This window comes from Paraburkholderia metrosideri, assembly GCF_904848625.1.
Classification (GTDB): domain Bacteria; phylum Pseudomonadota; class Gammaproteobacteria; order Burkholderiales; family Burkholderiaceae; genus Paraburkholderia; species Paraburkholderia metrosideri.
Genome location: NZ_CAJHCP010000013.1, coordinates 1 through 115,343, shown reverse-complemented (window position 1 = coordinate 115,343; position 115,343 = coordinate 1). Strand labels below are relative to the sequence as shown.

Below are 115,343 nucleotides of genomic sequence, written 5' to 3'. Positions count from 1 at the left end.
TTTACGATGGACGCCTGTGCGGGAGCGACAAGTCGCTGCACCGCAAGGATTTTGTCGTCGCTGCCCAGGCTGACGGATTCGAGTTCGCGCGCCGCGTCGACACGCCGAACGAACTCGAGGACGCACTCAGGGCATTCGTGAAATTCGAAGGACCCGCGTTCCTCGAAGTCATGATCGACCAGAACGCCGATGTGTTTCCTATGGTGGGACCTGGGCAAACCTATTCGACGATGGTGACCGGGCCGTTCATTCCGTCCCGCTCCGAACGGAATTCCGACACGGACGACACGGTGCATCGGGCGCCTGCGGATATGTTCTAAGGCATTCGATTTGTGCGAGGGGGGCGGGCGCGGCGGACGACCGCTGCGGCTGCCCGTTTAAATGGCGGTCAGTGTCGCTTTCGTGGCTTTGATCGGCGCGGTCGTCTCGTTCTACCGGGTGAGTTTCGCCGATGAGTTTCGCGATCTCTTCATCGACCTGCGTGCCGCATTTGCTTTAATGCCTTCCGCGATTTGCCCAGGCTTGAAACTGTCACAAGGCAGCCTCCTGTTTTAAGAGCTACCTCCTGCCCCGCGACTCTGGGAGGCTACTCAATTCTTCATTCCCACGCTACTTTCCTTCTTCCTCTCGATCAGTCTGACAGAACCTTCGCCAATACATCGTCAGTTTCAGTCATTGCCATTCCTGAATTGTTTTTGTGCTTATGATGAACCGCAAATTTCGTCTATCTATCGCCACAGAGATAAAAGAGAAGAACATGGCGTATGCAAGTCTGGTATCACCGGCGTTGGAGATCTTTGCGTTCGATGCAGTCAATGAACTCGTAGCCATCGCCCACCGTCACCGAAAATAAGAACCATGGATCTGTCCTCTTCCGACGCAGCGTAACTTGGTCTTCATCGATTCGCATCTGCACTGACGGACTTCACTGGTGTCATTTCAGGTTTCGATGCGCTCTTCGTCGGGGGAGCAAAAAAACGAGTCACCGCGCAAGACGTCGACTCGTCGCGTGGGCTTGGTGTGCGTACAAAAATGCGGATTCTGTACGCGCATTCGTGAAGACAGCGACCTGCTCAAGCGGCTTGCATCAGCAGATATGACCAGCTACTAGAGTTGATCAATTTCCGTATTCGACGCGGGCCTACCCTGGCTTGCGAATAGTTTTCAATCGAAAAATGAAAGTTTCACCCGCGAAATACCGGATGCAAACCCGCTGTAAGACTGTGAGTCACGATTCGAAAAGGACAGTCGAATCTCTTTGCGTCGTATCCGGTTTCGTACCAGAAGATGCGAATCTGAGGCTACTCCCCGGAGCGCACGTGCTCATCGGTTCGGGCGATCGATGCAGTTACTACGGTTACGTAGCGTGTCACGGGCTAATCAAGGTTCTTGTCTGATTGGTCCGAAAAGGCTGATTCCAGGACATTTAACAAGAGGAGAATACGATGACTCAAAAGGTCGCCTTGATTACTGGCGTCACAGGCCAGGATGGTTCATATCTGGCAGAGCTATTGATTGACAAAGGTTACGAGGTGCATGGCCTCAAGCGTCGCTCTTCGTTGTTCAACACGGACCGGATTGATCATCTGTGCCGCGATGTACATGACCCGGACCGGCGTTTGCAATTGCATTACGGTGACCTGACAGATTCGTCGAGTCTGATGCGCATCATGCAGCAAGTCGAGCCGGATGAAGTCTACAACCTCGCTGCACAAAGTCACGTCGCAGTGTCGTTCGAAGAGCCGGAATACACAGCCAACACCGACGGCCTTGGCACGCTGCGTCTGCTCGAAGCGATCCGTATCTGCGGGCTGGAGAAAAAGACGCGTTTCTATCAGGCGTCGACCTCGGAACTCTACGGCCTCGTGCAGGAAGTGCCGCAGCGCGAGACGACGCCTTTTTATCCGCGCAGCCCGTACGCCGTCGCCAAACTGTTCGCTTACTGGACGACGGTCAACTACCGTGAAGCGTACGGGATCTACGCTTGCAACGGCATTCTGTTTAATCACGAGTCGCCTGTGCGCGGCGAAACGTTCGTCACGCGCAAGATCACGCGCGCCATTGCGCGCATTGCGGTGGATTTGCAGGATGAGCTTTATCTCGGCAATCTTTCTGCGCTGCGCGATTGGGGGCATGCGCGTGACTACGTCGAAATGCAATGGATGATGCTCCAGCAGGAGCACCCCGAAGACTTCGTGATCGCGACAGGCGAGCAATATAGCGTTCGGGAATTCGTCCAGCGCGCGGCGGCCGAACTGGGCATCATCGTGCGCTTTGAGGGCAGTGGCGTGCATGAAGTGGGCATCGTCGATGCTGTCGAACGCCGTCGCCCGAATGAAATACGTGTGCAACCCGGCGACGTGATCGTGCGCGTGGATTCGCGCTACTTCCGGCCGACGGAAGTGGAAACGCTGCTCGGCGATCCGTCGAAGGCGCATCATAAGCTCGGCTGGCAACCGACGACGTCGTTCGAAAGCCTCGTCAGGGAAATGGTGCTGTCCGACTATCAGATCGCGCGACGTGATGCGCTCGTCACGCTGGCCGGTTTCAAGGCGCTGGAACGTCACGAGTGACGGAGCACAACCATGGACGCACGCGTTTTCGGCGCGATGAACTCCACGCTGATTATTCCTGTGGGTGGGTTCGTTCGGCTGACAACGCGCGTATCTGCGCGGGTATCGCTCAGTAGCCGCGAAAAGAGTCGCACTTCGTCACGGCTACCTGAAGAAAGTCCTCGCCGCGCGCTTCGCTGATGCAGCACGGAGCTCATGAGGAAGCACGCTGAAAGCCGATATAACAGGCCGCCTCGCAAGGCGGATTATGTGTGCCTGCTGCGAGGCAGGTACTACCCCACCATTCCTGGAAAGGTTCTAATAATTAGCGCGATACGGCTCTCGTGGCAGTTCACGAGTCCGCTATTCATCGACTCGATGCGCAGTGCCGATTCCGTACGCAGGGTGCGTACTGTGCCTCACTGGGTTGGCGTCAAGACGGCCCCGACGCGTACCCAATAAGGTGCCGTGCCGCCTTTCAACTCAACGTTGCTGCGTGGGAGCAACGCACAAACCGAGATTCGTTGCGACGGTTTCGCGCCTTCCATTCAGCACACGCTCGCGCAAAAACGCTTCGAATCGCGCCATCACCGCATCACGTGCCGCGCACGAAAAGAGCGCGTGATCGACCGTGTCGACGACGGTAGTGGCAACGTGGGCCAGATTTTTCAATCGACTACCGTTGGGTCCGAAATGGATTTCCAGCTCTTCCAGCCCCTCGTCGATCGGACCGTACATGAGCGACGTATGGACCCCCCTGCGCTCGAGTTCAATCATGAGCTTGCGGACCGCCCCACCAGGTGTGTGATGACCAATTAGCTGTTCGAGTGCCGTACCGGCACGAGCCGCCATGCGTGCGACAAGGCGTCGCGTGAGCTCGGCTGTGATCGCTCTGCCTTTCACCCGCCCGGTCAGCAGGCGCAACCACTTGCGCGGATTGCGCATGGCCTGTCTATACACGACACTCGGCGCGACGTGCCGGGTTCGAGCCCGGTCCCAGATGAAAAACGGCAGATTGACGGCGGCGCATCCCACTACAGCAGAGTGAGTGAGTGCTGTGTGCAGGCTGACATAGGCGCCGCTGCACACACCGAACATCACGATCTTCGGGTAGCCCGCCGCTGCCAGCCAATCGACGCCGGCTCTCGCGTCCGCGACTGCGAATCGGGCGTACACCGCATTGAGCGACAACGTATCGTTGCGGCGCAGACTATCGCCGAGGCCGCTGAGGTCCATGCGCAACGAGGCAATCCCTTGCGCCGCCAGACGGCGGGCCATCAGCACCGTAAAGCGGCCGTCGCCGATCCTGTGCACGCCTCCTGTGTTGACAAATAGCACAGCCGGCGCGCCTTCGAGCGCGCGCAATGGCTGACAGAACACGCCGGCATAGCGATTTCCGTCGAACACCACGGGCGTTTCGCGCCCATCCGCGAATTCAATGACGGCGTTGCTTGCACTCGCAAGCATCTCAACCGCCGGCTCGTTTCTCGTGACACCGGCTACGCCGAACCATTCGAGCACGTTGTCGAACGCTTTGACCGGTGTCTGGCTGTAGCTAGGATCGAGCAAGAACTTGGCGTACTCGCCGAACCACTTCACATCCGTTTGAGCGTCCTGCGTCTGGTAATGCGCGGCCAGCCGCTTCACGCGCGTGCTTTCGTTGAGATCGTGTAGTAGTACGCGCCGCGCGAGACGTTGGGTACCGCGTTCGAGATCAACGCTATGGAGCATTTCAAGCGTGTCGGGATAGAGCCGGAAGCCGTGAGCGCCGACGGTGTGCAACGGCTCCGCATCGAGTTTGAGTTCGGGTACCTGTTGTGCGTGGAGCCAGCTCTGATGCTGAAGTACCAGCTCACGGATATAGTTTCTTCCGGAAATCACCGGCATCAGCATCACGAGGCTGTCCACCCCGCCGAGTTCTTCCGCGGCCAGCGCTGCGAGCGTCGCGCCGAGACGCAGCCCGCACAGGCCCAGTCGCGTCACGCCCGTTTCGGCGCGCAACCGCGCGGTGGCCATCTTGATACTGTCGAGCCACGCGCGTAAACGCTGCGAATCGCATTCCTTACCGCTTGAATCACCGGTCCCGGGGTAGTCGAAGCGCAGCACGGCGATGCCGCGCGCGGCGAGCGCCTCCGCTAGCTCACGCCAGCCGCGGTAGATACACAGCGCTTCGTAGCCGAACGGGTTGCACAGCACTATTCCCAACTCAGGCTGCCTATCCGCAGGACGGTGGAGCCATCCGAAACAACCGTCGAATATGACCGGCGTCATGGTGGGCGAAGTCGTCACGACGTGTTGCCGCGGCGCCATGTCAAGTACGCGTTGCAATCGAATCATCCGATATGATCTGCGTGATTACGTTCGTGAGTGCATCAATGCTTTGAAACAGATCGTGCGTAATCATCGCGTCGGGAATCTGGATTGAAAAAGCCTCCTCGATCGCCATCATCACGCGAATCGTGCCGAGCGACGACAAGCCCGCAGCGAAGAGATCGTCGTGATCGGTAAGCGTGTCTACCGGTACGTCGAGACAGGCGGTTTCCTGCAAAATACGGCGTACGTGTGCATTCATTTTTTACCCCCGCGATACTTCAATTCTCCCGCTCGGTTTCGGTCGTCATAGCGTGGCGGACACGCGCTTGCCAGGTCGGATTCAGATCAGCACATCACCGGTTACACACTGCGCAACGAGTGCCCTTCGATCAATCTTTCCGTTGACGTTAAGAGGGAGCGTCTCGAGTATGATGATCCGCTGTGGAACGGCATAAGCCGGCAGACGTTGGCGGCACGCTTGCAGAATGTTTATGGTGTCGTTCTGCGCGTGCGTGACGAATGCGATTAGACCGCCCGCGCGGCCCGCTTCATCGACAGGCCAGGCGATCACCGCGCAAAGCGCCGCCCCGCTGCATCCCCGAACGACATGCTCGACTTCTTCGAGTTCGATCCGGTTGCCATGAATCTTTATCTGCGTGTCCAACCTGCCTTGAAACACGATACCCTGACCGGCTACCTCGCGTCCCACGTCGGCGCTGCGATACCAGCGTGTTGCGTTCCGGCCAGGATAGTGGGCCGAAACGAAACGCCGGTTGCCGGGTTCGTCGGGTGCCAGATAACCGGCCGCGACTTGCGGACCACCTATCAGCAGTTCGCCGTTCACGCCAGCCGCTACCGGTTCAAGGTCGGCGTCGACGATCAGCATTTCCATGCCCGGCAACGGTTCGCCAAGCGGCATCGACGTGTGCTGCGGATCTGCGAGAAACTCAGGTGTTACTTCAAAAGTGCTGCACGCGACCGTAGCTTCGGTCGGTCCATACAAGTTCACGATGCGGCTATTCGGAGCGGCGAGCAGCCACGCCTGCACCAGCCAGCGCTGCAACGGCTCGCCGCCGAACTGAGTCACGCGCAGGCTCGGAAACTCATTCGCCGACAGCTTGCGCAACTGCTGCATGAACGCGGCAACCGAAGGCACACTGGTCCAATGCGTAATCGCGTGCCGCTTGATGAAGGCCGCGTTATAGATCGGCTCGACGGTCTTCGGCACATACAGGCAAGCGCCGTTCGCCCAGCACACGAACATGTCGTGCACAGAGGGATCGAAGGAAAGCTCGGAAAACTGCGCGTACCGCGCGTTTGGCAGCTTCCCCAACAACTGCACTTGGGCCGCTACATAGGAGCAAGCGTTTGCATGCGAGATCGGCACGCCTTTGGGCGCGCCAGTCGAGCCTGACGTGAACAGCACGTAGGCTTGATCATGCTGCGAGCGGGGTGCGGCGGTGTCCGCAATAAGCGAATGAGACGGTAGTTTCGTCATTGCGTTGACGAGCGCTTCCCCGCGGTCACGGTGCATTTCCGTGGAGTCTTGATCTACATCTGAATTGCCATCTTCTTCACCGTCGATCGGGAAGATAGCGGGGCATACATCGAGCAGCGGCAGTACTTGGTTGAGCAACACGGCGCAACGACGATCGACCAGCAGCAAAGGCGCGCCTGACTGTGCAATCACGGCTGCGATGCGTGCTGCTGGCGTGTTCGGATTGAGCGGGACATAGGCGAAACCGGCCTTGAGGATACCCAGCAAGCCGACGTACGCGGCCACGCTGCGGTGCGCGAACAGTAGGCAACGCCTCGCCTGACCCAGCGGCAAAGTGGCCGTTAATCCTGCTGCGACCCGGCGCGCCCGTAACGCAATGTCCTCGTAAGAATACAAGCGTTCATCGACCCACAGCGCGGGCCGGTTCGGCTCGTTTGCGGCAGTATCGAAGAAGAAGGAATCCAGCATTCATAGCCCCAATACGTCGCGCATTCTACCGGCGTGTCGCGCTGGCGGCTAAACCGCACGGAAGCGGCACTCAGCTATGCCGAAAAATGCTACACAGTGGTTAAATCGATCCCATGGCGCGCTGCGGGATCGTGGAAAAACTCACAGGACAGACATTCGCGGACGGCCCCGCGACGTGAACGCTTTACACGCAAAGAAGTACGAAGAGCGCGCCCTAATAGGGTTCGTTCGGATCATAGATCCCGAACCGAAACGGTATATGTGCGATACCGCTCTCAATACACAAATGAGATGGCTCTGTCGCGGTGGAGCGAGCGGTTCTCGTTGCTCAGCGGAAGCGGAAGATCTGATCGACGATGGCGCGCTTGAATGCGGATATGCGCAATGTGCTCGAACAGCCTCGCTATCCGCTAAGTCCGTGTCTCCTGGGACTGGTGATGGCGCATCGTTCAGGTCGATGGCTCGACTTGAACGTAGTGAATTCAAAACGTCTGCGGCCGCTGGAGATGCTGCTTCGGCGACACAATACGCGCGGACGGCAGCCGGCGGCGATGAAACGAAAGGCGCGATTTGTTGGACCGCTATATGAACAACATTGTCGAGCAGGACCGTCGATCTATCGAGCGATGAATTGTTCCAGGGCTGAAATCCGGAGATGTTCGTTGCACCCACATCTTTCTGGGTGATGTTGACGTCACGCTGGTGAAAAAAAATAGCGGGGAATGAGGAGGCGCCACCTCGCAGAGCGGGCGATGGTCCCGTCGCTCTATAGTTGAGAGCACAAGTATTTGTTACTCAGGCGCCTGGACTCGGTCTGAACTTCTTACTCGACAACGCCGTCAAGAAGAGCCAACTGTTATGCGCAATCGGCCAATGCGTGTCGACGGATATTTCTAGTTGAGATATTCTCCGACACAACTAGACAAAGATTCGAAAACGAGATCGAGAGGTCTTAGGTTTGGGGCGCTTCGCGTAAAACTATTCCAGCACGACGTCTGGCCTGCTCACTGCAGCGGACTCTGCTTGTGCTGGTCGGATTCATTCTGCCGTATCGAATCCGAAGTAAGACGAATACTCGCGGAGTAGAAAAATATAATTGGTATAACAATTTTGTGCCACTAGAAATGAGCATGTGGGTTGTATCGGGGCCGCCTTTCGCCGTTCCAATTGCGCCGTTCCCAGTTCGCCTATTTCTGCAGAGTAATCTGGTTGAAATATGGCAATGCTTTTGATGCAGTGTTGCGTTCAGTTGCAGGTGCATGCTTGTTCCAGTCATTGCGCTGGAACCGGCATTTGCCCACGCCTCAAGAGCTCGTATTGCATGAATGAGACACAAGCTACGCTTGGTAGAGAGGTGTTTTTCATGCCGATCAATGACGCGGTGTTGTATAGGAATACAGATCGACAAGAAGGTCCACCAAAGAGGCGCGACTGGCAGTACTTTAAGCCGTTCGAAAGCGGTTCATGGCTGGCAATAGAAAGGTGCGCTTAATTGAGCGCGAATGAATCTGTAAGTGAAACTGCGCATTACCGTCGTGACGATGTTGCATAGGTTGGTGAACGCGTAATGCGTATTACGGAGACGGTCCTGCGAGAGCGGAGTTAGCAGCGTGCTGGCTCGAAGTTAGATAACCCGAAGTCTTGATTGGCAACCTATGAGCACTATCCTCGATAACGAATCGACCGGTTCTCCACTTATCGGCAGGTTGACACTTGCGTCGTATCTATCTCACCTCGCAGCCAGTTGGCGGCTGATAGTAACGACGACGGTTCTTGCGCTCGTGCTCGGCGTAGGGTACGCATTGGTGGCAACACCGGTGTACCAGGCTGACGCGATGATTCAGGTCGAGGATAGTGAGGCGACAGCGAAAGCCAAGGAAACGCTGGGCGAATTGGCTTCCTTTTTCAACAAGAGCGGCACGACGGCGGCCGAGATGGAATTGATCCGCTCGGACCTCGTCATCGAACAGGCGGTGCAGCAGCTTCACCTCGACATTAGCGCGCGGCCGAAATACTTTCCGATTATCGGCGCGGCACTGGCACGGCATGCCCCCCGCGGAGAACTGGCGAAGCCCCGTTTTGGTTTGCAGAACTTCGCGTGGGGCGGAGAGCAGATCTCCGTTAGCAAGCTCGATCTTCCTCCACAGCTAGCATCGGAAGGTGTCGTGCTGACCGCAGGGGCCGATGGTGCTTATACGCTGTCGACCAAGTCCGGAACAGTCATTTTGCACGGGCGGGTGGGGCAGCTTGCGTCGGTGCCGTTCTACGACGGGCGGGTCGCAATTCTGGTCGACCAGCTGGTTGCTCATGCGTCGACCAAATTCGACGTGGCGAAGCTGTCGGAGCTGAAAACGGTGGAGGAGTTAAAACGATCGCTAACTATTGCAGAGAAAGCCAAACAGTCGGGCATGATTGGCGTAAGCCTCACGGGCGAACACAGTGTGCGTACGGCAGACATACTCAACGCGATTGCGCAGCAGTACGTCAGGCAGAATGTCGATAGAAAGTCTGCCGAGGCGGAGCACACGTTAGCATTTCTCGAGCAGCAGTTGCCGCAATTGCGCACCGAGCTCGATAAGGCCGAACAAAAATACAATCAGTTCCGCAATGAGAACGGCACAATCGACCAGAGCGAGGAAAGCCGACTGCTCCTCGAACAAATATCGCAAACGCAATCGAAGATACTGGATCTCCAGCAGCAACGCGCCGACCTTATACAGCGCTTTGCGCCGGGCCACACGGTAATCGAGTCGCTCGACGCACAGATTGCGACGTTGGAACAGAAGCAGGCCGAGCTTAATCTGCGGGTCCAGAAGTTACCGGATACGGAGCAGACGGCGCTCAGACTTCTGCGTGACGTACGGGTCGATACGCAGCTCTACACCGATCTGCTCAACAGCGCGCAGCAACTGCGCGTGTTGAAGGCAGGTCAGGTCGGCGATGTGCGCGTGGTGAACCATGCGGCGGTTCCGGAAACCCCCATCCGGCCGAATCTGGCCATCATCCTATTGGGAGCGGCCATTGCAGGGTCGATGGTGGGGGTCGTTGCGGCATCCAGCAAGAAGATACTGATGGGCGGTATCGAAGATTCAGTCGAAATCGAACGAGCGCTTGGCATCCCCGTTTTTGCGGTGGTGCCGCGGAGCACGGCGCGCAAGCGCCTGCAGCAGGCGAAAGGCGGGCAGAACGGGCAACACGTGCTACCGGATACTGCTTCTTACGATGTTGCAGTCGAAGGCATACGGACACTGCGCACCGCATTTCAGTTTGGGACGCTTGAGGCCAACAGCAACGTGATAGCGGTGACAGGAACCGGCACGAAGGTCGGTAAATCGTTTGTGTCGATCAACTTTGCCACGGTGCTGGCGCTGGGCGGCAAGCGCGTCATCCTGATCGACGGGGACATGCGGCGCGGCGATATCCATCAGTGTATGAACATACAAAGTGTGCCAGGCCTGTCGGACGTTATCGCCGGGTCGGATCTCGATCGCGCGATCGTCAGAAACGTGCTGCCCGGACTGGATGTTCTGCCGCAAGGCACGATTCCGTCGAATCCATCGGAACTGCTGATGAACGAACGCTTCAAGAGTTTGATGGAGCGTTTGTCCGCGAGTTATGACGCGGTGATCATCGACTCACCGCCGGCTCTTGCGGTGACGGACGCCGCGCTGATCGGCAAAAGCGCCGGCGCGATGCTGCTGGTTGTCCGGCATGGCAAAGATCAGTTGTATGGCATCAGCGAAGCCGTCAGGCGGCTACGCCATTCGGGAATAGACGTAAAAGGCGTGGTCTTCACCGACGTCCCCCGAGGCGTATTAGGTTATGGATCGTACTTCCCGGATTACAAATCGAGTGCCGCCGCTGCGAAATAACTCACACGATGCAAAGCCGTAAGGTTGTTCTGAGGTCGGTGCATCGGTGACAAGCAACGAGTGGGGAGACAGTAATGCAATCAATTGAAGATAATATTATTAGTAATCCGAATGTAAAATCGACGGTCGCAATAATTGTTGTGTCTGAGAAGAAGTTTCGTGCATCCGTTCGCGTGCGCGCGTTCAGCGAAGCAAGGCAGCAGGCCCTGCCTTGGACAAACAAAGCATGACAAAAATCATGCAGAGCATTCGCATTGTCCAGCCAGAAGTGAGGAAAAGCGGGTGTGGTGTAACCGACCACTCAAGCGTGCTGCTTCAATCGCTGCGCGAGAACGGTCTGTGTGTGGAGCGCTATTCAGTACCCGATATTCGCTCGACAAGAGACGTGCCGGTCGTGCCCGGCGATGTATGGATCCTCCAGGTGTCTATCTACGGTTTCGATCGTAAAGGCGTCCCGTTCTGGCTGCCGAACTTCGTGAGAAAGGCCAAGCGGCGCGGCCTCAGGTTGATCGTGTACTTCCATGAGTTGTGGGTTCTGGTGGCGCCGCGCATGTCATCCGCGTTCTGGCTCTCGCCACTGCAAAAGTCTATCTGCAAGCAACTTGTCGGGCTCGCGGACTACGCATTTTTCAATACGGATTTCAGCCACGCCTGGGGTGTCGAGATGATCGGTGATCGGGCGATCTATTCGCCGACTTTCTCGAATGTCGGTGAGCCTGGCAAGGTGCGCGGGTGGCACGAGCGCCAGAACATAGCGGTCGTGTTCGGATCGGAAAAGGCGCGCAGAGAGGTCTATGAATCCATGGCACCGATCCTCGCTGAGCAACTCGCCAGCAAGTGCATTGAGCGGGTTGTCGATATTGGGGCACAGGGAACGTGGCTGAAGGACGTGGCGGATGCGCTGATGCCTCACGCGTTTGAAATTGCAGGCCCTCTCCCGGCCGAGGAAGTCTCGGCGAAGTTGAGAGCCGCGAAGTGGGGGCTGTTCAACACCCCTTGGGGTCAGGCGTCGAAGTCGGGCGTTTTCGCGGCGTATGCGACGCATGGAGTGGCGCCGGTTTCTATTTTCGACAACGCCGGAGCCTATCCGGTGCCGACGCGCTATCCGTTGGCCGACGAACACTTTGTGACGCGCGAATCGTTCCGGCGTGAACCTCGCGGGTTGGATGCCTTATCGGAAGCAGTCGGCCAACGCGTATTTGCGGGGCATGTGCGCAGCAGTCAACTGGTTGGGAAGATTCTGGAGATTACGGCGTGATCGCAAACATCTGTCTCCAGTGGAATCCCTGTGAGCAGTCCGGAAACGGACAGCGAAATGATTGCGCTGGAGAGTGTCAATGACGTCCGTCGCGGTTTTTCATCCTGGCTTGCAACATGCTCACCAGTTAGCGTGGGCGCTGCACGAACACGGCTTGTTGCAGACATTCTGGTCGGGTGTGCCACTGAGCGGGACGGGTGCGAGTTCGATTATGCCCGCCCACATTCGCGACAAATTGCGCAGCACTACCATACCGCCAGCCTTGAGACGTCATCCGGTCTGGTGGCAAGTCTTGCTTCGGGCTCGTTCGCTGGCGCGATCGGCGCAGACCCAACACGACTACACGCATCGGGTATTCCATTGGTTTGACTGGTGGGTGTCCCGTCATGTACAGGCCTTAAAGCCGCGCGCAGTAGTCGGTTACGAAAATTCCTCGTATTACACCTTCATGGCGGCACGTTCTATTGGCGCCGTGTGCATTCTTGACGCGCCTTCGCTGCATCACGAACAGGCGAAGCACCTGATCGACGTGCCGTCGAATGGATATATCGACGAGATCAATCGGCGCAAAGATCGTGAAGTAGAAATGGCGGACCTCCTGATCACCTGTTCCGACATGGCGCGGGATTCCTATGTGAACGCAGGCGTAGCCGCCGGTAAAGTCAAATCTATTCTGCTGGGCGCCGAATTGCCAGTCGGCGTAGCAAGACCACGCGAGAGCGAGCGGCCGGTGCAATTCATTTTCGCCGGCACGCTCTCTTCACGCAAGTCGATCGACCTGATTCTGGATGCGTTCGCGCGACTCAATATTGAAGGCCATCGCGCCGATTTGACGCTAGTGGGTGGGACCGAAGAGGGGCAGTGGCTCACGAAAGCCAGGCAGATCCCGCACGTAAGACATTGTCCCAATGTACCGCAGGCGCAACTCTACCAACTCTTCGCCCAGGCTGACTGCCTGTTGCTGCCGTCGCGCTTCGACGCATTCGGGATGGTGGTGGTTGAAGCTATGGCAACGGGCACGCCCGCGATCGTCTCGACCATGACCGGCGCGCGCGAAATTATTTCGATGTTTCCGGACAGCGGGTGGGTTGTCGAGCCGACCGCGGAATCGATCTTTCGCTGCATGGAGGACAAGGTGATGAACCGCCAGGCGATCAGCACTGCATCGCCCTATGCATTAAAGGCCGCGGGGCATTTCACCTGGCGCGCGTATAGAGAACGAGTTGCGAACCTCATTGCCGAGACGGTGGAGTAACCCATGCAACCAGCTGCGTTATCTACCACCAGAGCTTCCGATCAAGCCTCGGGTCTGACGTTTACTCTGGTCGCCATCGTCATTCTTGTGGCGTTTTTCGAAGGCGCGGCGCGCAAATGGTTTTTTCCCTCATTGTCCGGTCCGCTGCTCGCATGCCGCGATCTTGCGGCGCTCGGGTTGATTCTGCGCGCGGCGCTGCTCCAGCGCTTTGGCGTCATGCCGGTGATGACGCGCTGTCTGGTGTTCTGGTCATTCTGTGTCGTGATCTGGGGCGCATTGCAACTCGTCATCCTGCAGGGACCGGTGGTGCTATATGTGCTTGGGCTCAGGTTCTGGCTGCTTTATTTATGGTTCGCGTTGGCGATGGCGTGCTCGCTCTCTTCGGCCGAGGTGATCAGACTCTTCCGGTTGATGATCGCACTCGCTGTACTGATGCTGCCGCTCGCGGTGATTCAGCATTTTCAGCCGCCTTCGTCGCCGTTGAACTTGCAACTGGACACTGACGAAGACGAGATATTCCGGGTATCGGCCGACATCGTGCGGGTGAGCGGGACCTTTACCTTCACCTTGGGCTATACGTGTTTTATCGCGGTAGTCACACCGTTTGCCATCAATAGTGTCTGGAATGGCACTCCTCTTTACCGCAACAAATGGGCTGCGGTTCTAGTCTTCTTTGCGGTGTCGATCGGTACTCTGATTAGCGGATCCCGCGCGTCGATGATGTCTTTCGGCGGCTTGATGGCAATTCAGTCGATTGCAAGTTTTGTGGGCGCCAAAACCGCAAGAGATCTGATGTGGTCGGCTGCCAAGGTGGTGATCGGCGCCGCGGCGATCGTGGCGACGTTGACCGTGTTCAGCGATGCCGTCGTGGCCACCCAGGAACGGTTCGTCAGTGCGGCAGCCGAGGAGGACATGGTCGGGCGCGTGGAAACTATCCTGCTTGGCGAGCCAGCCGCACGCAAAGATTTCAACTTCATCGGACATGGCCTGGGTGCCGGCACTAACGCGGGATCCGTGCTGTTGACCGGCCATGAGCAATTCGCACTTGCAGAATCGGAGCCGGCGCGTGTGCTGCTGGAAATGGGACTTGTCGGTGTTGCGTGGTTAATTATCAAATGCGCGATTTTCGCCTTTGGCGTTGCGAAGAGTGTCACTCGACTCACGCGGCTTGGCGAAACGCTGCCGTTGATGCTCTGGGTCACTGCGGCTTACGGCATTTCGTCATGGCCGGTTAGCGGGCAGGTGAGTGCGAATGTCTTCGGTTATCTCGTACTCGGCTTTGCGCTGTGTTCCATCCGGCCGGCGTTTCCTGTGCGGAACGTCGCCTATCGCTACACAACGGAGGTGTTGAAGTGAAACTTCTTTTGGTAGGGAATTACGTGGCCGATGACATTAAGAGCATGGAGGCTTACGCGCAGATGCTGTTGCAAGGGTGCCGTGCCGCCGGTATTGACGTCGAGTTGATCGCACCTAAATCCGTTCTGTTTCGGCGCTTGAAAGAGCCGGTCGGCGTCTCGAAATGGGTGGCGTATGTCGACAAGTTCATCATCTTTCCGCTGTTCCTTTCCCGCAAGGCCAAACGATTCGATCGTACGCACATATGTGATCACTCGAATGGCATGTATATGTTCTGGCTGCCGCCGAAGACCAGCAGCATTACGTGTCACGACATCATTGCAATCCGGGCAGCACGCGGCATGATTGGCGGTTGGCGTACCAGTCCGACCGGCAAGGTGTTTCAGGCGCTGATCTTACGCGGCATGGCGCGTGCGCAAAAAATTATCTGCGTGTCAGACTATACGCGGTCCGATTTGATTGGACTGCGTCCCGATCTGACAGCGAGAACCACGGTCATCCGCCAGGCGTTGCATAGCAAGTTTGCTCATGATCCAGGCTGGAGGACGGTTCTCGACGCCTACGCGCCGCGTTTTCTACGCGATAAGCTTTACTTTCTGCACGTCGGCTCCGACCATCCGAGAAAGAACCGTTCCGCCGTCGTGAAGATTTTTGCCGAACTGGCAAAGTTTCCCGAGTTCGCCGACGCGCACCTGATGTTCGTTGGACCGTCGCCGAATCTGGAAATGACCGCAATCATCGAGCGAGCCGGTCTGGAGTCGAAGGTTCACGCGTTTCAAAATGCACCAATGGAGTTGCTGAATGCACTCTATTCGGGCTCAAGGGGCTTCATCTTCACGTCACGTAACGAAGGATTTGGCTGGCCGATTATCGAGGCGCAGGCTTGCGGTTGTCCGGTGTTTGCGTCGCACGTAGGTCCCATGCAGGAAGTGGGCGGCTCCGCCGCACAGTACTTCAATCCTGATGATGTGGCCGGTGCGGCCGCGACGATTGCGTCGGCCGATTTCGAAGGCATGCGGAAAGCCGGACTCGATAATGTCAGACGCTATAACGTCGATCAGATGATCCGGGATCTGATCGAGACGGTGGCGCGTGATTGACCTGAACCTAGCTCAGGTTATCGGGTCGGTTCGGGAGCAGGGTGCGGCAGCGAACATTCGCAATAACCAGGTGCGCGGGATGATAGCGATTGTTTCGATCGAATGATCGGTGGCCGTGGATGCGAGTTTTATCTGGTCGGGAGAATTCGGATGTGTTTAATCGTACCTGGTACCCGGATCCCTTTGTATGAACCGACCCCCTGATGCCGGAAGGGAAGCAGGGGCCTGCAGCCTGAATGCAGTACTTCCGGCTGTCGTCCCGAAAACCGGGGGGATGACGGTATTTCTCGCCAAATTTTTTTCGCTCGAGGTATTGCTTCAGGGTATTAACTTCCTCTGCGGTATCTGGGTAGTCAAGACACTGGCGGTCCAGGAATACGCGTGGTACACGATCGCCGTGACCCTGCTTGGGGCGGGCAGCGTGTTGTGCGACATTGGTGTCGGTGCGGCTCTGATGAGTGTCGCCGGCAAGCTGTGGCCAGACCGTGCGAAGATCAATACCGTTTTCGCGATTGCATTCCGCACGCGCGTCAAATTCTTCCTCGTGTTTGGCGGAGTAGTGTTTGCAGTGGGTCTGCTGCTGCTGTCGAAGTCGCAATCGCCGCTACCGATGTCGGTGTGCATCATGGGGCTCGTGGTACTGATTACCTATTTTCAGTTGAATTTCGATTTGATGGCGGTGCTGCCCAAACTGGAGCAAAGCCTCAGTGTTCTGCAAAAGATGACTATTAGCGGTGCGTTGACACGGCTAGTCATCCTTTCGCTGATTCTAGTTTCTCCGCACGCGGTGACCGCTCTGATTGCTGCGCTGATTGCGATGGCCTTTCAGGCATATCAGATTCGCCGGCACTATGATCTATCGAACAAGGATGAAGGCCTGGCGGTCGAAGAGGTCAAACAGGAATTCGCGAGGGTCGCGAAAAGACAGGCTCCCGCATCGATCTATTTCTGCATTCAGGGGCAGTTGAACGTCTTCCTGCTGAGTTATTTTGGAAGCTCGACCCAGGTCGCCCAACTCGGCGCCTTGGGTCGCATTGCGGCGTTGCTGCTGGTCGTGCAGGCGGTGTTCTCTTACGTTTTGATGCCCCGTTTTTCCCTTCTGAAAGACAAGGCGGAGATACGGCGCAAGTATCTACTTCAGGTGGGATTGTTCTTGTGCATCATCGCCGTGTTCCTCGGTGCGGCGGCATTAGTTCCTGGGCTGATGCTAAAGATATTGGGCGGGAAATATAGTGGGTTGAACGGCGAACTGCTATTGATCCTCACTTCGGCTTCGCTGTATATGATCGAAGGGCTGTTGTATTCGTTGAACATGTCGCGGGCGTGGATTGTGCCGTCCTGGATTCAGGTCGTCACCACGCTCGGGTTCCAGGCTATCCTGCTTTGCTTTATGCCGATCGACACCATGTCGCGGGTCGTGGTCTTCTCATCGATAAGTCCGGTTATCTCGATCTGCGTGTACGTTATATCGGCAACGATGCACTTCGGGAAAATGGAATGAAATTAGTTTGGGAATTGACCATCTTCCTGAGTGGCTCCATCTTCGGAGAAGTCGCGTCGGTTGTTCGCGCCGTGCATGTGCGACAACACACGTCCCTTCGGCGGTGACAAGAGGGGATCGGCTGCACCACTTCAAATCACCGGTTACGCAAAAAGCGCCGCATCAATCTGATCAAAGCTGCGTTGACGGGCTGTCCGCGTTCACCGCGTGTCAGCGTCGTTGCCGGTTCAATCGGCGACCCTCGCCGATACCATCGAAGCCTTCCGAGCTTGCGGCAAGGATGTAGGGGCCAGTCGCGCCCTCAGACAGCGCGCTTCGGTGCGAGGTGATCACAATGGCACGTCCTCCGGAGGCGGATGCCCCCCTCGAGCATTCAGGCGGTGGTTCCGGGCATAATATTTCACCGCTCGACCATCGCCGGTCCGCGATCTTCATCCGACCATCCGGACTCACCATGCGCCCATTCAGCTCCCTTTTTGTGCTAATCGGCACCTTGCTCGCAGCGGGCGGGTACGGAGCGACGTTCTTCCTTTCAATGCATTTCAGGTCACTAGGCGGCAGCGACCTTGATACGGGCCTGGCACTTGCAGCAGCCACACTCGGCACGCTCGTCGGCGTTCTGCTGGTCGGCTGGTTTGCCCAGCGAATCGGAGCCGCGCGAACCATGGCGCTCGCGGCGTTGTGCATCGGCTTCGGTGTCGCTGGATTCGCGCTGATCGAGCGAATCAGTCCGTTCAGCCTTTTTCCTGGCTTTCTGGTGGGCTTAGGGTGGGGGGCGTTCTGTCTGGCCGCGCCGATGTCGCTCACGGAGCGCACGAGCAACGCAGATCGCGGTTCCTGGTTCATGCGCTTCGGCACGGTGCAGATGGCCGGCGTCGGTGGCTGCCCGGCGGTCGCGGCGTTTGCGATTCATTCGTTGCGCTGGCCGCTTACCAGCGTGCTTTATGTCATTGGCGGTTTGTGCGCGGTTGCGGCGTTGCTGCTGGAGACCTTCGGGCGGATCTCGCCACGTTCACGCGCGACCCCCGCATCGCCGGTGCAGAAAAGATGGTTGCGCGAGATCGGTGCTATTTTCCGCACGCGGGCGGCTTACCCCATCGCGATGATCTCTCTGTGCGCGTGTGTTTTTTCAGGCCTGATGACCTTCCAGATGTCTCTCGTCCAAGGCACCGGCTTGCAAGCGGGCACGTTTTTCAGTGTCTACGCGGTCACGGTCGTGGTGGCGCGCTGGTTGCTTGCACGAGTCGTAATCCGGCTTCATCGCGAGATCGCCACGAAGGTGCTGCTCGTCATGATGTTGCTCGGTGTCGCTGCCGTGTCGGCGGTGCCTTATAACGCGATGTTTCATCCGGCGAGCGCGATTCTGCTCGGAACCGGTTACGGGCTCGTCTATCCGACCATTCAGACCCAGGCGGTCAACGATTCCGCGGAAATGCACCAGCCGGCCGCATTGACGTGGTTTGTGGTCGCGTACTTCATCGGCACATTCGGCTTTCCCGCGATCGGTGGATGGGTGCTGGTTCACATGGGGCCACACGCATTGGTCGCGCTGATCGCCGCCTGCGGGCTCGCAGCGCTGACGCTGGCGATCCTGCAGGACAGGCACGGGGTCAAGTCGTTGTCGAAGGCGTGACTAGGGCGGCCGGCGATTGTCCAGCGACTGGCAACGCCGCGTAGTTTGTATCTCCATGTATCCCACGTTGCAACCGATACACGGCGTTGCACGCCTCACGCTTCCCGACATCACTGCGATACATGAGGGCGGTGGAATACAGCACATAGCTTGACGTGCCGTAGCCGCCCGGCGTTCGACGCCGGTCCGTCCACTGTCTACTGTTTCAACTTCGACCTCATGTTACTCATCGTCATCGCATTCATGGGCGGCCTGTTCACCGTGCTGAGCCCCTGTATCCTGCCGGTCGTCCCGTTCGTTTTCGCGCGCTCCGACCGGCCATTCGCGACGGACCGCCTGCCGCTGCTGCTCGGCCTCGCCGGGGCCTTCGCGCTGGTGACCGGGCTCGGCGCAGCCGGTCTGAGCGGCGCGGCGCAATTGAGTCAGTACGGCCGCTGGATCTCGCTCGCACTGTTCGCTTTGTTCGGCGCGGCACTGCTGTTTCCGTCGATCGCAACGAGGCTCGCGCGTCCGCTGTCGGCGCTTGCCGAGCGCTTCGTCACGCATTCGCAAGACCAGCGGACGACGCGCCGGATCGGCGCTGCGGTCCTGCTCGGCGCAGCGACGGGCTTGCTGTGGGCACCATGCGCGGGACCGGTTCTCGGTCTGATCCTGACCGGTGCGGCGTTGCATGGCGCGACCTGGCAGACCGGCGCGGCGCTCGCCGCGTATGCGCTCGGCGCGGCGTGCTCGCTGGCGGTCGTGTCGGTCCTCGGCAAGCGTTCGCTGGATTTGCTCAAGCGATCGTTCAGCATCGGCGAAGGGTTGCGTCGTGCGTTGGGCGCGCTTGTATTGCTCACGGTCGCGGCGATTGCGCTGGGCGTCGACACGCAGATACTTGCGCATGTGCCAGGCGCTCCAACGAACCGAATCGAGAGCCAGCTGGTCGGTCTGCTCGAATCGAACGACACGGTGCAGAAGGCACGGCCCGCATCGCACATCATGCGCGTGTCACTGACCGCATCCAATGCGGACGCGCTGCCGGTTCAGGGCCGCCTGCCGTCGCTCGACGGCGCGACGACCTGGCTGAACAGCGCGCCACTTTCCCGCGATGGGTTGCGCGGCAAAGTGGTGGTGGTCAACTTCTGGACCTACTCGTGCATCAACTGTCTGCGCACGTTGCCGTATCTGAAGACATGGGCGGATCGTTATCGCGATGACGGCCTTGTGGTGGTCGGTGTGCACACGCCGGAGTTCGGCTTCGAGCACGACACGGGGAACGTGCGCCGCGCGCTGGGCGATCTGAAAATCCACTACCCGGTGGCCGTCGATAACGACTACCGGATCTGGCAGGCTTTCGGCAATCAGTACTGGCCGGCGTTCTATATCGTCGATGCGCAAGGCCGCATCCGATACCAGCACTTCGGCGAAGGCAACTACGGCGAAGCGGAGCGGGCAATCCAGCAACTGCTGGCGGACAACGGCCGTGCGATGCCCGCTGACAATCCGAAGCCGGTGCTGGCGGGCGGGGCGCAGGCGCCGGCCGATCCGTCGGACATCGGCTCCGACGAGACGTACGTGGGTTACCGGCAGGCGCAGGGCTTTGCATCGCCACAGCCTGTGCAGTCCGGCATCGCAGCGGTGTATACGCTGCCCACGCAACTGGCAGTGAATAGCTGGGCGCTTGCGGGTCAGTGGAACGTTGGTGGCGAGTTCGCGGAACCGACCGCGCAGCATGGGCGCATTGCCTATCGCTTCCATGCACGCGATCTGCATCTGGTGCTCGCACCGGCAGCCGATGACAAGCCCGTGCGATTCAGGATCACGCTCGACGGAGCGCCGCCTGGAGCCGCACACGGCGAGGACGTCGCGAGCGACGGCACAGGTACGGTGACGAGTGCGCGCTTGTATCAGTTGGTGCGTCAGCGTGGCACGGTGGACGACCGGACGTTCGAAATCGAATTCCTCGATCCGGGCGCGAAGGTGTTCAGCTTCACGTTTGGTTGAGCGACCGGATTGTGGCGCTGTACGAACCCCCGTGTTCGCTCGACGCCACGGGGGTAGTTTTTCGTGAATCAGACCGCACCGAATATCTGTCGCGACACTATGCGGATCGTGAATAGTTAGCCGATGCATGGACGCACATCAGAAATAAGGTACTGCGGGAATGCGATTCAAGGCGCCACACGAATACACAATCAACCCATTCCGGAGGACGGGGCGGGCGCATGGCGGCGCCAAAGTTTGCGGCTCATTGCGAGCCGGAAAAGTAATCAGCCGATAACGGCACACGCTTATCTTTTGATCTCCAGCAGCGTCATCTTTTTCCGTTCCTTGAACGTGGAGATGGTCGCTGCCGAGATGCGCAGATCGCCCGCGTTGTCGAATGCAACCTGGCCGGTCACGCCTTGGAATTCGACATGGCGTAACGCGTCGACGATCTTTGCCGGTTGCGCCGATTGCGTCTGAACAACCGCGTGATATACGGCCATCATCGCGTCGTAAGCGTAAGGCGCATACAGTTGCACGTGCTGGCCGTATCGGGCCTGGAACCGCTGATCGAACGAAGGGCCGCCCGGCATCGCAGCCAGGCTTAAGCCGCCGTCCGCGCAATACAGGTTACCCGCCAGCGCGTCGCCCGCCAGTTGCGGCAATTCGTGCGTGCAAAGGCCGTCGCCGCCGAGCAAAGGCACCGCCACGCCGAGTTTTTTCATCTGACGCAGCATGGGACCCGCTTGTGCATCGACGCCTCCGAAGAAGATGGCGTCAGGACGTTTGTCCTTGAATAGCGTGAGCGCCGAACTGAAGTCCACTGTCTTGTCTGTCGTATATTCGCGCGCGACGATCGTGCCGCCGGCGCGACGCGTAGCGTCTACGAACACGTCGGCGAGACCCTGGCCGTAAGCGCTCCGGTCGTCGATGACGGCCACGCGCCGGGCGTGCATCGTGTCGATCAGATAACGGCTCATGGCCGTGCCCAGGAAGTTGTCGTTCGCGATGACGCGGAACGTCGTGCGATAGCCGAGTTGTGTGAATTGCGGGTTGGTGGCGGACGGCGTTATTTCGGCAATGTTCGCCGCGGCATAGAGCCTTGCCACCGCAATAGAGGTTCCCGAACTCTGGTGCCCGATAACGGCATTCACGTTGCTATCAATGAAGCGTTGGGCGATCAGCGTCGCAATGCGCGGATCGCCTGCGTCGTCTTCCGCATCGAGTTTGAAGGTGGTGGGAACACCTGCAATGACAGGATGCGACGCATTGATCTCGTCGATGGCGAGCTCGATGCCGTGTTCGACGTCTTTGCCGAGATGGGCTTGAGGTCCGGTCAACGCACCGGCATAACCGATCATGACGACGTTGCTGGCCCTCGCCTGCGAAGCGCTCGCCGCCATTAACGCAGCGGCAAACAAGGCTTTGAGCGGGTGGTAATATCTCGACAGCGATCGCCGGGATTGATCAGGCACATTGCACCTTATGTGTCGATGATTGGCGCGTTGTAGTGGCGCTTTTTTGCAAGGCATGAATTTAATGGCAAGTGTCTGCCTCGGTCAATAGCGGATGCCTCACGACTTCCCATCGTCAAAGCTCCTCTCAGTGCATTCTGCTGGCGCATCAGATATCGCGAGAAAACATTGCCATCTCGCTAGCTTGTCTCTGTGGACTGGCAATTAACTCTCCAGACCATCAACGGAATGGAAATCGAACTTCTCCAGGTCATGGATGCGCTGCCCGGTCTGGTATGGACCGCGCTACCCGACGGCCAGGTCGACTTTCTCAGTCGGAGCTGGTGCGAATATACCGGCATCAACGCGGAGATCATTCTGCAACACTGGCAGGATGCAATTCATCCCGACGACCTGCCTGAGTTGCTCGAACGCTGGGGAGCGGGGCTGGCTTCCGGCGAGCCGAGGGAAGTGGATGCACGTCTGCGCCGCTTCGACGGAGAGTACCGCTGGTTCCTGATTCGCACGCGTCCCATCGTGGACGCGACCGGCCGGTTGGTGAAATGGTGCGGGCTGAATACCGACATCGAAGACCGGCGAAGAATGGAGGCTTTGCTTGCAGGGGAAACCGAGCTGCTCGAAATGGTGGCGGGTGGCCGTCCCATGCCGCTCATACTCGAATGGCTTTGCCGCCTGGTTGAAAGTGTCACAGTTGGCTGCTATTGCAGCATCGCCGTCATGCAGCCGGGCACTACGCGTCTGGAGCATTGCGCGGCGCCTGGCCTGCCTCGTGAGTTTATTGGCTCGATCATGGACGCCTCGCTCGCCAGCGAGCCGTTCCTGAGCGCGGCCCAATCCACCAAGCAGGTGATCGTCACCGATCTTCTATCCGATCCTCGCTGGGAACATTGTTCGTGGCGTCCAGTAGCCGAGAAGCGCGGAATTCGTGCGTACTGGTCGATACCCGTGGTGTCCGCCAGCGGCAAGGTGATGGGTGTTTGTTCTATCTATTACGACAATCATCGAACGCCGGTTCCTTTCGACCACGGATTGATAGAACAGATCTCTCGTATTGCGAGCGTCGTCGTAGAGCGTACACAGAACGACGCTACGCTTCGGCGAAGCGAAGCATTTCTCGCGGAAACGCGTCGGCTCAGTTCAACCGGAGGTTTTACCAAGCGAGTGTCGACGGGCGAGATCATCTGGTCTGAAGAGGTCTACCGGATGTTCGAATTCGATCCGAACCGGCCCGTCACGCTAGACATGATCCGCTCGCGGGTGCATCCCGAAGACCGACTTTCATTCGAAGACATGCTCGACCGGCAGCAACGGGCGCTCGATTACGAGCATGAATACCGCTTGTTGATGCCCGACCAGTCGATCAAGTACATGCACGTCGTGGCGCATGCCACGAAGGATTCGAGCGGGCAACTCGAATACATTGCCGCGATTCAGGACGTGACCGAGCGGCGCCGCTCCGAAGTCGCGTTGATAGAGGCAAGATCGGAACTCGCGAGAGTCGCGCGGGCGTCGAGCTTTGGAGTATTGACTGCCTCTATCGCGCATGAGGTCAATCAGCCGCTATCCGGCATCATCACGAACGCGAGTACCTGTCTGCGGATGCTTGGCGCCGATCCTCCCAATCTTGAAGGCGCCTGCGAAACGGCAAGGCGCACCATTCGGGACGGCAACCGGGCGTCCGACGTGATCAAGCGGTTGCGTGCGCTGTTCGGCAAGACGGACGCCACGATGGAAAGCGTCGATCTGAACGAGTCGGTCAGCGAGATCATTACGCTGTTTCGCAGCGAACTGCATCGTAGCCGGGTAGCGCTTCAGATGGAGCTTGCCGCCAGTCTGCCGCTCATCACCGGAGATCGGGTCCAGCTTCAGCAGGTGATCCTCAACTTCATCCTGAATGCGCTGGAGGCGATGGGCGGTATCGACGACCGTCCGCGACAGTTGTTCGTGAAGACCGAACACGACGCCGACGAAAGTGTGCGCGTGTCCGTGGCCGACACCGGCCCGGGCTTTGGGACGGATGATCCGGCGCGCGTGTTCGACGCGTTCTATACGACCAAGCCCGGCGGGATGGGCATTGGGTTGTCGGTGAGCAAATCGATCATCGACAACCACGAGGGTCATATATGGGCTACTGCAAATAAAAGCGGCGGGGCGACATTTTCATTTGCTATCCCGACGCATCAGAAGCAGCGTAAAGGCGCTTTCGGCAGAAGTGCGAGCTGGGTTGCGGGAGTCACGGATATGCCAAAGTTCAAGTGACATACCGGCGTTGATACGCGCCGCGTGGCTCGGAAAACACCCGTCGGCACACCGCCCGTGTCGATTCGATACTAAAGTATCATATCCATATGACCCCAGAAAGGCGCATGCTTGATGGTGCCGCGTCTCCCACCAGAAGTAGGGGAGGTGGCACAGGCGGCAGAGAACATTTTGCCAGCAGGCTCCCGTATCCGGGCGCAGGCATTGGAATAGCCGGCATGTCGTGGGGAAATTATGATGGTCTTGCGGCCGCTCGTGTCGGTTGTGGATGATGACGAATCTGTGCGCGAGTCGCTGCCCGATTTGCTGAATGAATTGGGGTTTGCCGCACAGGTATTTTCGTCGGCAGAAGCATTTCTCGCATCCGACAAGGTCGATGTAACAGGTTGCCTGATTCTCGATATCGCCATGCCTGGGATGTCAGGCCCCGATCTGGCCCGCGAACTTGTTCGCCTGCAAAAGCCGGTACCCATCGTATTCATCACCGCGCATGGCGACGGAGCAACCGGTCCTGAACTGGTTAGAGAAGGAGCAGTGGCCTGTTTGCTGAAGCCCTTTAGCGAGACCGCCTTGCTCGAAGCATTACACGAGGCGTTCAAGAAGAATTAGATGAATGACAACGCCGAACCTATACCAGTTTCAACAGCTAACCTGGCCCTTGTCGAGGTCACAGTCCATGGAGAAGCCTGTTCCAATCATATTTATCGTCGACGACGATATCTCGATTCGTGAATCTCTGGAATTACTCATGGTCAGCGCTGGATGGCAGCCCGTCACTTTTGCTTGCGCGCAGATGTTCCTCACCTATCCGCGAGCTTACGTGCCGAACTGCCTGGTACTCGATGTGTCCTTGCCGGACCTGAGCGGCCTGGATTTGCAAAGACTGATCGGCGCCGAGCGCGCTGACATGCCAATCGTCTTCATCACGGGCAATGGCGATGTACCCATGACCGTTCAGGCCATGAAAGCAGGGGCAGTCGACTTTCTCACCAAGCCGTTCAACGATGAGGCGTTGTTGAGCGCGATCACGCATGCTCTCGAACGAAGTGCCGCCGCATTGGCGGACGAGGCGCAACTGTGCGAACTCCGCGAAGGCTACGAATCGCTGACCCCGCGTGAGCGCGAAGTGATGGCATTCGTCGTCGCGGGACGTTTGAACAAGCAGGTGGGGGGAGAATTGGGCATTAGCGAAATCACCGTGAAGGCCCATCGCGGCAACGTGATGCGAAAAATGAAAGCCTCGTCGCTGCCCGAGCTGGTCATCATGGCCGCACGATTGCACCTGTCGGTAGAGTCGACGCGCTGACGCAGCGTCGCGCCGCGTTTCTCCGTTTGCCGCATGGCGGCTTGTGACGATGCCGGGTGCATTACCGGTTGCTTCTGCTCGTCCGATTGTTGCGGGCTCGACGCAATACTTCAGTATCGACCAACACTATCGTCCAATAGCTGCCCGCACTTTTTAGCGCTTTAATTGTTGCGGTCGACTTTGTGCTGTTTGTCGCGTCCTGTCTTCCAACTGGAGCCGCCGATGATGAACAAGTTACCTTTGGCAAGATTACTGTTCGTCGTACTCGCGACGAGTGTCGTGCTGACTTATGCGTGTGCGCTCATCGCATCGGCATTGCTGACGCAGATATCAGGGCTCGCGTGGGCGTTTGTGGCTCCGCTGTTGCAATTGATTTTGCTGGCCTTGTTTTCCTCACATTTCGGGAAATCGATCAGCCATTCGATTGCGAGTCTGACCGACGCCGCCAACCGTCTGGGGCCCGACCTGAGTGTTCGGGAGTTGCCGGAAGACGGCCCTGAAGAAATCGTACTGGCTATCCGGGCTTTTAAAGGCATGCAGCAAAGACTCGCGCGTTGTACCGCGGAACGTGTGCAGGTTCTTGCGTCGATTTCCCATGATTTGCAGACGCCGATTACCCGAATGCGCCTGCGCGCAGAAATGCTCGATAACAACCAGGACAGCGCCAGGCTTTTACAGGACCTCGATACGATGCATGGCCTGGTGATGGAAGGCGTGACTTACGCACGCACGCTTCATGGCACCACGGAGTCGCCGTCTCGTATCGATCTCTTTGCATTGCTGCAAAGCATTGTGTCGGACTATGAAGACGCCGGGCATGACCTGATTCTCGACTCACGCATCGCCGAGCCGGTGCTCACGCTTCCGCATGCGCTTCGGCGGATTCTGGTCAACCTCATCGATAACGCATTGAAATTCAGTAGCACGGTGCAAGTGCGTGCGAGCCGGGAATCGTCGCGGCTCGTGATTTCGGTGCTGGACAATGGCCCCGGCATTTGTCCGGATCAACTGGAAGAGGTTTTCAAGCCTTTTTATCGCGGACAGTCGCGCGGTCGGCGGGATATGAACGGTTCGGGGCTGGGGCTGGCGATAGCTCGCCAGCTTGCAATAGCGATGAACGCAGAATTAAGGCTGGCAAACCGCAGCGAGGGCGGCCTGGAGGCCCGGCTCAGCTTGAGCCATTCTCCGGTTGCGGTTGCAGTTGTCGAAGGTAAATCCGGCGAAGTTTCGAGTACTACCGCCCCCCCACGTTGCCGGAGTACGTGCGGCGTTCGCGGAGTTCTCGGTGCCTGATTCCACGACCAACGCTACGCTCCTACCGTGCTTCACGGCTGTGCGGCGCTCTGCTGAAATACCTCGCGAACGCCGCGATGCCCGATTGATCGATCTTCTGTACTTCCGCTTGGCCCGCGGTTCTCTTGTTCAAGCTTATGCACGCCGACTATTACGGCGCTTCTGTCGCGATAGCGCTCATCCTGAGACGATCGAGCATGAAGAAATCTCGACTAAGCAGGCAATGAACATGGACGCGCGTGGACGTATCTGGCATATGTCCGGTATGACGGTGATACGAAACATGCTGCATCGCCGGAACGCGTAGATACTTAGCGATGCAAGGCGGCGCCCCTGGTTCGGATTGCAACAGGCGCACCGGTGCTCGCAGTCGCTTGATCGGCCGCTCATCGACGTGACGGTCGTCGGGATACATTTCGATACGTCGCGGAAATACGCTTGATACATTAAACGGTTCTAATTACCCCTAGGGCCTCACTAATCTCACGAGTGCGACAACGCTGATGGGTGCAGGCTCAAACGTTTCTCACGTTCACTAACCGGAAAAATAAGGATAAGACGATGAACCTTCGACAAGTTGTGATGAGTGGCAGCCTTGCTGCGTTATTGGCGGCATTCTCAACGGTGCCCGCGTTCGCGGCAGACGCGACCGACGCGGCGCCGGACGCAACCGCGGCGACCAGCCCGCCGGCGCCCGCGACGAAGAAGTCGGTTCGCGCGGCCAATCGGGCTTTCTCCCACACGGTGCAAAAAGCCCTGCAAAAAACCAAGGGCCTGGAGCAAACGTCGATCTCGGTATTCGGCAATGCAAAGACGGGTCAGGTAACACTGGCCGGACAGATTCTCAGCGAGGATCAGGAAGCCGTGGCGGTCAATGCGGCGAAGCAGGTGCATGGCGTCACGGCGGTCAGCAGCAAGCTGACGCTGCGCGCGCAAGGCGGAGGCTAAGCTCGCCGCGTTGGCACACGCTGATGTATCGCACGACGCGTACGTTGCCGTCGTGCGATACCGTGTGAGCGCGGCCGCTTTCGTCCTACGACCACACCGGCTACTGGAGATCAATCGATGACGTCGCTATCTGACGACAACATCGTGGTTCGCACACTGCTGAACGTCCTCGATCCCTCTGCGGAACAACTCGATGCGTGTGCCATAAAGCGCCGCGCGGCACTGACACGGTGCCGTGCCAACTCGCGCTCACTCGCGGCCGAACCGCACTATCGCGTGGTGACGCGACCCGCCCAGATCATCGTAACCGAATGGTTGTCGTCGGCCACGATCAGCGTGTCGTGGAGCGATTCGTGCACGGGCCGCTATATCGAGCAGATCTGGTGCAGCGGCCGGTCCCGCGTCACGTCCATCTGCGCGCTGACAGGCCGCACCATCAGACGTGGCGATCGCGTGTTTCGCCCACGTGCTCGTGGAGTGCGCGTGCCGACCAACGAGGATCAGATGATCCTCGTCGAGGCCATCGAGCACTGCACCGATCTGCCGATGGGCTGAGCGAACCTCGCAGATCGCGCTTCACCACTTAGGTTTCGGTCCAATTTCATAAACCCTCGGCCGCTCACGGCGCGGCATGCGTGTCGCAATGTATCCGCAGCGCACCTGGAAAAAGTAGCTTGCATTTCTCCTGCCGACGGACATACATCAGATACGTCGAACCGGTTAAATAAAGGTCTGAGAAAACGATTCGTTCCGGGCGCGGGCGGCGGCGCGCCAAGGCGCTCGCAACCGGATTCCGTACAGCATGCTTACTGGAGGCAACATGAGTGAACTATGGCGTTTGTCCGCAGTTGAACTGGCCAGGCGTGTGAAAACCCGCGAAGTGTCCGCGCGCGAGGCGGCGGAGTCCGCGCTTCAGCGTCTGGACGCGGTGAATCCGACGATCAACGCGGTTGTCGCGCATCGGCCCGAATGGGTGCTTCAACAGGCGGACGACATCGACCGGGCGATTGCGCGCGGCGAGGATCCGGGGCCGCTTGCAGGCGTACCGGTCACCACCAAGATCAACATCGATCACGCCGGTTTTGCCACCACCAACGGCACGCGTCTTCAGGAAAACCTGATTGCTGAAGTCAGCAGCCCCGCCGTGGATAACCTGCAAAAGGCCGGCGCAATCATGCTCGGTCGCACCAATTCGCCGACCTTCGCTTTACGCTGGTTCACGTCGAATCAGGTTCATGGGCGCACGTTGAATCCGCACAATCCGTCGATCACGCCTGGCGGCTCGTCAGGTGGCGGCGCGGCAGCGGTCACCGCAGGTATTGGTCAGATCGCACTCGGCACCGATATCGGCGGCTCGGTACGCTACCCGGCCTACGCGTGTGGCGTACATGGACTTCGGCCGACATCGGGGCGCGTGCCGGTGTTCAATGCCTCGTCGCCGGAGCGCGCAATCGGTGCGCAATTGATGTCGGCAGCAGGCCCGATGGCACGTACGATCGGCGATCTGCGGCTCGGCCTTCTCGCGCTCGCGGCGCCCGATCTGCGCGACCCCTGGTATATGCCGATGCCGCTGGTCGGGCGCGACGTACCACTGCGCGCCGCACTCTGTCTGCGTCCGGGCGGCATGCAGATCGCCAGAGAAGTGGAAGACGCATTGCGGGACGCCGCGCAACGCCTTGCCGACGCGGGCTGGACGATCGAAGAAATCGACGACACGCCGTCGATGCGCGAAACCGCGCTGTTGCAGGAACGGCTGTGGCTTGGCGACGGCTTCGACGCGCTGGTCGACTCGGTTGCGCGCGACGGCGATCCGGGTGCCCAGGCTGTCGTCGACGCCGCGCGGCTTAAGGTGAAAGATCTTCCCGCTGACGTCATCAGCCGTTCGCTGGTGCGACGCACTACGCTGTTGCGTCAATGGCGCCTGTTCCTCGATCAGTATGCGGTCGTGTTGATGCCAGTTTCCGGGGAGCTTCCGTTTCCTGATGACCTGGATCAACAAGGTGCGGCGGGTTTCGATCGGGTGTGGGAAGCGCAACTCACGATGCGCGCGCTGCCGGCGATGGGGCTCCCGGGCCTCGCTGTCACGACGCAACTCATCGGCGGCGTGCCCGTGGGTGTCCAGATCGTCGCGGCGCATTATCGCGAGGACCTCTGCCTGCTCGCGGGCGAAGCGATCGAAGCGCGCGGCGTGCCGGCTTCTCCGGTCGACCCTTGCGTGTGAGCGGGTGGCCGCCCCGCCTCACGTATTCAAGGTTGAGATACACGTCGCGTCAACGCTTCCGCTGCCTTCAGGAGTTCGCCGCCAGTGCCGGGTGCTTCAGCAGAACGGCTGCGGCCGGTGCCGACGAAGCGGGGTTTTGTCCGGTGATCAGCAGACCATCGGTGACGACGTACGGCGCCCAGTCGTCGGCTTTCGAATAAATGCCGCCCTTGGCCTTGAGTTCGTCTTCGACGAGGAACGGCACGATGTCGGTCAGTCCGACCGCGGCTTCCTCAGAGTTGGTAAAGCCGGTGACTTTCTTGCCGTTGACCAGCGGCGCACCATCTGACGCACGAACATGGCGCAGAACGCCCGGTGCGTGGCAGACCAGCGCGACCGGCTTGCCGGCGCCAATGAAGGATTCGATCAGGGCGATCGAATCTTTGTCTTCGGCGAGATCCCACAACGGGCCATGACCGCCCGGATAGAAGACCGTGTCGAAGTCGGCCTGCGACACGCTATCAAGCCGCACTGTGCTGGCAAGCTGAGCCGTAGCCTGCGAGTCGAGTTCGAAGCGGCGCGTCATGTCGGTCTGATTGGCAGGCTCGTTGCTCTTCGGATCGAGCGGTGGCTGACCACCCTTAGGTGAAGCGAGTACGATTTCCACGCCGGCCTCCTTGAACGCGTAGTAGGGTGCAGCGAGTTCTTCGAGCCAGAAGCCTGTCTTGCGGCCCGTGTTGCCCAATTGGTCATGCGAGGTCAGAACCATCAGTACTTTCATGTTGCTTCTCCGTCGGGTGAGTGGGGTGAGTCGGTAAATCGGCGAACGAATTGCTTCAATAGTAGACCAGTCGTCTTGTGAATGAGCGAAAAAAAGGCACTTCCGAAGAAGTGCGCTTGCCGCCGTTATTCGTCACGGGGCAAGGCGAAGCATCTGCTGCGTGGCCAACATCGCCACCTTGAACGGCTCCAGGTTGCGCACAATCTTAACCATGATGCTGGCGCCAAGCCACAGCTGGTAAAGGCTCTGCGCGATGCTTTCCGGATCGCCTTCGATCGATAACGTCCCTTCGACGACACCGGTTTCAATGGCATTTGCGAGCCGGCTGACAATTCCAGCCGTGCCGCGATTGAGGGTGGCGCGCATCGCTTCCGACATGTCCGCCACTTCGGCGCCCAGTTTGACTGCGAGACACTTGCCTTGACAGTCGTAGAACGACTGGGTTTCCTGCCAGATGCGCCAGTAATTCATTAGCCGCTGCGCCATGTTCAGTCCTGGCTCTGCGAGCGTGCGATCGAGGTCATTCAGATATTCGTCGAAGTAACTGTCGAGTAGCGCTACGCCAAACGCATCTTTCGAACCGAAGTAGTGATAGAACGAGCCCTTGGGCACACCCGCCACCGACAGAATCTCATTCAGGCCAACGGCCGAAAAGCCTCTGGCGCCGATCAGCCGTTGACCAACGGCAATGATGTTCTCGCGGACGTCGGTGGTTTCAAATGTGTTTGCGGTTGCCATGGACAGACTGTAGCGTGAAGTAGACCAGTCGTCTAGTGAATTTAAACAAAATTGCGACGGTACGTATTTCTTCGCTTTGCAGGCGGCGGCTGGAAACTGTGCTTAGTGGTCAAGCAAAATAGTTGCGCACGATCTAACACGAACTTAGGCGGCGAGATCCACGGAGTTTAGAAATTCAGTGAGCGGTGTGTGACGCTTCATGACTCACGCCAAAGGATCCTGGTTGCTCGGGCATGTGCATCACTAAACCGCATTGCTTAAGTCGGTGAACAGCAACGGCTTTACGATCAAAGCGCAAGATTGAGCAGAGAAAGAATGACTACCTCCGATTGAAGATAGTCACGCAGCCGGTTCTGCTTTGCGGGCGATGCAGTTTTGACGATCCCTGTTCGACTGTTTGCGTCGGGATTCCTACTGCCCAGATCGTCCTCTCGATCTGACACAGCAGTTCCCTCATTTTCGTTATCGCTGGAGCCAACTGCGAAGCTGGCAACACGGCTTATGGCGTCTTCATTCCAGCCAGCCTGAGACAAAATTCTCAATCAAGACGATGGTGCATCGCAATGTGATCTTCATGCGCACGCGTGCTACAACGCTCACACCGTTGAGGTACGGGCGGGTCGAGAACTGATGGGATGTGCGAAGCAGTCGCGTCGGTGTTGCACAGCCTCACTGAATATCAGCTTCACGAAGTATGTCAACACGAGGAGTCGATACCAGGCACACGGTCAGGGGGGCGAATCCGCACGACATCGTGCGCAACGAGGTCGACTGCGCGTGAGTCGCGATCGAGTCGGAGAAGAATCCGACCAACTCGCCCGGAATGAACCGACAAGATCTTCTGTACTTATTCGAATAGGCACGCTCAGACATCAGGCGCATCAAGCACCGTTGGCGATGGCGGTGGAATACTGTGTTGAGTGCCAGGTCTCAAGGTGAGTCAGCCGATCTACAGCATTCCTCGATCTCATGTCGGAGCAAAGAACGAGCGGTCCAGGATGATCTCATTCGAAACCAGTTAAGGGATACGAACCATGAAAGCAGCACGTTTTTATGATCGCAAAGATATCCGCATTGAAGACATACCGGAGCCTGTCGTGGAACCGGGCACCGTTGGCATTGACGTGGCCTGGTGCGGAATCTGCGGTACAGATTTGCACGAATTCATGGAGGGGCCTATTTTCATTCCTCCTTGCGGTCATCCGCATCCAATCTCCGGGGAGTCGGCTCCCGTGACGATGGGCCATGAATTTTCTGGCGTGGTGTATGCCGTGGGAGAAGGCGTGCGCGACATCGAAGTCGGCCAGCATGTGGTAGTGGAACCCTACATCGTCGCCGACGACGTGCCCACGGGGCCAGGCGATAAATATCACTTGTCCAGGAATATGAATTTCATCGGTCTGGGTGGGCGTGGCGGTGGCTTGTCCGAAAAGATCGCTGTCAAACGCCGTTGGGTGCACCCCATCTCCAACGCTATTCCGCTGGATCAGGCTGCCCTGATCGAGCCTCTGTCGGTGGGGCACCACGCCTTCACCCGCAGTGGCGCGAAGCCTGGCGACGTGGCGTTGGTCGGTGGAGCGGGTCCTATTGGTCTGCTACTGTCAGCGATCCTGAAGGCCAAAGGTGTGCGCGTCATCGTTACGGAACTGAGCGCTGCACGCAAGGAAAAGGCCCGCGAATCCGGCGTAAGCGATCACATCCTGGATCCAACCGAAGTGGATGTGGTCGCGGAAGTGATGAAGATCACCGGCGGCAAAGGTGTGGACGTGGCGTTCGAATGCTCAAGCGTGAACAAGGTCCTTGACACGTTGGTGGCCGCGGCCAAACCTACCGGCGTGGTAGTGATCGTATCTATCTGGAGCCATCCCGCCACTGTGAACGTACACAGCGTAGTCATGAAGGAGTTGGACATGCGCGGCACGATCGCGTACTGCAACGACCATCAGGAAACCATCAAGCTGGTGGAGGACGGGAAGATCAATCTGGAGCCGTTCATCACCCAACGCATTCAACTGGATGACCTGATTTCGAAAGGATTTGAGACCCTGATTCACAACAATGAATCAGCAGTGAAAATCGTCGTCCAGCCGAGAATGAAATGAGGATGAGTGCTTTGGTGGGAGGGGCGTATCTGCCAATCGGGACGCCCTGCTACAGAGCTCTGGACGCATTCGACGGCGCTGTCACCGCAAAACCGGGCAGACCTTAATGCATCACGCCTCTCTCACTCTGGCCGGCAAATCGGCGCGTGAGTGATGCCACGGGCGGGACGCAAACTTCGCCGCAGTCGAATGAGGGTTCACGGCTCACTATGGTCGTTAAGATGGGCTGAAGGCGGACGCCCGGCGACCGTATCGAATATTCAAAGCCGGTCGGGCTGCACCGTTCACATCGGTCAGCCGCGCGAAGGGTTTTATATGCCGGCCTTAGTTCCAGCCTGTCCACAAGATAGTGTTGTAGATGCTGTGCACAGCAAACGTCATGAGTATCGGCTTTCCCTTCTTTCTCTTTTCAATCACGTACACCGCTGTGAGAAGAACCCCAGTCAACGACAGCTTCAGTAAGGCTGCGCCTCCATAACCGTGAAGTGCACCGAAAATACATCCGACTGCGACGCACGATACGGTCCAGTTCGCGCGCAGGAGTCTTCGGAAAATGAAAATTCCGGTTACCTGAACAAGCAGGGTTTCTAGCAGAGGGGCGAGGAGCGAGCCGCCAAATAGCTGCAAGATGGGGGAATACCCAGCTAGCGCGTGAGTCGCAAGCGTCCTTTGCCCTGTAAAAGCGAACACGACGGCGCTGATCGCGATCTGGGCTGACATCGAAAAACATATCACGATAGAAATCATGGCGAGCCTTGATCCAAACGCCGTCGTGAAGCGTTCGGCTACGTAGGGTCGAGCCAACCACTGTTCGATGCCTTTGTGATACTGGCGCAGATGCGTCGTTGACATGCCGAACTCTCTTTGTTGGTAGCGTGTTATGCGAATACGGCGGGAGACTTCAGGCGTGTTTAATCTCGCTCCGTTTGTTCTGGCTGGCGACATGTCTGAACCTCATGACGGAGCCGGGGCGAATGAAGGATTGTCGCCGATTCGGCTTGCGAGGTTGAATGCGCGACTGGCCGGCAGTGTGGGTTCATTTCAGTGACGCCAAAGCCAGTGGATGAAAATGGTGGCAATCAGATCCGGTCATCGACCTGGCGATATCGGCCAGGAAGGGACATTCGCCGTTCCGAGCAAGATCGTCGACTATGCGTCACGCTTGTGTCGTGTTCGACGGCGTGATGACACCTTCGGCTGTCCAGATTGCAACTGACGCGAGACGCGCGACGACAACGGGCGTGGTAGCCGTTCGCGCGTCTCCGCCTGCGTGCGCTATTACTGCACGCAGGTAAACGACGCCGAGCTGTTCACGTCGCCCGCGCCGTTATAGCTGGGCCACGTTGGGTACGGGCACAGCGGCCGCGTGCGTCCCGGCACGCCCGCGGTATCGGTGTCCACCTGATGCACCGGCGGCGTCCCGTACTCGACCCAGTTCTGCAACGCCGTGAGCGAGTCCCACGACGCGTTGAACTCGGTGCCGATCGCGTGTTGCATCCCCGGAATCTCGTAGAAGCGCACGAACGACTCGACGGCCCTAAAGCCCATCGTAAACAGCAGGCGCTGATAGTAGATTTCAGTCGCTCGCGTGCTGACAGTCTGGTCCACGGTGCCGTGCGCCATCAGCAGCTTGCCGCCGCGCTGCATGAAGGGCGTCAAATTCGCGTCGGTCGCGTCGAGTCCCGACAGCATGCTGATTCGCCCGGACCAATGACCTGCGAGCGCCGGATTGAACGTCAGCGAGTCGAAGTTCGGGTTGTTCATCACCGTGTAGCGGACGAACTGGTCGCTGATCTGTCCGTCGAACATCGCGGTGCTCAGCAGTGGATACGTTGGTTGCGTCGTACCGAGCGCGAGCTCCGTGATCGTCGGCTCGAGCGGCGAACTGCTGCCCACCCCCAGATCCGCGCCATACACGTTATAGCCCGGATACTGCATTTCGCCGTTTTCAAGCGGATACGCAAACACGAGTGGCGTGTTCATTGTGGTTAGCGCCGCGATCTGCCGGTCGGACAGGCACGTGTCGCCATGCGCCGTACCGCCGGCGCAGCGCAGTGGCTTGCCGTCGACGTCGCTCGTCGCCGGGTTGAACGTTGCATTGCACGCCTGCACGTTGCTGATCAGCCCGTCGACGACGCCGTCAAGTCCGTCGCATGCCTGCATCACCGCTTTGAGCAGCAGCGCGCGCTGCGCGGTGTCGAGGTACGCGCCCGGCGCCGCGAAGCCTTCTGTCACGCGCAACTGCTGCAGGCTCAGCGTCGTGAAGTCGTACGCGGGATAGAAGGCGATCACACCGTCCCAGTCCTGCGGCCAGCGCTGCGCTACGGTCAGCGCCTCGCGCCCGCCAGTCGAGCCGCCCGCGAAATAGGCCTTGTGCGGATGCGCGCCGTAATGCGCGTCGATGATCACGAGCGCGGCGTCGTGCGTCTTCTTCAGCGCTTCACCCATGAAGTTGTCGTACGCCTCGGCGTTGACAGAGAACGCGCCGCTCACCGCGCCGTTCGTTGCCTCGTGCCCGGAATCGCTCGCGAACACCGCATAGCCGCGCGACAGCGGTCCCGGCAGATCGGGTGGCGCGCTCGGCACGTTGCCGGTCACGGCGGGGATCGAGCCGTCGAAGCCGCCGCCGCCGAGCATCAGGATCCTGTTATTCCACTGGTCCGGCAACGCGATGTTGAACAGGATGTCCGGTGCGGACGGATCGACCGGATGAATCGCGCCGGCCACGAGGCAGTACGACCCGGTAGCCGTCGCCCCGCTGCCGCTTGCCGCCATCTGTGTCGTCGATGTGACGACGGCGCCGGTTGTCGGCAGGCCGATCTCGTGGGCCCGGATGGCCAACCCGTTCAGTTTTTGACAGCTTTTTTTCGACGGTAGCGGCGGCCTGTGTGGTCCGCATGTCAGGTCCCGGCATGGACCGGCGGCCAGCTCCGCAGACGCGTCGCCGCTCCATATGGCGGCCAGTACCAGCACACAGCACGCACCCAGCCACGCCGACACGCGCCCACACGCGCGCCACAGCCCGCTTCTCGAGATCATCGCCTTGTCTCCTTCCAGTGAGGCCTGAGACGGTGCCGGACGTTGTGACATCAGCCCCTATGCCGCAACGCACCGATGACCCTTATCCCTTTCGGGTCAACTGCGGAGTCACCGCGTGCGCGACGATCGACAGCGTGTTGCACGCGATACCCGCCCGACACCGCATATTCGAACCTACCGTCAACCCAGCAGAGGACTTTAGCCGGACCGTCGACGTTATTCTTGAAGGCCGCCGCATGCGCGCTCGCGGCGCGGTGCGAAAAGATACGGTTAAGCGTTCCCCTTGCGCATGGTTGTGCATGTAGCGCGACGGGTCGGTCGCTGCGCTGCAGCAGACGCTTGGCGATCAACTCCAAACTGCGCGGCAGCCGTCCCGCCCAGCGTACACAAGTCGAGCTGCGGTGTGGCAAAGCCCACTGCGCTCCGTTGTCGAGTGCAAAGCGGAAAGGGCTCACCCAGCACGCCGGTCGCAACGCCGCCGGAGGAAATAGTTCAGTTACATCATAGTTGCTCACGCGCGCGGCAGGGGCCTAACAGTGAGCGCCCGCACACCGACGATCTCGTCGCCTTCAGGCCTCGCTAACCGAAGCCCGCCCTGATCGGCCGCACAGATAACCATGCCGGTATTGTTCAGTTGGTCCATTCCTGTAGCAATGCCATCGCGCGCTGTGCGAGCGGAGAAAGGTAAGCGTCCCTGCGAACCACCACGCCGATGTGCCGGCGCAGGTCGAGTTCATGGATGTCGAGGTTGAGCGCGCGCAATCCTTCTAGCGAGTCAAACGATTCAGTGCCCGCGACGCAGAGCATCGCGGTGCCGCGCAGCAGATGCAGCAGCGAGGTGCTCCCGAAGTCGGTTTCCACGCGTAGCTTGGGCACGTCCAGACCGAGCTTGGCGAACGCCGCGTCCACCTGCTGACGAAGGGGGATGGTCGGCCCGGGTAGCAGCCATTCCTGATCCGCCAGATCGGCCAGCCGCAGATTGCGCTTCAGGTGCAGTGGATGCGATTCATCGGCGAGCACGGACAGGCTATCGCGAAAGAGTTCGACGAATGATAGTCCGTCTGCATCCGGCTGCGGCTCGGGAGCCACGATCAGGTCGAGTTCACCCGCAACGAGTAAATCGACAAGATCGCGCGCCAGCCGACGCCGCAGTCGCAGGCGCGCAGCAGGGCGTTCCTTCAGCAACTGGCGACAGGCGCCCAGAACGAGCGCAGGCGGTACCGTCGGCGAATAGCCAAGACTCAGCACGCCCTGTTCGCCACTGCGCAATGCATGCATTTCTTTCAGCGCGTCCTCGTATTCCAGAGCAATCCGTCGCGCACGCGCGAGGAAGAGCGAGCCCGCCTGAGTGGGCGCGACCCCATTCGCCGTTCTCTGGAACAACGCGAGGCCGGTCTGCGCCTCGACACGCTGGATAGCTTTGCTGAGCGCCGGCTGGCTCATGCCCAGCGCCTCCGCAGCCTTGCCGATGCCACCGTACTCCTCTACCGCAAGCAGGTAATCCAGATCCCGGGTCTCCATGGGCATTCCCGTTGGCTATGGCTTTATAGCCAGCGCCGCATTGTGGTAATGGCTTGCATCTTACAGACTAACGCCAGCATTGATAAAGGAGACACCGATTGGGCTTTGCTTACTTTCTGCGCCGCGCCGCGCGTTTTTGGGGCGACAACGTTGCGGTCATTCATCGTGACCGCGAGCTGACGTACCGTCAGCTCGACGAACGCTCGACCTTGCTGGCGAATGCGCTGCTGGGGCTGGGCCTTGCGAAAGGCGACCGGGTTGCGGTTCAGGCCCGCAACTGCACGGAGCTGGTGGAAATCGAATGTGCGCTATACAAGGCAGGGCTCGTCAAAGCCGCGCTGAATCCGCGCTTTACGGCACACGAAGCGGCGGATGTCGTTGAGAATTGCGCGCCGCGCGTCATGATCGCAGGTGAGGGATTCACGGCTTACGATCGCGCGTCGCCTGGCTTCGGTTCGGTCGAGTCGTTCATTTCGCTCGGCACGCCTGCGAACGGATACGCCGATTACGAAGCGCTGATTTCGAGCGCCAGCCCGCATCTGCCCGATGTCGCGCTGTCGTCCGACGATCTCGCGGTACTGCATTTCTCTTCCGGCTCGACTGGCAAGATCAAGGCCGCCATGCAGACCTACGGCAACCGCCTCGCGTCACTGCGCAAGATCCTGCTGGGCATGGATTGTCCCGCGAAACCCGGCGACCGGCTCGGGTTGATCGGTCCGATCACGCACGCGTCCGGCATGTTGATGCAGCCATACCTGTATTCGGGCGCCACGCTCGTCCTGTTCGACACGTTCGAGCCCGCGCACTTTCTGCGTGAAGTCGAGCGGCTGACGATCACGCACGTCTTCATGGTGCCTGCGATGATCAACATGCTGCTCAACGATCCGTCGCTGGATACCGCCAATCTGACGAGCCTGAAGATGCTCGGCTACGGTGCGGCGCCAATGGCGCCTGCGCGTATCCAGGAAGCGTGGACGCGTATCGGCCCGGTACTGTCGCAAGGATACGGCGCGAGCGAATCGACTTCGGGCGTCACACGTCTTTCCATCGCCGATCATGCCGACGCGATTGCCCATCGCCCCGAGCGGCTTGCGTCGTGCGGCCGGCCCGCGGGCGAGACGGAAGTGCTCGTCGTCGACGAACACGGCCGCGAGGTCAGCGGAGATACGCTCGGCGAAATCGTCATTCGCGGTGCCGACGTGTTTCATGGCTACTGGGGCGCGCCGGAACTCACGCGTGAAGTGCTGGTCGACGGCTGGCTGCGGACGGGGGATCTCGCGCGCGTCGACGAGGAAGGGTACATCTACCTCGTCGATCGTCAGAAAGACATGATCATTTCCGGCGGCTTCAACGTCTATCCGACCGAAGTCGAGGCTTCGCTTTATCAGCATCCCGATGTCATGGAAGCGTGTGTGATCGGCGTTCCCGATGAGAAGTGGGGCGAAAGCGTTAAGGCCGTCGTCGTGCTGAAGAGCGGACGCAACACCGTTGCGGACGAGATCATCAACCATTGCCGCGCGCGGCTGGCTGACTACAAGCTCCCCCGTACCGTGAACTTCGTTGCCGATCTGCCCAAGAACGCGAGCGGAAAGATCGCCCGCAAACTGGTTCGCGAGCAGTACTGGCAGGGTGTCTCGCGTCGAGTAAATTGAAGAGGAAGGTTATGTTCGACTACCTGAATAGTCCGACGTTCGTTGAAACCCGCGAGGGCATTCGCCGTTTCGTCGCGGAAGAACTGCAACCGATGGAGCAGGAGCTCGGCCTCGGCAGCGAGGACGTCTGGCCGCGCGAGACGCTGCGCCGCGTATGGCGCCGCTCCGCCGAACTCGGCTTCTACGCGGCATGCCTGCCCGTCCAGTTGGGCGGCAAGGGCTTGTCGATTCTCGAACAGTGTGCCCTCAAGGCGGACCTCGCCGCGTCCGGTTCCGCACTCGCGCCGCATGTGCTCGGCGACCTGGGCGGTCCGCCGCGTGTCGGCAACATGCTCAAGTATGCGAGCGCGGATCAACTTGCACGCTATTTCGAGCCGGTGATTCGCGGCGAGAAGTCGACCTGCTTCGCGCTGACCGAACCGCATTCCGGCTCGGACGCGCAGAGTATTTCCACGACGGCGGTCGTCGACGGCGACGAACTGGTGATCAATGGCGTCAAGCATTACATCAGCGGCGCACCGTTCGCCGACTTCGCGATCGTCATGTGCGTGACCGACGCAACGACCACGCCACCCGCCATCACCGCAGTGCTCATCGATCTCGATCTGCCAGGCGTGACGGTGGAGCAGCAATACGTGCCGATGTCGGGGCAGCACATCGATGCGGACATTCGCTTTGTCGACGTTCGTGTGCCGCGCGCCAACGTGTTCGGCGGCGAGGGCAACGGGTTCAAGCTCGGCATGTCGCGCATCAACGTCAACCGGTTATTGCACTGTCCGACGATGCTCGGCCTCGCCACGGCGGCTTATGAAGCGTCGCTCGATTACGCCCGCACACGGCGGCAGTTCGGCGGTCCGATCGCACGGTTTCAGGCGATCCAGCACATGCTCGCCGATATGGCCACAGCGCTGTGGGCATGCGAAAGCATGATCGCGCAAAGCGCCGCGCTCGCGGATGCCGGTGCCGATCTGCGCATGAAGGCAGCAGCCTGCAAGCTGTTCGTGTCGGAACGCTGCTTCGAAATCGCGGACAAGGCCGTGCAGATTCACGGCAACGTCGGGGTGACGCGCCATCATCCGATCGAGCAGACGTTCCGCAAACTGCGCATGTTTCGAGTCTTCACCGGCACGAGCGAAATACAGCGCAATACGATCGCCCGCGTGATTCTCGACCCTGCTGGCACAGCGGCATGACAGCCCAGCACAGTACGCTGACACGCGTCGCATCTTTTGCAAGGAAACCATGCGGATGAAACCCGACTGGTCATGCCTGAACGGCGTCAAGATTGTTGATCTGAGTCAGTTGTTGCCCGGGCCGCACGCCACTTCAATGTTGATGCAATTGGGTGCGGACGTCGTCAAGGTTGAACCGCCGGGTACGGGCGATCCGGCGCGGCAACTTGGAAGCGCGGTTTTCGCGCAGATCAACCTCGGCAAGCGCTCAGTCGCGCTGGACCTGAAGAGTGCCACCGGCAACGCGGCGTTTCTCGATCTGATACGGGACGCGGATGCGGTCGTCGAAGGCTTCCGGCCGGGCGTCATGCAGCGGCTCGGACTCGACTACGCCGCGCTCGCCGAGGTCAACCCGCGCATTGTTATGTGCTCGATATCCGGGTTCGGACAGACCGGACCGTATTCGGCGCTGCCCGGCCACGACCTCAACTATCTGGCGCTCGGCGGCTTCTGGTCGATACCGGTTCAGGTCAATGACCGTGTCGCGCGTCCGCGGGTTCGTCTCGCGGACTATGCCGCGTCGAGTCATGCCGCGCTCGCGCTGGCCGTGGCGGTTCTCAGCGCACGCCAGAATGGCCGTGGCCAGCATCTCGACGTGTCGATCCACGACTGCGTGATGGCATGGACGGCGCCCGCCGCGTGGACGTCGCGCGATTATGCGCAGGAGCCCATGATGTCGCCGACGGTCATGCCCGAGAACGACATTTTTGAAACCCGGGACGGGCGCTACCTCGCGCTGGGCATTCTGGAAAACAAATTCTGGCTGACGCTGCGTGAAGCGCTCGGTGCCGACTGCCCCGCGCTGATGGACGATCGGTTCGCGTCGCGCCTCGGCAGGCAGCAGTTCAAGCACGAGGTCAACGCGCTGCTCGCGCACATGTTCCTGGAGCGCACGCTTGCCGAATGGCTCGCTACGCTGGAGGCTTTCGATCTGCCGGTTTCGCCGCTGCTTGACGCACACGAGTTGTTTCTCGATCCGCACGTGCGCGCACGCGGCATGGTCCGCGAGTTTGCTCACGACGGATCAATGGCGGTGCGCTTTCCCGTGAAGTTCTCCGCAGGTCTGCCCGACGCAGGCGACACCGTCCCCCTGCTCGGTCAGCATGACGGCTGAGGCAACGCAATACCAGGGACGCAAAGACGTTCCGACCATCATGGAGACCAAGCGAATGGCAATCGAACAAAGCGAGTATCGGCCCTGGCGGGCGTGGTCCATCGCGATCATGCTGGCCTTGATGATGCTCGTGAACTTTCTGGACAAGGTCGTGCTCGGCCTCGTCTCCGTACCGATGATGCGTGAGCTTCATCTGTCGCCTACGCAGTTCGGGCTGATCGGGGGCAGCCTCAACTGGCTGTTCTCGATCTCCGCCGTGCTCGGCGGCCTCGCGGCCAATCGCGCGTCGACAAAATGGCTGTTGCTGCTGATGGCCGGCGCATGGACCGCGCTGCAATTGCCGATGCTGGTTGCCGGCTCGATCTGGAGCGTGATCGCGTGCCGCGTCCTGCTCGGCGCGGGCGAGGGGCCCGCGTCGCCGGTTGCCGTGCATGCGCTCTACAAGTGGTTTCCCGACGCAAAGCGCAACCTGCCCGTCGCGGTACTTCACCAGGGCAGTGCGCTCGGCCTGCTGGTGGCTGGCCTGAGCATTCCGGCTATTACCGCGCATTGGGGCTGGCGAGCCAATTTTCTGGTGCTGTCCGCACTTGGCGGCCTCTGGTGCGTCGCGTGGCTCGTATTCGGCGCCGAAGGGAAACTGTCGAGTCCGGTACGGTCGGACCACACCGCACGTGTTCCGTATGCGCTACTGCTGACGGACCGAACGGTCCTGGGCGTTTTCGCAGGGCATTTCGCTGCCAACTGGATTCTCGCGATGACGCTCACCTGGACGCCGACCTGGCTGCAGCTTGGGATGGGCTACGAACCGCAGACGGCGGGCAGAATGTTCGCGTTGTTCGTGGCGATCACCGCGCCGCTGAGCCTGGGCCTGGCCTGGCTTTCCCAGCACCTGCTGACGCGCGGCGTGTCGTCGCGGGTTGGGCGTGGCGGCTTCCTGACCGTGACGCTGGTCATGGCGGGTGCGCTGCTTGCCTCAACGGCGTGGCCAGGTCTCCCGCCGATGCTCAGGTTCGTTTTGCTGACGCTCGGCAGCGGCATGACGCTCGTGACTTACTCAATTGGGCCAGCCATGCTCGGCGAAGTGACTCCTGATTCGCAGCGGGGCGGCATTCTCGCGCTAAGCAACGGTTTTTCGTCGCTCGCCGGACTCGCCGCGCCGATCGTTACCGGCTTGTTGATCGAAGGCGCTGGTCGGTCGACTGCTGTCGGGTTCGAACAGGCAAGCGTCGCGAGCGGCGTGGTGCTGCTGGGATGCGGCGTGCTCTGCGCTTTCTGCCTCGACCCGCGGCGCTCGCTACGCCGCTTCGCCCTCGGCACGACACGTGCGCCGGGGGAACTCAACCTGGTCGAGCGGAGCTGACGGCACCGCCAGGACGGTTTATTGTCGCGTACCTCGGAGTACGCGACAGTTTCATACTTTATTAGTTATCCGTACGAATATATATAAAATAATCCAGGAGACGTATGAAGAAGGTTCTGTATGCGATGCTGATGAGCGTGCTTTCCGGCTCAGCCTATTCGCAATCGAGTGTCACGCTGTACGGTGACATTGGTGGAGGCGTCCGATGGACGAATGGCGCCAAGGGCGGTAGCGCAATCGGCTTCAACAACAATATCATCGCCGGCAATCAGTTCGGCTTTACCGGCAAAGAGGACCTGGGCAACGGTCTCAAGGCGATCTTCAAGCTCGAGGGCGCATTCAGCAGCGGCACTGGCGCGATAAAGACCTCGGGTACGCTGTTTTCTCAGGCGGCCTTTGTCGGTTTGACCGGCGATTTCGGGCGCCTGACATTGGGCCGGCAACTCAACGCCAACGAAGACTTCGGCATTCTCATCGACCCTGCAGGTGGGCGAGGGCAGTCCATCGCAATCGAACCCGGCGTGGTGTACAGCGCGAACTATTTCACACTTGATTCGCGCTTCAATAACACCATCAAGTACCTCGGGCAGGTTGGCGGTTTCCGCTTCGGCGCCAGCTATTCGCCGGGTGGCGTGGCCGGCAATACGCGCGCCGGTACGAACTTCTCCGGCGCCGCCATGTATCAATGGGGACCCGCGCTTGGCGGCGTGTCCTATCAGAAGACCTACAACGCCGCCGCGACGCAGTGGGCGCAAACGTTCCAGACCGGCGGCACGCTGCAGATCGGGCCGGCGCGCCTTTATCTGAACTATGCCGACCTCACGGTCACCGGCACGACGCCAGGCGCGCCCCGGCGTCGTGACAAGATTCCCGGCGGCGGCATCGTGTGGGTGGTCACGCCGTCATTCCAGGTCACGGCGGCTTTCACCGACGACATCGCCAGCGATCTCGGTAACGTTCAGTCTGCCAGCGGCCACAAGATCACGACGTACGCGATCGCCGAATATTTCCTTTCCAAGCAGACCGAACTCTACGCGGAGGTGGATCGCAATGGCTTCTCGGGCGCCTATCGCTATGACCCCGCCAACATCACGGCCCTTGGCCTCAATCCTGGCGGGCGTGGATTGACCGGCGTTTCAGCCGGCCTGATGACCCGCTTTTAGGCATTCGCGGCGACGTGATGAGCATTTGTATTCCGCCTGTATTCCCTATTTGTTCACATTGACCGAAGGACTGGCATGATTAACCCGCACCTGAGCCTGCATACCCTGTTTGCCGCGGCGCTTTTCGCATTCGCCGGCCATGCAACGGCGCAGTCCACGCCCGCGTTGGCAGACGGGGTGGCCGCCATCGCCGCTACCGGAGCCACCACGAAGGCGTCGAAAGCGGCGGACAGGAAGCTTGCTCATCGCATTGCTACCGCGCTCGAAAGGACCCGCGGACTGAACGCAGCCCGCATTCTCGTCAAGGTTCGCGACGGCCATGTCACGCTAAACGGCTCGGTCACCGATAACGAGCAGGTCTCTTTGGCTGCCGATGCCGCAAGGCAAGTCGACGGCGTCAAGACTGTGGAGAATTTCGTCCGCGTTGCCGGGCCGTCGCTCTAATGGCGTCGCGAACCTCGTATCGAGCCATGTCGGACCTGGCTGCTGTCGCGAGGACGACAACGACAACCATGAATCTGCAAGACCGTTCACCAAGAGAAAACGTATGAACATCAGCAAGCTTTCGGCGACTTCGGCAATTCGTTTGCGCGTTACCGCGTCCGCCATGCTCATCGGCACAGTATTGCCGACAGCCGCGCATGCGCAAATGGCCGCGCCCGTCGCGGATCCCGTTGAACTCGGCGTCATGCAGGGGTTCCCTCCACCGGCGGACAAACTGGTAACGAAGGCAAACTCCATGCGCTTTCCCAACCTTGGCTGGGCGCTGCGCAACACGCGCATGATGATGCCGACGGCCAGTGTCGAGCATGCGCGCGTGCCGATGCCTTTGCCAGCAGCGTCCATGCTCGATCCTGACAAAGTGCAGTTCACTGTGGACGGAACGACGTTGAGTCTCAGCGATTATCTGCGGCGAACCTATACCGATGGTTTCATCGTCATTCACGATGGGAAGATCGTCTACGAGGGCTATTTCAATTCCTATACGCCGCATCAGACTCACGCGTGGGCCTCCATGACCAAATCGGTGACGGGACTGATTGCCGCGCAATTGATCGACGAGGGGAAGCTCAACCCGGAAGCGAAACTGTCCGAGTACGTCCCTGAACTGGCGGCCACCCCTTTTGGGGATGCTACCGTGCAGCAGAACCTCGACATGGAGGTGCCGGTCAGCTATCCGGCAGATCTGCCACCGGATCTTGGCCTCTTCGGCGCCGTAGGGTTCATCCCCCGCCGCAGCGATGCACCGGACAGCATCTACGATTTTCTGAAGGTGACACATCCAACGCCGAATGCGACCGCGGGTGCCATGTGGTACTACCAGAATGGCTCGCCGGAAGCGGTTGCCTGGGCGCTCCGGCGCATTACCGGCTTATCGTGGAGCGAAATGGTATCGCGTTCGATATGGCAAAAGATTGCTGAAGATGACGGTGACGTCGTGGTGGATCGCACAGGGACGGAGATGGCTAGCGGCGGCTTCAATACGACGCTGCGCGACGCCGCACGCTTCGGTGAATTGATGCGCAAGGGAGCCGCCGGCGCTTCAATACTGTTCCCGGTTTCGTCGATTCGTCTTGCTTTAAAACCCGCTGACAACGCGGGCGCCTTCGCGAAGGGCAATCTTGCCGCAGGACGGCCCGGCTATTCCTATCACGACTACTTGTACCAGGTGAACGACGGTGACAGGTCATTCGCGGCCGGCGGGCGATTTGGCCAATCGATTCTGGTAAATCCCAAAGCCGGTCTCACGATCGTCAAGTTTTCATCCTATCCCGATCAAGCCGCGCGCCCGACGAGCGCCGCAGCAGGAAAAGCCATTCCACGTGAGTCGCTTGTAACTGCCAGCGCTCTGGACGAGGCAGCGCGCGCAATCAAAGCCGCTATTCGATGAGGCACCGGATGTCTCGCCGACCGCGCAGGCGGGGAAATTACCGACAGGCTCGTCTGCCGTTAGACCGATCGGCCTAATACGACGCCCTTATGGGTAATCCCGCTTTCTTTAATACGCGTCAGCGACGGTCTTCGCATGCGGGCATCTACCTCGGGCGGGCACATTCATTCATGCGCCGTCCCCAGGTGGCCCGGTGCGGGCGGAAAATCCCGGACAGCCCCACTGACAGCTCACCAAGTGGACGCAAGAAGACGGATTCTGTAATCCTTGCCAGATCATGTCGTAGCGGGCTGGCCGGTTTGAGGTCGCAGCTTACGTGCTGGCGTAGTGCTGCATGGTCCTGATCACGATATGGACCAGTACCCCGGTATGCACTGACGCAATCATCTTTTTCATTGCGGGTTTCTAAAGAACGGGTATTCGGATGGATGATTGAGATAAGACAGCACAACTATTTTCTTCGACGCAAAGAACGACTGTCACCTGCGTAGTGGGCAACTGCTTTACGCAATATGTCATTGACTTCACTGAGAACCCTGTTCTCGCGCTCAAGCTGATTGATCCGCCGTTGCTGCGAGCAGGCGACGTTATCCTCGCCATCAACTGCGTGGGACCCTCCATGCCATCTCTGTGACAGGAGGTCGCTCTTTCCTCCGATCGGAGCCGATTGCGAGTCATTGTCACCGGGGCGGTCTGACGCATTTTGTCCCAAACGCTCCCTCGCGCTGGATTGACGCCTCGTCACTTTCCGCTCCAACTCGTTCATTGCTTCATTCCGTCTTCGTCGTCGTAAGCAGGATTAAGGGAGACGGTATGGCTGGGATAGTGCCTTCGCAGACTGTATAAGATCCTCGAGCATTGCAGCGCGCCGTTGCGGATCAGTGTCGCGGCCTGTCATGAAGCACAGCGCCGCCACCGGCAACCCTGTGCGATCACGAATCGGCGCGGCCATGCAGAGCCTGAATGCGTTCGAGAGTCCTTCTGTGCAGCAATAGCCCCGCTCAGATGCGAGCTTAACGTCGCGTACAAATTCGTCGAGTTCGACGCGCACACCGTTATCGAGGACAAAATCTTCGCCCGGAATGAGCGAACGGATCTCGTCAGCACTCAGGTGGCCGAGTAGCAAACGCCCACTAGCGGTCCACGGAATCGGCACCTTCACACCAATATCGGAGCTGATATTGAATGGTCGCGCGCTATTCTCGGACAACACAACCGTGTATTTATTGCCCTCCAGCATGCACAACTGCGTGGTTTCGTCATATCGCTTGACGAGCGCCAGGATGGATTGATGCGCGCGGCTGATCAGATCGTTGTGCGTCGCATAATCGGAGCCGTAATAGTGCATTTCGCGACCGAAGAACACGCTGCCATCTGACGCTGTCTCAAGCCAGCCGACCTCAGTGAGGATGGCGACGAGCTCGTAGATGCTGGAGCGCGGTGCGCCAGTCGCCTCAATCAGTTCGCGCATCGTCATTGGACGCCGCGCGATATGTAACTGTTTGAAAATGCCGACGACGCGGTCAACGCCTCTCGCTCGTGATGATTCCGGTGCAGACATTCCTTCAACTCCGTCAGCGATGGGGCTCGCTGTTTATCTTTTCTGTGACGCGGGTTTAGCGCGTAAGGAGTGGCGCCTCGTCATCTCGCGCGAGACCGGCTGCGACAGGCATCCTCTCGTTCGATCGATCAATGATCGAGCACGCGATGCAGAAACTGCCGGGTACGTTCATTCTGCGGGTTCACGAAGATATCCTCGGGCGCCCCCTGTTCCGCGATCACCCCCTTATCCATGAACACGACGCGATCGGCAGTTTTGCGAGCGAAGCCCATCTCATGCGTGACCACGACCATGGTCATCCCGTCGCGCGCCAGTCCACGCATGACTTCGGTCACCTCGCCGACGAGTTCAGGATCGAGGGCGGAGGTCGCTTCGTCGAAGAACATGATGCCCGGCTCGACGGCCAACGCTCTCGCAATCGCGACACGCTGCTGTTGGCCGCCCGAGAGCTGGCTGGGATAGTGTTCGGCCCGATCGGCCAGACCCACGCGGTCGAGTGCATCCATCGCACGCTTGCGTGCATCCGCTGCGTTCATCTTGCGAGCCTTGATCAGGGCGAGGGTCACATTGCCAAGCGCGCTCTTGTGCGGAAACAGGTTGAATTGCTGGAACACCATGCCGACATGACCCCGGATCTCTTTCGCCCGACGCGCATCGTGCAGCGGCACCTCGTTGACCCAGACTTCGCCCGCATCAGCCATTTCCAGCCCACTCATGATGCGCAGCACTGTGCTCTTGCCTGAACCCGATGCGCCGATCAGCACGAGCACTTCGCCCGGCCGTACGTCAAGGTTGATCTCCTTCAGGACCTGCGTAGCGCCGAACGATTTGCTGACGCCGGTGAGGTTGATGATGGGCTTCGACGTAGTGACAGTGGTCATGACAGCAGGCTCCTTCTTCGGTCATGGTGGCGTACCCACTGCGATAGTGGAAAGCACACGATGAAATAAAGCACGGCAACGAGTCCATAGATTTCGACCGGTTTGCCGACCCGGTCGACGATAGCCTGACCCGCATGCATCAATTCCGACATGCCGATCATGCTGACGATCGACGTGTCCTTGATAAGCGACAGGTACTGGCCAATGAGGGGCGGCACCACGATCTTTCCGGTCTGCGGCAGGGCCACGGAAAAAAAAGCCTGCGTCTTGCTGAGCCCGAGGATCTGCGATACCTCCCATTGCCCCTTGGGCACGGCTTCAATGCCTGAGCGGAATATCTCGGCGATGTACGCGCCTTGATAGACGCTCAAACCCACCACACCTGCTGCGAATACATCGATCGCATAGCCGAAGTACGACACGCCGAAATAAATGAACATCAGCGTGATCAGCACAGGTGTGCCGCGAAACAGTTCGGTATAGAGCCTGGCAATGTGCCGCGTACCCCGCGGTCCGAATGAGCGCAGTACGGCTGCCAGCAGTCCGATCAGCGTTCCGCCGATGATCGATGCTGCGGACAGAAGAAGTGTCGCCACCAGACCCTGAATCAGGATAGAGAGGCTGGTCGTGAGCAATTCGCTTGACATGTTCGATCTCCGGGTTGAACGCTCAGGTGCGATCGGTCTGTCGCGCGAAAAAGAAGGCGCGGCGTGAACGTTTCTTCAGGACCAACGGCGGGTGAAACACCCGGCTGCTGACCTGGCCCGCCACCCACGACAGCAAATTGCTCAGGAACAGATAGGCGATCAGCGTGATCGCGAAGGTCTGGATATAGAGCAGTGTGCGTGCGTTGATCACCGTCGCCGTTCCGCTCAGCTCCGGTAGCGCGATCGCTGAGAGAAGCGACGTGCCGAGCAGCAACTGAATCAGGTTGTTGACGATCGCCGGATAAACGGCACGCGCGGCCTGGGGGAGCACCACTTCGACGAAAATCTGCGAGCGCCCCAGGCCGAGGATCGACGCAGCTTCCAGTTGACCGCGCGGCACTGACTGGATGCCCGCGCGGAACACTTCGGCCAGGTAGGCGCCGACATTCACCCCTAACGCAATGACACCAGCGGTGTAGGCGTTCAGCGTGATCCCGACGGATGGCAAGCCAAAAAACACGATGAAGATCTGCAGCAGTACCGGCGTATTGCGGATCGCTTCGATATACACCCCAGCGATCGCCCGCAGCAGCCGCACGCGTGATGCACTCGCGAGTGCCGTGAGCAGGCCGAGCAGCATCGCGAGGACGAAGGCCAGCAGCGTGATCTGGAGCGTCAGCCACGACGCGCGAACGAAATCGCTCCAATAACCTGCAAGGGTCACCCATTCATAGCTCATGGTTCCTCCGTCGGACGAGCAGCGCGGCGCTAGCGGGATGTCAGTATTGAGGATTCAGCGGAAAGCGCGGCTCGGCGCCAAACCACTTCTTGTATAGCTGCGCGTTCTGCTTCGACGCGTTGACATTGAACAGGAACAGGTTCAGGTAGTTGAGCCAGACCTGGTCTCCGGCCTTCACGCCGAACGCGTTGTATTCGAGCGGAACCAGCGCTTCGTTGGTGACGGTCAGATCCGGATCGAGTGATGACTGATAGGCGAGAAAGTTGTTGTCCTCGATCATCGCATCGGCCTGGCCCTGCTTGACGGCGAGGATCGCAGCCTGCGAGCTGTCGAATTCCTGGATCTTGACCTGCATGTTCAGCGCGCGCACTTCGTCACCGTTCGTGGAGCCCTTGACCGTCGCAATTGTGCGATTCGACATGTCGTTGATGGACTTGATGCCGCTGCTCTTCTTGACCAGCAGCGCCTCACTCGCGACCACATAGGGATTCGTGAACGCGATTTCCCTGGCTCGCTCGAGGTTGCGGGTGAAGTTGCAGAACACCACGTCAACCTTGCTGGTTTGCAGATTCGGAATGCGGTTGGCGCTCGTCGTATTCACGACTTCGAGCTTGACGCCCATCTGCTTCGCCAGTTCCTTCGCCAGGTCGACGTCGTAACCATCGGCCTGGCCGTCCTTGTTGTAGAAGCCGAACGGCGCAAAGGTCAGGCAGTCGCCTACGCGCAGCGTGCCCCGTTGCAGGACCTGCTTCAGCGTCGAATCAGCCGCGGCGCCTTGCTCTGGCGGGGCGACCTTGGTGCAGCCGGCGAGCATCAGCAGACCGGCTACGGCGAACAGGCAAGTGAATTTTGCGCTTTCTCTGACAAATCTCATTTTTTCGTCCCGATCTGGTGAGAAGTCCATGCGTGTACACAAGCGGCGATCAAGCAGATCTTCGCGACGCTCGCCGGTCAATGAAATCGACGGATCGCGCGCTTCGCCTGGATGTCCGATATACCGGATTAATGTCCGACACAGCAGATGAGAAGCAGTGTTTCACGGGAAAAAAATAGTTGCAATGGGGTATACACGGGGCGCCCTCACGGTATTAGCCAGGAACGCCAGCTCCTTTCGAATTGAAAGAAATTGGGCAGTTCGCGGAATTTCCGCGCATTCAAACCAGCCAGTCATCGCGCCTCTTCGATATCTCTCGTCCAGTCAATTCGGAATGCAGACTGTCTTTTTTGCTGAACCCGATGTGACCGAAAGAAGTGTCGACGCGGCTGCAGCCGCAACGCCGTTGATAAAGAATCAAGCCTGCAACGTTGCGCAAAGTTTTGGCCAAAATCGGTCGTTCAGCTTCGGCGCCCGGATTGTTGACACCAGTCGCGTATCGCGACTAAATGCGGATCAAATGCGGAAGCCTTGCGACAATGCGTCGGATAACAAATTAAGCATGACGCTGGATTGTTCACATTGACCGGATTTTTGGAATCGCACGTACATCGCAGAACCACAGGTGCGTCACTCTATTTGGCTTCGAAAGCGCGAACCGGAAAAAATACTCGGTCGCGGCATCTGGGACGCCTCGCATCGAATCAGGAATGACGATTACCGCTTATCTGTCGGAAGCGTGAAACTGACCGGCGCGGTGGGCTGGCGTGACCACGAGAGCGGTGAGTCTGTGCACGAGTCCGAGGGGGAATCAATCTTTCCTCTCTGTCTGGCGTGTCCTTGGTCTCTGCATGATGCTTCTGCTGCATGTTTTTCATCCTGGCTGGATACCAGGTCCGACAAAAACGGTACCTGACATCTCCTAATGGCTAAGGTGGCCCAAGACCACCGCCGCCCGTTGCACCCATGCCATTCCAGCCCGGACTCGAGCCGCAGCAGATGGCGCAAAGCGCTGACTCTGAAATGCGCCACTCATCGATCTGCGGCTGGTTCTCTCCCGAGGCCAGCCGGGATCCAACGTCGTCGCGCTAACCTGCGACGCAAAGAATAGCGGGTACGCCAATGCAAGCGGCTGGCGCCTGGATCTATACCGACAATGGCGACTTTTTCGGCGGACGGCGGCGCAGCCAGGCCCTGATGCCCACCTTCCAGGGACACGTCGGCTATACCTGGAAACCGGGGCTTTGGCTCGCCGCGGACGTGACGTATTTCACCGGCGGCCGGAAGAGTGTCGCGGCATCGAGGATCAGGATTTGCAACGCAGTATGCGCTATGGCGTCACGATGTCGGTTCCGCTGGCCACGCGATGGTCTGCGAAGCTGGCGTGGTCGCGGGGGTTGCTTACCGGTGTCGGCGGCGATTTCCAGGTCTTTTCTGTGGCGCTGCAGTATCGTTGGTTCAATCATTAACCGATGCTCGCGCATGACGCCTTCCCGCTGAACCGGGGCAGGGCTGTACGGGCTCGTTTCGGACAATCACCCGTGTACTCGATCCGCGATCGCAGCGCGTTATGGGAAAGCTTGTGACCGACCCATCCTCCGGCGACCCATCCGGGCAATTCGCCCGTGTCTCCGCATGGAGTCTCATCAGACCTTACTGGGTCTCTGAGCAACGCAAGTTCGCCTGGGGACTGCTGATCGCCATCATCGCGATGGACCTGCTTCTGGTGGGCATCGATGCACGCTTGAACACGTGGTACCGTGATTTCTATGACGCGCTGGAGAGCAGGAATGTGCACGAATTCCCGCTGCTGATGCTGACCTTTGCCGGGCTTGCATTTGTGTCGATCGCGATCTCTGTCTACAACCGCTATCTAAGACAAATGCTGGGCTTCCGGTGGCGCCAGTGGTTGACCACACGTTACCTGCAGGAATGGTTGAACGACAGCACCTTCTATCGCATTGAGCGCGACCGTCTCGTCGAGAACCCCGACCAGCGGCTCGCCGTCGACCTCGATATGTTCGCCACCAGCACACTGTCTCTCACGCTCGACCTGCTCTCGACGGCCGAGACGCTTGTCTGGTTCTCCATCGTGCTATGGAGCACAGGAGGCGCGCTCGCGGTCATGCTGGGGACCACGCCCGTCGAGATTCATGGCTATATGCTTTGGGCAGCGATTGCCTATGCGATTATCGGCTCGCTCGTGACCAATAAGGTCGGTCGCCCGCTCGTGTCGATCAACTACCAGTTGCAACGCGTCGAGGCGGACTTTCGGTTCGGCCTGATCCGTCTGCGCGAAAACGCCGAACAGATTGCGCTTTATGGCGGCATACAGACCGAGAGATCGAACGCCGAGGACCTGTTCGGCCGGATTCGTGAAAACTGGGGGCGTCTCATGAGATACACGAAGCACTACAGTTTCGTGGTCAACTTTTACGGCCAGATTGCCGATATCTTTCCAATCTTCGTTGCGTCGCCGCGCTATTTCGCAGGCGCATTGAGTTTCGGCACGCTGATGCAGATCGTCGATGCGTTTGGGTCGGTAAGCGAATCGCTTTCCTGGTTCATCAACAACTACGACACGCTGGCTGAATGGCGTGCGACCGTTAATCGTCTGCGCGAGTTCGAATGTGTAGTGCGGCAGCCTCATCTGGAAGAGTCTGTGCCGCCCGCTGCCGGGCATGGAGGCATCAAGCGACACCGTGTCGGTAAAGATCGGTTCCTGACAGACAAGCTCGTGCTTGCACTGCCCAACGGGAAGACGCTCGCAAGCGTGCGCGACATTGCAATAGAACCAGGTTCTCGTTGGCTGGTGCGCGGGCCGTCCGGCTCGGGCAAAAGCACCCTGCTGCGGGCACTCGCGGGCCTCTGGCCGTTCGGCGGCGGCTCAATCGAAGTTCCTGTGGGCGCACGCATGATGTTCGTCCCGCAGCAAAGCTATTTGCCTGCGGGAACCTTGAAGGCTTCGCTAACGTACCCCGCGTCAAGCGAGACCTTCAGCGACGAAGACTGCCGCGAGGCACTGTGTGAGTGCCGTCTGGAAAACTATGCTGACCGATTGCAGCAGTCCGATCACTGGTGGCGCATTCTTTCTCCCGGCGAGCAGCAGCGGCTAGCGATTGCGCGCGTTCTGCTGCACAAGCCTGACTATGTGTTCCTCGACGAAGCAACGAGTGCACTCGACACTGACGACGAAACGCATCTATACCAACGCCTCACCGAACGACTGGAGGCGGGGGCGTTTGTTAGTGTCGCGCATGACGATTCGCTCGCACGATTTCACAACGAGACGCTCGATATCGGGCAGCCGCACAACAGGGAGATATCGTAAAGGAGTGACTGCCTGCGCGCGCAGTTTCTGTCTACCGGCGTTACGGCGCGGGCACCACGATAGTAGACACCATTGGCGCCGTACGCCGGTTGAAACCATGTATTGCCGCATAAGTAGTAAGTCGTGCCATGAACGCTCGGCGACATACAGCCGTCCGGAAGAGCGGCATAAACCGCTCCCAACATTAAACCGCCGCCAGCAGCATGGCGATCGCGAGGGCAAGCCGAAGATATCTGGACATGTTGAGGCTCCGTTCAAATGACAGCGCGGTTTGGGTGATCAGCGGCCGTTCGTGAGTTGACGAATTGCACCACTTCCCCGGTCTTCGGAGGCACCGATGGAGCGCTCCCGAGACGATATCCACACTGGCCCGTGTTTGGGACGGGGCTGGTCAGGAATATGATGGCTTCGGGCTATAGCTATAGTCATTGCGACGCCCTTGGCAGACCCTCGTGCCGCCTAGTATCTGGCGTGCGATCGCGTTGCATGCCACGCGCTGATGCGCCATCGAACATGGTTAAGCGAATTCGAAAGCGCCCTCGTATCGGTACACACTGCGCAGAACCTTTGCCGTATCTTGCTGAACGCTTTGTTCGGCGTTCATGTAGTTGATAGCTGCCTTTCGAGTTGCGAGGGATCGAGGGGCAGCACGGGTCGATGATTGCCCGCCGGAGGCCCGCCGTCGGCACAGACCGCAACTTATATCCGCAGCACCCGACGCGCCGGCACTGACATCTGTTTTGTATCCAGTCGCTTGCCACAGACGCTCTGAGCCGATGGTGTCCATTTGTTCAGCGCATCGCTGTGGCGAAAAAATGGCGAACAACATGGAGCAAAGCCGCGCCAGCATTGAAGATGCACATTCCTGTGAGTCACCGGGTATTGCAAGGCCGCGATGCTACCGCAGAAAGGTTTCGTTTGACGAACGGCAGCAGTGCCAGTACACTCCGCGCCGCGGGGTGGAGCAGTCTGGCAGCTCGTCGGGCTCATAACCCGAAGGTCGTAGGTTCAAATCCTACCCCCGCAACCAAAGCCCAGTAAGGCTTTCCGCGATTCAGCCCGTTTTCGGGAACAAGATTTTTCTTCGAATTTGGGCGCTATGTGGGCGCTAGCCGCGAAAAACGGCCGGAACGCAACGCCCAAGCAAGCCCGCCCCGAGCGGGCTTTTTGCTTTTCCGGGCCGCTGACGGCCTCACGCCCCCTTTTCCTTGTTGCGTACGCACCTATCCCGGCCAGCGGCACCACGGCCCGATTTCGGGCCTCGCTGCGCCTTGGCGACCTTGGCGGTTTCCTGCCAGCGTGCCGACTGGCCGTAGCTAATGCCTAGGTCAGCTAGCGTTGACGCGCTCGACTCGGTAGAGCGCGTCACAGTACCGCGATTCGCTCCTGTTTCCCGCGCGCCTTTCGCCTTGTCCGTCTTTCGCAGCAAAGCACCAGTTCGCAATTCGGCTCGTACACGGCTATTCGCTCGACAAGGGTGACGACAGCAGCCGCTCGCGGAAGGCGCGGTAGCTTTCGCACGCGAGCGCCCGCGCGACCTGTTTAACCGGTGGTCTCGATCTGCCGCTAGTGGAGACAGACTCGATCACGTAAGAGAATTCGTCTGCCCCGGTTCGCCAGAGGTGGCCGCGCAGGCCTTCGGGACACGACCAGCGGCGCTTGCGTGGAAATGGCCCGGTGAAGTATTCCGATGCGCGGAACTGGGCCTCGGTGCCGGTCCACGTGATGAAGCTGCGGGGCGTATCCGCCGAGGCGGGTGTTGCGCCATGAATCCTCGCAATCCATATCTGCTCGTCGACGGTCGCCGGGAACGCAATGAGCGCGCCCTCGATGGCGACGTGCAGGCCGGCCGCGCTCGCTACGCCAGAGGCATAGCGCGCCTCCAGCGGGAAGCCGAACCAGCGGGTGTCGTTGATAGGGAGCGCGCCCTGGGTGGCGGCGTTGTCGTTCTCGCGCATGCTGATGCCCTGTAGTTTGTAGCGCTCAAAGTCGCGGCCCCTCCTGCCAAGAAGGGGTGGGCGACTACCGGAGGAGGTTGGCAGACTGGTCTACAGGAACCAGCACACCCGAAGGTGTCCTCACCGGAGTCGCCCGCAGATTGCAGGCTGCCAGGCCCGGTCGCCTTGTCTGGGCGACAGCGCAGTATGCCATTACCGGTCGCGCAGACGGTTTGCTTCGCGATAGGCTTCATCCAGTCCGCTGTGCCCGCAGATCACCGCATCAACCATCTCGGGACATAGGCGATTGACGGCGCGTGCATATGAAATGCGAGCGGATGAAATGCTTTTTGCAGCAAAATCCTTTGCGCTTTCCGGCGTCACGCCCGCCCGTTTGCACGCGGCGATGCGGTTCCGTCCGTCGATCACACATAGCGAACGGATCGTCAGGGCACGTAACGTTGCGGCATGTGCAGGCGTCGCCGCACGGCTTCGGCAAGCAGATCATCGACCAGTGCATCGGGCTCGATGCCGGTGACCCGCGCAATCTGCTGCAGGGCTCTGGCGATGCCCGGCGTGACTGTCACCATGATTATCGTCGGCGGACGTCTGTCGCCCCCCATCCGGTGGACCATCGCACCCGGCATGGCAGGCTTCTTCATGGTTCGCTCTCCCGACGATCGAAAAAAAGCCCCGCGTGGAAGCGGGGCCTGTGGACCTGCGTGCTTACTTGCCCTTGCCCGTGGTCGTGGGCGTCGACGGGCGGGCGGCCAGCGTAGCCGGATGCAGACCGCCCGTGAACACGAGCGCGCTTTGCTGCACGACCGTCGCGGCTCTCATTTCCAGCAGAAATGTGACCAGGTTTTGCACGAAGTTTTTATCGTGCTCGCGCGACCACATGAAACTGAATCCACTTCGCAATGCGACGAACGCGCCAGCCGGTGAACTCGCTGCGACGAACGTGCCGCGCGCGATCGCGTTGGTCGGCACGAGGGTCGCGCCCGCCACACCGTTAATCAGCCCCTGCAACGGGTTCACCAGAAATCCGCCGCTCTGGTCTTTTGCGAGCAGCATGCCGACCCAGTCTCTCGGGTTTAGTGCGATCACGATGCCGTTTCCGCCCCGGCCGTATAACTCTCCGATCACGTTGAGCACCGCGTCGATGATCGTGTCGCCGGCTTCGGGCGTGTAGGGCGTCGAGTGCGCCTCGAGCGCGGCGACACACGCGGCGTCCATCGCGTCATTGCACGACTCGCGCAACTCGGCCTCCAGGAAACCCTGCAACGCGGGCGCGTCCTCGAACAGTTGAAAGCTGATCGTCTTGTGGACCGCGATCGTGTCGACCGGCACGAGCCGCGGACTCGGGTGATTGACGAGTTCGGGCTTGAGCTGGCCTTCGGGCGTGATCGCCGCCGCGCCCTCCGGGTCCATGTCGATCACCTGCAGCGCGTTGCTGCCGGTCGGCAGACTGGCGAGCGCGGTCCACAGCCGGGGCGGTGAGAGCGGCACCGGCAGGATCTGCTGCGGCGGCACCGGAAAGCCGTTCGGATCGACCACGGTTGACAGCAGCGCGGCCTTGATGTTGAAGTCCGGAACGATCGCGCGCACCCGCTCCGCACCGTTGCGGAACTGCATGAGTGCGTCGTGCTTGCACAGCAGCGACGCGAGCGAATCGTGAGCACCGCCACCGATGCGGCCCGGCTCGCGCAGCACCTTCTGCGAAAGATCAATCACGCTCGACTGCATGCTCTCGATCTGCTGGCCCATGTGCTTCATGTCGGCCGCTGACGTGTCGACCCATTTCTGCAAACCGGCATCGCGCTCCACCAGCGCGGCGCGGATCATTTCCATAACGTCCATGATGACTCCCTAGTCGAATTCGGAAGGCAGGCGCAATGCGCCGTGCCGCAATGTCGCCATGACAGCGGCATCGTCGAAGCCCTTCCCGGACTCGCGAAGCTCACGCACGCGAAGGATGAACTGCTCGGCATCGCGCCGTGACAGTGCGGCTACATCCCGTAGCGCCTGCTCGGCCCCCCTCACAGTGTCGAAAGATTTGAGCGATGCCACGCGCGCCTCACTGAGCGCCGGGATCACGCATAACGAAACCTCAAAGAGCCGGACCTCGCGCAGATGGTTCACGCCTTCGCGGAAGTCCTCGACGATGGGCAGGTAGCCAATCGATGCGCCGTCAACGGCCTGCATGTCGAGCAGTTCGCGCACCTCGGCGGCCCGCCCTTTCGCCGCGAGCCGGCCGCGCACGTGCAGACCCTTTGCGTCTGCGGTGATCGCTGTCCACGCACCGATCGGTTCGGCCTGGTTGTGCGACCAGAGCATGGCCGGCAGGCGGCCCTTGCGTTTCCAGTCCGCGAGCGTGGCGTCGAACGCGCCGTGATCCACCGAGTCGCCATAGCTGTCGACCGTATCGAACAGCGGGGCATAGCCTTCGATGGTGCCGTCGCCCCCGGACTTGATCTCGATCTCGATTGCCTTGTGCATGATGATCCCCCTCACTGCGTCTCGCGCCGCAGCGCGTACAGCGTCTCCTTGCCGGTCCTCGCATTGACCGAGGCCAGCAGCGCTTCCGTCTGCCCGCTCGTGTCGTCGACCAGCACCACCAGCAGGCCGGTTGCGTCGACCACCGTCGCGAGCCGGAAGCGCCGGCCGAGTGCGTCGTCGACGATGTCCTTCGTCTGCTCGTCGAGCAGCGCGTAGACCTTCGCGATCACCTCGGCGCTCGCATCGAGCAGCGCGTAATAAACGTCGTCGTTCATGCGCACCTCAGAAGTTAGCGGCCGGTCGGCCGGCGTGCTGCCCGGCCCACCCAGGGGTTCGTCGACCCCCCCTCGTCTTTCTGGTTTTTTGCAAAAAGATGTTAAGGGGGGGGCTGGGCGAAAACGAGTTTAGACATTTGATCCGCCCCCTCCTGTCCGCCTTCGCCGCCTTCGCCGCGACTGCTTCGCTATCCGAACGTTATCGCTCGCGAGGATGCGAGGCAAGCGCTCAGTGCTGCGTCGGCGCGCTGCGGTCTGCCATCGCCATCGCGAGATCCGCGATCCATTTCATCGCGACGACCGTCCAGGCAGCGAGCTGCGCCTCGTCGTGATACCCGGCGAGCACGGCATTGCGCTGGCGCTGGTCATAAGGCGCGAGGTTGAACTGCGTGTACATCTGCCGGCCGGCTTCGGCCAGCAGGTACGGGTCGCTCGCGACGATCAGGTGAGCGTCGGCCAGCCCGCGTGCAAGGGCCATTGGGTTCGCCGCCACGATCGTCCCGAAGTCGGCCGTTGCGTAGGTGCGGATCGTCTTGCGCAGCAGTTCCAGCGCTTCACGCTGCGCGGCGTTGAACTGGTTGAGGTGAGTGGTCATGATGTCTCCTGTTCGGCTCAGTAGACGGTTGCTTCGTTATCCGCGAGCCTTTCGGCTCGCGTGGACAGGGTGTGCTCAGTCGGCGGTGCTCGCGGGCAGCACGTGCAGCATCTTTCTTTCTTCGCTGGCGATGGTGAAAGCCAATGCGGCATCGCTAAAACTCAAGCCCTGCCGCAGCGCGGGCGCGAGCGCAAGAAACGCAATGTGTTGAATCAGAAAGCTGTCGTCGTCGTCGTGGTCGAATGCGTCGATAAGGCCGGGGATGTCTGCGGCGGTCAACTCCGACCATGCCAGTTCGCGCTGGTAATGCGGCCCTTGCGGATCAAACACGGAAGGCAACTCAACATCGTCCGCGCCGGAACCGGCCACCTGTTCCGCGTATGCCGCGCGGCTTTCGTCGCTCATGCCCGCTGCGATGATCTCGCGATAGTCGCGGGCATCGGGCCGGTACAGGTGACTCTTTTCGTCGTTCGTGCTCATGTTCCCACACCTCCAGAGTTAAACGCTGGCACCATTGCCAGCGTCTCAACACAACGTGCGGCGCTCACGTTGAGGCCGTCCGCAGGTCGGCAACGGCTGCAATAGCTTTCGTCACGCGGTGCCGCTTGCCAATCTCGATTCGATAAAACGCGTGGTCGAGTTTCAACTTCGCGCAGTGGTGCCCGTTGCAAATCTCGAATGCTTCAATGCGACCGGTCCTGCCGTTCGCGCTCACACGGTCACCCACTTTGAAAACGTCGCTCATGGTGTCACCTCGTGGTGGGTTCATTTCTTCGCCTGGTGTCGCTCATTCGATGTCGTGTTTTTCCCCTCTACATGGCATTAATTCATAGTACGCAGTTTCTGCGCCCCAACATCTCGCAGTTTCTGCGACATTTTCCGGGCACTTCTCGCAGTTTCTGCGGGGTGCTTCTCGCAGTTTCTGCGGGGTGCTTTTTTTTCTTCGGTCGGCTCAAACAGCTTCCATGCGTCAGGCAAAAAGCCGTCGAGAAACAGCCCGTCACGGTTCTTTATCGGCAACCATGTAACCGCGTACCGTGCCCATACCTTGTTTGCGCCGCTGCTGCGCGTTCGATACACAAGCCCGTGCGCTATCAATTCGGCCAGCGCGGGGCGCAACGTGTTGTCACTCTTGAAACCGTATCGCTTGCAATAGGCATACGTGGCTTGCAAATGCCCGTTGTTATCCTTCGTCAGTTGCCGCGCCAGCACGAGCAGCAGGCGCACAGCGGAAGATGAGAGGTCGACAAAGGCTTCACTGTCCATTACCCGATGTTCAATCGCTGCATACGGGTGCTTTAAGCGCCTCGCTGGCGCGGCTTTCGTGCCGTTCGCACTTCGTCCATTCACGGCACCTCCTCACGGCAAAGCCTCTCCGTTTCGAGGATGCGGCGTAACGAAACGTGAAAGCGGAGCATTTCCGTTTTCGTCACAGAGCCGCGCGCCGCCACAGCGCCCAGCACAACGGCGATTTCCAGCACCTCCACGCGGATAGATTCGAACGCGAGCAACGGACTGATACGGCGGTCGGCGGCAGTGCTCATGACGGACCGCCAACGCCCGCCCGGAACGTGTCGAGCGCCTTCCTGATCCGGTCAACCACGCGCTTGACGTTCGAGACCACATACGGGTCTCGCGCATAGCGGCCCAGCTTGTCGAGTTCGCTTTCGAATACGCCTTCCAGTTCTTTTCGATGCGTCTCGAAACTCGCGTAGAACACGCGCAGCGGGTCGCGTGCAGCTTCGGGCGGCATGGCGCGCGCGACAATGGGCGGCGGCGCTGTGCGCTTCGTGGGCTTCGTTGCTGGCAGTGCCCGCGTCTTGCCATCAGCGCCGATACGCTTCTCAACTGGTAACACCCTGCCAGTTGATTCAAGTTCGCTGCGCACCTTCGCTACAGTGGGATGCGTGACGTTCAGGTCGGCGGCAATCTGCCGGTCAGAACGTTCGGGCGCGGCGATAATCCGGCCCGCCAGCACTGCACGGCGTTCCTCTTCGGTCAGGTGCCGGCGATCAGCGTTCAGCCTGCGCGCGAGCGTCATCTTCTGTTCTTCGCTCAGACCTTTGCGCACTTCGCGCGGGCATTCGATGCCGAGTTCGGCGGCCAGCTTCGCGCGATGGTGCCCGTCGATGATTGCGCCGTTTTCATCGACAACAATCGGCACCTGAATGCCGAAAGTCTCGACACTCGTGCGCAGCGCGCTCAGTACGACCGACGACAGCGGCGGCATGACCTGATAGGGCGCGCTCATGACGCCCTCCGCAGCGCTTGCGTCCGGGATTGCCTCAGACTACGATCATCGTCGGTCAAGCTACAGCCTTCGTCGCCCGCCGCTCCACGGCGGGCGTTTTCTTTCCTGCGGTTCATGGTGAGGCCTCCCGGTTCGTTGCGTGCGCAACCGGCACGCGCAAACGATCTCGGGCCGGGCCTGCTGGGCCGACCCGCCTGTGTCCTCTTTACCGAAGTTTTTATGTCGCCCGACGAGCGCGGGCGTATGGGTGATGCGCGCTGCTATGTCACGCGGTGGCGTCGCACGCTGCCTTCGACTTCGCTTCCATCTCACGCGTCCACTGCTCGGCGGCGCGGTGCGTGATCAGAATCTTGCGACCCACGAACACGATCTCGGGAGCCTCGCCGCGCTTGCGCATCTCCCACAGCGTCTTGCGGTTGATGCGCATTGCCTCGCAGAACTCATCGCAAGTCATCGCGCCGAACGGCGCAACCTGCTGATTCTTTTCGGTACTCATGTTTACCTCGCACGGTTTGGCGTTACGGGCGCTTACGTAAAGTGAATCTATCCGATGTGCGACGGTATGTGAAATTCAAAACTTCAACTGAGTCCGGCACTGGCAATTGAAATTTTCGAATTGAACTTTTCGGATGCCAACATGAGTTGGCAGATGCAAAAACGCCTGCCGGGTGGCAGGCGCTTCGAGGTGCGGCGAGGCTTGATGAAACGTGGCGGGCTTTACGCGCTCATGCTGCTGACGCCTTGCGCGGCGCGCGCTTCGGCTTCGCGCGGCGCGGCTCGTTGAACGCGGCGTCGATCGCGGCGTGCAGATGATCAGGATGGTGGTGCGCATAGCGCTCGACCATTGCGTAGCTGCTATGCCCGAGCAACGTCTTGACCTTGTAGAGATCGACGCCCTGCGCAACGAGGCGCGTGGCGAAGTCGTGCCGCGTGTCGTGAAAGCGGAAGTCCGCAATCTCCGCTGCCACGAGCAGCGCTGCCCACGCGTTCTTGAAGTCGGTCAGTGGCGCGTCGGTCTCCGGGTTGCCGAACACGTACAGCCGGTGCGCGAGCGGCTTCCAAGTCTTCAGGCAAGCGAGCAGTTCGTCGCTGATCGGGATGTCCCGGCGCTTGTCGCTCTTGGCCACGGCGCGGCGCACGTGGATCGTGCGCAGTTCGAGGTCGACATCATCCCATTGCAGCGCGAGCAGTTCGGCCTTTCTCATGCCGGTGTTCAGCGCGGTCACGACGAGCGGCTGCAGGTGGTCGGTGTAGCGCACATTGCGCAGCGAGGGCAGCGGTTTGAGCGCGCCGCCGGGGCGTGAGCGGCGGTGGGCGTTGGTCCGGTGACGGGCATCGCGGTTCACTTCCTCGCGGACCTCCATCGCCACGTACAGACGCTCGCGCTCAAGCGGGTCGCGTTGCCCGAGGTAGCGCACCACCACATCGGCCTTGCCATTGCGCGGCACTTCCTTCGCCGGGTTGTCCGTGACATGGCCGGCCTTCACCGCTACCCGCAGCAGACCCTGCAGCGCGACCAGCTTGTTTGAGATCGTCTTGGGCTTGATGCCCGTCTTCGCCGCGCGCGACTTCCATTGCTCGAGCATCCACGGCGTGAACTCGTCGAGGCCCCGGTCGAGCAGGTCGGGAAACGATGAGCGGATCAGGGCGGCGTTCGCCGTGCTGATTTCGTTGGCTTCGAGGTAGGCGGTGTAGTCGCCGTCGAGGAAGGTGCGCAGGGTCGGCACGCCGTGCGCGCGACGCACGCTCTCGGCGCGGCGCTTCTTCTTTTCCTCGACCACGGCCGGCGTGTCCTGCTTGGTTGGCGTCTGCGTCAGTTCGAGGCGGGCGGCCTCGCGGGCGTCGCTGGCCGACATGGCAGGGTAAGTACCGATACGTTTGCGGCCCTCCTTGCCATCGGGCTTGTAGAACTTGACGGTGTACTGCACGGTGCCGCTCGGCAGCACGCGGACCTTGAAGCCGGTGAGTTCCGCGTCGGCGTATTCCTGGAACTTGCCGTTGGCTGACAGGCCGCGCAGGAACTCGCGGGTGATGGTGACCTTGTTTCTGGACATTGAGACTCCGGTTTGGGCGGTTCTTGGGCGCTGGCAGCGGGAAACCGCCAGTAACAAAAGGCTCCCACCATACCTCTAAGTCTTTGATTTAACGGCGTCCAGTGCCATCGGGTAATACCCCGAAACAAGCAGATTCGGGCTCATAACCCGAAGGTCACAGGTTCAAATCCTGTCCCCGCAACCAACAAAGAAGCCCGCTAAGCGAACGCCTGCGGGCTTTTTGCTGCTAGTCATAGTGACGTTGCGGCCGCGGTGGATTGCCGGTCTGTTCAGCGGGCCGTGTGGTCATGCTGTAGGTAAGAATGCTTCCGCATTTCAGGCACTGTGCCTTAGTTGCCCGAGTGGATCTGGTGCCGAATTGTCGCCTGCTGGCGAAGATCACCGGATGCATGAAGCCGTTGCCACATATCGCGCACTCGGCGGGCGCGCCTTCCTCTACTGCCATTGTTCGTCCCTTATTGATGCGGACGCGCATTATGGAGTGCTTCTCGGAAACTCGTTGCGCAGCAGGGCAGCTCAGACTGCGTCGGCCCGCGTTCCCCTTTGGAGGAACCATGGTAGATGTCCACTTGAGCGGGGCGATCACATGGTGGTTGAAGCGATGACACGACATACTTCATCGGACCGAGTGCGGCCAAGAAGCGTCGTTCACATGCGTCGTCTATCGGACGTTCAGGCGTCGGCTACGCACCGTAACCGGCCATCCAATTGTAGCGGACGGACGCTCGCTCGGTCATTCCGCTAACTATCGCTCGACGGCAGATGAACAGCGTAGAGCCGACATTGTCGTAGCCTACCGTGCTTTACTCTGAAACGAATAGGTCAAGCCCACGACGCGGAGCAACCCACCTCTCTGGCCGTCAGTCGGTGGTTCCACTTTTCGGTGATTGGCACTTCTCGGCAAAAGTGAAGGAAACACGCTCTAGTTTGAGTAAAACACGGGCTGACGCTAACATCTAAATAATTTTTGCATGGCGATTGACCTGTCATGGAAGTGGTGGTGTTAGCAAGCGAAATCGAAAGGCTTCTGACTTCGGGAGAAGGATTCGGGCATGACGACGATGGAAGAATTGGAACTGGACGAGCCGGGGTATTTTTGGTGGCGTGATGAAGCGTATCCTGCCGACCACTTTGCGTCTGAGAATGGTGTCACTGGTCGCCTCAAAATTAAGAAGAGCGGTGAGATTAATCTTGAGCTTGATAGCGTACTCCCGCGTAAGGACGCAGGTCACGGAATAACCCGTGTGTTGGGACGGAAAAAAGGTGAGGAGACGCCTCGAGCTATTCAAGGCATTTTGAAGACTTCGGGAAGACGGGTCATCTTAGTCGATGCCGTCTACAGTGGCGGTCAATTTCACTCACACCGTTTCACGTGGGAGCGGTATCTTGCAACGATGTGTTTGTTGGGGGAGACGGACTTCCCAAGCAACAGGACTATTCCGACTTTCTCAAAAATCGAACTAAATCTTACCGGCCTAGAAAACTGGCTGGTCCACGGCACGCTGAAATATTCATCTACGAGGCGAACATTTCGTGTTCGCCTTGATGAATATAGGGGACCGGTATATCAAACACCTTTTGGTCGGCTCGCTTTTGAGAAACGCACTGAGGTCGATGGTCTGGATGGAATGCATCACTTTAAGGCATCGGTTCGTGAGCTGATGACTTTGACGCTTCGGCGGTCTCGGTCATTTCAAGTGGAAGAAGTCAGAGAGGAGTTCGTTCATCTTCAAGACCTGTTCACGGTGCTTAGTGGGTCAAGCTATCAACTGAAGTGGCCCAGTGTAGTTTTGTCCAAAGGCAAACGAATCTACACCCTCATCTTTAGGAGGGTTGGTGGGATCGCCAAAGCTCCAGAACTACATGAGCTGCCTCTTAAATTTGATGCGATCAAATCTCAATTTGGTGACATCTACAGTGCTTGGAGGGAGAAACGCGAAGCATTCGGCCCTGGGTTCTTCTACTATCTTTCCACCAAGCGCGACGCAAAGATGTATGTGGAAAACCACTTCAGCAATCTTATCCAAGGTCTTGAGTCATTCCATCGCACTAAGTATGGTGATAAACCGGTGACCGGTGCCTTGCAGGAAAAGATAGACCGTATCGTGGCACAAGTCGGGAAATCTGATGATAGGCGGTGGATCAGAGGGAAGCTAGTGCATGCCTGTGAGCCTAGCTTAGCTGAGCGACTGAGTGAACTATTCACCGCACTACCCATCGGAATAGATCATGATCTGCTGAAGACGTTTGCCACGACATGCGCCCATCTGAGAAACGATATAGCTCATTATGGCGGACTGAGATCACGCACGGCGTCTGCCTCATTCCTACGTGACACGAGTCTCAAAAATGAGGTTGTTGGATACTTGTATCACATGACCTTGCTCAACGAAATTGGTCTATCCGGTCATGCAATCAAGGTGTGGGCGGGAGAGAATCTTGCGGGAATGGTATATCGGCACTATCTCGTTGCAATTGGCTTTCTTAAGCCTGCGGGGACGAAGTAGCTATGGTTGATCAAGACCGTATTGATGCTGTCTTTTGCTGCTGACGAGCGAGCATGGTGGCTCAACTGAGAAGAGGATGACCGAGAAAAAATTGGTGGTTCCTAGGCCGCCGGTATGCCTTCGTCCTATTGAAGCAAGGCCCTCAGTAGAAGATGAGAAGCCCCGATGTGGGGCTTTTTTGTTGCTCTCATTTTGCCCGAGTTTTACGGAACTGCTTAGACTTGCGAACACGATCTGGCCGCTTCTGGCGACGCAAGTATGCATCACCTCTGGCTTGCCGATCACGGCCATCGTAGTTGTTGGCCGGAAACGCGATCCCGATCGCCCTCTGTTGAAACATGAGCAGACACCGGAGCTTCGTGGCTCAATGCCCGCTGAGGCCGAACCGCTGCCACCGAAAAGCGTGTGTGGCTGACCGGAACACTCAGTTAGCCGCCGTTGAACCCCAGACAAAGCGACCGGCAGTTGTGGGTCGGAAGTGTGAGTTCGCTGATGCAGAAAGCTGCCGTTCCGTTGTGTGGTGCCGTGACCGTCTGCTATCCGGCTTATTGCTGACGTAGAACCCGACCTCCCCCAATGTCGGCAAAGGCCGAACTGCCGCCCCCGAGAAGCCGGCTTCGATGGCCGGCCCACTCCGTTACCTGCCGTTAAACCATTAACAGAGCGACGACCGGCCGCTCAGGGTCGACAAACATCCGGCCTGACACAATCTTTGTGAGCGCCTCATGCAATAACCCTCGAAGCGTGTTCGGCCAGGAACCGCCGGTCGCACTCGTCGTCGCTCGGACGTCCGGGGATCTGCGATACGCCGCAAACGTACGGACCGAATCCCTTTATCGTCAATGACCGCCGCGGCGATAAGAGAGACAATCCCGAGAAAATCTAGTTGTGAAAAGCTCCGCATCACTCCATTAGTGGACGTCGGCAACAACGGCAGGTCGCGTATTTGGAGCTTCTCTCGCTCACTGGTCATTCCGACCCTCGCCTGAGCTTGCGCTTGAGAAAATCCACCTGGACCGCAATCATTTCTTCGAATGGCTCGCCGTGATAGGTAGCCAGGTGATCAGGCTTGACCACGGCAAATTCTGCGCCGGGCTTGACGGTGCCGAAATTGACCCGGTGCTCTTCCAGTGTCCCGGTTATGGGATCCTGTTCGGCGGCGATATAGAGTAGCTTCGTCGGGTCGATCTTGGCAAATGGAAGAACGATTGCAAGGTGAAATTGTTTTCCCAGGGCGTGCCGGCCGCATTCGAGATTTCAACGCCGCGTGTGATGAAATCCAGCGCAGGCTCACTGGTCAAGAATGTACGCTCACTTTCTTCGCCGCGGGCGTTTGCCTTTGAGGTAGGCCAAAGGGTACGTAGGTCGGCTGCGGATTCGCCGAAGCGACTTGCGCTTCACGGTCCTTCCAGACCTGTTGCAGTAGGCCGGGAGGGAAGTTCGCTGCGTCATAGGCACCTGACTGAAACGGCATGTTCAAGACGATTGCGGCAACGCGTGGCTCGTCGGCGCCGGCAATCATCGCGGCGCCACCGGAATGGCCGATCCCCCACAGGCAAATCTTGTTGCGGTCGACACCGGGAAGATTCATCGCTGCCGTAATGGCGTCGTGATAGTCGGCGGCCTGCTGCATGGTGTTGGTCTCATGCCGGGGCGAACCATCGCTCGAACCGAACCCGCGATGGTCGTAGATCAGGCAAGAGAAGCCGCTTCGACAAACTTGCGCGCATAGTTCTGCAGGTAGTGCTCCTTCAGGAGCGACAACCCTTGCGTCATTACGATGCAAGGAACGCCATCGCCCGCGGCCTTGAAGAAGTCACCGCGCAACGTGACATTGTCGATCGTTTTGAACTCTACTCGTGTGCGCCGAAGGTGACCGCGCGGCATGGAACATCAGCTTTCATCGGTGATCAGATCTTTGCGCGTGAGCGGCGCTGGCATCTGTTCTCGATGACCACTGTGCTTCTTCATTGACAACTCTGGCTGGCCTTCAATGGAGAGCAAGGTCTGTTTGGCGTTCAAGCCGCCCGCGAAGCCGGTTAGTTCACCCTGCGTGCCGATGACACGGTGGCAAGGGGTGACGATAGCGATGGGATTCTTGCCGTTGGCCGCGCCGACGGCACGGGCTGCCTTGGCATTGCCCAGTTGCTCTGCAAGTTCTGCGTAAGTCCGCGTCTCGCCAAAAGGAATGCCAAGTAAAGCTTCCCAGACCTTTTTCTGAAAATCGGTGCCGGAAAAATCCAGCTCTAGATCGAAATGCGTGCGTTGGCCGCTGAAGTACTCTCTGAGTTGCCTCGCGGCCTTTACCAGGATCGGACGCTTGGGGTCTTCCGTCATGGGCCCCAAGCGCACGCGACCGTCTTTCTCGGCTTCCCAGAGAATCGCCGCCAGGCGATTCTCGTTGGCAACGAGCTTGAGCATCCCGATGGGGGAGTCGATCACTTTGTAGAAATGAGCCATTGCTGGGTTCCTTGATGTTCCGTTCGAATTTCCGCTACCGGGAACACAGTTGCGTCGTTTCTGTCTGTTGAGCCGCAGCAGGAGAGTTAGACGGTGTAGCTGGCGATATGGGCGTTGCCCCTGTCCGCCGGCGCATCGGGAGTGACAATCAGCCCCTTCTTGAAGATGAAGCAACCCCACCCGCGGGTTTCGCCGGTGATGATCACGGCGTAGGTCTTGTTCGCGCGCTCGTAATATTCCTTGCGGGGGAGAGTGGTCATCTTCAGCGGCTTGCCGAAGGCTGCGTCAATTTCCCTTTGCACTTCCACCTGAACGCTCGGAAGTTCGTCCGGCGCGTTGTCGACCATCATGCGTTCGGCCGGATTCGGCACGAACTCGTCCAATGGAAACACGGAAAGGATCGCCTTCACGGCAGGGCCGGAATCGGCGCCGTCCAGATGCAACGGTTTGCCGACGACAGACGCACGACCGGCCGTATCCGCGGAATAGTGCGCATCGACGACGGCGATTTCGTCACCGTGGCTCATTGAAGACAGCGCGTGGAGTAGATCGGGGGTCAGGAGGGGGTCTACGTTCTTCAGCATTTTGTTTCCTTCACAAGGGTTACGCCAAGCCAGCTGCCGACTGCGCGGGTATCGCGGGATACTTGTCGCAAGCGCTAGCGGTGCGATGACTTTAAGTCCGTACATAGTGCAGAAAATCTCAAATACCGGTCCGCGGGTCCATATGCGCGGCATCGCCGAAAGAAGACGAAAGGACGTCTCGCTCCCAGGAAAGGGAGCACAGCTAGATCGAAGAGTTTTTGGCGGCTGCGCGTCCGCCTGAAGAAAAACCGGCGGTTAGCCAGCTGACTTTTTTGGGGGGAGCGCGGCTTCCCGATAAGCGCTTGGATCTACGCCGTAGAGTTTCTTGAACATGCGCACGAAACTGCTGCGGCTCTCGTATCCCGCGTTGGCCACGACGGCTTCGATGCTGTGACTACCGGCCATTAATTGTGCCGCTGCCTGGCGCATGCGCAGGTCGCGCAACACGGCCATTGGCGATTTTCCAACGATGCTGGAGAAGCGCGCCATGAAGGCCGAGCGGCTCAAGAACGCGCTCTCGGCCAGGCTTTCGACTGTGTGGTTGGCACCGGGATTACCCACCATCATGGAAAAGACGCGTGCGACCTTCGGGTCACTCAAGAGCGCAAAACGCTCGACCCAGGTGTTGATCGACGTGAGCGAACGGCGCAGCAACGCGACGACCACCTGCTTGAGAAGCGCCGAACTCATTGCACCGGCGCCGATCTCCTGGTTGAGAAGTTCGTCAACAGCGGAGTTGAGCTTGTCGTAGAGGCGATCCGCAACCGTGAACTGTTCAACGATGGGCTCGTTCAACCCTTCGAACAAGCCGGTTGAAGACCCGTATTGCGCCCGAAAGTACCCGCAAATCATCACCATTTCGGGCTCGTCGGCATTGTCGCCCGCGCGGAAACGCCGGATGCCTTCGCTTGTCGTCACGTTTTTGCTACCGTCGACACTGATCACGGGCCTGGCGGAGTCCCCTGTGTTCGATTCGAGAATAAACGGGGTGTGAGGAGGTACGACAATCAGGGTATGCGGTTCGACATCGATCTTCGGCGCGCCGTTGAACGACATCCGGCCGCTGCCTTTCAAAATGTAGTGGATGCCGGGTGCCTCGTGCCCTCCCAACTCCAGCCTGTATCCCTCGTTGACGACGCACTCGGAGAGCGCCACTACCTCGACGTCCAGAAGCGCCATCAGGTTGTTCAAATCCGGGGGCGAGATACGGGAGACGGGAGGCGCTTTCATTGCTCTTTATTCCTTACGGGTGCAAATGGGTCATTGATCAGCAAAAAATTTTAGTCGTCTTGCGTGCGTCCGGCTGTCCGGTTTTTGTGTCCAATCGTCCGGAACTTGCCAAGCTTACCTCTCATTTGCAATACATACGGCTGTGTGGACGGAGAAGTACCCACGCCGGACTTGAAGATACCCGCTGTGAAAAGTCACTGACGACTTTCCGCCGCCATCATGCTTTCCGTGGTGGAGTTGTGTTCTAAATGCGCTTTGCGTGTGACAACAACACATTCCCCTAAAAAGCTAACACGAGAAGCGTGCGCTCCCTCCTGGATCGAGAAGTCCTGAAATTGAGTCCAAGGAGCTTTCCCCGCTGGGCATCCTGGAAGATGTCTGGTTTGGACGATTGGACACATAAAACGGCTTCCTCCCGGCGAGTCCCCGGATAAGCTCTGAGGTGGTGAAACGGGAGTACAGAATCAAGTGCGAATAGGTGACGAACGGAACGTGGAGCTTATGCACATGCAACAAGATCTATTTGAGGCCGCGGAATCGCTGACGACTGGGAATTTCGATTTCAGGTCGGCCAAGCGGCAAGCGTTAGACGCTCATTCCTGGATTGAAGTCGTCCCTGGGTGGATGTCGGGCTCGCGGACGCTTCTCGATCGACTTGTCACGTCGGTCGCATGGGAACAACGCGATCGCCGTATGTTCGAGCAGGTGTTTCGTGAACCCCGGCTAACTGGAGAATACCGGGATGTTCGGGAGGCGCCGGAAAAAGTGCTGGTCGACGCGTGTCAGGCATTGTCCAAGCACTATGGAGTCCGCTACGACGGCCTGTGGATGAACTTCTATCGCGACGGACAGGACAGCACCAGCTGGCATCGAGACACTATTTCACGTCATTGTTCTGAGACGATTGTTCCCGTACTGACGCTCGGAGCAACCCGCCGCTTTCTGATCAAACCGAGGGCAGGGGGCAAGTCAATTGTGTTCAGGCCGGCATCTGGTGATTTGATCGTCATGGGAGGCCGGGCACAGACGGATTGGGTGCACAGCGTGCCCAAGGAATCTGATGGCGGCGAACGCAGAATTAGTATCAACTTTCAGAGCTCGGCTCAGACGTCTGGGAAGCCGTCAGGTATGAGATAAGCATTCGCGTGAACTGACGGGTCGAGTGCAAGACAATGAGCAGTCCAGGTGTTCAATGTGCGCTGCCCGTTTCCAGGTTGCGACACTCTCTTTCGGGCTGGATGTAGCAACGTGCGTCACAGTCCAGGAAACGCGCCCTTGAGTCTCGATTCGTGGCCTGGCCATGGCGCTTCAAAATGCAAACTCTATACTCGAGTCACAGTCTGTCTTTCATTGCGAGAGCGGCATTTCCGAGTCACATAGGAGTCAACCATGAACACGGTCAAGAACAGGTTCACGAAGAGCTACTACTACAAGGACGTCACTTCCGCGATCGGCGGGCTACGGTTAGTCGCCAGCGATGACGGCCTTGCCGCTATCCTATGGGAGAAGGAAAAAACCGACGCAAAGCGCATTCCGCTGAACATCGTCGGCGAAGACAACGAGCATCCGATTCTCGTGCAGACCGAGCGCCAGTTGGCCGAATATTTTTCCGGCCAGCGCAAGACATTCGACGTCAAGATGGATTTCGCTGGTACGGACTTCCAGAACAAGGTTTGGGAAGCTCTGCTCAGGATCCCGTTCGGCGAAACCCGCACTTACGGAGAAATCGCCACGCAGATCGGCAACCCGAAGAGCGTACGGGCCGTCGGTGGTGCCAGTAACAAGAATCCGATCGCGATCATCGCACCCTGTCACCGTGTGATCGGCGCCTCCGGTGACCTGACCGGTTTTGCCGGCGGCCTGAAGGCAAAAGAGCAATTGCTGGCCCTGGAAGGTTTCAAGGGGATCCGGCATGGGGCTAGCGCCTGATGCCGTCCGCCACGCCTGCCTGGAACAAAGCGCTGGCCCGTAAGGGGCAGCTGGATGGGAAATTCTTGATTGGCTACATGAAGGCGGGCACTTACAGCCTGCCTTCCTGTACGGTCCGCGCAACGAAGGGTGAAGACGTCCAGCTTTTCACGACCGAGACCTCTGCGAAGAACGCCGGTCTGCGACCTTGCAAGGTTTGCCGCCCCGACCGCTTCCATGACGGAGAAAAGGCGAGCCTGACGCTTTTTCAAGACCTCCTGCGCGGCTTCTCGGCCAGTCCCACCGAATTTACCTCAGTGGCCGACCTGATACAGCGCGCCAATCTTCCGGTCGATCAACTAGAAGATCTTTATCGCGACCACGCGCACATGACTGCTGCGCAGTGGTTGCGCCGCGTTCAAGCCCGCCACGCAGCCAAAGCGATAACTGCCGGGTCGCCGCCGGAGATCGCGGGTGCAGACGCTGGTTTTTCTTCGAGGAAAGTATTCGAGGAAGCGTTTGTCGCGGAGTACGCGATGCTGCCGTCCGACTACGGCAATCTGAACGCCAAAAAGGGGTTTGCGTTGCATCTTCCAACATCCTATCGCCCGCAGGAGGCAGTCGGTTACCACGGGCGCGACGTGCAAAGCCCGAGTGAACGGGCGGAAGGGCAGCGGATCTGGAAGGCGTTGCACACCGCGGATGGTCCCGCCATCATCGAGATTGCCATCGGTGCCGGTCGCGCGACGGTAAAAGTCGCGACCGAAAAGAACCTTGGCCGCGAGAGCATGGCCTTTCTGCAACAGTCTGCGCTACGGATGCTGGGATTGTCCAACGACATCTCGGCATTCGAGCAGCGCCATCCCGAGATCGTCAAAACGCGCAGGGGATTGCGCGTCCCACTCCTGCCGAGCGCCTTCGATGCCCTTTGCTGGGCCATCACGGGTCAGCAGATCAATCTCACGTTCGCCGCCGCGCTGCGACGCGACATGATCAACCTGGCGGGTGAAAAAATCTACGACATGCGGGTGCATCCCACGGCCGAACAATTGGCCCACCTGGGAATCGAGCCGCTCCGCAAGATCCGCTATTCCGGCTCCAAAGCCAACTACGTGATCTCGGCGGCCGAGCAGATCGCGGGCGGTCACTTGGACATCGAGGGCTTACTCGACGGCTCGGCTGTTGCAGCGCAGGATGCTTTGGTCGCGCAGAAAGGCATTGGAATCTGGACGGCGCGCTACGTGATGATGCGCACCGGATTCGCCGACGCAGCGCCGGTCGGAGACAGTGGCCTGGCGACCGCGCTACAGCGTCTTTACCCGTCCGAAGCGCGTCCAGACGCGGAGGAAGCGGGTCGGTTGATGTTCAGGTTCAGCCCGCACCGTAGTCTTGCCAGCATGCACCTGTGGGCCTCCCTGTCTGACGGGAAATAGCCGTGTGAGCGCGCAGGGTTCTCGCGCCCGTGCAGAAAGTCCTCGGCCGGTGCTCAGGCATCCCGAAAACGACACCGTCCATTTCCTTCCAGTCCTGAGAGGTCAACAATGAGTCTGTCACCTACCTCTACTGAAAGGAAACGATCATGGCACACACCACCGTTGACGTCGGCATTTCCCGCCACATTTTCAAGTACAGCGATGCGCTGATCATCGAGCCGAATCAGCGTTGGCTCATCACTTCCGGCACCCCAGGCATGGACAAGAACGGCAACTTGCCTGAAGGCATCGAAGCTCAGACCCGCCTCGCCTGGGGCAGCATCCTGGAGGCCCTGGAAAAGGCCGGCATGGGTCCGCAAAACATCGTCAAAGTCGTCTCGACTCTGATCAACAAGGAAGACATCCAGACCTATGGTCGCGTGCGCGCGGAAATTCTCGGCGACGTGCGACCGACTTTCATGTTGTCCGTCGTGAACCAGATGGTCAAACCTGAAATCCTGGTCGAAGTCGAAGTCTTCGCGGCGGGGACGTAAAAGGGACTCACACATGTTCGAGCCGCGTTTCCCACTGCTGTCATACGACGCACTGACGTCTGAGCAGCGGACCATTCACGATCGCTTGTCGAGGGGGCCGCGTGGTGGCGTCAGCGGTCCTTTCCGGGCCTGGTTGTATTCGCCAAAGCTGGCCAATGGCCTGATGGAGGTGGGTAACTATCTGCGTTTCGATAGCCCCCTGACGAAGCGCATGATCGAACACACGATCTGACTGGTCGCCTTCGAATGGGAGGCAAATTTTGTCTTCACGCATCACGCGCCACTGACTATTGCGGAAGGCCTGTCGAAAGAAGTCGTGGAGCACATCCGCATGGGTCGCCGACCGCCTTACGCGCGAGAAGAGGATTTCGCGGTGCACGACTTCGTGCGGTGCTTGCTGAAAGGCGGCGAGATCGACAGCGAGACCTGGGACCGGAGCGCTGCTGTCCTCTCGCCTGAGACCATGGTTGATCTGATCGGGCTTACCCGCAGGCCTTTTCCATTCGAGGAGAACATCTTATGAGACCGGTCCGTACTGTTCGTGGTCTGGAGAACCTGGGCCGCACCCGTCTGTCGCGCAATTTCTTTATGCGCGAATTCATGTTCAGCGAAATTGCGGCCATCAACGGGTTTCCGAACCTTCCAGACAATCCTGATCTTGCTGTCACTGCAGGTCGGCATCTTTGCGAACTATTGCTGGAGCCTTTGCAGGCGACATTTGGCCGGATCTCTCTACGCTCCGGATACCGGGCACCCGAGGTGAATGAGTTCGGAAATCTCCATGACCTGAGTTGTGCGACCAAAGAACGTGACCGCGCGCGCCACATCTGGGATCAGCGCGATGCTGCCGGTCATTTTGGCGCGATGGCCACGATTGTCATGCCCTGGTTCGTCGACAAACTGGCCGAGGGGAAACAGTGGCAATCGCTTGCATGGTGGATCCATGATCACCTGCCCTACAGCGAGCTGCAGTTCTTCCCGAAAATTGGCGCCTTCAACATCGCCTGGAATGAGATGCCGGTCCGTTCCATTTACAGCTGGGTGAAGCCGCGTGGCTTGCTGACTCGTCCCGGATACGAGAACCATGAGGGCGACCACAGTGACCAATATGAAGGGTTTCCTCAGTTAGCCAAATATGACGCCATGTATGTGAGATGACCGCGTTATCGGTGAGCCGGGTAAGCCGCGAAAGCCAGCCGGAAATGGACAGAAGGCGACATTTTGCGGACCTTCTGCAAGACCATGAAGAACAAACTGCTTATCACCGGTCACCCTTAACTGACTTCCCACCCCGCTGTTGACTTACGCCACCTCACGAGGAAAAGACAATGAGCAAACTCGACAAGGTCTTCGCCGACCTTCATAAAGGGCCTTCGATCCTGAACCTGCCGAATGCCTGGGATGCGGGTAGCGCGCGCATCTTTGAAGCGCAAGGTGCCAAGGCAATTGCCACCACCGGCGCGGGAGTAGTCTAGGCTCTGGGTTATCCCGATGGAAATCTGGCACCGGCCAGGTTACAGGCTGAGGTGGCTGCCACCATCACCCGTGTGATCCGCGTACCGCTGTCGATCGATTTCGAAGCTGGCTATTCCGATGACCCCAAAAAAGTCGCGGAGAATATCAAACCAATCCTGGACGCCGGCGTCGTCGGCATCAATATCGAAGACGGTCAGGACGCTCCCTCGGTGCTGGCAGCGAAAATCGAAGCGGTGCGGGCTGCTGCGGAAAAGGCAGGCATCGACCTCTGGATCAATGCGCGTTCCGACGTCTATCTGCAACAACTGGTCGATGAGCCGAAGCGTGCCGAAGAATCGATCAAGCGCGCCGAACTGTATGGCAAAGCGGGCGCCAGCAGTATCTTCCTGCCAGCACTGACCGATGCCAGGGACATCAGAACCGTGGTCAAGGGTTCACCGATCCCGACCGCCCTCATGGCATGGCCCGGCCTGGCCGATTCCGCCGAACTGCAAAAGCTGGGCGTCGTGCGTTTGTCCTCCGGCTCCGGCATTCCGCAGATAATCTGGAACCACGCGGCGCGACTGGCCAAGGCGTTTGTTGAAAAGGGCGAGTCCGGCCCGATGGGGGGCGACTACATGGCCCACAGCGAGCTGCAAAGCTTGTTCGCCGAGCGTACGTAAGCCGGTATAGTCCCGCGGCACGGGGTGATTACCTCGGCCGGGGGTTGCTTTTGCTCGTGATTTCCAGCGAATTTGAGCGGTCAATTCTGCATCGACATCTACGTGTGGCGCACGTCGAACTCAACGCGCATCGTGCCTTCTGGTTAACCGTCTACGTGCAGGACAAGCCCCGCGCGGCCTTCCTCAAACAGAACCCGCTAGCGCTCCGTACGGGCTCTCACATAACGATCAAATGCGGTTGTGAGATGCTGGACCGCCTGTTCGAGGTCATCTGCGGGCGCTTCCGAAGACGGTGTCAGTTGCATCGATTCTGTCGACGTCAAGGCATCTATCAGCCTGGCGGTCATCTGATCGTAACGATTGGCTCTCTCCTGATCGTGTGCGTCCGGTTTGCCGTTGCGAAGGACTTCGATCACCGCGGCGGCGCCGCACACCATCCGCGTCGCGACGGTCAGATTCTGCAGTTGGTCGAGCCGCGCCGATCGCCGCTGGCCCTCCAGGAGCATACGTTCTCTCGTCACTTCGAGCCGCGAGCTGGCCAGACCTGCTTCGCGTTGAAGTTGATCGAGCGCGCCGGTCGATCCTCCTGACATTCTGAGCGCGGCGGACGCGAACGCCATGTTCGCTGAAATCGCGGCGGAGATCGCGGCATTCAGCGCGCTGCTCTCTTTTGTCGGCCAGAGAAGAAAGCTCGCCGCGACGCCGACGCAGGCACCCACGAATTCATTGGTCAGGCGAGCGACAATCAGTCCCTGTGCCGGATGGATGAAATCGGACATCAGCATGAACATTGGCGTCAGGAAGACAACGAATAGCCCATAGTTCACCAACCTCAATGCGACGGTCACCGCAGCCAGCAGCAAGATGGCGAATGTCACGGCGACCGGACTGGACAGGCTTGTCAGAAGAACCGCGGCAATCATTCCGCCGATGAGGCTGCCGCATGCACGCTCCAGCACGCGCAACCATGTATTGGCAGAAAGCGGCTGGGTCACGACGATTGCAGCAATCGCGCCCCAGTACGCAAACGTGACACTGAGCGATGTGCCGATCATGAAAGCGAGCACCGATGCGACAGCTACTCGCAGCGCGTGGACCCAAACCAGCCTTTCGATCTTGAGCGCGCTGGGGGCGGCAGGTGAGGGCGTCGCGGAGTCCATTGCGAGCGCATATCGACGGTCTGCCAGATGAGCGATGGCCCGTGCCGCGAGGGCAACGGCGCTTGCTACCGGGCCCGTACGTCCAGCCGTCTGCTGCAACAGCGCGTGTGCCAGTGCTATCAACTGATCGGGAATCGGTCGTTCTCGCTGTGCGTGCGCGACCACGTTTTGCAGCAACTGTCGCAGCGCGGGGAGCAATGGCTGCGATCCATCGACATTGTCGATAGCTATTGCCGCGTTACGTCGGACATGACCGATTGCGATCAGCGCGGAAAACACTCTGCCTGCGGCATCGACACCCGGGCCAAGATCGGGACCGGTGCGAACATCGTGCGCCGCCAATGCCCTGCCGCGCTCGATCGCCATGCGCACCCCGCGCCTATGAACGGTATCGAACTCGATCCAGCGCTGAACGTCCATTCCCGGCCGCGAATCCAGCGACTCCAGAAAGCCGGCCATGTCTGCGAGCCGGCCGAAGATCGTCGCGAGCGTGAAGCCCGCGGACTGCGGGAACGGGATCGGCCAGAGGACGATGCAAAACAGCATGGTCCAAGCTGACCCGAGCAGAAAATAGCCGCCGTGAGCAAGTGCAGCGGCAAGCGGCTCAGGCGACGCAATGCCGATCACGACTGCGAGCGAGGCAATCAACCCCGCCTGCGCCGGCATGGGCCCGAGTGACGGCTTGTAAGACCGTGTTAGTCCACAAAGGAAAACCAGCACAAACAGGGAGACGATACTGACGGCAAAGCCCCAATGCGCGGCATACGACGCCAGCGGCATGACGACCACGCCCATGGCCGTAAAAATGGCCATCGCCTTCAGGCGCTGTGAGCGCGAACCTTGCGGATCGCAGAGACAGTTCCAGAACGCCGCCACGGCGCCGAACGCGATATCCGAGCGACCGAGCATCGCCGCGGCACAGAGCATGGGCGCCATCGCAAGCGCGGCGTGCATCCCTTCTGCGATCCCGATGCGCTCAGGCGTGATAGCGAATACATGACCTTCCGCCCGCACGGTGCGACGGCTTACGAGGGACACGAACTTGCCTATTATTGTCATAGCGTCTTCGCTGGTCGCGAATGTCGATTGCTAAAGATAAGGCCCAAGAATGGGCGCGTTCGGGAGACGCAGTCAGCGCGTTAGGAAACCGTCGGCTATCGAGTTAATCGAGTTTCGGCGATCCACGTGTTTTAACACCGGCTGGGTCAATTGTTGCCAGTCGCATACAAGAAAAACAGACGTTCGCAGCGCGGCATCGCATCGAAAAGATGCCGTTCACGAGACGGCTTGCGCCGGACTTCGAGACTGTAGCCGACTTCCGTCGTGACAACGGCATCGGCATCGGCATTCGTAACGTGGGTCGCCGCTTCGTGATGCTGTGCCGCCGTAACCTGACGGTCAACTCTCGATGACCGCTCCGGACGAACGCTCCATGACGACGAGCGATGAGGACCGCGCATGGTGGGCGACAACGTCCAGGTGATGGTCAAGGTCAACCCTCTCTCGTCGTAGCTCACGAGGTCACACATTCTTGCAGTGAGCTTGCACTGCTCACGCCTGCTGCGACGCCTCGCTCAGGAGCCGAACGGGACGCCCGTCTGTCCATCGTTCCAGACAAGCCGGAGTGGCCGGCAGGCCGGCCGCGACGGAGCACCTCAGCAATCTTCGCCGGGATGTCGCACGCGGCGGGCGGCGCGTCACGTTGGGCGTGCGTCGCCTGCTGCAAGTCCTCTGCACGTTCGCGCGAGTCCTTCGAGGGGCATCCCTGGTGGCACAGATTCTCGACCGTACCTATTTTCTACATCATACGTATGACATAGAGCGCGAGTCGTGGCAACGCTACACAGGCAGATTCTGAATCAGTTGCGTGAGAAGATCTGCCCGTGCCGCAGGCCGCGGAACACGCCGCGCTGACGCTCATTTAGCGCGCCGAGCAGAATTTCAAGGACCGCGCCGCCTTGAACACCACCGCTAACGATCAACCGGCCCGACATAATGTCGTTGCGCACGCAGCGCATCCAACCCACTTTGAAACCCGACGATCAAAGTGATCGCGACGGACGCACTCGCGCCTTCTTTCTGACCACACAGAGGACCCAGCATGTTTCAACTATTCGATCTGACCGGCCGCACGGCACTCGTCACTGGCTCGGCCCGCGGCATTGGCTACGCGCTGGCAGAAGGATTGGCAGCGGCGGGCGCCAGCGTCGTGATCAACGGCACGCGAGCGGACACGGTCGCTGAATCGGTCAGCAAGCTGACCAGCATGGGCCACAAAGCGCAGGGGCGCGCTTTCGACGTCACCGACGAAGCGGCTGTCGCCGATGCCTTCTTGCAGTGGGACAAGGACGGTGTGCAGGTCGACATCGTCGTGAATAACGCCGGCATCCAGTTTCGCAAGCCGCTTGTCGATCTCGAACTGCGCGACTGGCAGCGCGTGATCGATACCAATCTGACCAGCGCGTTCATCGTCGCGAAGCAGGCGGCGCGACGCATGATTGCACGCGGCACCGGCGGCAAGATCATCAACATCGGCTCGCTGACAAGTGAGGCGGGGCGCGCGACGGTCGGCGCGTACACCGCGGCGAAGGGCGGCATCAAGATGCTGACCCGCGCAATGAGCGCCGAATGGGCGGTTTCGAACATCCAGGCGAACGCGATCGGTCCGGGCTACATCCTGACCGACATGAACAAGCCGCTGATCGAAAACGCCGCCTTCGATGCATGGGTCAAGAGCAGCAACCCTTCGCAACGCTGGGGCAAGCCTGAAGAGCTGGTCGGTACCGCGGTATATCTCGCGTCGGCTGCATCGAGCTATGTGAACGGTCAGATCATTTATGTCGACGGCCGCTGGCTGGCCGTGCTTTGAAGCTGTTTTGAATGCCGGCCTGCAGGAGTGCAGCAGAACAAAAAAACGACTCGCTCGCGGTCAACCGTTGCATACGCTGTACCGATCCGGAGCCATCATGGAAAGCGTCAAACCCGCGTTGCCTCGCGCAATTTCGGTTTGCAGGAAGGGTGGGGTACCGAGCCGCCGAACTTCGTGATCCGGGAACGCAAAGGTCCGCGAGCCGCATTGCTCGATGTCTTTCCTGGACTGCCAGAATTTCGCGACAGCTATGTCTATGCCAATGATCGACCGGGACGAGGCGTGGATATCGACGAAGCCGAGGCGGCGAACTAGCTGTGTGTGAATACTGTCACGACGTGGACCCAAACGAGATTGAAAGACGGGACGTTGCAAACACTGTGATCTTTGCCGCGCGGCGTACTCGGTGCGGCGTTGCCCCTCGCGGTTTAGCATTCTTTGCTACAAGCCGGCAGGCGTCGATCAATGAGTTCTGGATCTAGATCGCGAGTGGGCAGACAAAGGGCACTCCCATTCAGCGCACCGTGCGGTTGACAGTACAACACGGCGCGCAGCAACTCTCTCCTCGGTTCAGCGCTTCACCGTGCTCAACTTTCCAGTCGGAACACGGCCACCGTCGTGCGCAGTCTTGCTGCCTGCTCATCCAGCGAGGCTGCGGCCGCCGCAGCCTCTTCAACCAGCGCGGCATTCTGTTGAGTCACCTCGTCCATCTGCGACACGGCCCGATTCACCTGTTCGATGCCCGTGCTCTGCTCGACCGATGCCGCTGCGATTTCGCCCATGATGTCGCTGACACGCCCGATCGAATCGACAATCTCGCGCATCCGCTCGCCTGCGACGGCTACCTGTCCCGTCCCGTCATCGACGCGTGCCACCGACGATTCGATCAGTTCCTTGATGTCCTTGGCCGCCGACGCGCTGCGCTGCGCCAGCGTGCGCACTTCACCGGCTACGACCGCGAAGCCGCGCCCTTCGTCGCCTGCTCGCGCGGCTTCGACTGCCGCATTCAATGCGAGGATGTTGGTCTGGAATGCGATCCCTTCAATCACGCTGATGATCTGCCCGATCTTGCGCGATTCGCCCGCGATGTTCTGCATCGTGCCGATGACTTCGTCGACCGCGCTACCGCCGCGCTTCGTCGCATCCGAGGCGAGCACGGCCAGTTGGCTCGCCTGACGCGCGTTGTCCGCATTCTGCTTTACCGTCGCCGTCAGCTGTTCCATGCTCGCGGCCGTTTCCTGCAGCGACGCCGCCTGCTCCTCCGTGCGTTGCGAGAGATCCGTGTTGCCTTGCGCGATCTCGCCGGAGCCGGTCGCAATCGAATCGCTGGTGCGTTGAATACCCTGCACCAGCTCGCGCAATTTCAGACGCATCTCGCCGAGCGCATACAGCAGGCTGGATCGATCCGAAGGCGAGATGCGGATATCCGCAGCGAGATTGCCGGCCGCGATCTGCGCAGCGAACGCTGTGGCATCGGCCGGTTCGCCACCGAGCGCACGCGTTACGCTGCGCGTCATGAGCCACGCCATTGCGCCGACCGCGACGAAGATCGCCGCTGCAATCGCCATCAACGTGCGCGCGAGACGCCAATAGGCGGCGTTGATGTCGTCGTAGAAGAAGCCCGTACCTATCCACCAGCCCCATGCGGGTACGGCGACGACGCCTTGCAGCTTTGCTTCCAGCGGGCCGTCCTGCGTGCGCTTGATCAGCACGTCGACCAGTGCGATGTGCTGTTTCGCCAGACCTTGCGCATAGGCTTGCGTGTCCGTCAAATTGCCGATGGTCGTCCGGTTGCCGCCGGTCTTCGTGCCGATCAGATTCGGGTTCGGATGGACCAGGTTGATGCTGTTGGTATCGGATACCCAATAGTAACTTTTGCCGTCAGCATTCAACTGACTCAACGCCGCTTTTGCTGCGGTCTGTGCGTCGTCGCGGCTCATTTTGCCGCCTGCTTCTTGCGACTGGTAGTACAGCGTCAGATGCTCGGCTTTGGCCAGTAACGTAGTGATCTGAGCTTGCCGACTCTCGATGAGGGCGTTATCCAGTTGGGACAGCGCGATCGCTGCGATACAGACCACGCCGGCCAGCGCAGTACTGACGAGGATGAGGAGCTTTGTCGAGACTTTCATTTGGATCGAGCGCACACGGCGCATAGCTTAAATTTTAACTAGATGGTTCATATATCGACCTGTTGGGGCAGACCTTTAGCTTTCGTTGCTGTCTGTTGAAAAGAGGGTGGGCAAACGGTTTGCCTGCAAGGTGTTCTCCTCGTTCCGTGGCAGACAACTGCTCTCAATGCGCAACTAACGGTCATCAGCGGAGGCGTCTTCACAGCGACGCGGTGGTGATTCGGCGGCAGATGCTTGGTAGCGGGTTTCGCATGCCTCGTTCGGGCGCGTCACGCCACCAAGCGTGCATTACTCCAATACTCGCAATTCAGCTGGCGACAAAGCCTTCTCGAACAGGAAACCCTGCGGTTCATCGAACGTCTTCCGACAAAGCGGTGGGGCGATTGCTCATGCATGAAAAGCGACGGCGCGATTGCTTAGGCATGAACGACTGGCTTCAATGCGTGAGCTGTTGGAGGTCGACTTGCTGCTCAGATGGTTGAAGAGCCCGCGCGCACGACGTTCAGATCATTGCGCGCCGGGCCGGTAAATTCGCGTGGGCGCTGCGGTCGGTGCCGACGATGCTGCGGAGCCCGCTCAGAATGTCGAGACACGCAATTGACTGGGCGATACCGAGGGGATGATCGGGGAGGGAGAGCGTGTGCCGCCGAGCGGAGGACTTCGCATAAAGAAGCATAGCGAGCGGCGATTGCTAGTGCTGAATACTCTGTTCAGCACGACATTATACGCCTAATGTCGTGTATAACTACAAAATAGTTAGATATGTAGCGTTTTACGTAGTAATATATGAGAACCAAAAACCGATCTCTGCCATGAATCCCGATCTTTCCCCTGACGCTGCACTGGCCGCCGACATCGAGCGCCTGAAGCTCTCACATCCAAAAACGCGCGAGTTGTACCGCGAGGTGTGCGCGCTGCTGTTCTTCCGTTATGGCATCACGCCGACCGCGAACCGTCTCTACCAGCTAGTCCGGCGGGGCAGCATGGGCACACCTACCGAGGTACTCAGCGAGTTCTGGACCGAGTTGCGCGAGAAGAGCCGAGTGCGCATCGAGCATCCCGACCTGCCAGCCGATCTCGGTGCGGCCGCCGGCGAATTGGTGGCGACCCTCTGGACGCGCGCTACCGAGTCAGCGGCCACCGCGCTGGATGCGCTGCGCAATGAGGTCGAGAGCGCAAGGGCGGACGCGCAGCTGTCGGTGGCCGCAGCCCGCGATGAGCTCGGTCGGGTCGAGACTGCGCTCGAACAGCGCACCGGGGCGCTGCTTGCCGCCCAGGTTGAAGTACGGGAGCTGGAAAAGGCGCAGGCCGAAGGCCACGCGCAGCGTCAGGCACTTGAGGCGGAGCTGGAACGCGGTCGGTCGACGCTGGCTGCGCGCGATCGGGAACTGGTGGAGGTGAGGGAAGGTTTTTCGCGCGACCTCGACAAGCTGCGCGAAGCCGTGGAGCGGGCCGAGGAACGGCTACGCGCGTCCGAGAAGAAGGCGCTTCTCGAAATCGACCGCGAGCGCGGCGCCGCGTCGAAGCTGCAGAAGGAACTCGACGAGACGGCGCGCCGCGCGGAGCAGAAAGAGGCCGAGCACCGTCGGGCGGCCGAAATCCTGCAGACGCAACTGGGCGAAACGCGTCATCAGGCAGGCGTGCTGCAGGGACGGCTCGACGCCGTTCAGGCAGAGAACACGCGCTTGCAGTCAGACGTCATGGCGTTCCGGGAAGCGCAGGCGAGTGAGCGGGCTGCGCCTGCCGCGGACCGTCGAACGCCACGTGCGACGCGCCTCGCGCGCAGCGTGCCGGCCAAACCGCTCACACGTCGGAGAAAGGCAATATAGGGATCTCAAACGTAACGCTACGGGCCGGCCTGCAAGGCAGCAGTTCAGGCGACAACGCGATTCATCACGTCAGTCGTATTGGCCGGCTGGGAGAAAAGAAAATATTCTGGAATGCAGAAAATCGGCGAGTCATCGGCGAGTCAAGCGGTGTCCCTCGTGAACAAGAGATGTCGCGACGGCAGCATACGCGATATTCGTCGCCGTTGAGTTGGCCGGCCTCGTCCAGAACACATGGACAGGGCGCTCGAAAAATATAAATCGCGACAGAGTCACCGGATGCGCTCACACTGGGCGACATGGCTGTCGCTTTCGCGACGGGCAAATCTGGGGAAACATATTGGCGAAGAGCACGATGCGCGGTAATCGCGAGGTTAAATAACCCAAGCAACCCAAAAAGGTGGTCTCTCCTGCAGCAGGCGCGTCCTCGGCGATTGCGTCGAAGACTGTCGTGGCCAGCGCACCAGCCAAGAAGAAATAGCAGGCACCCCGGGCACATCCGTGCCCTTTCTGCTCCGCGCTTTCTGGGTGTTCAGCCGGGGCCTGCGTCGACAGAGCGGTGCAGAAGCTCCTGCCCGTGCCCCTCATTCAGAGCCGCATCGGTCTGATCGAAGCTCATCCGACGTTTTTTGTACATCGCTAAACCGCAGCTACCGGTTGGCGGGTGGGCGCGCGTCATCGCCGACCATGCCCGCACAAGCCATATGCCTGCCTTTTCGCCCTGACGGTTCCTCGCGCGTCCACCCGCACCCGTGAATCAAGCCACACCCCGGAGGCTTGCATGTACGCGACGCGTGTGGCGCTGCCTCCCCGAAGGAAGATCCGATCATGTCCCAACTCTATGAGCCGTCCGTCGCTACTACGATGGCAAACGATGTGCGCGCCACTAACATGACACGCCACTGCGACCAATCCACCCCACCGAACTCGCCGACATCGCAGGAAGTGCTCCTGTGAAAACGATCCTTCGTTATATCGCGAGACATCGGTCACCGTCGCCGCCGTGGACTGACATCGCGCCAGTGCGCGAAGAGCTGTTCGGCGTCGAACGGCTCGAGCAACACGCGGAGAGCCTCGCTGCCGCACAACCGGTCACGAAGACCCCGCCTGCCGTTTTGTCGCTGCACACAAGGCTGAGCGACAACGCTACAGTCCTGCTCGCGGCCTACCGCGCGAGCGCCGACGAACTGGAGAGCGGCCGGGGCGTGGTGCCCGCCGCGGAATGGCTGCTCGACAACTATCACCTCGTCGAGGAGCAGATCCGCGAGATTCGCGACGACTTGCCGTCCGGTTACTACCGTCAGTTGCCCAAGCTTGCCGCGGGCCCGTTCGCTGGGTATCCGCGCGTATTCGGTCTCGCGTGGGCGTTCGTTGCGCATACCGACAGTCACTTCGACCCGCAGATCCTGCGGCGTTTCATCAACGCGTATCAACGGGTTCAGCCGCTGACAATCGGCGAATTGTGGGCCGTAGCGATTACGTTGCGGATCGTGTTGATCGAGAACCTGCGACGCCTGACCGACCAGATTACCGCTGGCCGCAGCGCACGCGCCGACGCCGATGCGCTCACCGACCGTCTGCTCGAATCGGGCAGCGCCCGTTCGGCGCTCGAAGCGGACATTTCCACGCGCTCCTCAGGCCTGTTGTCCGAGCTATTCGCCGCACAACTCGTCAAACGGCTGCGTGACCAGGATCCACGCACCACGCCGGCGCTTGGCTGGCTGGAAGAGCGGCTTAAGCTACAAGGCGCCTCCGTCGATGAAGTCGTGCAACATGCGCAGCAGCGACAGGGCGCGTCGAATGTCACCGTGCGCAATGTGATCACCAGCATGCGGCTGATTTCCGACATCGACTGGACGGAACTGTTCGAGAGCGTGAGTCTTGTCGACGCGCGGTTGCGCGCGGACAGCGGCTTTGCCACGATGGATTTTCCGACGCGTAACCTGTATCGCAGCGCGATCGAGCAACTGGCGCGCGGTTCGTCCTTCACCGAACTCGAAGTCGCCGGGCTAGCGCTGGAATCGGCACAGGCGGCACTGCTCGAAGCAGGTGATGGCGCACATGCGGAACGCGCCGGCGACCCGGGCTACCACCTGATCGCTGAGGGCCGGCGAGCGCTGGAGCGGGCGATCGAATTCCGTCCGCCGGCGCATCTTCGGATCACGCGGTTTAACGTTCGCCTCGGCATCGGCGGCTACGTCGGCACGATCGTGACGCTCGCCCTGACGTTACTGGCGCTGGCGTTGTGGGCACTGTGGACACTGGTGCCGCAGGGTCTCGATGTTTGGGTACTCGCGCTGTTTGCCGTATGCGGATTCCTGCCCGTCACCGAAGTCGCGACCGCGCTCATCCATCGCGCGGTGACATGGAGTTTCGGTGCAATCACGTTGCCGGCTCTTGAACTGAGTGCCGGCGTGCCGTCTTCATTGCGCACACTGGTTGCCGTGCCGACACTTCTGACGAGCGAAGCCGATCTGCGCGAGCAGGTCGAACGCCTCGAGGTGCATCATCTCGCGGGAGCCGGTGGCGACCTGTCCTTCGCGTTACTGGCGGACGGGCTCGATGCCGATCAGGAAGTGCTGCCCGGCGATGCGCATCTGCTTGCCGTGGCCGCCGACGCCATCGAAGCACTGAACCGCCGTTACGAGCCAGGCCCCGGCGGCAGCCGTTTCCTGCTGCTACACCGCCGCCGCGTGTTCAACGCGAGCGAAAACAAATGGATGGGCTGGGAACGCAAGCGTGGCAAGCTGCACGAACTCAACCGCCTGCTGCGCGGTGCGACGGATACGACCTTCATGTCGATCGCCGGCCGTGCACCGCAGGTGCCGCCCGACGTGCGCTACGTGATCACACTCGACGCCGATACGCGTCTGCCACGCGACGCCGCGCTGCGGCTGATCGGCAAGATGGCGCATCCGCTGAACCGGCCGACATTTAGCGATGCCGATCAACGCGTTGTCAATGGGTACGCGATTCTGCAGCCGCGTGTCACGCCGTCGTTGCCTGTCGGCCAGGAAGGGTCACTGCATCAGCGCGTCTTCTCCGGCCCCGGCGGGATGGACCCGTACGCGGCGGCCGTGTCCGATGTCTATCAGGACCTGTTCGGCGAAGGGTCGTATACGGGCAAGGGCATTTACGACGTCGATGCATTTGAAGCGGCTCTGCGTGGACGCGTGCCGGAAAACGCACTGCTCAGTCACGATCTGTTCGAGGGGATTTTTGCGCGCGCCGGACTGGCGTCGGACGTCGAGGTGGTCGAAGAAGTGCCGTCGCGTTATGACGTGATTGGCAAGCGGCAGCATCGCTGGACGCGTGGCGACTGGCAATTGCTGCCGTGGATCGTCGGCTATCGCGGCCGGGACCGACACGCGATGCCGTCGATTGGCCGCTTCAAGATGCTCGACAATTTGCGCCGTTCTTTGCTCGCCCCCTTCATGATTGCTGCGCTCGGCCTATGCTGGCTGATGCCGATCCGCGCCGGGATCGCAGGCGCGCTGCTGGTGCTAGGTGCGCTCGCGATTCCCGCTTTCCTGCCGACGCTGTTCGCGATCCTGCCGCGCCGCAGCGGCATCCATCTGCGCAATCATCTGGACGTGCTGGCCGCCGACGTGCGGCTCGCCGCCTTGCAGACCGTTCTGTCGGCCGCGTTTCTCGCTGACCAGGCGTGGCGCATGGGCGATGCGATCGTCCGGACGCTGATACGGCTGTTCGTGACGCATCGCCGGCTGCTCGAATGGACCACCGCCGCGCAGTCGAAGGGCAGCCCTCGTCTCGATCTGCGCGGCTTTTATCGGCAGATGACAGGCGGACTCGTGCTCGGCCTGGTGCTGCCGGCTGGTGCGATCGCGTTCGCACCGTCGCACTGGCCGCTGGTGGTGCCGTTTGCGCTGTTATGGCTCGCCGCGCCAGCGCTCGCGCTGTGGTCGAGCCGGTCGCCGACCGTCGCGCGGCGTTTCTCGATGGCGGAACCGGACGCACGCAGCCTTCGCCTCATCGCGCGGCGCACGTGGCGTTTCTTCGAGACCTTCGTTACGCCGGCAGAGAATATGCTGCCGCCCGACAACTTCCAGGAAGACCCGAAGCCAGTCGTCGCACACCGCACTTCGCCGACCAACCTTGGGCTCTATCTGTTGTCGGCGATTGCGGCGCGGGATTTTGGCTGGGCGGGGACGATGGAAACCGTCGAACGGCTCGAAGCGGCGTTCGCTTCGATGCACAAGCTCACGCGTTTCAAGGGGCATTTCTATAACTGGTATGGGACGCTCGATCTCCAGGTGCTGGCGCCGGCGTATGTTTCGTCGGTCGATAGCGGCAATCTGGCCGGTCATCTGATCGTTCTCGCCAACGCGTGCGAAGAGTGGCCGCATGAGTTGCTCGTCCCGGCTGCGCGGCCAGGATTGATGGATAACCTGCAACTCGCGCATGAAGCTATCGACATGCTGCCCGCTGCAGGCGGTGAACGTGGCCGACAACTGGTTGCGATCCTCGATGAGATCAGCAAACAGTTGCAGGGCCCGCAGACGTTCGAAGCGCTGTTGCCGTCGCTCACGCGGCTGACCGAAAAGGCCGCGAAGGCAACGCGTGAACTGGTACCCGCCGGCGGCGACGATAATTCGGCCGACCTGATGTTCTGGATCGACGCGTTGAGCAAAAGCGTGGTCGAACATGCCCGCGACCGGCAACAACTCGCGGAGGCACCGGATCTCCTGCGGGCACGCTTGAAGTCGCTCGCCGATACGTCGCGGGCGATGGCGCTCGACATGGACTTCGCGTTCCTGCTCGATCCGGAACGCAAGCTGCTATCGATCGGCTATTCGCAATCCGATAACAGTCTCGACCTGAACTGTTACGACCTGCTGGCGTCCGAAGCGCGCCTCGCGAGCCTGTTCGCCATCGCGAAAGGCGACGTGACGACGCGCCACTGGTTCCGCCTCGGTCGCGCTGCGACGCCGATCGGCAACGGCTCGGCGCTGATCTCGTGGTCGGGGTCGATGTTCGAATACCTGATGCCGTCGCTGGTGATGCGCGCACCTGTCGGCAGCCTGCTCGAACAGACGAGCCGTCTGGTGGTGGAACGGCAAGCGTCGTATGCGCGTTCGCTCGGCATTCCGTGGGGCATTTCGGAATCGGCGTACAACGCACGCGACATCGAATTTACCTACCAGTATTCGAATTTCGGCGTGCCCGGTCTTGGCCTCAAGCGGGGGCTATCGGAGAACCGCGTGATCGCGCCGTATGCAACGGGGCTAGCCGCGATGGTCGACCCACAAGCCGCGCGAGAGAACTACGCACAACTCGCCGCGCTTGGCGCGCTGGGTCGCTATGGTTTCTACGAAGCACTCGATTTCACCCGCTCGCGGCTACCGGACAACGAGGATGTCGCGATCGTGCGCAATTTCATGGCGCATCACCAGGGCATGACGATCGTGTCGATCGCGAACACCTTACTCGACGCGCAGATGCGTGCGCGTTTCCATCGCGAACCCATGATCCAGGCGAGCGAACTGTTGCTGCAGGAACGTATGCCGCGCAATGTCGCCGTTGCCCATCCCCGGGCCGAAGAAGTGAACACGTCGGCCGTTGTTCCCGGCGTCGTGGCGCCGACCGTACGGCGCCTCGCGGCGTCGGTTGTGGCCAGCGCAGCGCCAGTGACACACCTGCTGTCGAATGGACGCTACGCGGTCATGTTGACGGCGACCGGCGCCGGCTACAGCCGTTGGCGCGATATTGCCGTGACACGTTGGCGCGAAGACGTCACCCGCGACAACTGGGGCTCCTTCATTTTCCTGCGCGATACGCAGAGTGGCCAGGTGTGGTCGGCAGGCGCACAGCCGGCGGGTAGCGAAGCCGAGTACGAAGAGGTTGTGTTCGGCGAGGACCACGCGGAATTCATCCGCCGCGACGGCTCGTTGACAACGACGATGGACGTACTGGTTTCTGGTGAAGCAGACGGCGAAGTGCGCCGCGTGTCGTTGGCGAACAGCGGACGCCGTGCGCGCGAGATCGAACTGACTTCCTATGCCGAAATCGCGCTCGCGACGCCCGCCGCCGACAATGCCCATCCGGCCTTCTCGCGGATGTTTGTCCAGACCGAGCACCTGGCCGAATTCGGCGCGCTGGTGGCCACGCGCCGTCCGCGTTCGCAGGACGAAAGCCAGATGTGGGCGGCGCATTTCGCGATTGTCGACGGCGAGATCGTCGCCGATCCGCAATACGAATCGGATCGCGCCCGCTTTCTGGGCCGCGGTCGCAATGCGGGCACAGCGGCGGCGATCTTCGACGATCAGCCGCTGACCAACACCGCCGGCACCGTACTCGATCCCGTCTTTGCACTCAGGTATCGCGTGCTGGTGCCGCCGGGCAAGGTCGCGCGCGTAACGTTCTGGACCGTGGTGGCCGAGTCGCGAGCGCTGTTGCTCGATCTGATCGACAAACACCATGACCGCAACGCGTTCGATCGTGCCAAAACGCTAGCCTGGACGCAGGCTCAGGTGCAGTTGCGCCATCTCGATGTCGAAGCCGAAGAGGCGGCGGATTTTCAGCGCCTCGCCGCGCCCGTGATCTACGCCGATGCGCGTTTCAGGGCACCGTCGGACACGATCGTTCGGGGGGCCGGCCCTCAGTCGGGACTCTGGGCACACGCGATCTCCGGCGACCTGCCGATCGTGCTGCTGCGTATCGATGACGTCGAGGACATCGCGCAGGTCCGGCAATTATTGAGGGCCCACGAGTACTGGCGGATGAAGCGACTGGGCGTCGATCTCGTCATCATCAACGAACGGGCTTCGTCGTATATCCAGGAGTTGCAGGGTGCGATCGAAACAGCGGTGCGCAGCAGCCAGTTGCGGCCACGTTTTGGCGAAGAGCTCGCGCAAGGGGCAGTCTTTACGCTGCGCGCCGATTTAATGAGCGTGGAGGCGCGTGCGCTGCTGCAATCGGTCGCGCGTGTTGCGTTGATCGCGCGTCGCGGTTCAATCGCCGACCAGCTCGCCCGCTTGCCGCAGTCGCAGGGCCAGCCGTTGGCGCAGCGCCGGCAGAAGCCGCCGATGTCGTCGCCATGGCCCGCGGCGCCTCGTCCGTCACGCGCGCTTGCGTCGATTCCGTCGGGGCTCGAGTTTTTCAACGGTCTGGGCGGCTTCGATAAAGACGGCCGGGAATATGTGACCGTGCTTGTGGCGGGTGCGACCACGCCCGCACCGTGGATCAACGTGATCGCGAACGCTGGCTTCGGCTTTCAGGTCGCGGCAGAAGGCAGCGGCTACACGTGGGCCGCGAACAGCCGCGAGAATCAACTCACGCCGTGGTCGAACGATCCGGTCGAAGATCCGGCCGGCGAAGCCATCTATGTGCGCGACGAAGTCTCTGGCGATGTGTGGGGCGCCACCGCGTCGCCGATCCGCGACGGTGGGACGTATGTCGCGCGTCACGGGCATGGCTACAGCCGCTTCGAACACGAGGCGAATGGCATCGCGCTTGACTTGCTGCAATACGTGCCGCTCACCGACCCGCTGAAGATTTCCCGGCTGACGTTGCGCAATCTGTCCGGTACGCCGCGCCGTCTGTCCGTGACGACGTGGATGGAATGGGTGCTTGGCACATCGCGCGGCGCATCGGGGCCCTCCATCGTGACGGAAATCGACTCCGCTACCGGCGCGATGCTGGCGCGCAATCCGTGGACCATGGGGTTCGCAGGCCACGTCGCGTTCGCCGACCTGGGCGGCCAGCAGACCGCGTGGACGGCGGATCGTACCGAATTTCTCGGCCGCAACGGCCGGACTGCGGCACCCGCCGCGCTGACTGGCAACGCGCCACTGTCTGGCACAACTGGCGCGGGTCTAGATCCCTGTGCGGCGTTGCAGCGCGTGATTGAGCTGGGCGTGGATGAGAGCGTCGAAGTGGTGTGGTTCGTCGGGCAATGCGTTGGCATCGAAGAGGCGCGGGCGTTGATCGAGCGCTATCGCAACGCGGATCTCGACGCGGTCCTCGCCGAGGTGACGAGTCAGTGGCACAGCGTACTCGGTACCGTCCAGGTGAAGACCCCCGACCGCGCGATGGATCTGATGCTAAACGGCTGGTTGCTGTATCAGACGCTCGCGTGCCGCGTCTGGGCACGCTCGGCGTTCTATCAGGCGAGCGGCGCGTATGGGTTCCGTGATCAGTTGCAGGACGGCATGGCGTTGACGCATGCGCAGCCGGACGAGACACGGCGGCATCTGCTGCGCGCCGCGGCGCGGCAGTTCGTCGAAGGCGATTTCCAGCACTGGTGGTTGCCCCAGTCGGGGCAAGGCGTGCGCACACGGATTTCCGACGACCGCGTGTGGCTCGCGTTCGCGACGGCGACGTACATCGGCTGCACGGGCGACGTCGCGATTCTCGATGAGATCGTGCCATTCCTCGATGGACCGCCTCTGCAACCCGGCGAGCACGATGCGTTCTTCCAGCCGATGGTTGCCGATGAATCAGCGTCGCTGTTCGAACATTGCGCGCGCGGCCTGGATCAATGCATTGAACTGACCGGCGAGCATGGCTTGCCTCTGATCGGCACGGGTGACTGGAACGACGGCATGAACCGCGTCGGCGCGCAAGGCAACGGAGAAAGCGTTTGGCTTGGCTGGCTGCTATTGCGGACGATCGAATTGTTCGCCCCGCTGGCTCAATCGCGCGATGCGGCTTCTGTTGCGCGCGCGGCAGGCTGGCGTGCTCATGCGGCCTCGGTGCGCGAGGCGCTGGAGCGTGACGCATGGGACGGCGAATGGTATCGCCGCGCGACGTTTGACGACGGCACGTGGCTTGGCTCGAAAGACAGTGACGAGTGTCAGATCGATTCGATCGCACAGTCGTGGGCGGTCCTGTCAGGCGCGGCAGAGCCGGCGCGTGCGGCGCTGGCGATGACGTCGCTGGAAAAACACCTTATCCGTCGCGACGACGGGCTGGCGTTGCTGTTCACGCCGCCGTTCGATAAAACGTCGCACGATCCAGGCTATATCAAAGGTTATCCGCCGGGGCTGCGTGAAAACGGCGGGCAGTATAGCCACGCGGCGATGTGGGCGATCCTCGCGTTCACCAAAATGCGTGACGGCAACAAGGCTGCTGCGCTGTTTTCACTGCTTAATCCGGTCAATCATGCACGCACACCGACGGAAGTCGAGCGCTACAAGGTCGAGCCCTATGTCGTTGCCGCCGATGTCTATTCCGTGGCGCCGCATGCCGGCCGCGGTGGCTGGACCTGGTACACGGGATCTGCTGGATGGATGTACCGGGCGGGTGTCGAAGGAATTCTCGGGATTTGTCGCGAGGGCGATTTTCTTGTGATCGATCCTTGTATTCCGGACACGTGGCCGGGCTTTGAAGCAACAGTGACGATGCATTCGACGCGGTATAAGATTCGCGTCGAATCCGCGGGCGAGGCCGGCGTCATGCGCGTGGTACTCGACGACGCGAGTCTCGAATGGGGTAATGAACGGGTGCGCGTGCCGCTTGATGGCGGGTCGCATAGGCTCCTGATTTCACTTTGCTGCGGCGTGAGTGAAGACGTGAACTCGGGCGCGCAAGTCGCGTGACGAATCAGGCATCCGTGATCGAGTAAGACAGTCAAACAGGGGTGCGGTGGCCGGCTTACCCCGGACAGGATTGGATCTGTGGCGAGCCGCCATCAATTGCCATCAGGCCGAACATTGCGCGCGTTGTATTGCGGGCTTTCTGGGCGCGCTGGTGACGACATTAATTCGGGCGCGCCGATTGGCCCAGCTCACTGATGCCGACGTTACCGTGCGGCGGGCGCGGAAACGTCCTTGAGTTGATCCAGCAGAGACTGAAGTCGTCGGGCCTGAGCAGGGACGATCTGCGGAGTGGACGCAATTCGCCGTACCCGGTCGAGCCAATAACCTCGACCGAACACGGCGATGTTGCCGTCGACGGCAACGGCGAACTCGAGGTGCGTGATGGCGCCATCGAGATTTTTTGCCCTATACGGACTTTCTAACCGCACCCCGGTTTTTGCATCCCGGCGTGTCATCACGCTTTTCGCATCTTGATTGGTGCGCTTCGGATGCTGAAGTGTTTCTAGTTCTATTGCGATCATCGTTATTTTTGCCTAGCGGTCGAATATATGCGCCACGCACGCGAATGACTTAGTGCATGGCGACCCCCGTCGTCATGTCAGTGCGGGCGAGTTCGGCCTTCTCTCAGGTTCCGAACCGCTAGCCGTATGCAACGATCGCGCCAGCGCTCCACGGCCCATCGGCAATGGGTTAACGCGGTTTCCGATAGGGCGGCGTAGGACGATTCCGTCCACGAAAAACGGGGGAGTGGTCGATTCCGGCCACTCCGGTCGGGCTTGGCGGTGTGGGCTAACGGCTCGCGCCGAGTCCTTGGGCGCTTGGTTCGATGGCAGCTTCGTGGCGCAGTTCGGCCAGCAAAGCTATAGCGTCCGCAATGCGGCCGGTCGACTCGGCCGATTGCTCCCGCACGCCGCGCGCGAGGATGTCGATCGCGTCGGCGCGGCGACCCGTGGAACGCAGGAGGTCTGCGAGGTAGCGCGCGGCATCCACGCGCGCAGGCACCGAACCGAACGCGAGCGCCGTTGAAAGGGCGGTCCGTAATCCCTGCTCTGCGGAAATCAGATCTCCGAGCGCCCACTGCGCCCGTGCGCGGGTGATCAGCAGTTCGCCAAGATGAGCGCGCTCCTGGCGGGCGAGGGTTTCGTCGATTGCGGTGGCCAGTATCGCTTCGCATTCTTCCGCACGGCCGGATCGCAGCAGCAGTTCGCCGTGCTGCCACACCTTGAAGGAGTGAAATAGCGCGCCGCCGTTGCAGACCATATGGTTGTCGTAACCGTCGAGCATGAGGACTTCGGCTTCCGCGTTCAAGCCTTGCGAACTGAGATAGGTGCCGCGGAATATCTGGCCGATACCGCGATAGAAGGCGAAGCCGTTGGCGATCGATACCGATTCAAGCTCGCTCGCAAGCGACCCACGCCGGGCCTGATCGTCGAACAGGCAGGCCAGCCACGCGGCGCCCTGCAGATCGACGACGTGCGCTAAAGCGTGCGTACCCGGCTCGCTAGCGCGCAGGATCAGCATTTCCATTGCACGCCGGGCCTGCGCGAATTCGCCGGTCTGGTAGGCGGCGAGGCCTTCGAATGTCAACGCGAGGCTCGCCAGGTCGATTCCCTGCGAACCCGTGCGCACATCGTCTTTCGTCAAGCCGAGCAGACGGCCTCGCGCGAGACAGGCGAGGGCCTCTTCGCTGTCGCCGAGCCAGTAGAGGGTGTTGGTCATAGCGACGTGAGCTTCCTCGAGTGACACGCGGTCCCCGCTGTTCTGGCCGCGTTGCAGCATCTCTTGTGCGCTCGCACGGGCCTGCTTGAGTTGGAGCGTCGTCAACTGGGTCGTCCAGATGCCGAACTGGATCGCCGCGATTTCGCCAGGCTCGCAAATCCCCGCACCGATCTCGAGCGCTGCCGCGTAGCAAGCCGTGGCTTCTGCGTACAGCCAGCCGTGCACGCTGCGCAGGCTGATGCCGAGCAGCCGGTAAGCGTTGAACTGGGCGCGACGCGTAGTGGCCTCGTCACGGCTTGTCTTCAGCAAGTCGACGCAACGCCTCAGATGAGGAATGGCCTCGGCGAAGCGCGATGCATCGATCAACTCGCTCGCATGGTCAAGGCTCTTGTGCGCTTCGCGATGGTGCTCCTCGCGCGACTTCAGGCGGCGTTCGACCGTTTTGCGTCCGACGCCGAGCAAGGTGGCCGCAGCGCTCTTGTTCCCCGCTGAGCGCTCCAGCGCGCGATCGATCAGGAGGTCTTCGGCGGCAGCGAGTTTGTCGCGTCCCTCGAGTTGCAGCAGCATGTCCGCGAGCGCTGCGCGCGAAACCGATCCGGCAGTTTCGCTAAGGAGAAATGGCTCGAGTGTGTCTGCATCGATCAGCGGCTGTTCGGCGAGCACGCTCAGTTGACTGACCAGGTTGCGCAATTGCCGGATATGACCCGGCCACGTATGGCGGCCGAGCCGGCGGATCGCGGTCGGCGAAAACTCGATGCGACGCTCCTGCTGGGACGCGAAATGAGCGACCAGCGCCGGGATGTCTTCAACGCGTTGGTCGAGTCCGGGCACGGCCAGCACGAACACCGCGAGCCGGTAAAACAGGTCTTCGCGAAATAGCCCCTGGTGCGCCAGTTCGCGCAGATCCCGATGTGTCGAGGCGACCACCCGCCCCTCGAAGCGCAGATTCGTTGAGGCGCCGACCGGGCGAAACGTCCGCGTTTCGAGTGCGCGCAGCAGCTTGGGTTGCAACGCGAGGGGCAACTCACCGATTTCGTCGAGCAGCAGCGTGCCCTTGCCGACCTGCTGCAAGAGCCCTGGACGACCTTCGCTGGCACCGGTGAAAGCACCTTTGACGTGCCCGAACAGTTCGGCCTCGACGAGGTGTTCGGGAATCGCCCCGCAATTCACGTCAACGAACGGTTGATCGTGGCGCAGGCTGCGCGTGTGAACACGGCGCGCGATCAGTTCCTTGCCCGACCCGGTTGGCCCGACGATGAGCAGCGCGTGATCGGTAGGCGCGACGCGATCGATCATTCCGACCAGTTGACGAAATGCTGGCGCCTCGCCAATGAACGCGTCGTAGTCCGCTTTTACTCCGGCAACGGGAACGAACGGGGAAGTACTCATTGCTTCGTGGGCTCCAGATAGACGCGTGGCATTGTCATTGTGATTGTGATTGTCCCAACCACCTCGATCAGTGACGCCGCAACGACTCGGTGTGTCGCGGCGCCCTCGGAATATGGTTTTGTCGAGGGCTGGTCTCTGTGCGCATATCCAACACTTCGACTTGCGATCATAGCAATCAAACGCAATACCACGGGTCTGGCGTTCGAATCAGTCTGTTTCCGTTCGCGATGGTTATCGGCAACCGCAACAGCACGCTGACAGTAGGTGTCGCCGGCGTGGGATCGCTCGCCGTCGAAGATCATGGACGCGTGATGGCGAACTTTGGAATTCGGGTGAACGGGCGCCTCTTGCTTGCCGACGGGGCGCTCGAAACGGGAAGCCTGGTCGTCGCTGCCAGCGGCTTTCTTGCTGGCACGGAAAGGCGGCCAAGGCCGCTGGCTTCAGCAACGCGGGCACCGTCACCGTGCAGCATCGATTGACGCTGATGGGCGACATCTCGAACAACGGCACGATATAAGTCGACAACGCGGGCGCGAGCCTGAAATGTGTCGGCGCATTTGGCGCGGCAGGCGATACGTGGAGGTCTGCTGCTCGGGGCAGGCGGCATCGCCTAGCTTGGAGCGGTTACCGCGGGACAGAATGTCACTTTCACGAGCAACGGAACGCTTCAGTTGCACAGTCCCGAAGCTTTCGAGGGCCTCATAGCCGGATTCTCCGCGGGTAATGTCATCGCATTGGATGCGCAACCGACGGGCGCGCTGACGTTCGGGAGTGGCGCCCTCACGTTCCTGATCAACGGATTCACAGCGGCGCGGAAGATGAGCGGCGCTTTAGGCACGACGAGCTTCGGGGCTACGCCGCTACTGGACGGCGGAGCGCTAATCAGCCATACCTGATTGCATGAGCTGTAATGAGTGGATCGACATGTTCGCAGCAGCGATGCGCCTCTCCGTTGACACGATTTAACTTGCACTGCACGCACTGAGGCAGGCAGGTTGAAGCACATTCAACCGGCACCGTCACGCTTTTACCGTCCGGGCGAAGCCTTCACGAGTCGCTGTTCCGACGAGCGACAGCGAAGGCGGTGCCGCTGATTAGAACGCGGCGCTGACAATCTCTGGGATCTCCCAATCGCCAACCCTGCCGCGTCCCGCGCGTTGTAACTGCAGCCGTCCTCTTCATTGTTTTCCGACATATCGATTAAAGTCTCAGGCGCGTGAGATCGGACGTGCGATGACTGCGTGTCCAACATTGTTCGATCGCGCCCGGCAGCCCAGATCGATTTCAGTTCACTGAGCGGGACGCCGAACACGTCGATCCCGGCACAGCGCCCGCCGCCGAATTAGAAAAACGCGAGCGCACTTGCGGCAAGCGGGTGACCAGCCATATCCCACTGCATACCAGCACGAGTGCCACCAGGTTTTTCCACTCCATGATTTTCTCGTTCAGACAGATCGCCGACAGCGCAGTACCGAATACGGGCACGAGGAAATTGAAAATGGTCACTTTGCCGACGGGGTTGTATTTCAGAAGCAAACTCCACAACGTGAAGGCCACCGCGGAGAGGACCGCCAGATACCCCAGCAACGCTGCCGACGCCGGTGTGAATCCACTCAGCGTTCCGCCTGCTGCATAACCGGTCGTCAGCAGCACGAGGCCGCCGAATCCCAACTGGTAGCCTGTCATGACCATCACGTCCATTTGCTGTGAAATGCGCTTGCCGTAAATCGAAGCGGCAGAAAGGACAAGGGCTGCAATCACGATAAAGCCTTCGCCGCGCAACGTAAATGCGAAGTCAAACAGGCCATCGCCGAAATTGACGACCATCACGCCTGCGAATCCCAGCAGGCAACCGACGGCCTTGCGAGGCGAGATCCTGTCGTTCCTGTAGATGAAGTGCGCGAGCAGCACGCTGAAGAAGGTCGTCGTCGAATTCAATATCGAGCTGCGGACGCCCGTCGTGTAAGCGAGGCCGATATAGAAGAAAACATATTGGATGGCGGTCTGCGTGAAACCCAGAAGCATCAACTGTCCGGCATGACGCCGGGTTAGATTGAATAAGGGCTTGTTCGATAATCCGGCGAGTATCAGCAATGCCAGTCCGGCGATCGCGAACCTGTATCCGGCAAAGATCAGCTTCGACGGGATGTCATTCGGCGTGATGCCCAGCAACGCATAGCCGATCTTGATTGCCGGATACGAACTGCCCCACAGCGCGCAGCATAAAGTCGCCAGCGTGATCAGCAATTTGGGTTGCGAAAAAAATTGCGCGGAAACGCGGGGTTCCGTCGTTTTTATAGAAATGGCCATGTCTCGGATGATGGTGCCGGCGCGCACGTCGTGGACTGGCCACGGGAGCAGGTCGCCTTTATTGGTTGGTCGTCGGGTCGGTTGATGACGGGAGTCAGAATTCTTCTGGCTAATTTTTCTTATACGTCATCATACAACAAGGTTTGAAAGGTTCGGGCGGTTGTCGCGATGGTCCAACTTCCGGCGGGTCGGGCGCGTGGTGCGCTTTAGGCAGGGTTCTCGCGGCGCTTTGCGAATTCGTTGGCACCCCGGTGCAGATATAGAGCAATGGGTACGGTGAAGTTGTTCAACGACGCCGGGGGTTTTGACTTCATCACACCGGACCACGGCGGCGAAGACCTCTTCGCACACTTCTCGGAAATTCAGAGCAGCGGTTTCAAGTCGTTGCAGGAAAATCAGAATGCGACGTTCTAAGTCATGCAAGGCCTGAAGGGCATGCAGGCGTCGAATTCGAACATTCAGTCCGCTTAAGGTAGGGCGGCGTTCGATGCAGGCGTGACCGTCCTGAATCGAACACCGATGAAATCGTCCGCCGAGGTTGGCGGTGCGGTTTGGTCTTTCCACGAACAACCAAGGCACACGAAGCCGGTGCCCCTGTATTCCGGCGGTAATTGCGTCATTCAACCGGTCGGTCACGACGCGCATCCAAGCCATCGCGACTGACCTACTCACTCACTACTAGTTACTGCCCCGGCAACCCCGTGACGTTACTGGTTGTCGTGGACGACAACGTCGGAACGATGTTCGCACCCGCGGCATTCTTGATGGTGCTGTTGGTGAACACCCAGTTCCCGGCATTCGCGATCGACCCGGGACCCACTGAGGTGCCCGCCGAATTGACGGCGGTGATATTCACGTTATTGAACGTGAAGTTCGTAAACCGGCCCTTCTCCGCTTCACCCGCAAGCGTATAGCCCGCCACACCGAAGACAGCAGACTCGACACGCTTCATCGTGATGTTCTCGAACTTGAAGTTCCGGAAGATCGGATATCCGGCATCGGCTGTAGCCGGCATCACGAGAATCGGCGGCCAGTACGAAGGCTCCTGGTATGTCGTCCCAAACGTGGCCGGAACCGTACCGCCCGCCGGCCACGCTTCGTTTGCTTGCATGAAGTAGTACGCGTCGTCGACGGTAATGTCGTGGATGTAGACATTTTCCATCGTGCCACCGCGCGTTGGTGCCGACTTGAATACGAACACGCTATAGACGGCCGGCCCCCCCGCCTTGTAACCGACGTTGCTGTTGATCTGTCCGGTGAGCGGCGTGACCTGGATGTTGGACACCTCGATATTGTTCGCGCCGCCGGACGTTTCGCTGCCAATCGTAAATGCCGTCGCGCCGGCCCGCACCACGGAATTGCGGATCACGACGTTCGCCGTCGGCTTGTTGACGCGAAGCCCGTCTCCATCACGTCCGGACTTGATGACGAAGCCATCATCGTTCGCAACGATATCCGCGTTTTCTACCAGAACATTCGTCGACGAGTCCAGATCGATGCCATCGGTACTCGGCATGATCCCGGTCGCTGCGCTCGGGAAGTTGTAGACCTTGACGCCGTCCAGATGCACCTGATCCGAATAGCAGATATGAACGGTCCAGAACGGCGAATTCTGAACAGTCACATCCTTGATGGTGACATTCGTCGAATTGAACGTTTCGATGCCGCGTGGCCGCTGCTCGTCCCAGTTGAGCGCCCATGTCACGCCGAGCGTCTTATGAAACGACGTGCCATCCGCGTAGTAGTGCGACCACCACGATTGCCCGTTGCCGTCGATGACGCCTTTGCCGGTGATGACCACGTTGTCGGCATTGCGAACATTGATGATCGCTGATGCCCAGTTCATCTCGATGCCTTGCACGCGGGTCGGCACTTGCGGGTACAGAGAGAGACCATCTGGAGAAAAGCCATTCGTGGCGCCGGACGCGATGGTCGTTTCGATGTTCCACCATGTCTGAGCCTGGATGGCCTTTAGCGTCACGCCTTCATCGACTTGCACGGTCGTATTCGAGCCGACGAACAATGCGCCGGTCATGAACGTGCCCTGCGGAAACACGACGGTCCCCTTCGCGGCACTCGCAGCATTGAGTGCTTTCTGAATAGCTGCCGTGTCGTCGGTTGTGCCGTCGCCCTTGGCGCCAAAGTCCTTGACGTTGAGTGACTGGCTGACGCCCGGATCGGAGGGCGTGACTGGCGGTGGTGTAGCCGGTGTTCCCGGATCGCTGCTCGACAGTCCATCCCCACCGCATCCCGCCAGAACCGTGCATGCAAGCGCGATCGCCAACAATCTTGTCTTCATGTCCCCTCCGATGTTTGTAAGTAAAAACTTGAAATATTGTTGGGGGACATTCTCTGTATTCATGCGATGTCAGACAATAGAGTTTACCCGTTACTAACAGCTTATTACGTTGTAAGTTTGAAAGTGAGAGGGAAGTTTCGGTGGGATTTCGAGGTAAAACCCATATTCTGGGCGATTTGGCTTCAATCTTGAGTAGCTGAAGGAGTGGGCTGCAGTGGCCAAGATGTTGATCTGGCAACACGATATGTTGTACGACATCGCATAAAATAGTGCGAACCAGACCGATGACGTTACTCGCTAAATCAGCATGTACAGGCGTCGCCCGGGAGCAGGCGCGGGCGCACATGTTTTCCAAACCAGGGGGTGCCCGGAATACCGTCAATAACGGCAAGTTGCCGAAACGAAATGAGCGCCTGGTACAAGTCTTAGATTCAACCGGTCGAGGCAAGACCCCTCAGTCACTAACATTCGCCCAGTTCAACGGTCGGAATGACTTCGCTGCGTACAAAATCACGTCGAGGGTGCGCACCATCGCTCTCCCGTGATCTGGCTGTCTTTAGTCTGCGGAGCGAACGCATCATCCAACACGTAGTCTTACCTATCCATCACGGAACGTTCTCCGCAAACTAATCTGAACCAGGCTCCAATGCGCTCGATCTTCAAATGGCTATTCATCTTTTACCTGCTAGGTAGCGGCACGCTGTATTCGATGGTCATACTGCTCCTGTTCCCTTTTGTTGGCAGGGCAGGGCGGTATTGGCTGGCAAAACAATGGTGCCGGGCACTGGTGGTTGTGATGCGTTACCTGCCGGGGGTGTCAGTCGCGATGGAAGGGCTTGAAAATATCCCTGAAGGGCCAGCGATACTGCTATGCCGTCACGAATCGACTTGGGAGACACTCACGTTTATGGCGCTCTTTCCGAGGCGCATCAGTTTCGTTTTCAAGGAAGAGCTTCTTCGTATTCCGTTCTTCGGATGGGTGCTTCGTGGGCTCGATATGGTTAGTCTGAACCGTGGGTCTGCCCGACAGGCTCATCAGGCCGTGACGCAGGAAAGCGCAGAAAGACTGGCCAAGGGCGATATCGTGGTCATCTTTCCGGAGGGGACCCGTGTGCCACATGACGCCCCCTTGAAGATGACATCGGGAGGCACCCGATTGGCTTGCGCTACTGGGGTGCCGGCGGTCCCTGTCGTTCTCAATGCGGGCAAGGTCTGGCCAGCAAAAGGCTGGCCCACTCGCCGTGGAGAAATTCGTGTGGTTATCGGTCCAGCATTCTTTCCTCAGGACTTGTCACAGCAGGAACTGAGTCGCGCAGTCCACGAGTGGATGAAAACAGAACTGCCGCGCCTTTAATAGCCGAATCGGATGGAATTTGAAGTCACGCACGGTTGATAGATGCGGGTTCTGTCAATCTGCATGGCGGCAACACGTGCGTGCATCAAGCGGGCGTCTCCGTCGGAAGAACTGTCGATTTGTTCAGCTTCTATCCTGCGACGCGGATGGGCCGACCCGACGCACATCTGGGACCTTCCGCTCCCCCTATTGCATAAGCGAAGCAACGTATTCAGGTGACTGGCGCTCGCGAGAGTAGCTGACGTCCCAGCACGAGTTGCGAGTCGCGGCGGACGCTACCGTCGGACGTCTGGCAGCGTGCCTGCTTCCGGAAGAACCCGGCAGTGGTGCGTCCGCGCGAATCCTTGTTCATACTTCGAGGCGCACCCAGCAACCCTCGTTGCGCGTCGCCAATAGCCGTGCGACGATGCGAGGTTGTGCGACTAAAAAAATCCGGCAAGGATCCGAGACTCCAATGCAACCGCGGCTACCTCATCCGTCAAGCCTCCATCTCACGCTGTCGTCCTGCTTTCTACGCGCGTTTTTCGACGAAACGGGAACCGACACAGAAAAGCAGATCCGCTTGCTGCAAAGGGTAGGTATCGGCGCCGAGACGCTCGCCGCCGATAACGGGCGAATCCCCGAGGATCAATTCGCGGCGTTATACCGGTTGATGGCAAGTGAAAGCCAGGACGAAATGGTGGGTCTGTTTTCCAGGCCGCTGCCAGGTGCCGCGATGAAATTCGGCGGCTATATCATGATCACCGCTTCAACGGTCGGCGTGGCGCTTTATCGGTACTCCCGTTTTCTGCACATGATTGCCGACGACATCGAAGTCGTTGTAGCTCGCGAAGACGGGGTGGCTTCAGTCACGTTGGTCGAACCGTCAGGGCCAAGACGGTGCCGGGAGATCGGACTTGAGTTGCTGTTGAAAGTCATTCATGGGGTCATGTCATGGCTGATTGGGCAGAACGTCCCGTTAATTTCCATTGACTTCGCATTCGCCGCGCCTTCATACGTTGATGATCTCGGCGCGTTGTTTCCTGGGCCCATCCACTTTGATCGGCCAGTTACGGCCATCACCTTCGACGCTGCGTTGCTGGACCTGAGCTTCAGGCGGACGGAACAGGATCTGAGGACATTCCTTTCGCGCCAGCCGAGTGAGTGGCTTTGTTCTCCATCAGCAAAGCAGCCTGTCACGCATCTCGTGCGAACCTGTCTGCTCGAGCGCGGCGTGGGATCGTTGGCGGCGGCTGAAATTGCCCAGGCGCTCAACATGTCACAGCGAACATTGAGCCGGCGGCTGGAAGGCGAACAAACTACGTTGAAGCACATTCAGGATACGCTGCGGCGAGATCTGGCGATTCATCGCCTGACCCAGACCCTCGACTCAATATCCGACATCGCGAACGACCTTGGATTTGGCGATATCGCGTCTTTTTACCGTGCGTTCCGCGCCTGGACGGGCGTGGCGCCAGGCGCTTACCGTCGCGACGGCGGCGCCTCTCCAGTTGATGCATGAGAGGCGAGCCGTGCCGAGACCGGTAGCGTGATATTTGCCGTTGCCCCTAGCGCGCAAAGGCGGCCATGGCTCTTTCAACCTCGTTTCTACCCTGAACGCTGCCGGCTTCAGGAACGATCGAGCGATCGCGATTCATAACACGTTCAAGCGCGCTCGCGAGCCGCTCTGGCGAGTCCGCGTCCGTGCCGATATGAACGCCCTCGGTCATGGTGATGTGCGCGGCCTCAAACGTACCTGCGCCCGCACAGAGAATGGTGCGTGTGGGTGCGCTCTCGTGAGTCAGAACCAGCATCGCCGGCACCACGGCCTCGGGCGAGAGCATTTCGGCCGCAGCCCCTTCCATTAAACCTTCCGTCATTCGTGTAAAAGCGGTGGGCGCAACAGAATTGACGTGAATATTGTATTTCTGGCCTTCGATGGCCAAGGTTTGCATGAGTCCGACGAGGGCCATTTTCGCGGCAGAATAATTAGACTGGCCGAAGTTGCCGTACAGGCCCGACGACGAGGTCGTCATCATGATCCGGCCGTAGCGCTGCTGTTGCATGATCTCCCACACGGCCTTGGCGCAATTGACGGAGCCCATGAGGTGCACGTCCATCACCAGACGAAAGTCGTCGAGGTCCATCTTGGCGAAGCTCCTGTCTCTCAGGATGCCCGCGTTATTGACGAGGACGTCGACTCTGCCCCACTTCTCCATGGTCTCGCGAACCATGCCCTGAACCGCGCCGAAGTCGGTTACCGATGCAGCGTTGGTGATGGCCTCGCCGCCTGCCTCCTGAATTTCAGCCACGACCTTTTCCGCAGCACTTGATGAGAGACCCAGTCCGTTCAGCGAGCCACCCAGATCGTTCACGACGACCTTCGCGCCCCGTGCGGCGAGCGCCAATGCGTAGTGACGTCCAAGACCGCCTCCTGCACCCGTAACGATGGCAACGCGTCCCTTGAAATCCAGGTTCATTCGATTCTCCTATCAACGACTGGGAAAGAGGCGAGGGCACTGCCCGATCAAGTGCGCCTCATTGGTTGAAATTAATGGGTGAGTGACGTGATTTCTGACGCGCATTATGCGAGGCCCCAACTTCGCTTGCAATCGAAAACTGGCTAACCAAATGAATTAGTTTTCTCATGGATAGGGAGTTTCCCTAAAGCATCATCGATTGGCGAGTTTCAATAATAAATGGCGAATTTCGCCAATGACGAGACGCGTGTTTTCGTCGATCCTTGCCGCATGCGGGGCGAGGAGATTGTGTTAGCCCTACAAGGTTTTGCCGGCGTACAAAGGCCTTCCCGCGATTGCATGAGTGAAACGTTGAAGGCGCATTTACACGTCTTTCTTTTCTACGGATGGCAATAGGGCGGAAGACGTGCGGTCGGCTTATTCTGCGTAGCGGCTAGTCATCGTGCCCGGTTCTATCTGAACAAAAAGCCGATATTAACGGCGTGTGTAATTTGAATCGCTGCCATTTTGAGCCGGTGACAGATGAGCAATCAACCGACCGTTGACGAATGCTGTCTTCTTCCTGGTTCGGCAGCGTTGAACTGGAGAGAGACATGACTTTAGCGGTGGCAGACGGACCCCTGAAAGACGCGGATATTTCCTTCTTCGAGGCCGCGCGGTCGACGCCTGACCGGGTGGCACTGTCTGACTCGACTCGCTCGACAACGTGGATCGAACTTGACCGTCGCGCCAATCGAATTGCAAGGAAGCTGATCGAGCACGGCGTCAGACCAAACGACAAGGTGGCGATTTTGTCGGCCAACTCCGTGGCGTATGTCGAGATCATGTTCGGCATTCTCCGCGCAGGCGCGTGCATCGTACCGCTTCCGACTCACACGTCATCCGCGACGTGGTCTGGGATGGTGAAAGACAGTGGTGCCCGGATGCTCTTCGCATCCGGGACTTACCTGACGGAATTGAAATCGAGAGCCGACTTCGGCCTGGCCGACTCGCACATCGTCCAGTTAGACGAGGCGACGTTGAACGAATTTGTTTCGGGGGCGCAAGAGACGCCGCCAGACGTCGTCAGTTCGCTCGATCATGGCTTTAACCTGATCTATTCATCAGGTACAACGGGTGTCCCCAAGGGGATTCTGCAAAGCAGAAGTTATCGGGCAAGCGAAGCCGCGGTAATGGCTCGCGGATATGGCTTGGGCACTGAGACTCGCACGCTTGTCTCAACGCCGCTTTGTTCCAATACGACGCTCTTTGTGCTTTTCGCCGTGATGTTCTCCGGTGGAAGTGCAAGGCTCATGGAGAAGTTCGATGCCGGCAAGTGGCTGGCGTTGGCGGAACAATGGCGGCCAACGGACGTCATTCTTGTGCCTGTTCAGTACACCCGCCTTCTGGCGCATCCTGATTTCGACCGGTTCGATCTGTCGTCGTTTCGCAATAAGTTCTGCACGAGTGCGCCGTTATCGGCTGCAACTAAAGCGGAGGTCCTCTCACGTTGGCCGGCAGGCGGCTTGACCGAGTTCTATGGGATGACGGAAGGCGGTGTCTCGTGCTATCTCAACGCACATGAGCATCCCGGCAAACTCGACACAGTGGGCTTGCCATTTCCCGATTGCGATCTTCGCGTCATCGATAACGACGGGCAGATACTCAAACAGGGCGACGTCGGCGAGATTATCGGCCGCAGTCCGAGGCTGATGAACGGCTATTACAACCTGGATGACGCGACGCGTGAGGCGAGTTGGTTCGACGAAACCGGCACGCGATTCCAGCGCAGTGGTGATATCGGTTGGGTCGACGACGCGGGTTTTGTGCATCTGCTGGACAGAAAGAAGGACGTGATCATTTCGGGCGGATTCAATGTGTACGCCGTCGACCTGGAAAACACGCTGATTCAACACCCCGATGTGCGGGAAGTGGCGGTGATCGCCGCGCCGAGCGAAAGCTGGGGCGAGACACCGGTGGCTTTTGCCGTGCTACGTGATAAAGCGTCCGCCGATATGGTTTGTCAATGGGCCAACCTGAGATTGGGGAAAGTGCAACGGCTCGCACGAGTGGTGGGAGTAGAAGAACTGCCGCGTAGCGATATTGGCAAAGTACTCAAAAGAAGTTTGCGAGAACAGCTTTTGCCTTTGGGAACGCTGCCGTGACGAACTAGCGAGAGCGATCCGGATACGGCGCTCGCATAGCAGCAAGCTAATTGACTTACCGCCTACTTAAATGAAATCGAAGGAAACGCTCCTATGAGAGAAGCTGTCATTGTCTCCACTGCCCGCACGCCTATTGGTCGCGCGTTCAAGGGTGCGTTCAACAATACGAAGTCGCCGACGCTGCTTGCCCATGCACTTAATCACGCGGTATCGCGTGCGGGAATTGAGGCTGCAGAAGTGGAAGACGTTGTCGTTGGGTGTGTACTTGCCGCAGGTACATCGGCGATGAATATCGCACGCAACGCGGTTTTTGCGGCGGGGTTGCCGTCGACCATAGCGGCTCAAACCATGGACCGCCAGTGTTCATCCGGTCTGATGGCGATTGCGACTGCGGCCAAGCAGGTGATTGTCGATGGGATGGATGTCACTATCGGTGGCGGCGTGGACAACATTTCCGCGGTTCAGAACGAGTACTTCGCGTGGTGCGCTCGCGAGCAGGACGCCAATGTCATCGAACACGTGCCGCACGCCTATATGCCAATGCTGCACACGGCGGAGTTTGTATCGAACAAGTATGCGATCAGTCGCGAAGCTTCTGATCGCTATGCGTTGCAGTCCCAGCAGCGTACTGCGGCAGCACAAGAGGCGGGTTACTACGACGCCGAAATTGCCCCTGCCACAACGACAATGACAATGTTCGACAAGCAGACTGGCGAAACCCGCAATAAGCAGGTAACGCTGACGCGAGACGAAGGCAATCGCCCGGACACTACCTACGAAGGACTGGCGAGCCTTAAGCCTGTGATCGAGAACGGCGTCGTAACGGCAGGCAACGCCAGCCAGTTGTCCGATGCCGCCTCTGCCTGCGTCGTCATGGAAAGTTCTCTCGCAGAGCGCAGAGGTCTCAATCCTCTCGGGATCTATCGCGGCATTGCGGTCGCAGGATGCGCTCCAGAGGAAATGGGCATTGGACCCATCTACGCAGTGCCGAAGCTTCTCGCCCGTCACGGCCTTAAGGTGAGCGACATCGGTTTGTGGGAACTGAACGAGGCATTTGCTTGCCAGGCGCTCTTTTGTCGCGACTACCTTGGAATCGATCCTGCCATCTACAACGTGAACGGCGGCAGCATCTCCATCGGCCATCCGTATGGAATGACCGGTTCGCGATTAGTCGGGCACGCGCTGATTGAGGGCAAGCGTCGCGGTGCGCGATACGTGGTTGTCACCATGTGCGTCGGCGGTGGCATGGGCGCGGCTGGACTCTTCGAGGTTGCTTGAGAAACAACTTACGCGAATCCGCGTGTGCCGGTGTTGCAGACGATGCCGATCGTCGAGGCGACAGGAACAGCGACAACCACAATAAGCACGATATCCACTTCCGGAGGAGACATCATGACACCATCAATGACTGACAGAGGCACTGATGCGCTGCACCGCATCGCGACGCGAAAAGCGATGCTGCGGCTCATTCCGCTCATGGGTCTGATCTATTTCATGTCATATCTGGATCGCACCAACGTCTCGCTCGCGAAGGCGCGGCTTGCCGTCGATCTGGGCATTAGTGCCGCCGCCTATGGCTTCGGTGCGGGCATTTTCTTTGTGGGCTATGCATTGCTCGAGGTGCCGAGCAACCTTGTGGCTCACCGTGTCGGACCGCGTCGCTGGATCGCGCGAATTGCAATCTCATGGGGCGCATTGTCGGCGGCGATGATGTTCGTTCAGGGAGAATATTCGTTCTACACGATTCGCGTACTGCTCGGGATCGCTGAAGCGGGCTTGTTTCCGGCGTTGATGTACATGATTACGTTGTGGTTTGCGCCAAAAGACCGCTCGATTGCAGTCGGCTGGATTTACACCGCACCGGCACTCGCGTTGTTCATCGGCAATCCTTTGGGCGGCGCAATCATGCAACTGGACGGCCTCGCCGGTTTGCATGGCTGGCAATGGCTCTTTCTACTCGAGGGTTTGCCGACCATCGTGGTCGGCGTGATCTTGTGGTTCAAGCTGCCGGAGAAGCCGTCCGACGCGCGCTGGCTATCGGTCGACGAAGCACGCGCGCTCGAAGCGCGCGCCGTGCCGGATTCTGCGCGCGCCAACCGGCTCTCGAATGACTGGGTGGCCGCGTTGAAACAGCCGGCTACTGTGCTGACCGGCCTGATCTATTTCCTGAATCAGGTGGCGTTTGTCGGCGTCGTGTTTTTCGTGCCGGCGATGATTCAGCAAATGCACGTGCAGTCGCCGTTCATGGTCGGGGTGTTGTCGAGCAGCGTAGGCGTGGGTGTACTGCTCGGGGTTCTTATTGTGCCGCGCATTCATCGTCGAGGGACGCATGATTGCCTGTATCTCGGCGTTCTGACCGGCGGCCTCGTCGTCAGCGCGATTCTGTTCATTCTCTACACCTGGCTGCCGGTGCGACTTGCCTTATTCGTCATTACGGCCTTCTTTGGCGGCGGCGTATTGCCCGTGTACTGGGCGATTTCGATGAAGCGTCTCCAGGGCATTCAGGCTGCCGCAGGACTGGCGTTCATTAACATGATTGGGCTAATCGGTGGATTCGTGGGTCCGTACCTGTTTGGGCTGGCGGAGAGCGCATCGGGAAAGAGCGCTTCGGGATTTTCCGTGGTGGTGATTGCGTCGATTCTGGGGCTTCTCCTCGTACCTCTACTTTCCCAGGCAATCCAGTCAGAGGGACGCGAGGTCAATCTGAACCAGCCGCTGGTGGATGCTGAACAATGAATCGGATGGGGCGCCGTACCGCTGCAGTGCTGAGTGATGTGCGGCGCCTATTCGGTCGGGCATCCTGGTGAGTAACTCACCCAGTCGGCTTGCGGCTATCGTCTCTGCAATCACGCGACCGTATCGAATCAATTTTTTTCGCATATCAATAGCAGCACCGGTTCTTAGTGACACCTGGCGCGGTACTCGGGCATCTGCGTTTGCGTGCAGGCAAGCAGCCGTGGCGAAGCGAGATTAAACTGGCGCGACCCTGTTTGCGATGGAGATCGGCACATGTCACGTCAGCTTCGCCTCGGCGCTTTCATGCGCCCCACGACGATTCATACCGGCGCGTGGCGCTATCCCGGTGCCTATCCGGATGCCAACTTCAATTTCGGGCATCTGAAGCGGTTTGCGCAGACGCTCGAACGAGGCCGCTTCGACGCGTTTTTCATGGCCGACCACCTCGCGGTGCTCAACATGCCGCTCGACGCGCTCAAGCACAGCCACACGGTCACCTCGTTCGAGCCGCTCACCTTGCTGCCCGCTCTCGCTGCGGTCACCGAGCGGCTGGGCCTTGTCGCTACCGCGTCTACAACGTTCGACGTGCCTTATCACGTCGCGAGACGGTTCGCGTCGCTCGACCATATCAGCGGCGGCCGCGCAGGTTGGAATCTTGTGACCACGTCGAACCCGGACGCCGCGCTCAATTTCGGTCTCGACGAGCATGTCGAACATGACGAGCGGTATCGGCGTGCGCGCGAATTTTTCGACGTGGTGACGGGGCTCTGGGACAGTTGGGCCGATGACGCATTTATCTCCGATGCGGCTAGCGGCACCTACTTTGATCCGCACAAGTTGCATGTGCTGAACTACAAAAGCGAGAACTTCTCGGTGCGTGGACCCTTGAATATTGCGCGGCCCATTCAGGGCTGGCCTGTAATCGTTCAGGCGGGTTCGTCGGAAGCGGGACGACAGATCGCGGCTGAAACTGCCGAGGTGGTCTTCACCGCGCAAAGCAATCTGGCCGACGGCAAGCGCTTCTATGCCGATGTGAAAGGCCGGATGGAGAAGCTCGGGCGCCAGCGCGACCACATGAAAATTCTGCCAGCTGCGTTCGTGGTGGTGGGCGACACGCTGGAGCAGGCTCGCGAAACGCGCGCTCGGCTCGACACGCTCGTGCACTACGAAAGCGGCGTTGCTTCGTTATCGATTGCGTTGGGGTACGACGTCTCCGGCCTGGATCCAGACGGACAATTGCCCGAGATTCCCGAAACCAACGCGAGTCGGACAGCACGGCAAAGGGTGGTCGATCTGGCGCAGCGCGATAGCCTGACGATCAGGCAACTGGCCCAGCGTATCGGTGGATATTCGGGGCTGGAGATGGTCGGCACGCCGGCGATGATCGCGGATCAGATGGAGCAATGGCTCGTGGAGGAGGGGTCGGACGGCTTCAACGTGATGTTTTCTCACCTGCCGGCTGGGCTGGACGATTTCGTCGATAAAGTCATTCCCGAGTTGCAGAAGCGGGGGCTGTTCCGGCGCGAATACGAAGGGGTGACGCTACGCGAGAACCTCGGTTTGCCACGACCGGAAAACCGCTTCTTTCCTGCGTGACATCGCGTATTCGCGAAGGCGATCGCATGTTCACATGCAATCGCTGCTTTCGTTGGCTTGCGTATGGTTGAAGAGTTGCTGGTCACTCGCGGCATTGACCAGGCTTTTAAAGCGTGGGAAAACCACGACTGGCAACTCAATGCTGGCTAGCCTCGCTTTACCAGCGCTGGTGGACCTGAGGCGCTATATGGCGCTCATAGACTTCACGGACACGTTGCATTGCGTCGTCGGACAGCGGCGCGAGGCCCGCAGCCGAGACATTAGACGCCGCCTGGGCCGCGTTTTTGCTGCCGGGGATGATGACTGAGACGGCATCCTCCATAAGAATCCAGCGAAGCGCCAGTTGCGCCATGGAAGCGTCCACGGGTACAAGGCCGCGCAGTTCGTCGACCGCTTTCAATGCGATGTCATACGGCACACCGGAGAACGTTTCGCCGACGTCGAACGCCTCGCCATGACGATTGAAAGCACGGTGGTCGTCTGACGCGAAAACCGAATCCGCGGTCATCTTGCCCGTCAGCATGCCGCTCGCCAGAGGTACTCGCGCAATGACTGCGACGTTTTTCTTTTGCGCCTGCTTGAAGAACAGATCGGCAGGGCGTTGACGGAACATGTTGTAGATAATCTGGACCGAAACCACGTTCGGATATTCGATCGCCTTCAGCGCTTCCTCGACTTTTTCGACTGACACACCGTAGAAGCGGATCTTGCCCGCTGCAACAAAGTCGTCCATCGCGTCGAACACCTCGGGATGGTAATAAACCTCCGTCGGCGGGCAATGCAATTGCACCAGGTCGAGCGTATCGACGCCGAGGTTCGACAGGCTCCGGTCGATGAAGCTCTCAAGCTCGCGCTTGTTTGTATAGCCACTGGTCACATGCGGGTCGAGTCGGCGCCCAAGCTTGGTAGCCACGATGGGACGCTCGCCGCCTCGTTCTCGCAACACGTCCCGGATGATCCGTTCCGAGCGGCCGTCGCCGTAGACGTCTGCCGTGTCAATGAAAGTAACACCGCTGTCCAGCGCGGCGTTGAGCGCAGCCTTGGCGTCCTCTTCGGCGACGCCACCCCACGAGCCGCCGATCGCCCATGCCCCAAAACCGATTTCCGACACATTCCAGCCGGTACGACCAAATTTTCTCTTCGAAAGCGTCATTTGAGTGCTCGTCCTGTGTTTTGCGAAGTTGAGTCGTTGGCACCTCACTGAGCCGCATTGCTTCAGTGGCGGCGGCCAATTATTCGTAGTGTAAAGGAGGCGCAGGCTGTAGACGGGGTCGATACGCGATATGGTCTCAGCCCGAGCATTTTCAGCAAGGACGTTGGCCAATACGAAGAGGCCGCCGGGGTCTGGGACGGTCGCTAAATGGCCGAGCTGTTTATTGATCTTGTCAAGAAAAGAACATAAAGGGCTACGTCAGCGATGTCATCCTCATGGTGTATGCGACGCACGACCGCTTCTGGTCCCGCCCCCCGTCGTCAGGATGTTGCCCGTGGTCCCCGCCACGAGGGAATTGGGGAGCGACAGCGGATGGATGCCTTGGATTGCCAACCGGGGGAGCCCGCGCGGCGCATAGCGACGAGGCCGGATTCTGCGGCGACTCGGACCGTTCTTCGGCCATAGCTGACGTTGGAGCGCGCCCCCGTTCTACGTCAGCTATGTGGCTTATCGCGACGCAGTCCCCACGCTAACTACCCTGATAAATATCGCACGACAGTCCCACCACGCACGGTTGCCCGTCTCGCGTTTTGCCGTAGCCATTTCGTCCGCCCGGTTGGGCTCCATAGTCCCACGTACTGTCGCCGTCCATCAGCATTGCCCGCTGCGATGGATTTATCGGCTGCTGACTGGATGAATGGCTAGCGACGTCTGACGGTTGCGTTTCCTGAGAGTCGGCAGAGCCGGCCGCAGTGAGCAGGAATAGCACGATGGTTACAACCGAGGGTTGCACTTTCATTTCTTCACCTTTTCGTCATCAATGGGTTGCATGCGTCGCGCGCCGTCAGATCATGGTTAGCTCCCTCCGAAAAAGACGTTGCATTGTGGATCTATGCGGCACGGTCTGGCATGGCTTGCACCGCTTTGTACCCGTGTGTCGGGCGTGCCGCCGTATGCTTCCATCCCCGCACTCGGATCAGAGGCTTGTGTTGCGGCGTTTTCTTGCGGGGCGGGTTGAGACGTTTGTGGTGCACCTTGCGAATGAGCAACACCAGCTACGACAAACAGCGCGACAGCGGGTGCGACCATCAGAGATGATGTCATGTTGGTTCCTTTATCTACGTTGAGTTTTCTATTCATGCGATTCGTTATTCGTTATTCACTATTCACTATTCGCGTTTCGCACGAGCCAAGGCCAGTTCAGCTCATCACGACGACTCACGCTCTGGGCGCACTCGTCGAATGGGCAATGTCAACTTGAAGACCGCGCTGGGTAGAATGGGGGGGTGAAGAAAAATCCCTCGCCGTATCACGGTTTCCGTTTTCCGGCCGCAGTTATCAGTTGCGCGGTGCGC

General features: G+C 59.6%; 89 protein-coding genes, 1 tRNA gene and 5 pseudogenes (2 of these 95 only partly in view). 53 read left to right on the top strand and 42 right to left on the bottom strand.

Going from position 1 to position 115,343, the window contains the following annotated elements; translation table 11 throughout:
- A pseudogene (locus LMG28727_RS34835) lies at positions 1–21 on the top strand (thiamine pyrophosphate-binding protein) (its annotated part extends 453 nt beyond the left edge of the window); the annotation flags it as partial.
- A pseudogene (locus LMG28727_RS34830) lies at positions 1–110 on the top strand (hypothetical protein) (its annotated part extends 37 nt beyond the left edge of the window); the annotation flags it as partial. The pseudogenes LMG28727_RS34835 and LMG28727_RS34830, both read left to right, overlap by 58 nt.
- Before the next feature lie 27 nt (positions 111–137).
- Positions 138–320: a hypothetical protein gene (locus tag LMG28727_RS34825; RefSeq protein WP_407945870.1), complete on the top strand. Its 183-nt coding sequence runs from the start codon at positions 138–140 to the stop codon at positions 318–320.
- Positions 321–381: 61 nt separating this feature from the next.
- A complete protein-coding gene (locus LMG28727_RS26485; RefSeq protein ID WP_201645264.1) occupies positions 382–555 on the top strand; it encodes a hypothetical protein in 174 nt (57 codons plus the stop codon).
- An 890-nt stretch (positions 556–1,445) separates the two neighbouring features.
- Positions 1,446–2,573 carry a GDP-mannose 4,6-dehydratase gene (gene gmd / locus LMG28727_RS26480; protein ID WP_201645263.1) on the top strand — a complete coding sequence of 376 codons (1,128 nt, stop codon included), beginning with the start codon at positions 1,446–1,448 and terminating at the stop codon, positions 2,571–2,573.
- A 462-nt stretch (positions 2,574–3,035) separates the two neighbouring features.
- Here the strand turns inward: gmd and LMG28727_RS26475 are convergent, their stop codons facing one another.
- From LMG28727_RS26475 to LMG28727_RS26465, 3 genes are all read right to left on the bottom strand, one after another.
- Positions 3,036–4,880, bottom strand: a complete 1,845-nt coding sequence (locus LMG28727_RS26475) for an alpha/beta hydrolase family protein (RefSeq protein ID WP_236592367.1) — start codon at positions 4,878–4,880, stop codon at positions 3,036–3,038.
- A complete protein-coding gene (locus LMG28727_RS26470; RefSeq protein ID WP_201645262.1) occupies positions 4,864–5,124 on the bottom strand; it encodes an acyl carrier protein in 261 nt (86 codons plus the stop codon). Before LMG28727_RS26470 ends, LMG28727_RS26475 begins: the two co-directional genes overlap by 17 nt.
- 81 nt (positions 5,125–5,205) lie before the next feature.
- Positions 5,206–6,831 carry an amino acid adenylation domain-containing protein gene (locus tag LMG28727_RS26465; RefSeq protein WP_201645260.1) on the bottom strand — a complete coding sequence of 542 codons (1,626 nt, stop codon included), beginning with the start codon at positions 6,829–6,831 and terminating at the stop codon, positions 5,206–5,208.
- A 1,655-nt stretch (positions 6,832–8,486) separates the two neighbouring features.
- Between LMG28727_RS26465 and LMG28727_RS26460 the strand changes: the two genes are divergently transcribed.
- From LMG28727_RS26460 to LMG28727_RS26420, 9 genes are all read left to right on the top strand, one after another.
- Positions 8,487–10,703, top strand: a complete 2,217-nt coding sequence (locus tag LMG28727_RS26460) for a polysaccharide biosynthesis tyrosine autokinase (protein WP_201645259.1) — start codon at positions 8,487–8,489, stop codon at positions 10,701–10,703.
- A 74-nt stretch (positions 10,704–10,777) separates the two neighbouring features.
- Positions 10,778–10,933, top strand: a complete 156-nt coding sequence (locus LMG28727_RS26455) for a hypothetical protein (protein WP_201645258.1) — start codon at positions 10,778–10,780, stop codon at positions 10,931–10,933.
- Positions 10,930–11,961 (top strand): hypothetical protein, encoded by a 1,032-nt coding sequence (locus tag LMG28727_RS26450; protein ID WP_201645257.1) that lies wholly within the window; start codon positions 10,930–10,932, stop codon positions 11,959–11,961. Before LMG28727_RS26455 ends, LMG28727_RS26450 begins: the two co-directional genes overlap by 4 nt.
- 79 nt (positions 11,962–12,040) lie before the next feature.
- Complete coding sequence (locus LMG28727_RS26445; protein WP_201645256.1) at positions 12,041–13,216, top strand: glycosyltransferase family 4 protein; 1,176 nt, start codon at positions 12,041–12,043, stop codon at positions 13,214–13,216.
- Between the two features lie 3 nt (positions 13,217–13,219).
- Positions 13,220–14,572 carry a hypothetical protein gene (locus tag LMG28727_RS26440; RefSeq protein ID WP_201645255.1) on the top strand — a complete coding sequence of 451 codons (1,353 nt, stop codon included), beginning with the start codon at positions 13,220–13,222 and terminating at the stop codon, positions 14,570–14,572.
- Complete coding sequence (locus tag LMG28727_RS26435; RefSeq protein ID WP_201645254.1) at positions 14,569–15,672, top strand: glycosyltransferase family 4 protein; 1,104 nt, start codon at positions 14,569–14,571, stop codon at positions 15,670–15,672. The genes LMG28727_RS26440 and LMG28727_RS26435 overlap by 4 nt, the downstream gene beginning before the upstream one ends.
- A 187-nt stretch (positions 15,673–15,859) precedes the next feature.
- The gene (locus LMG28727_RS26430) at positions 15,860–17,173 is read left to right on the top strand and encodes a lipopolysaccharide biosynthesis protein (protein ID WP_201645253.1); all 1,314 of its coding nucleotides are present in this window, start codon (positions 15,860–15,862) and stop codon (positions 17,171–17,173) included.
- 454 nt (positions 17,174–17,627) lie between these two features.
- On the top strand, positions 17,628–18,806 hold the full coding sequence (locus tag LMG28727_RS26425) for an MFS transporter (RefSeq protein WP_201645252.1): 1,179 nt from the start codon (positions 17,628–17,630) through the stop codon (positions 18,804–18,806).
- A 219-nt stretch (positions 18,807–19,025) separates the two neighbouring features.
- Positions 19,026–20,792 carry a cytochrome c biogenesis protein DipZ gene (locus LMG28727_RS26420; RefSeq protein ID WP_201645251.1) on the top strand — a complete coding sequence of 589 codons (1,767 nt, stop codon included), beginning with the start codon at positions 19,026–19,028 and terminating at the stop codon, positions 20,790–20,792.
- Between the two features lie 287 nt (positions 20,793–21,079).
- On the opposite strand, the gene LMG28727_RS26415 is transcribed toward LMG28727_RS26420, so the two are convergent.
- Positions 21,080–22,135: a branched-chain amino acid ABC transporter substrate-binding protein gene (locus LMG28727_RS26415; protein WP_236592365.1), complete on the bottom strand. Its 1,056-nt coding sequence runs from the start codon at positions 22,133–22,135 to the stop codon at positions 21,080–21,082.
- Positions 22,136–22,477: 342 nt separating this feature from the next.
- Here LMG28727_RS26415 and LMG28727_RS26410 point away from each other — a divergent pair, with 342 nt between their 5' ends.
- The 7 genes from LMG28727_RS26410 (at position 22,478) to LMG28727_RS26380 (ending at position 30,276) form a co-directional block, all read left to right on the top strand.
- Positions 22,478–24,508 (top strand): PAS domain-containing protein, encoded by a 2,031-nt coding sequence (locus LMG28727_RS26410; RefSeq protein ID WP_201645249.1) that lies wholly within the window; start codon positions 22,478–22,480, stop codon positions 24,506–24,508.
- Positions 24,509–24,772: 264 nt separating this feature from the next.
- The gene (locus LMG28727_RS26405) at positions 24,773–25,117 is read left to right on the top strand and encodes a response regulator transcription factor (RefSeq protein WP_236592363.1); all 345 of its coding nucleotides are present in this window, start codon (positions 24,773–24,775) and stop codon (positions 25,115–25,117) included.
- Positions 25,118–25,184: 67 nt separating this feature from the next.
- Positions 25,185–25,814: a response regulator transcription factor gene (locus tag LMG28727_RS26400; protein ID WP_201645248.1), complete on the top strand. Its 630-nt coding sequence runs from the start codon at positions 25,185–25,187 to the stop codon at positions 25,812–25,814.
- A gap of 222 nt (positions 25,815–26,036) precedes the next feature.
- Positions 26,037–27,107: a sensor histidine kinase gene (locus LMG28727_RS26395; protein ID WP_201645247.1), complete on the top strand. Its 1,071-nt coding sequence runs from the start codon at positions 26,037–26,039 to the stop codon at positions 27,105–27,107.
- A gap of 561 nt (positions 27,108–27,668) precedes the next feature.
- Positions 27,669–28,055 carry a BON domain-containing protein gene (locus LMG28727_RS26390; RefSeq protein ID WP_201645246.1) on the top strand — a complete coding sequence of 129 codons (387 nt, stop codon included), beginning with the start codon at positions 27,669–27,671 and terminating at the stop codon, positions 28,053–28,055.
- 117 nt (positions 28,056–28,172) lie between these two features.
- Entirely contained in the window at positions 28,173–28,610 is a 438-nt protein-coding gene (locus LMG28727_RS26385; protein ID WP_201645245.1) for a DUF3331 domain-containing protein, read from the top strand.
- A 265-nt stretch (positions 28,611–28,875) separates the two neighbouring features.
- A complete protein-coding gene (locus LMG28727_RS26380) occupies positions 28,876–30,276 on the top strand; it encodes an amidase family protein (protein ID WP_201645244.1) in 1,401 nt (466 codons plus the stop codon).
- A gap of 67 nt (positions 30,277–30,343) precedes the next feature.
- On the opposite strand, the gene LMG28727_RS26375 is transcribed toward LMG28727_RS26380, so the two are convergent.
- Positions 30,344–31,036 (bottom strand): type 1 glutamine amidotransferase domain-containing protein, encoded by a 693-nt coding sequence (locus LMG28727_RS26375; RefSeq protein WP_201645243.1) that lies wholly within the window; start codon positions 31,034–31,036, stop codon positions 30,344–30,346.
- Between the two features lie 132 nt (positions 31,037–31,168).
- Positions 31,169–31,774, bottom strand: a complete 606-nt coding sequence (locus LMG28727_RS26370) for a TetR/AcrR family transcriptional regulator (RefSeq protein ID WP_201645242.1) — start codon at positions 31,772–31,774, stop codon at positions 31,169–31,171.
- 1,034 nt (positions 31,775–32,808) lie between these two features.
- Here LMG28727_RS26370 and LMG28727_RS26365 point away from each other — a divergent pair.
- The gene (locus LMG28727_RS26365) at positions 32,809–33,876 is read left to right on the top strand and encodes a 2,3-butanediol dehydrogenase (RefSeq protein ID WP_201645241.1); all 1,068 of its coding nucleotides are present in this window, start codon (positions 32,809–32,811) and stop codon (positions 33,874–33,876) included.
- A gap of 324 nt (positions 33,877–34,200) precedes the next feature.
- On the opposite strand, the gene LMG28727_RS26360 is transcribed toward LMG28727_RS26365, so the two are convergent.
- The 3 genes from LMG28727_RS26360 to LMG28727_RS26350 all read right to left on the bottom strand — a co-directional run bounded on the left by LMG28727_RS26360 (position 34,201) and on the right by LMG28727_RS26350 (position 38,436).
- Positions 34,201–34,728, bottom strand: a complete 528-nt coding sequence (locus tag LMG28727_RS26360; protein WP_201645240.1) for a CPBP family glutamic-type intramembrane protease — start codon at positions 34,726–34,728, stop codon at positions 34,201–34,203.
- A 426-nt stretch (positions 34,729–35,154) separates the two neighbouring features.
- Positions 35,155–36,915 carry a tannase/feruloyl esterase family alpha/beta hydrolase gene (locus LMG28727_RS26355; protein WP_201645239.1) on the bottom strand — a complete coding sequence of 587 codons (1,761 nt, stop codon included), beginning with the start codon at positions 36,913–36,915 and terminating at the stop codon, positions 35,155–35,157.
- 630 nt (positions 36,916–37,545) lie between these two features.
- Positions 37,546–38,436 carry a LysR family transcriptional regulator gene (locus LMG28727_RS26350; RefSeq protein ID WP_201645238.1) on the bottom strand — a complete coding sequence of 297 codons (891 nt, stop codon included), beginning with the start codon at positions 38,434–38,436 and terminating at the stop codon, positions 37,546–37,548.
- 98 nt (positions 38,437–38,534) lie between these two features.
- Between LMG28727_RS26350 and LMG28727_RS26345 the strand changes: the two genes are divergently transcribed.
- The 7 genes from LMG28727_RS26345 to LMG28727_RS26315 all read left to right on the top strand — a co-directional run bounded on the left by LMG28727_RS26345 (position 38,535) and on the right by LMG28727_RS26315 (position 46,848).
- Positions 38,535–40,088 carry an AMP-binding protein gene (locus LMG28727_RS26345; protein ID WP_201645237.1) on the top strand — a complete coding sequence of 518 codons (1,554 nt, stop codon included), beginning with the start codon at positions 38,535–38,537 and terminating at the stop codon, positions 40,086–40,088.
- An 11-nt stretch (positions 40,089–40,099) separates the two neighbouring features.
- The gene (locus LMG28727_RS26340) at positions 40,100–41,281 is read left to right on the top strand and encodes an acyl-CoA dehydrogenase family protein (protein WP_201645236.1); all 1,182 of its coding nucleotides are present in this window, start codon (positions 40,100–40,102) and stop codon (positions 41,279–41,281) included.
- Between the two features lie 55 nt (positions 41,282–41,336).
- Entirely contained in the window at positions 41,337–42,434 is a 1,098-nt protein-coding gene (locus LMG28727_RS26335) for a CaiB/BaiF CoA transferase family protein (protein WP_201645235.1), read from the top strand.
- Between the two features lie 55 nt (positions 42,435–42,489).
- Positions 42,490–43,794: an MFS transporter gene (locus LMG28727_RS26330; protein WP_201645234.1), complete on the top strand. Its 1,305-nt coding sequence runs from the start codon at positions 42,490–42,492 to the stop codon at positions 43,792–43,794.
- Positions 43,795–43,898: 104 nt separating this feature from the next.
- The gene (locus tag LMG28727_RS26325; protein ID WP_201645233.1) at positions 43,899–44,957 is read left to right on the top strand and encodes a porin; all 1,059 of its coding nucleotides are present in this window, start codon (positions 43,899–43,901) and stop codon (positions 44,955–44,957) included.
- Positions 44,958–45,032: 75 nt separating this feature from the next.
- Positions 45,033–45,401 (top strand): BON domain-containing protein, encoded by a 369-nt coding sequence (locus LMG28727_RS26320; RefSeq protein ID WP_201645232.1) that lies wholly within the window; start codon positions 45,033–45,035, stop codon positions 45,399–45,401.
- Between the two features lie 103 nt (positions 45,402–45,504).
- Positions 45,505–46,848, top strand: coding sequence for a serine hydrolase domain-containing protein (locus LMG28727_RS26315; protein WP_236592361.1), 1,344 nt, complete (start codon positions 45,505–45,507; stop codon positions 46,846–46,848).
- Positions 46,849–47,647: 799 nt separating this feature from the next.
- Here the strand turns inward: LMG28727_RS26315 and LMG28727_RS26310 are convergent.
- The 5 genes from LMG28727_RS26310 to LMG28727_RS26290 form a co-directional block, all read right to left on the bottom strand.
- Positions 47,648–48,409: an IclR family transcriptional regulator gene (locus LMG28727_RS26310; RefSeq protein WP_201645231.1), complete on the bottom strand. Its 762-nt coding sequence runs from the start codon at positions 48,407–48,409 to the stop codon at positions 47,648–47,650.
- Between the two features lie 128 nt (positions 48,410–48,537).
- Positions 48,538–49,290, bottom strand: a complete 753-nt coding sequence (locus LMG28727_RS26305) for an amino acid ABC transporter ATP-binding protein (RefSeq protein ID WP_201645230.1) — start codon at positions 49,288–49,290, stop codon at positions 48,538–48,540.
- Positions 49,287–49,937, bottom strand: a complete 651-nt coding sequence (locus LMG28727_RS26300; protein ID WP_201645229.1) for an amino acid ABC transporter permease — start codon at positions 49,935–49,937, stop codon at positions 49,287–49,289. The genes LMG28727_RS26305 and LMG28727_RS26300 overlap by 4 nt, the downstream gene beginning before the upstream one ends.
- Positions 49,938–49,959: 22 nt before the next feature.
- The gene (locus LMG28727_RS26295; RefSeq protein WP_201645228.1) at positions 49,960–50,676 is read right to left on the bottom strand and encodes an amino acid ABC transporter permease; all 717 of its coding nucleotides are present in this window, start codon (positions 50,674–50,676) and stop codon (positions 49,960–49,962) included.
- 40 nt (positions 50,677–50,716) lie between these two features.
- On the bottom strand, positions 50,717–51,550 hold the full coding sequence (locus LMG28727_RS26290) for an ABC transporter substrate-binding protein (protein ID WP_201645227.1): 834 nt from the start codon (positions 51,548–51,550) through the stop codon (positions 50,717–50,719).
- Between the two features lie 1,244 nt (positions 51,551–52,794).
- On the opposite strand from LMG28727_RS26290, the gene LMG28727_RS26285 reads away from it, so the two are divergent.
- The 3 genes from LMG28727_RS26285 to LMG28727_RS26275 all read left to right on the top strand — a co-directional run bounded on the left by LMG28727_RS26285 (position 52,795) and on the right by LMG28727_RS26275 (position 55,911).
- Positions 52,795–53,019: a hypothetical protein gene (locus LMG28727_RS26285; protein ID WP_236592359.1), complete on the top strand. Its 225-nt coding sequence runs from the start codon at positions 52,795–52,797 to the stop codon at positions 53,017–53,019.
- Positions 53,020–53,120: 101 nt separating this feature from the next.
- Positions 53,121–54,881 carry an ABC transporter ATP-binding protein/permease gene (locus LMG28727_RS26280; protein ID WP_201645226.1) on the top strand — a complete coding sequence of 587 codons (1,761 nt, stop codon included), beginning with the start codon at positions 53,121–53,123 and terminating at the stop codon, positions 54,879–54,881.
- A gap of 953 nt (positions 54,882–55,834) precedes the next feature.
- Positions 55,835–55,911, top strand: a tRNA-Met gene (locus LMG28727_RS26275).
- A 430-nt stretch (positions 55,912–56,341) separates the two neighbouring features.
- On the opposite strand, the gene LMG28727_RS26270 is transcribed toward LMG28727_RS26275, so the two are convergent.
- From LMG28727_RS26270 to LMG28727_RS26210, 13 genes are all read right to left on the bottom strand, one after another.
- Positions 56,342–56,839 carry a hypothetical protein gene (locus LMG28727_RS26270; RefSeq protein WP_201645225.1) on the bottom strand — a complete coding sequence of 166 codons (498 nt, stop codon included), beginning with the start codon at positions 56,837–56,839 and terminating at the stop codon, positions 56,342–56,344.
- A 192-nt stretch (positions 56,840–57,031) separates the two neighbouring features.
- Complete coding sequence (locus tag LMG28727_RS26265; protein WP_201645224.1) at positions 57,032–57,202, bottom strand: hypothetical protein; 171 nt, start codon at positions 57,200–57,202, stop codon at positions 57,032–57,034.
- Between the two features lie 62 nt (positions 57,203–57,264).
- The gene (locus tag LMG28727_RS26260; protein ID WP_201645223.1) at positions 57,265–57,480 is read right to left on the bottom strand and encodes a hypothetical protein; all 216 of its coding nucleotides are present in this window, start codon (positions 57,478–57,480) and stop codon (positions 57,265–57,267) included.
- A gap of 64 nt (positions 57,481–57,544) precedes the next feature.
- Complete coding sequence (locus LMG28727_RS26255; RefSeq protein ID WP_201645222.1) at positions 57,545–58,678, bottom strand: phage major capsid family protein; 1,134 nt, start codon at positions 58,676–58,678, stop codon at positions 57,545–57,547.
- 9 nt (positions 58,679–58,687) lie between these two features.
- Positions 58,688–59,317, bottom strand: a complete 630-nt coding sequence (locus LMG28727_RS26250; protein ID WP_201645221.1) for an HK97 family phage prohead protease — start codon at positions 59,315–59,317, stop codon at positions 58,688–58,690.
- Between the two features lie 11 nt (positions 59,318–59,328).
- Positions 59,329–59,592 carry a hypothetical protein gene (locus LMG28727_RS26245; protein WP_201645220.1) on the bottom strand — a complete coding sequence of 88 codons (264 nt, stop codon included), beginning with the start codon at positions 59,590–59,592 and terminating at the stop codon, positions 59,329–59,331.
- 229 nt (positions 59,593–59,821) lie between these two features.
- Positions 59,822–60,187, bottom strand: coding sequence for a hypothetical protein (locus LMG28727_RS26240; protein WP_201645219.1), 366 nt, complete (start codon positions 60,185–60,187; stop codon positions 59,822–59,824).
- A 75-nt stretch (positions 60,188–60,262) separates the two neighbouring features.
- Positions 60,263–60,667, bottom strand: coding sequence for a hypothetical protein (locus LMG28727_RS26235; RefSeq protein WP_201645218.1), 405 nt, complete (start codon positions 60,665–60,667; stop codon positions 60,263–60,265).
- Between the two features lie 342 nt (positions 60,668–61,009).
- Positions 61,010–61,453, bottom strand: coding sequence for a helix-turn-helix domain-containing protein (locus tag LMG28727_RS26230; protein WP_201645217.1), 444 nt, complete (start codon positions 61,451–61,453; stop codon positions 61,010–61,012).
- An 80-nt stretch (positions 61,454–61,533) separates the two neighbouring features.
- Positions 61,534–61,731, bottom strand: coding sequence for a hypothetical protein (locus LMG28727_RS26225; protein ID WP_201645216.1), 198 nt, complete (start codon positions 61,729–61,731; stop codon positions 61,534–61,536).
- Positions 61,728–62,438: a ParB N-terminal domain-containing protein gene (locus LMG28727_RS26220; RefSeq protein WP_201645215.1), complete on the bottom strand. Its 711-nt coding sequence runs from the start codon at positions 62,436–62,438 to the stop codon at positions 61,728–61,730. The genes LMG28727_RS26225 and LMG28727_RS26220 overlap by 4 nt, the downstream gene beginning before the upstream one ends.
- Positions 62,439–62,703: 265 nt before the next feature.
- Positions 62,704–62,934 carry a MerR family transcriptional regulator gene (locus tag LMG28727_RS26215; RefSeq protein ID WP_201645214.1) on the bottom strand — a complete coding sequence of 77 codons (231 nt, stop codon included), beginning with the start codon at positions 62,932–62,934 and terminating at the stop codon, positions 62,704–62,706.
- 229 nt (positions 62,935–63,163) lie between these two features.
- Positions 63,164–64,492, bottom strand: a complete 1,329-nt coding sequence (locus LMG28727_RS26210; RefSeq protein ID WP_201645213.1) for a tyrosine-type recombinase/integrase — start codon at positions 64,490–64,492, stop codon at positions 63,164–63,166.
- Between the two features lie 1,052 nt (positions 64,493–65,544).
- Between LMG28727_RS26210 and LMG28727_RS26205 the strand changes: the two genes are divergently transcribed.
- The gene (locus LMG28727_RS26205; protein ID WP_201645212.1) at positions 65,545–66,999 is read left to right on the top strand and encodes an ApeA N-terminal domain 1-containing protein; all 1,455 of its coding nucleotides are present in this window, start codon (positions 65,545–65,547) and stop codon (positions 66,997–66,999) included.
- A gap of 1,297 nt (positions 67,000–68,296) precedes the next feature.
- Here the strand turns inward: LMG28727_RS26205 and LMG28727_RS26200 are convergent.
- The 5 genes from LMG28727_RS26200 to LMG28727_RS26180 all read right to left on the bottom strand — a co-directional run bounded on the left by LMG28727_RS26200 (position 68,297) and on the right by LMG28727_RS26180 (position 71,273).
- Positions 68,297–68,785: an alpha/beta hydrolase gene (locus LMG28727_RS26200; RefSeq protein WP_201645211.1), complete on the bottom strand. Its 489-nt coding sequence runs from the start codon at positions 68,783–68,785 to the stop codon at positions 68,297–68,299.
- Positions 68,692–68,886 (bottom strand): hypothetical protein, encoded by a 195-nt coding sequence (locus tag LMG28727_RS26195; RefSeq protein ID WP_201645422.1) that lies wholly within the window; start codon positions 68,884–68,886, stop codon positions 68,692–68,694. The genes LMG28727_RS26200 and LMG28727_RS26195 overlap by 94 nt, the downstream gene beginning before the upstream one ends.
- Positions 68,887–68,892: 6 nt before the next feature.
- Complete coding sequence (locus LMG28727_RS26190) at positions 68,893–69,459, bottom strand: methylated-DNA--[protein]-cysteine S-methyltransferase (RefSeq protein ID WP_201645210.1); 567 nt, start codon at positions 69,457–69,459, stop codon at positions 68,893–68,895.
- An 86-nt stretch (positions 69,460–69,545) separates the two neighbouring features.
- Positions 69,546–70,043 (bottom strand): RbsD/FucU family protein, encoded by a 498-nt coding sequence (locus tag LMG28727_RS26185; protein WP_201645209.1) that lies wholly within the window; start codon positions 70,041–70,043, stop codon positions 69,546–69,548.
- 255 nt (positions 70,044–70,298) lie between these two features.
- Positions 70,299–71,273, bottom strand: coding sequence for an AraC family transcriptional regulator (locus tag LMG28727_RS26180; protein WP_201645208.1), 975 nt, complete (start codon positions 71,271–71,273; stop codon positions 70,299–70,301).
- A 507-nt stretch (positions 71,274–71,780) separates the two neighbouring features.
- Between LMG28727_RS26180 and LMG28727_RS26175 the strand changes: the two genes are divergently transcribed.
- The 7 genes and pseudogenes from LMG28727_RS26175 (at position 71,781) to LMG28727_RS26145 (ending at position 77,285) form a co-directional block, all read left to right on the top strand.
- A complete protein-coding gene (locus LMG28727_RS26175) occupies positions 71,781–72,410 on the top strand; it encodes an alpha-ketoglutarate-dependent dioxygenase AlkB (RefSeq protein WP_201645207.1) in 630 nt (209 codons plus the stop codon).
- Between the two features lie 252 nt (positions 72,411–72,662).
- A complete protein-coding gene (locus LMG28727_RS26170; protein WP_201645206.1) occupies positions 72,663–73,202 on the top strand; it encodes a methylated-DNA--[protein]-cysteine S-methyltransferase in 540 nt (179 codons plus the stop codon).
- On the top strand, positions 73,202–74,614 hold the full coding sequence (locus tag LMG28727_RS26165; RefSeq protein WP_201645205.1) for a DNA-3-methyladenine glycosylase 2: 1,413 nt from the start codon (positions 73,202–73,204) through the stop codon (positions 74,612–74,614). Before LMG28727_RS26170 ends, LMG28727_RS26165 begins: the two co-directional genes overlap by 1 nt.
- 146 nt (positions 74,615–74,760) lie before the next feature.
- Positions 74,761–75,147 (top strand): RidA family protein, encoded by a 387-nt coding sequence (locus tag LMG28727_RS26160; protein ID WP_201645204.1) that lies wholly within the window; start codon positions 74,761–74,763, stop codon positions 75,145–75,147.
- A 13-nt stretch (positions 75,148–75,160) separates the two neighbouring features.
- Entirely contained in the window at positions 75,161–75,379 is a 219-nt protein-coding gene (locus tag LMG28727_RS26155; RefSeq protein ID WP_201645203.1) for a hypothetical protein, read from the top strand.
- A 287-nt stretch (positions 75,380–75,666) separates the two neighbouring features.
- The gene (locus LMG28727_RS26150) at positions 75,667–76,305 is read left to right on the top strand and encodes a hypothetical protein (protein ID WP_201645202.1); all 639 of its coding nucleotides are present in this window, start codon (positions 75,667–75,669) and stop codon (positions 76,303–76,305) included.
- A 170-nt stretch (positions 76,306–76,475) separates the two neighbouring features.
- Positions 76,476–77,285 (top strand): annotated as a pseudogene (locus LMG28727_RS26145) (isocitrate lyase/PEP mutase family protein).
- Positions 77,286–77,482: 197 nt separating this feature from the next.
- Here LMG28727_RS26145 and LMG28727_RS26140 read toward each other — a convergent pair.
- A complete protein-coding gene (locus tag LMG28727_RS26140; protein ID WP_201645201.1) occupies positions 77,483–79,483 on the bottom strand; it encodes an FUSC family protein in 2,001 nt (666 codons plus the stop codon).
- 170 nt (positions 79,484–79,653) lie between these two features.
- On the opposite strand from LMG28727_RS26140, the pseudogene LMG28727_RS34940 reads away from it, so the two are divergent.
- Positions 79,654–79,830 (top strand): annotated as a pseudogene (locus tag LMG28727_RS34940) (IS5/IS1182 family transposase); the annotation flags it as partial.
- A 474-nt stretch (positions 79,831–80,304) separates the two neighbouring features.
- Here LMG28727_RS34940 and LMG28727_RS26130 read toward each other — a convergent pair.
- Positions 80,305–80,454, bottom strand: coding sequence for a hypothetical protein (locus tag LMG28727_RS26130; protein WP_201645199.1), 150 nt, complete (start codon positions 80,452–80,454; stop codon positions 80,305–80,307).
- A 92-nt stretch (positions 80,455–80,546) separates the two neighbouring features.
- Between LMG28727_RS26130 and LMG28727_RS26125 the strand changes: the two genes are divergently transcribed.
- Both LMG28727_RS26125 and LMG28727_RS26120 read left to right on the top strand, forming a co-directional pair.
- The gene (locus tag LMG28727_RS26125; protein ID WP_201645198.1) at positions 80,547–81,314 is read left to right on the top strand and encodes an SDR family oxidoreductase; all 768 of its coding nucleotides are present in this window, start codon (positions 80,547–80,549) and stop codon (positions 81,312–81,314) included.
- Positions 81,315–81,341: 27 nt separating this feature from the next.
- On the top strand, positions 81,342–81,629 hold the full coding sequence (locus LMG28727_RS26120; RefSeq protein ID WP_236592357.1) for a hypothetical protein: 288 nt from the start codon (positions 81,342–81,344) through the stop codon (positions 81,627–81,629).
- A gap of 272 nt (positions 81,630–81,901) precedes the next feature.
- Here LMG28727_RS26120 and LMG28727_RS26115 read toward each other — a convergent pair whose 3' ends face one another.
- On the bottom strand, positions 81,902–83,443 hold the full coding sequence (locus tag LMG28727_RS26115) for a methyl-accepting chemotaxis protein (RefSeq protein ID WP_201645197.1): 1,542 nt from the start codon (positions 83,441–83,443) through the stop codon (positions 81,902–81,904).
- 812 nt (positions 83,444–84,255) lie between these two features.
- On the opposite strand from LMG28727_RS26115, the gene LMG28727_RS26110 reads away from it, so the two are divergent.
- Together LMG28727_RS26110 and LMG28727_RS26105 are read left to right on the top strand one after the other, a co-directional pair.
- The gene (locus LMG28727_RS26110; protein ID WP_201645196.1) at positions 84,256–85,272 is read left to right on the top strand and encodes a DNA-binding protein; all 1,017 of its coding nucleotides are present in this window, start codon (positions 84,256–84,258) and stop codon (positions 85,270–85,272) included.
- A 950-nt stretch (positions 85,273–86,222) separates the two neighbouring features.
- Positions 86,223–94,829 (top strand): GH36-type glycosyl hydrolase domain-containing protein, encoded by an 8,607-nt coding sequence (locus tag LMG28727_RS26105; RefSeq protein WP_201645195.1) that lies wholly within the window; start codon positions 86,223–86,225, stop codon positions 94,827–94,829.
- Between the two features lie 203 nt (positions 94,830–95,032).
- On the opposite strand, the gene LMG28727_RS26100 is transcribed toward LMG28727_RS26105, so the two are convergent.
- From LMG28727_RS26100 to LMG28727_RS26090, 3 genes are all read right to left on the bottom strand, one after another.
- A complete protein-coding gene (locus LMG28727_RS26100; protein WP_201645194.1) occupies positions 95,033–95,350 on the bottom strand; it encodes a hypothetical protein in 318 nt (105 codons plus the stop codon).
- A gap of 268 nt (positions 95,351–95,618) precedes the next feature.
- Positions 95,619–97,937, bottom strand: coding sequence for a sigma-54-dependent transcriptional regulator (locus tag LMG28727_RS26095; protein WP_201645193.1), 2,319 nt, complete (start codon positions 97,935–97,937; stop codon positions 95,619–95,621).
- Positions 97,938–99,221: 1,284 nt separating this feature from the next.
- Entirely contained in the window at positions 99,222–100,247 is a 1,026-nt protein-coding gene (locus tag LMG28727_RS26090; RefSeq protein ID WP_201645192.1) for a DMT family transporter, read from the bottom strand.
- Positions 100,248–100,514: 267 nt separating this feature from the next.
- On the opposite strand from LMG28727_RS26090, the gene LMG28727_RS26085 reads away from it, so the two are divergent.
- Positions 100,515–100,661, top strand: coding sequence for a cold shock domain-containing protein (locus LMG28727_RS26085; protein ID WP_201645191.1), 147 nt, complete (start codon positions 100,515–100,517; stop codon positions 100,659–100,661).
- Between the two features lie 268 nt (positions 100,662–100,929).
- On the opposite strand, the gene LMG28727_RS26080 is transcribed toward LMG28727_RS26085, so the two are convergent.
- Positions 100,930–102,546, bottom strand: a complete 1,617-nt coding sequence (locus LMG28727_RS26080; RefSeq protein WP_201645190.1) for a glycoside hydrolase family 28 protein — start codon at positions 102,544–102,546, stop codon at positions 100,930–100,932.
- Positions 102,547–103,192: 646 nt separating this feature from the next.
- Between LMG28727_RS26080 and LMG28727_RS26075 the strand changes: the two genes are divergently transcribed.
- Positions 103,193–103,900 (top strand): lysophospholipid acyltransferase family protein, encoded by a 708-nt coding sequence (locus tag LMG28727_RS26075; protein ID WP_201645189.1) that lies wholly within the window; start codon positions 103,193–103,195, stop codon positions 103,898–103,900.
- A 454-nt stretch (positions 103,901–104,354) separates the two neighbouring features.
- Positions 104,355–105,401: an AraC family transcriptional regulator gene (locus LMG28727_RS26070; RefSeq protein ID WP_201645188.1), complete on the top strand. Its 1,047-nt coding sequence runs from the start codon at positions 104,355–104,357 to the stop codon at positions 105,399–105,401.
- A 46-nt stretch (positions 105,402–105,447) separates the two neighbouring features.
- Here LMG28727_RS26070 and LMG28727_RS26065 read toward each other — a convergent pair whose 3' ends face one another.
- Complete coding sequence (locus tag LMG28727_RS26065; RefSeq protein WP_201645187.1) at positions 105,448–106,359, bottom strand: SDR family NAD(P)-dependent oxidoreductase; 912 nt, start codon at positions 106,357–106,359, stop codon at positions 105,448–105,450.
- 548 nt (positions 106,360–106,907) lie between these two features.
- Here LMG28727_RS26065 and LMG28727_RS26060 point away from each other — a divergent pair.
- From LMG28727_RS26060 to LMG28727_RS26045, 4 genes are all read left to right on the top strand, one after another.
- Positions 106,908–108,503 (top strand): class I adenylate-forming enzyme family protein, encoded by a 1,596-nt coding sequence (locus LMG28727_RS26060; protein ID WP_236592355.1) that lies wholly within the window; start codon positions 106,908–106,910, stop codon positions 108,501–108,503.
- Positions 108,504–108,596: 93 nt separating this feature from the next.
- The gene (locus tag LMG28727_RS26055; RefSeq protein WP_201645186.1) at positions 108,597–109,781 is read left to right on the top strand and encodes an acetyl-CoA C-acyltransferase; all 1,185 of its coding nucleotides are present in this window, start codon (positions 108,597–108,599) and stop codon (positions 109,779–109,781) included.
- Positions 109,782–109,895: 114 nt separating this feature from the next.
- Positions 109,896–111,239, top strand: a complete 1,344-nt coding sequence (locus LMG28727_RS26050; RefSeq protein ID WP_407945869.1) for an MFS transporter — start codon at positions 109,896–109,898, stop codon at positions 111,237–111,239.
- Between the two features lie 273 nt (positions 111,240–111,512).
- Complete coding sequence (locus LMG28727_RS26045) at positions 111,513–112,835, top strand: LLM class flavin-dependent oxidoreductase (protein ID WP_201645185.1); 1,323 nt, start codon at positions 111,513–111,515, stop codon at positions 112,833–112,835.
- A gap of 157 nt (positions 112,836–112,992) precedes the next feature.
- Here LMG28727_RS26045 and LMG28727_RS26040 read toward each other — a convergent pair whose 3' ends face one another.
- Together LMG28727_RS26040 and LMG28727_RS26035 are read right to left on the bottom strand one after the other, a co-directional pair.
- Positions 112,993–113,988 carry an aldo/keto reductase gene (locus LMG28727_RS26040; RefSeq protein ID WP_201645404.1) on the bottom strand — a complete coding sequence of 332 codons (996 nt, stop codon included), beginning with the start codon at positions 113,986–113,988 and terminating at the stop codon, positions 112,993–112,995.
- Positions 113,989–114,517: 529 nt separating this feature from the next.
- Positions 114,518–114,787, bottom strand: coding sequence for a hypothetical protein (locus LMG28727_RS26035; protein WP_201645184.1), 270 nt, complete (start codon positions 114,785–114,787; stop codon positions 114,518–114,520).
- A 487-nt stretch (positions 114,788–115,274) separates the two neighbouring features.
- On the opposite strand from LMG28727_RS26035, the pseudogene LMG28727_RS34935 reads away from it, so the two are divergent.
- Positions 115,275–115,343 (top strand): annotated as a pseudogene (locus LMG28727_RS34935) (IS6 family transposase); the annotation flags it as partial.

Bases quoted from the DNA above. Each gene is read 5' to 3' on its own strand.
- LMG28727_RS26310 (WP_201645231.1), bottom strand. From the start codon at position 48,409: ATGTCTGCACCGGAATCATCACGAGCGAGAGGCGTTGACCGCGTCGTC.
- LMG28727_RS26100 (WP_201645194.1), bottom strand. From the start codon at position 95,350: ATGATCGCAATAGAACTAGAAACACTTCAGCATCCGAAGCGCACCAAT.
- LMG28727_RS26340 (WP_201645236.1), top strand. From the start codon at position 40,100: ATGTTCGACTACCTGAATAGTCCGACGTTCGTTGAAACCCGCGAGGGC.
- LMG28727_RS26450 (WP_201645257.1), top strand. From the start codon at position 10,930: ATGACAAAAATCATGCAGAGCATTCGCATTGTCCAGCCAGAAGTGAGG.
- LMG28727_RS26380 (WP_201645244.1), top strand. From the start codon at position 28,876: ATGAGTGAACTATGGCGTTTGTCCGCAGTTGAACTGGCCAGGCGTGTG.
- LMG28727_RS26150 (WP_201645202.1), top strand. From the start codon at position 75,667: ATGAGACCGGTCCGTACTGTTCGTGGTCTGGAGAACCTGGGCCGCACC.
- LMG28727_RS26090 (WP_201645192.1), bottom strand. From the start codon at position 100,247: ATGGCCATTTCTATAAAAACGACGGAACCCCGCGTTTCCGCGCAATTT.
- LMG28727_RS26330 (WP_201645234.1), top strand. From the start codon at position 42,490: ATGGCAATCGAACAAAGCGAGTATCGGCCCTGGCGGGCGTGGTCCATC.
- LMG28727_RS26180 (WP_201645208.1), bottom strand. From the start codon at position 71,273: ATGAAAGCGCCTCCCGTCTCCCGTATCTCGCCCCCGGATTTGAACAAC.
- LMG28727_RS26195 (WP_201645422.1), bottom strand. From the start codon at position 68,886: ATGCCGCGCGGTCACCTTCGGCGCACACGAGTAGAGTTCAAAACGATC.
- LMG28727_RS26185 (WP_201645209.1), bottom strand. From the start codon at position 70,043: ATGCTGAAGAACGTAGACCCCCTCCTGACCCCCGATCTACTCCACGCG.
- LMG28727_RS26245 (WP_201645220.1), bottom strand. From the start codon at position 59,592: ATGAACGACGACGTTTATTACGCGCTGCTCGATGCGAGCGCCGAGGTG.
- LMG28727_RS26485 (WP_201645264.1), top strand. From the start codon at position 382: ATGGCGGTCAGTGTCGCTTTCGTGGCTTTGATCGGCGCGGTCGTCTCG.
- LMG28727_RS26280 (WP_201645226.1), top strand. From the start codon at position 53,121: ATGGGAAAGCTTGTGACCGACCCATCCTCCGGCGACCCATCCGGGCAA.
- LMG28727_RS26290 (WP_201645227.1), bottom strand. From the start codon at position 51,550: ATGAGATTTGTCAGAGAAAGCGCAAAATTCACTTGCCTGTTCGCCGTA.
- LMG28727_RS26065 (WP_201645187.1), bottom strand. From the start codon at position 106,359: ATGAACCTGGATTTCAAGGGACGCGTTGCCATCGTTACGGGTGCAGGA.
- LMG28727_RS26220 (WP_201645215.1), bottom strand. From the start codon at position 62,438: ATGAGCGCGCCCTATCAGGTCATGCCGCCGCTGTCGTCGGTCGTACTG.
- LMG28727_RS26420 (WP_201645251.1), top strand. From the start codon at position 19,026: ATGTTACTCATCGTCATCGCATTCATGGGCGGCCTGTTCACCGTGCTG.
- LMG28727_RS26465 (WP_201645260.1), bottom strand. From the start codon at position 6,831: ATGCTGGATTCCTTCTTCTTCGATACTGCCGCAAACGAGCCGAACCGG.
- LMG28727_RS26350 (WP_201645238.1), bottom strand. From the start codon at position 38,436: ATGGAGACCCGGGATCTGGATTACCTGCTTGCGGTAGAGGAGTACGGT.
- LMG28727_RS26385 (WP_201645245.1), top strand. From the start codon at position 28,173: ATGACGTCGCTATCTGACGACAACATCGTGGTTCGCACACTGCTGAAC.
- LMG28727_RS26260 (WP_201645223.1), bottom strand. From the start codon at position 57,480: ATGAAGAAGCCTGCCATGCCGGGTGCGATGGTCCACCGGATGGGGGGC.
- LMG28727_RS26165 (WP_201645205.1), top strand. From the start codon at position 73,202: ATGCCGTCCGCCACGCCTGCCTGGAACAAAGCGCTGGCCCGTAAGGGG.
- LMG28727_RS26085 (WP_201645191.1), top strand. From the start codon at position 100,515: ATGGGTACGGTGAAGTTGTTCAACGACGCCGGGGGTTTTGACTTCATC.
- LMG28727_RS26335 (WP_201645235.1), top strand. From the start codon at position 41,337: ATGAAACCCGACTGGTCATGCCTGAACGGCGTCAAGATTGTTGATCTG.
- LMG28727_RS26095 (WP_201645193.1), bottom strand. From the start codon at position 97,937: ATGAGTACTTCCCCGTTCGTTCCCGTTGCCGGAGTAAAAGCGGACTAC.
- LMG28727_RS26390 (WP_201645246.1), top strand. From the start codon at position 27,669: ATGAACCTTCGACAAGTTGTGATGAGTGGCAGCCTTGCTGCGTTATTG.
- LMG28727_RS26440 (WP_201645255.1), top strand. From the start codon at position 13,220: ATGCAACCAGCTGCGTTATCTACCACCAGAGCTTCCGATCAAGCCTCG.
- LMG28727_RS26315 (WP_236592361.1), top strand. From the start codon at position 45,505: ATGAACATCAGCAAGCTTTCGGCGACTTCGGCAATTCGTTTGCGCGTT.
- LMG28727_RS26400 (WP_201645248.1), top strand. From the start codon at position 25,185: ATGGAGAAGCCTGTTCCAATCATATTTATCGTCGACGACGATATCTCG.
- LMG28727_RS26190 (WP_201645210.1), bottom strand. From the start codon at position 69,459: ATGGCTCATTTCTACAAAGTGATCGACTCCCCCATCGGGATGCTCAAG.
- LMG28727_RS26125 (WP_201645198.1), top strand. From the start codon at position 80,547: ATGTTTCAACTATTCGATCTGACCGGCCGCACGGCACTCGTCACTGGC.
- LMG28727_RS26370 (WP_201645242.1), bottom strand. From the start codon at position 31,774: ATGGCAACCGCAAACACATTTGAAACCACCGACGTCCGCGAGAACATC.
- LMG28727_RS26035 (WP_201645184.1), bottom strand. From the start codon at position 114,787: ATGAAAGTGCAACCCTCGGTTGTAACCATCGTGCTATTCCTGCTCACT.
- LMG28727_RS26175 (WP_201645207.1), top strand. From the start codon at position 71,781: ATGCAACAAGATCTATTTGAGGCCGCGGAATCGCTGACGACTGGGAAT.
- LMG28727_RS26270 (WP_201645225.1), bottom strand. From the start codon at position 56,839: ATGCGCGAGAACGACAACGCCGCCACCCAGGGCGCGCTCCCTATCAAC.
- LMG28727_RS26360 (WP_201645240.1), bottom strand. From the start codon at position 34,728: ATGTCAACGACGCATCTGCGCCAGTATCACAAAGGCATCGAACAGTGG.
- LMG28727_RS26160 (WP_201645204.1), top strand. From the start codon at position 74,761: ATGGCACACACCACCGTTGACGTCGGCATTTCCCGCCACATTTTCAAG.
- LMG28727_RS26070 (WP_201645188.1), top strand. From the start codon at position 104,355: ATGCAACCGCGGCTACCTCATCCGTCAAGCCTCCATCTCACGCTGTCG.
- LMG28727_RS26460 (WP_201645259.1), top strand. From the start codon at position 8,487: ATGAGCACTATCCTCGATAACGAATCGACCGGTTCTCCACTTATCGGC.
- LMG28727_RS26250 (WP_201645221.1), bottom strand. From the start codon at position 59,317: ATGCACAAGGCAATCGAGATCGAGATCAAGTCCGGGGGCGACGGCACC.
- LMG28727_RS26410 (WP_201645249.1), top strand. From the start codon at position 22,478: ATGGAAATCGAACTTCTCCAGGTCATGGATGCGCTGCCCGGTCTGGTA.
- LMG28727_RS26205 (WP_201645212.1), top strand. From the start codon at position 65,545: ATGACGACGATGGAAGAATTGGAACTGGACGAGCCGGGGTATTTTTGG.
- LMG28727_RS26425 (WP_201645252.1), top strand. From the start codon at position 17,628: ATGCGCCCATTCAGCTCCCTTTTTGTGCTAATCGGCACCTTGCTCGCA.
- LMG28727_RS26155 (WP_201645203.1), top strand. From the start codon at position 75,161: ATGTTCGAGCCGCGTTTCCCACTGCTGTCATACGACGCACTGACGTCT.
- LMG28727_RS26040 (WP_201645404.1), bottom strand. From the start codon at position 113,988: ATGACGCTTTCGAAGAGAAAATTTGGTCGTACCGGCTGGAATGTGTCG.
- LMG28727_RS26305 (WP_201645230.1), bottom strand. From the start codon at position 49,290: ATGACCACTGTCACTACGTCGAAGCCCATCATCAACCTCACCGGCGTC.
- LMG28727_RS26055 (WP_201645186.1), top strand. From the start codon at position 108,597: ATGAGAGAAGCTGTCATTGTCTCCACTGCCCGCACGCCTATTGGTCGC.
- LMG28727_RS26170 (WP_201645206.1), top strand. From the start codon at position 72,663: ATGAACACGGTCAAGAACAGGTTCACGAAGAGCTACTACTACAAGGAC.
- LMG28727_RS26430 (WP_201645253.1), top strand. From the start codon at position 15,860: ATGAACCGACCCCCTGATGCCGGAAGGGAAGCAGGGGCCTGCAGCCTG.
- LMG28727_RS26210 (WP_201645213.1), bottom strand. From the start codon at position 64,492: ATGTCCAGAAACAAGGTCACCATCACCCGCGAGTTCCTGCGCGGCCTG.
- LMG28727_RS26415 (WP_236592365.1), bottom strand. From the start codon at position 22,135: ATGATCGGTTATGCCGGTGCGTTGACCGGACCTCAAGCCCATCTCGGC.
- LMG28727_RS26455 (WP_201645258.1), top strand. From the start codon at position 10,778: ATGCAATCAATTGAAGATAATATTATTAGTAATCCGAATGTAAAATCG.
- LMG28727_RS26300 (WP_201645229.1), bottom strand. From the start codon at position 49,937: ATGTCAAGCGAATTGCTCACGACCAGCCTCTCTATCCTGATTCAGGGT.
- LMG28727_RS26110 (WP_201645196.1), top strand. From the start codon at position 84,256: ATGAATCCCGATCTTTCCCCTGACGCTGCACTGGCCGCCGACATCGAG.
- LMG28727_RS26320 (WP_201645232.1), top strand. From the start codon at position 45,033: ATGATTAACCCGCACCTGAGCCTGCATACCCTGTTTGCCGCGGCGCTT.
- LMG28727_RS26295 (WP_201645228.1), bottom strand. From the start codon at position 50,676: ATGAGCTATGAATGGGTGACCCTTGCAGGTTATTGGAGCGATTTCGTT.
- LMG28727_RS26075 (WP_201645189.1), top strand. From the start codon at position 103,193: ATGCGCTCGATCTTCAAATGGCTATTCATCTTTTACCTGCTAGGTAGC.
- LMG28727_RS26255 (WP_201645222.1), bottom strand. From the start codon at position 58,678: ATGGACGTTATGGAAATGATCCGCGCCGCGCTGGTGGAGCGCGATGCC.
- LMG28727_RS26240 (WP_201645219.1), bottom strand. From the start codon at position 60,187: ATGACCACTCACCTCAACCAGTTCAACGCCGCGCAGCGTGAAGCGCTG.
- LMG28727_RS26395 (WP_201645247.1), top strand. From the start codon at position 26,037: ATGATGAACAAGTTACCTTTGGCAAGATTACTGTTCGTCGTACTCGCG.
- LMG28727_RS26325 (WP_201645233.1), top strand. From the start codon at position 43,899: ATGAAGAAGGTTCTGTATGCGATGCTGATGAGCGTGCTTTCCGGCTCA.
- LMG28727_RS26215 (WP_201645214.1), bottom strand. From the start codon at position 62,934: ATGAGTACCGAAAAGAATCAGCAGGTTGCGCCGTTCGGCGCGATGACT.
- LMG28727_RS26355 (WP_201645239.1), bottom strand. From the start codon at position 36,915: ATGATCTCGAGAAGCGGGCTGTGGCGCGCGTGTGGGCGCGTGTCGGCG.
- LMG28727_RS26225 (WP_201645216.1), bottom strand. From the start codon at position 61,731: ATGAGCACTGCCGCCGACCGCCGTATCAGTCCGTTGCTCGCGTTCGAA.
- LMG28727_RS26365 (WP_201645241.1), top strand. From the start codon at position 32,809: ATGAAAGCAGCACGTTTTTATGATCGCAAAGATATCCGCATTGAAGAC.
- LMG28727_RS26060 (WP_236592355.1), top strand. From the start codon at position 106,908: ATGCTGTCTTCTTCCTGGTTCGGCAGCGTTGAACTGGAGAGAGACATG.
- LMG28727_RS26115 (WP_201645197.1), bottom strand. From the start codon at position 83,443: ATGAAAGTCTCGACAAAGCTCCTCATCCTCGTCAGTACTGCGCTGGCC.
- LMG28727_RS26050 (WP_407945869.1), top strand. From the start codon at position 109,896: ATGACACCATCAATGACTGACAGAGGCACTGATGCGCTGCACCGCATC.
- gmd (WP_201645263.1), top strand. From the start codon at position 1,446: ATGACTCAAAAGGTCGCCTTGATTACTGGCGTCACAGGCCAGGATGGT.
- LMG28727_RS26230 (WP_201645217.1), bottom strand. From the start codon at position 61,453: ATGGACAGTGAAGCCTTTGTCGACCTCTCATCTTCCGCTGTGCGCCTG.
- LMG28727_RS26235 (WP_201645218.1), bottom strand. From the start codon at position 60,667: ATGAGCACGAACGACGAAAAGAGTCACCTGTACCGGCCCGATGCCCGC.
- LMG28727_RS26470 (WP_201645262.1), bottom strand. From the start codon at position 5,124: ATGAATGCACACGTACGCCGTATTTTGCAGGAAACCGCCTGTCTCGAC.
- LMG28727_RS26080 (WP_201645190.1), bottom strand. From the start codon at position 102,546: ATGAAGACAAGATTGTTGGCGATCGCGCTTGCATGCACGGTTCTGGCG.
- LMG28727_RS26445 (WP_201645256.1), top strand. From the start codon at position 12,041: ATGACGTCCGTCGCGGTTTTTCATCCTGGCTTGCAACATGCTCACCAG.
- LMG28727_RS26375 (WP_201645243.1), bottom strand. From the start codon at position 31,036: ATGAAAGTACTGATGGTTCTGACCTCGCATGACCAATTGGGCAACACG.
- LMG28727_RS26045 (WP_201645185.1), top strand. From the start codon at position 111,513: ATGTCACGTCAGCTTCGCCTCGGCGCTTTCATGCGCCCCACGACGATT.